At 69.1% G+C, this 115,343-nt stretch carries 96 protein-coding genes (1 of these 96 running past the window's edge); 59 read left to right on the top strand and 37 right to left on the bottom strand.

Annotated features, from left to right (window positions below; translation table 11 throughout):
• Positions 1-234 carry the 5' portion of a DUF488 domain-containing protein gene (locus ACQPZQ_RS29770; RefSeq protein ID WP_433286195.1) on the bottom strand. 135 nt of this gene lie to the left of the window's left edge, so 234 of the gene's 369 nt are visible here — the first part of the coding sequence; its start codon is at positions 232-234; the stop codon falls past the left edge of the window.
• A gap of 152 nt (positions 235-386) precedes the next feature.
• Between ACQPZQ_RS29770 and ACQPZQ_RS29765 the strand changes: the two genes are divergently transcribed.
• Genes ACQPZQ_RS29765 through ACQPZQ_RS29755 form a run of 3 tightly spaced genes read left to right on the top strand, consistent with a single transcriptional unit; the run spans position 387 to position 4,076 of the window.
• On the top strand, positions 387-1,127 hold the full coding sequence (locus tag ACQPZQ_RS29765; protein ID WP_433299416.1) for a FadR/GntR family transcriptional regulator: 741 nt from the start codon (positions 387-389) through the stop codon (positions 1,125-1,127).
• 19 nt (positions 1,128-1,146) lie between these two features.
• Positions 1,147-2,547: an amidohydrolase family protein gene (locus ACQPZQ_RS29760; RefSeq protein ID WP_433286193.1), complete on the top strand. Its 1,401-nt coding sequence runs from the start codon at positions 1,147-1,149 to the stop codon at positions 2,545-2,547.
• Between the two features lie 41 nt (positions 2,548-2,588).
• The gene (locus tag ACQPZQ_RS29755) at positions 2,589-4,076 is read left to right on the top strand and encodes an MFS transporter (protein WP_433286192.1); all 1,488 of its coding nucleotides are present in this window, start codon (positions 2,589-2,591) and stop codon (positions 4,074-4,076) included.
• Positions 4,077-4,152: 76 nt separating this feature from the next.
• On the opposite strand, the gene ACQPZQ_RS29750 is transcribed toward ACQPZQ_RS29755, so the two are convergent.
• Together ACQPZQ_RS29750 and ACQPZQ_RS29745 are read right to left on the bottom strand one after the other, a co-directional pair.
• Positions 4,153-4,365, bottom strand: coding sequence for a DUF4332 domain-containing protein (locus ACQPZQ_RS29750; protein WP_433286190.1), 213 nt, complete (start codon positions 4,363-4,365; stop codon positions 4,153-4,155).
• 1,165 nt (positions 4,366-5,530) lie between these two features.
• Positions 5,531-5,917 carry a hypothetical protein gene (locus ACQPZQ_RS29745; protein WP_433286188.1) on the bottom strand — a complete coding sequence of 129 codons (387 nt, stop codon included), beginning with the start codon at positions 5,915-5,917 and terminating at the stop codon, positions 5,531-5,533.
• Positions 5,918-6,955: 1,038 nt separating this feature from the next.
• Here ACQPZQ_RS29745 and ACQPZQ_RS29740 point away from each other — a divergent pair.
• The 3 genes from ACQPZQ_RS29740 (at position 6,956) to ACQPZQ_RS29730 (ending at position 9,751) form a co-directional block, all read left to right on the top strand.
• Positions 6,956-7,111 carry a hypothetical protein gene (locus tag ACQPZQ_RS29740; protein WP_433286186.1) on the top strand — a complete coding sequence of 52 codons (156 nt, stop codon included), beginning with the start codon at positions 6,956-6,958 and terminating at the stop codon, positions 7,109-7,111.
• Positions 7,112-7,175: 64 nt separating this feature from the next.
• Positions 7,176-8,408: a hypothetical protein gene (locus ACQPZQ_RS29735; protein ID WP_433286184.1), complete on the top strand. Its 1,233-nt coding sequence runs from the start codon at positions 7,176-7,178 to the stop codon at positions 8,406-8,408.
• Between the two features lie 107 nt (positions 8,409-8,515).
• A complete protein-coding gene (locus ACQPZQ_RS29730; protein ID WP_433286182.1) occupies positions 8,516-9,751 on the top strand; it encodes a cytochrome P450 in 1,236 nt (411 codons plus the stop codon).
• A 41-nt stretch (positions 9,752-9,792) separates the two neighbouring features.
• On the opposite strand, the gene ACQPZQ_RS29725 is transcribed toward ACQPZQ_RS29730, so the two are convergent.
• The 3 genes from ACQPZQ_RS29725 to ACQPZQ_RS29715 all read right to left on the bottom strand — a co-directional run bounded on the left by ACQPZQ_RS29725 (position 9,793) and on the right by ACQPZQ_RS29715 (position 15,300).
• Positions 9,793-12,639, bottom strand: a complete 2,847-nt coding sequence (locus tag ACQPZQ_RS29725) for an AAA family ATPase (RefSeq protein WP_433286180.1) — start codon at positions 12,637-12,639, stop codon at positions 9,793-9,795.
• A gap of 418 nt (positions 12,640-13,057) precedes the next feature.
• The gene (locus ACQPZQ_RS29720) at positions 13,058-14,221 is read right to left on the bottom strand and encodes an FAD-dependent monooxygenase (RefSeq protein WP_433286178.1); all 1,164 of its coding nucleotides are present in this window, start codon (positions 14,219-14,221) and stop codon (positions 13,058-13,060) included.
• On the bottom strand, positions 14,218-15,300 hold the full coding sequence (locus tag ACQPZQ_RS29715) for a GlxA family transcriptional regulator (protein WP_433286176.1): 1,083 nt from the start codon (positions 15,298-15,300) through the stop codon (positions 14,218-14,220). The genes ACQPZQ_RS29720 and ACQPZQ_RS29715 overlap by 4 nt, the downstream gene beginning before the upstream one ends.
• 774 nt (positions 15,301-16,074) lie before the next feature.
• On the opposite strand from ACQPZQ_RS29715, the gene ACQPZQ_RS29710 reads away from it, so the two are divergent.
• Positions 16,075-16,182 (top strand): hypothetical protein, encoded by a 108-nt coding sequence (locus ACQPZQ_RS29710; protein WP_433299414.1) that lies wholly within the window; start codon positions 16,075-16,077, stop codon positions 16,180-16,182.
• Here the strand turns inward: ACQPZQ_RS29710 and ACQPZQ_RS29705 are convergent.
• A complete protein-coding gene (locus ACQPZQ_RS29705; protein ID WP_433299412.1) occupies positions 16,160-17,365 on the bottom strand; it encodes an MFS transporter in 1,206 nt (401 codons plus the stop codon). The genes ACQPZQ_RS29710 and ACQPZQ_RS29705 overlap by 23 nt on opposite strands.
• An 88-nt stretch (positions 17,366-17,453) precedes the next feature.
• Positions 17,454-18,770, bottom strand: a complete 1,317-nt coding sequence (locus tag ACQPZQ_RS29700; RefSeq protein WP_433286174.1) for an alpha/beta hydrolase family protein — start codon at positions 18,768-18,770, stop codon at positions 17,454-17,456.
• 333 nt (positions 18,771-19,103) lie between these two features.
• Here ACQPZQ_RS29700 and ACQPZQ_RS29695 point away from each other — a divergent pair, with 333 nt between their 5' ends.
• Genes ACQPZQ_RS29695 through ACQPZQ_RS29670 form a run of 6 tightly spaced genes read left to right on the top strand, consistent with a single transcriptional unit; the run spans position 19,104 to position 25,303 of the window.
• On the top strand, positions 19,104-20,390 hold the full coding sequence (locus ACQPZQ_RS29695; protein ID WP_433286172.1) for an L-fuconate dehydratase: 1,287 nt from the start codon (positions 19,104-19,106) through the stop codon (positions 20,388-20,390).
• 58 nt (positions 20,391-20,448) lie between these two features.
• Positions 20,449-21,324, top strand: coding sequence for an amidohydrolase family protein (locus tag ACQPZQ_RS29690; RefSeq protein WP_433286170.1), 876 nt, complete (start codon positions 20,449-20,451; stop codon positions 21,322-21,324).
• Complete coding sequence (locus tag ACQPZQ_RS29685) at positions 21,318-21,722, top strand: RbsD/FucU family protein (RefSeq protein WP_433286169.1); 405 nt, start codon at positions 21,318-21,320, stop codon at positions 21,720-21,722. Before ACQPZQ_RS29690 ends, ACQPZQ_RS29685 begins: the two co-directional genes overlap by 7 nt.
• Positions 21,719-23,269: a sugar ABC transporter ATP-binding protein gene (locus ACQPZQ_RS29680; RefSeq protein WP_433286167.1), complete on the top strand. Its 1,551-nt coding sequence runs from the start codon at positions 21,719-21,721 to the stop codon at positions 23,267-23,269. The genes ACQPZQ_RS29685 and ACQPZQ_RS29680 overlap by 4 nt, the downstream gene beginning before the upstream one ends.
• Positions 23,266-24,276: an ABC transporter permease gene (locus ACQPZQ_RS29675; protein ID WP_433286165.1), complete on the top strand. Its 1,011-nt coding sequence runs from the start codon at positions 23,266-23,268 to the stop codon at positions 24,274-24,276. Before ACQPZQ_RS29680 ends, ACQPZQ_RS29675 begins: the two co-directional genes overlap by 4 nt.
• Positions 24,277-24,319: 43 nt before the next feature.
• Positions 24,320-25,303: an ABC transporter substrate-binding protein gene (locus tag ACQPZQ_RS29670; protein WP_433286163.1), complete on the top strand. Its 984-nt coding sequence runs from the start codon at positions 24,320-24,322 to the stop codon at positions 25,301-25,303.
• Positions 25,304-25,401: 98 nt separating this feature from the next.
• Here the strand turns inward: ACQPZQ_RS29670 and ACQPZQ_RS29665 are convergent, their stop codons facing one another.
• The 9 genes from ACQPZQ_RS29665 to ACQPZQ_RS29625 all read right to left on the bottom strand — a co-directional run bounded on the left by ACQPZQ_RS29665 (position 25,402) and on the right by ACQPZQ_RS29625 (position 32,095).
• Entirely contained in the window at positions 25,402-25,977 is a 576-nt protein-coding gene (locus ACQPZQ_RS29665; protein WP_433286161.1) for a hypothetical protein, read from the bottom strand.
• A gap of 284 nt (positions 25,978-26,261) precedes the next feature.
• Positions 26,262-27,167 (bottom strand): LLM class flavin-dependent oxidoreductase, encoded by a 906-nt coding sequence (locus tag ACQPZQ_RS29660; protein WP_433286159.1) that lies wholly within the window; start codon positions 27,165-27,167, stop codon positions 26,262-26,264.
• Between the two features lie 42 nt (positions 27,168-27,209).
• Positions 27,210-27,896, bottom strand: a complete 687-nt coding sequence (locus tag ACQPZQ_RS29655; RefSeq protein ID WP_433286156.1) for a hemerythrin domain-containing protein — start codon at positions 27,894-27,896, stop codon at positions 27,210-27,212.
• Positions 27,897-28,029: 133 nt separating this feature from the next.
• Complete coding sequence (locus ACQPZQ_RS29650; RefSeq protein WP_433286155.1) at positions 28,030-28,647, bottom strand: TetR/AcrR family transcriptional regulator; 618 nt, start codon at positions 28,645-28,647, stop codon at positions 28,030-28,032.
• A 74-nt stretch (positions 28,648-28,721) separates the two neighbouring features.
• Positions 28,722-29,138, bottom strand: coding sequence for a GntR family transcriptional regulator (locus ACQPZQ_RS29645; protein ID WP_433286153.1), 417 nt, complete (start codon positions 29,136-29,138; stop codon positions 28,722-28,724).
• Positions 29,135-30,025: a hypothetical protein gene (locus ACQPZQ_RS29640; protein ID WP_433286151.1), complete on the bottom strand. Its 891-nt coding sequence runs from the start codon at positions 30,023-30,025 to the stop codon at positions 29,135-29,137. The genes ACQPZQ_RS29645 and ACQPZQ_RS29640 overlap by 4 nt, the downstream gene beginning before the upstream one ends.
• 148 nt (positions 30,026-30,173) lie before the next feature.
• On the bottom strand, positions 30,174-30,536 hold the full coding sequence (locus ACQPZQ_RS29635) for a response regulator transcription factor (protein ID WP_433286149.1): 363 nt from the start codon (positions 30,534-30,536) through the stop codon (positions 30,174-30,176).
• Positions 30,533-31,366 carry a LuxR C-terminal-related transcriptional regulator gene (locus tag ACQPZQ_RS29630; protein ID WP_433286147.1) on the bottom strand — a complete coding sequence of 278 codons (834 nt, stop codon included), beginning with the start codon at positions 31,364-31,366 and terminating at the stop codon, positions 30,533-30,535. The genes ACQPZQ_RS29635 and ACQPZQ_RS29630 overlap by 4 nt, the downstream gene beginning before the upstream one ends.
• A 66-nt stretch (positions 31,367-31,432) precedes the next feature.
• A complete protein-coding gene (locus tag ACQPZQ_RS29625; RefSeq protein WP_433286145.1) occupies positions 31,433-32,095 on the bottom strand; it encodes a TetR/AcrR family transcriptional regulator in 663 nt (220 codons plus the stop codon).
• Positions 32,096-32,261: 166 nt separating this feature from the next.
• Here ACQPZQ_RS29625 and ACQPZQ_RS29620 point away from each other — a divergent pair, with 166 nt between their 5' ends.
• The 4 genes from ACQPZQ_RS29620 to map all read left to right on the top strand — a co-directional run bounded on the left by ACQPZQ_RS29620 (position 32,262) and on the right by map (position 37,398).
• A complete protein-coding gene (locus tag ACQPZQ_RS29620) occupies positions 32,262-33,461 on the top strand; it encodes a serine hydrolase domain-containing protein (protein ID WP_433286143.1) in 1,200 nt (399 codons plus the stop codon).
• Between the two features lie 30 nt (positions 33,462-33,491).
• Positions 33,492-34,658 (top strand): LLM class flavin-dependent oxidoreductase, encoded by a 1,167-nt coding sequence (locus tag ACQPZQ_RS29615; RefSeq protein WP_433286141.1) that lies wholly within the window; start codon positions 33,492-33,494, stop codon positions 34,656-34,658.
• 102 nt (positions 34,659-34,760) lie between these two features.
• Positions 34,761-36,380, top strand: coding sequence for a flavin-containing monooxygenase (locus ACQPZQ_RS29610; protein ID WP_433286140.1), 1,620 nt, complete (start codon positions 34,761-34,763; stop codon positions 36,378-36,380).
• Between the two features lie 196 nt (positions 36,381-36,576).
• The gene (gene map / locus ACQPZQ_RS29605; protein WP_433286138.1) at positions 36,577-37,398 is read left to right on the top strand and encodes a type I methionyl aminopeptidase; all 822 of its coding nucleotides are present in this window, start codon (positions 36,577-36,579) and stop codon (positions 37,396-37,398) included.
• Positions 37,399-37,432: 34 nt separating this feature from the next.
• On the opposite strand, the gene ACQPZQ_RS29600 is transcribed toward map, so the two are convergent.
• The 7 genes from ACQPZQ_RS29600 to ACQPZQ_RS29570 are packed head-to-tail and all read right to left on the bottom strand — an operon-like array spanning position 37,433 to position 48,298.
• Complete coding sequence (locus tag ACQPZQ_RS29600; protein ID WP_433286136.1) at positions 37,433-38,335, bottom strand: hypothetical protein; 903 nt, start codon at positions 38,333-38,335, stop codon at positions 37,433-37,435.
• Entirely contained in the window at positions 38,332-40,428 is a 2,097-nt protein-coding gene (locus ACQPZQ_RS29595) for an alpha-galactosidase (RefSeq protein WP_433286134.1), read from the bottom strand. Before ACQPZQ_RS29595 ends, ACQPZQ_RS29600 begins: the two co-directional genes overlap by 4 nt.
• A complete protein-coding gene (locus ACQPZQ_RS29590) occupies positions 40,425-41,291 on the bottom strand; it encodes a carbohydrate ABC transporter permease (protein ID WP_433286133.1) in 867 nt (288 codons plus the stop codon). The genes ACQPZQ_RS29595 and ACQPZQ_RS29590 overlap by 4 nt, the downstream gene beginning before the upstream one ends.
• 1 nt (position 41,292) lies before the next feature.
• Complete coding sequence (locus ACQPZQ_RS29585) at positions 41,293-42,237, bottom strand: carbohydrate ABC transporter permease (RefSeq protein ID WP_433286131.1); 945 nt, start codon at positions 42,235-42,237, stop codon at positions 41,293-41,295.
• Positions 42,234-43,523, bottom strand: a complete 1,290-nt coding sequence (locus ACQPZQ_RS29580; protein WP_433286129.1) for an ABC transporter substrate-binding protein — start codon at positions 43,521-43,523, stop codon at positions 42,234-42,236. The genes ACQPZQ_RS29585 and ACQPZQ_RS29580 overlap by 4 nt, the downstream gene beginning before the upstream one ends.
• Before the next feature lie 40 nt (positions 43,524-43,563).
• Positions 43,564-44,886 carry a cellulase-like family protein gene (locus ACQPZQ_RS29575; protein WP_433286127.1) on the bottom strand — a complete coding sequence of 441 codons (1,323 nt, stop codon included), beginning with the start codon at positions 44,884-44,886 and terminating at the stop codon, positions 43,564-43,566.
• A 1-nt stretch (position 44,887) separates the two neighbouring features.
• Positions 44,888-48,298: a DUF5107 domain-containing protein gene (locus ACQPZQ_RS29570; RefSeq protein ID WP_433286124.1), complete on the bottom strand. Its 3,411-nt coding sequence runs from the start codon at positions 48,296-48,298 to the stop codon at positions 44,888-44,890.
• 91 nt (positions 48,299-48,389) lie between these two features.
• Between ACQPZQ_RS29570 and ACQPZQ_RS29565 the strand changes: the two genes are divergently transcribed.
• Positions 48,390-49,262 (top strand): helix-turn-helix domain-containing protein, encoded by an 873-nt coding sequence (locus tag ACQPZQ_RS29565; protein WP_433286123.1) that lies wholly within the window; start codon positions 48,390-48,392, stop codon positions 49,260-49,262.
• An 86-nt stretch (positions 49,263-49,348) separates the two neighbouring features.
• On the opposite strand, the gene ACQPZQ_RS29560 is transcribed toward ACQPZQ_RS29565, so the two are convergent.
• Both ACQPZQ_RS29560 and ACQPZQ_RS29555 read right to left on the bottom strand, forming a co-directional pair.
• Positions 49,349-50,374: a hypothetical protein gene (locus ACQPZQ_RS29560; protein WP_433286121.1), complete on the bottom strand. Its 1,026-nt coding sequence runs from the start codon at positions 50,372-50,374 to the stop codon at positions 49,349-49,351.
• Between the two features lie 228 nt (positions 50,375-50,602).
• Entirely contained in the window at positions 50,603-51,415 is an 813-nt protein-coding gene (locus ACQPZQ_RS29555) for an IclR family transcriptional regulator domain-containing protein (RefSeq protein ID WP_433286119.1), read from the bottom strand.
• Between the two features lie 149 nt (positions 51,416-51,564).
• Between ACQPZQ_RS29555 and ACQPZQ_RS29550 the strand changes: the two genes are divergently transcribed.
• Genes ACQPZQ_RS29550 through ACQPZQ_RS29540 form a run of 3 tightly spaced genes read left to right on the top strand, consistent with a single transcriptional unit; the run spans position 51,565 to position 55,278 of the window.
• Complete coding sequence (locus tag ACQPZQ_RS29550; protein WP_433286117.1) at positions 51,565-52,881, top strand: MFS transporter; 1,317 nt, start codon at positions 51,565-51,567, stop codon at positions 52,879-52,881.
• Between the two features lie 34 nt (positions 52,882-52,915).
• Complete coding sequence (locus ACQPZQ_RS29545) at positions 52,916-54,451, top strand: class I adenylate-forming enzyme family protein (protein ID WP_433286115.1); 1,536 nt, start codon at positions 52,916-52,918, stop codon at positions 54,449-54,451.
• A gap of 47 nt (positions 54,452-54,498) precedes the next feature.
• Complete coding sequence (locus ACQPZQ_RS29540) at positions 54,499-55,278, top strand: citryl-CoA lyase (RefSeq protein WP_433286113.1); 780 nt, start codon at positions 54,499-54,501, stop codon at positions 55,276-55,278.
• Positions 55,279-55,306: 28 nt separating this feature from the next.
• Here ACQPZQ_RS29540 and ACQPZQ_RS29535 read toward each other — a convergent pair whose 3' ends face one another.
• On the bottom strand, positions 55,307-55,906 hold the full coding sequence (locus ACQPZQ_RS29535; protein WP_433286110.1) for a TetR/AcrR family transcriptional regulator: 600 nt from the start codon (positions 55,904-55,906) through the stop codon (positions 55,307-55,309).
• A gap of 282 nt (positions 55,907-56,188) precedes the next feature.
• On the opposite strand from ACQPZQ_RS29535, the gene ACQPZQ_RS29530 reads away from it, so the two are divergent.
• Positions 56,189-57,061 (top strand): LLM class flavin-dependent oxidoreductase, encoded by an 873-nt coding sequence (locus ACQPZQ_RS29530; RefSeq protein ID WP_433286108.1) that lies wholly within the window; start codon positions 56,189-56,191, stop codon positions 57,059-57,061.
• Positions 57,062-57,087: 26 nt separating this feature from the next.
• Here ACQPZQ_RS29530 and ACQPZQ_RS29525 read toward each other — a convergent pair whose 3' ends face one another.
• Both ACQPZQ_RS29525 and ACQPZQ_RS29520 read right to left on the bottom strand, forming a co-directional pair.
• A complete protein-coding gene (locus ACQPZQ_RS29525) occupies positions 57,088-58,074 on the bottom strand; it encodes a zinc-dependent alcohol dehydrogenase (protein ID WP_433286106.1) in 987 nt (328 codons plus the stop codon).
• An 8-nt stretch (positions 58,075-58,082) separates the two neighbouring features.
• The gene (locus tag ACQPZQ_RS29520; RefSeq protein ID WP_433286104.1) at positions 58,083-59,759 is read right to left on the bottom strand and encodes a thiamine pyrophosphate-requiring protein; all 1,677 of its coding nucleotides are present in this window, start codon (positions 59,757-59,759) and stop codon (positions 58,083-58,085) included.
• Between the two features lie 555 nt (positions 59,760-60,314).
• On the opposite strand from ACQPZQ_RS29520, the gene ACQPZQ_RS29515 reads away from it, so the two are divergent.
• Positions 60,315-61,718 carry a PLP-dependent aminotransferase family protein gene (locus tag ACQPZQ_RS29515; protein ID WP_433286103.1) on the top strand — a complete coding sequence of 468 codons (1,404 nt, stop codon included), beginning with the start codon at positions 60,315-60,317 and terminating at the stop codon, positions 61,716-61,718.
• A 95-nt stretch (positions 61,719-61,813) separates the two neighbouring features.
• Here ACQPZQ_RS29515 and ACQPZQ_RS29510 read toward each other — a convergent pair whose 3' ends face one another.
• The 3 genes from ACQPZQ_RS29510 to ACQPZQ_RS29500 are packed head-to-tail and all read right to left on the bottom strand — an operon-like array spanning position 61,814 to position 64,726.
• Complete coding sequence (locus ACQPZQ_RS29510) at positions 61,814-62,980, bottom strand: FAD-dependent oxidoreductase (RefSeq protein ID WP_433286101.1); 1,167 nt, start codon at positions 62,978-62,980, stop codon at positions 61,814-61,816.
• A gap of 46 nt (positions 62,981-63,026) precedes the next feature.
• Positions 63,027-63,731 (bottom strand): TetR/AcrR family transcriptional regulator, encoded by a 705-nt coding sequence (locus ACQPZQ_RS29505; RefSeq protein ID WP_433286099.1) that lies wholly within the window; start codon positions 63,729-63,731, stop codon positions 63,027-63,029.
• 59 nt (positions 63,732-63,790) lie between these two features.
• On the bottom strand, positions 63,791-64,726 hold the full coding sequence (locus ACQPZQ_RS29500; RefSeq protein WP_433286097.1) for an LLM class flavin-dependent oxidoreductase: 936 nt from the start codon (positions 64,724-64,726) through the stop codon (positions 63,791-63,793).
• A 221-nt stretch (positions 64,727-64,947) separates the two neighbouring features.
• Between ACQPZQ_RS29500 and ACQPZQ_RS29495 the strand changes: the two genes are divergently transcribed.
• A complete protein-coding gene (locus ACQPZQ_RS29495) occupies positions 64,948-67,839 on the top strand; it encodes a BTAD domain-containing putative transcriptional regulator (RefSeq protein ID WP_433286095.1) in 2,892 nt (963 codons plus the stop codon).
• Between the two features lie 290 nt (positions 67,840-68,129).
• Here ACQPZQ_RS29495 and ACQPZQ_RS29490 read toward each other — a convergent pair whose 3' ends face one another.
• Both ACQPZQ_RS29490 and ACQPZQ_RS29485 read right to left on the bottom strand, forming a co-directional pair.
• Entirely contained in the window at positions 68,130-69,053 is a 924-nt protein-coding gene (locus tag ACQPZQ_RS29490) for a cyclase family protein (protein WP_433286093.1), read from the bottom strand.
• Between the two features lie 42 nt (positions 69,054-69,095).
• Complete coding sequence (locus tag ACQPZQ_RS29485) at positions 69,096-70,310, bottom strand: MFS transporter (RefSeq protein WP_433286091.1); 1,215 nt, start codon at positions 70,308-70,310, stop codon at positions 69,096-69,098.
• 398 nt (positions 70,311-70,708) lie between these two features.
• Between ACQPZQ_RS29485 and ACQPZQ_RS29480 the strand changes: the two genes are divergently transcribed.
• The 34 genes from ACQPZQ_RS29480 (at position 70,709) to ACQPZQ_RS29315 (ending at position 110,151) form a co-directional block, all read left to right on the top strand.
• The gene (locus tag ACQPZQ_RS29480) at positions 70,709-71,491 is read left to right on the top strand and encodes an HpcH/HpaI aldolase family protein (protein ID WP_433286089.1); all 783 of its coding nucleotides are present in this window, start codon (positions 70,709-70,711) and stop codon (positions 71,489-71,491) included.
• 14 nt (positions 71,492-71,505) lie between these two features.
• Positions 71,506-72,096 (top strand): Rieske (2Fe-2S) protein, encoded by a 591-nt coding sequence (locus ACQPZQ_RS29475; RefSeq protein WP_433286087.1) that lies wholly within the window; start codon positions 71,506-71,508, stop codon positions 72,094-72,096.
• Positions 72,093-73,184, top strand: coding sequence for an amidohydrolase family protein (locus tag ACQPZQ_RS29470; protein ID WP_433286085.1), 1,092 nt, complete (start codon positions 72,093-72,095; stop codon positions 73,182-73,184). The genes ACQPZQ_RS29475 and ACQPZQ_RS29470 overlap by 4 nt, the downstream gene beginning before the upstream one ends.
• A 143-nt stretch (positions 73,185-73,327) precedes the next feature.
• The gene (locus tag ACQPZQ_RS29465) at positions 73,328-74,557 is read left to right on the top strand and encodes a PucR family transcriptional regulator (RefSeq protein ID WP_433286083.1); all 1,230 of its coding nucleotides are present in this window, start codon (positions 73,328-73,330) and stop codon (positions 74,555-74,557) included.
• A gap of 135 nt (positions 74,558-74,692) precedes the next feature.
• Positions 74,693-75,643 carry a PDR/VanB family oxidoreductase gene (locus ACQPZQ_RS29460; RefSeq protein WP_433286081.1) on the top strand — a complete coding sequence of 317 codons (951 nt, stop codon included), beginning with the start codon at positions 74,693-74,695 and terminating at the stop codon, positions 75,641-75,643.
• 165 nt (positions 75,644-75,808) lie between these two features.
• The gene (locus ACQPZQ_RS29455; RefSeq protein ID WP_433286079.1) at positions 75,809-76,990 is read left to right on the top strand and encodes an alpha-hydroxy acid oxidase; all 1,182 of its coding nucleotides are present in this window, start codon (positions 75,809-75,811) and stop codon (positions 76,988-76,990) included.
• Between the two features lie 26 nt (positions 76,991-77,016).
• Positions 77,017-78,180: an amidohydrolase family protein gene (locus tag ACQPZQ_RS29450; protein ID WP_433286077.1), complete on the top strand. Its 1,164-nt coding sequence runs from the start codon at positions 77,017-77,019 to the stop codon at positions 78,178-78,180.
• Positions 78,177-80,099 carry a flavin-containing monooxygenase gene (locus ACQPZQ_RS29445; protein ID WP_433286075.1) on the top strand — a complete coding sequence of 641 codons (1,923 nt, stop codon included), beginning with the start codon at positions 78,177-78,179 and terminating at the stop codon, positions 80,097-80,099. The genes ACQPZQ_RS29450 and ACQPZQ_RS29445 overlap by 4 nt, the downstream gene beginning before the upstream one ends.
• Before the next feature lie 29 nt (positions 80,100-80,128).
• Positions 80,129-81,331 (top strand): LLM class flavin-dependent oxidoreductase, encoded by a 1,203-nt coding sequence (locus ACQPZQ_RS29440; RefSeq protein ID WP_433286073.1) that lies wholly within the window; start codon positions 80,129-80,131, stop codon positions 81,329-81,331.
• A gap of 196 nt (positions 81,332-81,527) precedes the next feature.
• Complete coding sequence (locus ACQPZQ_RS29435) at positions 81,528-82,844, top strand: ABC transporter substrate-binding protein (RefSeq protein ID WP_433286071.1); 1,317 nt, start codon at positions 81,528-81,530, stop codon at positions 82,842-82,844.
• Positions 82,845-82,872: 28 nt separating this feature from the next.
• The gene (locus ACQPZQ_RS29430) at positions 82,873-83,811 is read left to right on the top strand and encodes a branched-chain amino acid ABC transporter permease (RefSeq protein WP_433286069.1); all 939 of its coding nucleotides are present in this window, start codon (positions 82,873-82,875) and stop codon (positions 83,809-83,811) included.
• Positions 83,808-85,649 carry a branched-chain amino acid ABC transporter ATP-binding protein/permease gene (locus tag ACQPZQ_RS29425; protein ID WP_433286067.1) on the top strand — a complete coding sequence of 614 codons (1,842 nt, stop codon included), beginning with the start codon at positions 83,808-83,810 and terminating at the stop codon, positions 85,647-85,649. The genes ACQPZQ_RS29430 and ACQPZQ_RS29425 overlap by 4 nt, the downstream gene beginning before the upstream one ends.
• Complete coding sequence (locus ACQPZQ_RS29420) at positions 85,630-86,367, top strand: ABC transporter ATP-binding protein (RefSeq protein ID WP_433286066.1); 738 nt, start codon at positions 85,630-85,632, stop codon at positions 86,365-86,367. The genes ACQPZQ_RS29425 and ACQPZQ_RS29420 overlap by 20 nt, the downstream gene beginning before the upstream one ends.
• Positions 86,368-86,426: 59 nt before the next feature.
• Complete coding sequence (locus ACQPZQ_RS29415) at positions 86,427-88,145, top strand: class I adenylate-forming enzyme family protein (RefSeq protein ID WP_433286064.1); 1,719 nt, start codon at positions 86,427-86,429, stop codon at positions 88,143-88,145.
• 35 nt (positions 88,146-88,180) lie between these two features.
• A complete protein-coding gene (locus ACQPZQ_RS29410) occupies positions 88,181-89,098 on the top strand; it encodes an enoyl-CoA hydratase-related protein (RefSeq protein WP_433286062.1) in 918 nt (305 codons plus the stop codon).
• Positions 89,099-89,108: 10 nt separating this feature from the next.
• Positions 89,109-90,458, top strand: a complete 1,350-nt coding sequence (locus ACQPZQ_RS29405; RefSeq protein ID WP_433286060.1) for an MFS transporter — start codon at positions 89,109-89,111, stop codon at positions 90,456-90,458.
• Between the two features lie 90 nt (positions 90,459-90,548).
• Positions 90,549-91,538: a phosphotriesterase family protein gene (locus ACQPZQ_RS29400; protein WP_433286058.1), complete on the top strand. Its 990-nt coding sequence runs from the start codon at positions 90,549-90,551 to the stop codon at positions 91,536-91,538.
• 571 nt (positions 91,539-92,109) lie between these two features.
• A complete protein-coding gene (locus tag ACQPZQ_RS29395) occupies positions 92,110-93,717 on the top strand; it encodes an ABC transporter substrate-binding protein (protein ID WP_433286056.1) in 1,608 nt (535 codons plus the stop codon).
• On the top strand, positions 93,714-94,661 hold the full coding sequence (locus ACQPZQ_RS29390; protein ID WP_433286055.1) for an ABC transporter permease: 948 nt from the start codon (positions 93,714-93,716) through the stop codon (positions 94,659-94,661). The genes ACQPZQ_RS29395 and ACQPZQ_RS29390 overlap by 4 nt, the downstream gene beginning before the upstream one ends.
• Positions 94,658-95,560 (top strand): ABC transporter permease, encoded by a 903-nt coding sequence (locus tag ACQPZQ_RS29385; RefSeq protein ID WP_433286053.1) that lies wholly within the window; start codon positions 94,658-94,660, stop codon positions 95,558-95,560. The genes ACQPZQ_RS29390 and ACQPZQ_RS29385 overlap by 4 nt, the downstream gene beginning before the upstream one ends.
• Positions 95,560-96,627 carry an ABC transporter ATP-binding protein gene (locus ACQPZQ_RS29380; protein ID WP_433286051.1) on the top strand — a complete coding sequence of 356 codons (1,068 nt, stop codon included), beginning with the start codon at positions 95,560-95,562 and terminating at the stop codon, positions 96,625-96,627. The genes ACQPZQ_RS29385 and ACQPZQ_RS29380 overlap by 1 nt, the downstream gene beginning before the upstream one ends.
• A complete protein-coding gene (locus tag ACQPZQ_RS29375) occupies positions 96,624-97,658 on the top strand; it encodes an ABC transporter ATP-binding protein (RefSeq protein ID WP_433286049.1) in 1,035 nt (344 codons plus the stop codon). Before ACQPZQ_RS29380 ends, ACQPZQ_RS29375 begins: the two co-directional genes overlap by 4 nt.
• Positions 97,659-97,696: 38 nt before the next feature.
• On the top strand, positions 97,697-99,190 hold the full coding sequence (locus tag ACQPZQ_RS29370; RefSeq protein WP_433299410.1) for a CoA-acylating methylmalonate-semialdehyde dehydrogenase: 1,494 nt from the start codon (positions 97,697-97,699) through the stop codon (positions 99,188-99,190).
• Between the two features lie 27 nt (positions 99,191-99,217).
• On the top strand, positions 99,218-100,342 hold the full coding sequence (locus ACQPZQ_RS29365; protein WP_433286047.1) for an acyl-CoA dehydrogenase family protein: 1,125 nt from the start codon (positions 99,218-99,220) through the stop codon (positions 100,340-100,342).
• A complete protein-coding gene (locus tag ACQPZQ_RS29360; protein ID WP_433286045.1) occupies positions 100,339-101,319 on the top strand; it encodes an acyl-CoA dehydrogenase family protein in 981 nt (326 codons plus the stop codon). The genes ACQPZQ_RS29365 and ACQPZQ_RS29360 overlap by 4 nt, the downstream gene beginning before the upstream one ends.
• A gap of 34 nt (positions 101,320-101,353) precedes the next feature.
• A complete protein-coding gene (locus ACQPZQ_RS29355; RefSeq protein WP_433286043.1) occupies positions 101,354-102,148 on the top strand; it encodes an SDR family NAD(P)-dependent oxidoreductase in 795 nt (264 codons plus the stop codon).
• 71 nt (positions 102,149-102,219) lie between these two features.
• Positions 102,220-103,956, top strand: a complete 1,737-nt coding sequence (locus ACQPZQ_RS29350) for a thiamine pyrophosphate-binding protein (RefSeq protein WP_433286041.1) — start codon at positions 102,220-102,222, stop codon at positions 103,954-103,956.
• On the top strand, positions 103,953-105,248 hold the full coding sequence (locus ACQPZQ_RS29345) for a CaiB/BaiF CoA transferase family protein (protein ID WP_433286039.1): 1,296 nt from the start codon (positions 103,953-103,955) through the stop codon (positions 105,246-105,248). The genes ACQPZQ_RS29350 and ACQPZQ_RS29345 overlap by 4 nt, the downstream gene beginning before the upstream one ends.
• Positions 105,249-105,271: 23 nt before the next feature.
• Entirely contained in the window at positions 105,272-106,423 is a 1,152-nt protein-coding gene (locus tag ACQPZQ_RS29340; protein WP_433286037.1) for a CaiB/BaiF CoA transferase family protein, read from the top strand.
• Positions 106,420-106,950 (top strand): FAS1-like dehydratase domain-containing protein, encoded by a 531-nt coding sequence (locus ACQPZQ_RS29335; protein WP_433286035.1) that lies wholly within the window; start codon positions 106,420-106,422, stop codon positions 106,948-106,950. The genes ACQPZQ_RS29340 and ACQPZQ_RS29335 overlap by 4 nt, the downstream gene beginning before the upstream one ends.
• A 17-nt stretch (positions 106,951-106,967) precedes the next feature.
• On the top strand, positions 106,968-107,393 hold the full coding sequence (locus tag ACQPZQ_RS29330; protein WP_433286033.1) for a MaoC/PaaZ C-terminal domain-containing protein: 426 nt from the start codon (positions 106,968-106,970) through the stop codon (positions 107,391-107,393).
• A 168-nt stretch (positions 107,394-107,561) separates the two neighbouring features.
• Positions 107,562-108,386 carry an IclR family transcriptional regulator gene (locus tag ACQPZQ_RS29325; RefSeq protein ID WP_433286031.1) on the top strand — a complete coding sequence of 275 codons (825 nt, stop codon included), beginning with the start codon at positions 107,562-107,564 and terminating at the stop codon, positions 108,384-108,386.
• Complete coding sequence (locus ACQPZQ_RS29320) at positions 108,383-109,171, top strand: electron transfer flavoprotein subunit beta/FixA family protein (protein WP_433299408.1); 789 nt, start codon at positions 108,383-108,385, stop codon at positions 109,169-109,171. Before ACQPZQ_RS29325 ends, ACQPZQ_RS29320 begins: the two co-directional genes overlap by 4 nt.
• 32 nt (positions 109,172-109,203) lie before the next feature.
• On the top strand, positions 109,204-110,151 hold the full coding sequence (locus ACQPZQ_RS29315) for an electron transfer flavoprotein subunit alpha/FixB family protein (RefSeq protein WP_433286029.1): 948 nt from the start codon (positions 109,204-109,206) through the stop codon (positions 110,149-110,151).
• A 19-nt stretch (positions 110,152-110,170) separates the two neighbouring features.
• Here ACQPZQ_RS29315 and ACQPZQ_RS29310 read toward each other — a convergent pair whose 3' ends face one another.
• Positions 110,171-111,355: an FAD-dependent monooxygenase gene (locus tag ACQPZQ_RS29310; protein WP_433286027.1), complete on the bottom strand. Its 1,185-nt coding sequence runs from the start codon at positions 111,353-111,355 to the stop codon at positions 110,171-110,173.
• 52 nt (positions 111,356-111,407) lie between these two features.
• Positions 111,408-111,740 carry a cupin domain-containing protein gene (locus ACQPZQ_RS29305; RefSeq protein ID WP_433286025.1) on the bottom strand — a complete coding sequence of 111 codons (333 nt, stop codon included), beginning with the start codon at positions 111,738-111,740 and terminating at the stop codon, positions 111,408-111,410.
• Between the two features lie 767 nt (positions 111,741-112,507).
• Between ACQPZQ_RS29305 and ACQPZQ_RS29300 the strand changes: the two genes are divergently transcribed.
• Positions 112,508-113,557: a GlxA family transcriptional regulator gene (locus ACQPZQ_RS29300; protein ID WP_433286023.1), complete on the top strand. Its 1,050-nt coding sequence runs from the start codon at positions 112,508-112,510 to the stop codon at positions 113,555-113,557.
• A gap of 625 nt (positions 113,558-114,182) precedes the next feature.
• Here ACQPZQ_RS29300 and ACQPZQ_RS29295 read toward each other — a convergent pair.
• Positions 114,183-115,049 (bottom strand): alpha/beta fold hydrolase, encoded by an 867-nt coding sequence (locus ACQPZQ_RS29295; RefSeq protein ID WP_433286021.1) that lies wholly within the window; start codon positions 115,047-115,049, stop codon positions 114,183-114,185.
• Positions 115,050-115,343 lie beyond the last annotated feature (294 nt).

Here is a 115,343-nt window from a genome sequence, read left to right as displayed (position 1 = left end):
CTGAGGACGAGTGTCGAGCTCGGCGAAGTAGCGGCGGCGGAACTCCTCCCAGCGCTGCGGATCGTGGCCGAACCACATGCGGAGTTCGTGGCTGGGGGCGGCGTCCTTCGCCCAGCTGTCCAGCTCCACCTCCTCGCGGCGCATCCCGCGCGGCCACAGCCGCTCCACGAGGTAACACCGGCTCTCGCCGTGAGGCTCGTGGTCATAGACCCGGGACAAGCTGATGGCGTCCATGTGTGACCTCCAATTCGACAAGTGTCGGAGCCGGAGGTGCACCTTGCCCGACGAGGCCGAGGGCGCGCCCGCGCGATGTGGGCGTCCGGCAGCCGCTACCGCCAGGCGGCTGGCGCACGAGCGGGAAACAGGTTTAACCTCTCGCGGTGCAGATGTCCGACCAATCCGACCAGCAGCGGGCGCCCCGCCTCTATCTCTCCGTGGCGCAGGAGCTGCTGACGGCAATGGCCGCGGGTGAGTACGTCCTCGGCGTCCGGATGCCCGGCGACCGCGAGCTTGCTGCGCGGCTCGGCGTCTCACGCACCACGGTGCGCGAGGCGATCCTCGCCCTCGAGCTCATCGGTGCCGTGGAGGTACGCCACGGCGACGGCACCTACGTGCGCGGGCCACATGCCGGGGTTGCCGCGATCGAGGGATCCGCGCTGGACGTCGCGCCCCGCGAGCTGATCGAGTCCCGCCGGGCGCTGGAACCCGTCGTCGCTTCCTTCGCCGCCACGCGAATCGACACCGACCGGCTCCGTGGCCTCACCCGCGATCTGGACGAGGCCACCGAGATCGTCGCGGAGCCCAGCCGCATCCCCCGCTTCATGGAGCTGGGCTTGCGGTTCCACTCCGACCTCGCGCTCGGCTGCGGCAACTCACTGCTCGCGGGCATCGTCGGCCAGCTCGTCGACGCCGAGACGCATCCGCTGTGGTTGCTGGTCAACCAGCACGCGGTGAGCTCGTTGCAGGCCCGCGAGGGTCAGCTGCGGCAGCACCGCGATGTGCTCGGCGCCATCGCGAGCGGCGACGCCGCCCGCGCCGCACAGGCGATGACGGCCCACCTCGCCTCGGTCGACGCCGTGATCTTCAACCCCGCCGCCAGCGATGCCGCCCTCCGCGGCGACGCCTGACCCCCAGGAGCCTTCGCCGATGTCCCTCCCACAGCCCGCGGACCTCGTCGTCCACGGCGGCACCGTCGTCAACGCCGGCGGCAGCGGCCCCGCCACCGTCGTCGTGACGGGCGGCCGGATCGTCGCGGTGCAGGACCCGATGCTGCCGCTCCCGCCGCACGAGCGGGCGGTCGACGCCACGGGCAAGCTCGTCATCCCCGGCGGGGTCGACCCGCACTGTCACATCGGGCAGCGACTCGGCGCGTACACGCAGCTCGACGACTACGCAGGAGCGAGTATCGCGGCGCTCTGGGGCGGCACCACCACGGTCGTCGACTTCGCGATCCCGGAGCCTGGCCAGAGCCCGCTCGACGCCGTGCAAGAGCGCCGGGACCTCGCCACCGTCTCCCGGTGCGACACCGCGCTGCACGGGTGCGTGATCTCCTGGGACGACACCACGGCCAAGCAGATCGCGGCCATGGCCGACGGTGGCGTCCGGACGATCAAGATGTTCACGACGTACAGGGACGTCGTCATGGCGGGGCCGGACACCGTGCTCGAAGTGCTGCGCACGCTGCACGCTCAGGGCGGCATCGCCTACGTGCACGCCGAGGCCGACCACGTGATCGAGGACGCGCAGGGGCTCGCCGCCGCGGCCCACCGTGCTGACGCCGAGCATCACGCGCTCACCCGCCCCGAGCTGGCCGAGGCTGCAGCTGTGGCCCAGGTGCTCGCCACCGCCGAGCACGTCGGCGCACCGGTGTACTTCGTGCACCAGACCACCGCTGAGGCGGTCGACCTGGTCCGTGCCGCCCGTCGCCGTGGCGTGCGCGCCTACACCGAGACCTGCCCGCACTACCTCGCCCTCGACGAGAGCACTTACGGAGGCGAGCACGCGGAGCGCTTCGTGTGCTGCCCGCCCCTGCGCGCCGCGGAGACGGTGGCCGCGTTGCGCGCCCGCGCCGTCGTCGGGGATGTCGACACGCTGGGCTCCGACCACTGCTGCTACTCCACGTCGCAGAAGTCGGAGCACCGCGACGACGTCCGTGTCATGCCCAACGGCCTGCCCGGGGTGGAGACGCGGCTGCCGGTGGCTTTCACCCGGCTCGTGGCCGAGGACGGGATGCCCGTCGAGCGCTTCGTGGCGATGTTCGCCACCAATCCCGCGCGCCTCAACGGCCTGACGAGCAAGGGCATGATCGGGGTGGGAGCCGACGCCGACATCGTCGTGCTCGACCCGGTCGCGCGGCGCACCGCGGCCGCTGCCGACCTGCACATGCAGAGCGACTACACCCCCTACGAGGGCCATCAGCTGACCGGCTGGGCCGAGATGGTGATCAGCGGTGGACGCGTCGTGCTCGACGCCGACGGCTTCCACGACCCTGGGCCCATCGGCGCGGCGCTGCACGCCGCCCCGATCCCGGGCCACCTGCTCACCTGAGCCCCACCCCGACCGAAGGACCCACCGAACGGAGCACAGCCATGTCCACATCGGCTTCCTCGCCGGGCACAGGTCCCACGAGCGCCGCGACGGAGCAGCTCAGGGACCGGGCGCAGCGCCAGCTCGGCGCGGCGCTGGACCGCATCCCATTCCGCCGGGCGCACGTGCTGATCCTGGTGCTCGTGGCGTTCGGCGCGCTGTTCGACGCGATCGAGCAGTACAACGTCGGGCTCGCCGCCCCGCTCATCGCCGCGCAATGGGAGCTGTCGAACACCCAGGTCGGGCTCCTGACGACGCTGACGTTCGCGGGCATGGCGATCGGCTCGCTGATCGCGGGCATCACCGGCGACCGGTACGGCCGGCGTGTCACCTACATGTACAACCTGGTCCTCTACACGGTGGGCGCGCTGCTTGCCGCGTTCGCTCCGGACATCGGCTGGCTGCTCGTCGCCCGCTTCATCGTCGGAATCGGGCTGGGCGGCGAGCTGAACACCGGGCTCACGCTGGTGGCCGAGCTGATGCCCACGAAGTACCGGGGGGCCGCCGTGGCCACCGTGAACATCGCAGCCGGCGGACTGGGGATCTTCGTCTCCTCGGCGCTGGCCGCGGTCGTGCTCGGCCCGCTCGAGACCACTCTCGGTGGTCCCGAGGTGGCGTGGCGCTGGCTGCTCGGGTTGCTCGCACTGCCCGCGGTACTCGTGTTCGTCTATCGCTGGTTCCTGCCGGAGTCGCCGCGATACCTGCTGGTGGAGGGGCAAGTGGCGGCGGCCAACGAGGTGCTCTCCCGGCTCGCCGCCAACCGCCTCCGCCCACTGCGGGACACGCAGCCCACCGCGTATGTCGACGCCGCCGAGGGCGAACGGCTGCCGCGGCAGCGGGTCCGGCTCGCAGAGATCTTCTCCGGCGCGCTCGCCAGGAACACCCTCGTGATCTGGGTGGTCTCGGCGATGACGTTCGGCGCGCAGGTGACGATCACCGTATTCATGCCGACCGTCCTCGTGGCACGCGGAATCGATGTGTCGACCTCGCTGGCCTACACCACGATCATCAACATCGGCGGATTGATCGGAGCCGTGCTTGCGAGCGTGTTCGGCTACCGGCTCAAGCGACGGATGGTGCTCGGGTACGGGGCGGTGGTGGCGGTCGTCGTCGCGATCGCCTTCGGTACGTCCGCGAGTCTCGCGATGATCCTGGTGCTCGGCGGGCTGCTGCAGCTCATGTTCATTCTGCTCAACACCACCGCCTGGGTGTGGGCACCGGAGCTGTACCCGACCAAGGTGCGGGCGTTCGGCACCGGTGCATCGGTGACGGTTGCGCTCGTCTCCGCCTCACTCGTCCCGCTGCTGGCCGGCGTGATATTCGACGCCGCAGGTGCGGTCGGCATCTTCGTCATGGTCGGCGTGATGTACGTGATCATGGCGACGGCCGTGCGGTTCGGGCCGGAGACCCAGGGCGTGGCCCTCGAGGACATCAGCCACGAGGCGCGGGATAACCGCGGTGGATCCTCGGCTGATGCAGAGTCGCGATGAGAATCGAGGGCCAGCCCCGCGCGGGTCTGACGGACGGAGAGGCGACGGTTGCCTCTCGGAGTGAGCCGACCGTCGACTAGCTGTGTGCCTTGGCCGCGTCGATCCAGCCCTGACAGGTCTGCTCGGAAATGCCGATCACCTTGCCGTGTCGGGTCTCGATCATTTCCTTCAGGTGGGAGGCCTTTCGGTGCTGCAGCTCTTTGATCGAGTCGACGCCGATCTCCTTGAGCATCGCAGCGTGTTTCGGCCCGATGCCCTTGATGTCGGCCAGGTCGTTCACAACAGCCATGACGGGTTCCCTCCGGTCTTTGTCGTGTGCGGAGACCGCATTATGCGCGCCTCCATGGTGGCTCGCCACAGGTCCGGGGCAGCCGGAATAGCGATCTACTCATGTCACGTCGAGCCGGTTCAAGTCATGTACCGTGATTCGCTCCGGCCCGATCATTGTCTGGTCGAGGCTTGATCGAGCGCGGTCGCATTCTTGGTATGAATTCATTCGTACCATGGGTGGCGCAGCGGGCACGGTGGAATCACCCGATAGCGAATGGGCCTGTGCCGCGTCCGCCCAGGGGCCGGTCTGGGTAGCCCGATCGACGGCAGGCCGAGATCCTGCCGGATCGAGACCACTTGCCGGAGGGCATCGTCGGCCTCGATCCGCCGGCTCAGCGCCAGGTGGCTGCCTCGGAGCCGGATCAGTGTCTCGACCTCGTTGTCGTGGGCCTGCCGGGCGGCGGTAGCCGTCCAGCGCTTCGTCGAACCGTTGTAGTTGGTGGTAGGCCATCCCGAGGCTCTCCCGGGCGTCGGCCTGGCCGAACCCGTTCGCCCGATGATCGAAGGAGTTCGAGTGCGTCCCGGCAAAGTCCGACGGCGGTGTCGGACTTTGCCGTGGAGGATGGAGATACCACCCCATGGCGTTCGTCGCGGGGGCCTCGCCCGGGGTGCAGGTGATCGAACGGACAGGGTGCGCGGGTGGCGAGTGCGAGTGCGGTTTCGGGGTCGTCCTGGCCGTCGGACAGCCAGGCGTAATGGCGCGGCGTGTAGGCGGTGGCATGCGTCGCCGAGGTTCTCGAACAGCGAGAGTGCCCGGTCCAGCCTGGCTTGCACTGCGGTGTGGTGGCCGAGTCGGGCGTCGGCTCTGGCCAGGCTACGGAGTACGTGGGCCAGGCCGGTCGTGTCGGAGATTTCGGCTGCCGAGCGTGCTGCGAGTTGGTGGGCGGCGGCCAGTTCGTGTGGCCCTGCCGGCCGTGACAGTTGCGCATAGCCCATGCGCGGCGCCGGACGTGGGAGTGCAGGCCCTGTGCGGCCATGCGCTCCAGCAGCGTCAGTGTCACGGGGCGTTCGGTGTCGAACCAGCGGATGGCCTGTTCCGCGTAGGCCAGGACTTTCCTGGTCGAGGGGCGGGGCTCGTCCTGTGGGCGGAGACGAGCCGTGCGCCGCGGTCACGGAGATGGTGGCTAGCCGACCGGTGGAACGCCTTGTGTGCGATCCAGGGCAGCGTCCATCAGCTCGGCCGGCCACGGGTAGTGGTCGGGCGCGTACAAGGCGTCGAGTAAGCTGAACTTTGTGGCGGAGGATTCGGGGAGCTCCGGTAAGGAGTCTGACAACAAGAAATTCGCCGCCTTCATCAGCATCGTCGGTGGCATTATCGGCGTGCTGGTGGGGATCGAGAGTTTGACGGGGTTCAACCTCCTTTCGTCCCTGTCCCCGTCTCCGGCTCCATCCTCTTCGGCGTCCACGTCGACATTGACAAGCGAGCCGGCGCCGTTTTCGGTAGAAGAATCGACCGAGACGTCGACTCCGACGACTACAGATGAGGAGACGATCGAGGCAGTCGAATCCACTCGGCCGCCCCGCCCCGACTTCTCCGTGCGCTCCCAACAATGGGACGGACCATGCACTTACTCCTCATGCACGATGAGTGCCATTTTTTACAATAATGGCGGCACGGGGAACGGGTCCGCGACGTTCTTTATTCTGCTACCGGACAGATTCGAATCCCTGGCCCGATGTTCCACTGTCTTGCAGATTACTCCCGAGAATAGCGTGGTCAGCGCCGGATGCACGGCGAGTAGTCCCCAGCTTCAGCAGTATTTCCAGTCCCGGTCCGGCACCGTGCGTATGTACGTCAGAATGGACCCCTGAACGAGCGGGAACGCTCGTGCGCGACGTCAGACTACGGTCCTCGTAGCGAGTAGCCGACATACGCGGCGGAAATAGGTGTGAATCGTCGCGCTCGGCCGTGCTGGGAGGTTCCTGCCGTTCTGCAGCAACAGCAATGCCGATGTGGTGCGTTGTTGAGGACTGGTATGTCTCCTTCTGCACCTGTCACGATGGCGACCGACATCACGTTTGCTCCCGATGCCGTGCCCTGACGACAGGGAAAGATCCTCGGCGCCGTCAACTCGAAATTGCAAGCGTGGCCCGAGTGTGGTCATGCGATCTACCTACCTGCTGGGAGTGGGCTGCCTGTACTGTCAACAAATCGTCTCGCCCGCGTCTACACCGAACGTGCCAGTGTGGTGATACGGCGACGGATCACGGAGCTCACCCCCGCTCCGCGCCGCGAGTGACGATCAGAACTTTCCGGAGAGGAGCGGTGCATGGGGAACCGATCCTTGCGACGGCATCGAGAGGTGGCGCTCGCTGATCGGCAACCGGGAACACTTGTCCTCTTTCGTCCCCGTCGTTGCCCCCACTGCGGGGGCGTGCACTGATGCATTGCTCCGCCCGATGAATCGTCCGGTTCGTGTCGGTGTTCAGATTCGGTCCGGTGGCACTCGTGACGATCCGACCTGGCGCGATCCTCGCCACGCGGATGAGACTGTTCGCCGAAGGGCCTGCAGCCGGCAGTACGCAGCAGGCGCCGTCGCGACGAGACCGTGATCGAACGGGCGATCGCGTGGCCCCGGGCGGTCCGCGCCGACGACTTCCTGGCCGAAGGCGCCACGTTGTTCACTGCTGGGATCGATCCAACCGATGACGGATACGACTTCACCCCGCTGAAGGAGATGCTTGCCCGGCGAGGCGACCGGTGATGACGAATTTCCGCGGCCTGCGCATGGCGACCGACCGAGAGGCCGACCTTCGAAGGAGCACCTGATGACGGCACAGGACGCGAGCACGCGCAGCATCGATCCGCCGGAGCCGGACCTCGGTCCGGACGAGATGATCTCCCGGGCGGCGGCGCTGCGCGGAAGGCTCCGGGAGCGCCAGGACGAGTGCGAGACGCTCGGCCGTCTGCCCGACGCGACGTTGCAGGACTACATCGACGCCGGCCTCTACCGGATCATGCAGCCGCGGCGGTTCGGCGGCTACGAGTTCGATCTCGACACCTTCTTGCGTGTCACGGTCGAGCTGTCGCGCGGCTGCCCCTCGAGCGGCTGGGTCTTCGGGCTCATGGCTACGCACAACGTCATCGCCGGGCTCTTCGAGGAGCAGGCCCAGGTCGAGCTGTTCGGGGACGGTGACTTCCGCTGCCCGCTTTCCGCGATCCCCGCGCCCGCCCTGAGGGTCGACGGTGGGTACCGGATCACCGGCTGGTGGGACTACGCGTCCGGCTGCGACGTGTCGACGCATTTCATGGGTGCCACCGCTGTGACCACCGAGCGCGGCGGAGAGCCAGTCGACACGCGCTTCGTCGCGATGCGCCGCGACCAGTTCCGGATCGTCGACAACTGGGACACGCTCGGCATGCGTGGCACGGGCTCGCGGCGGGTCGTGGTGGAGGACCTGTTCATCCCCGAGCACCACACTGTGCCGTCGCCGAACCCCGCGCGCACCGTCGTGGAGTTCCCGGGGCGGGGCCTGTACCCGAACCCGACGTTCTACGGGTCGATCGGGTCCCTGCTCATCTCCGAGCCGACCGCGGTGTGCGTCGGCATCGCGCAGGCGGCGATCGACGAGTACATCGAGAACCTCACGACGAAGCACCAGTGGGGCCCGATGTCGCCGCGGCGCTCCGACCTGCCGGTCTTCCACGGGTTGCTCGGCGAGGCCACGGCGTACGTCGACACCGCGGAAGCGGCGCTTCACCAGGTCGCGCAGATCTGGACGGAGCAGGCGCGGCGCGCGATGGAGACCGGCGAGCCCGTGAGCGACGAGGAGGACCGTCGCCTCATCCTCATCGAGCAGCAGATCGTCCAGCTCGCGTCGAGGGCGGTCGAGACGATCTTCCGCACGAGCGGGTCGAGTGCCGCGAACAAGGGCCGTCGGATCGAGCGCTACTTCCGTGACCTGAACATGGTGCGCACGCACGTCACGCTCCAGTTCGAGCGCACGTGGGAGAACGTCGGGCGCATGCGGCTCGGCCTTCAGCCGGAGATGCCGTTCTGACAGCCTGCGCGGGCCGCTGCCCGTCACCTTCCTGACGTCATCGCGACGATCGTGCGGCGGCGACGCCCTCGCACTTATTTAGTATTGCTAATCATAGTGGAGACCTCATGACACCCATCTCGATCACCCCTGGCCACGACGGGCAGAATGCCGCGGAGCCCGCCTACCCGATGGCCCGTACCTGTCCGTCTGACCCGCCTTCAGAGTTGGCGCAACTGCGTGCCGAGAGACCGGTCGGCCGGGTCCGGCTGTGGGACGGCAGCTCACCCTGGCTGATCACCCGCTACGAAGACGTCCGCAGCATCCTCTCCGACCCCCGGGTGAGCTCTGAAACGGACCGGCCGGGATACCCCATCCAGTCGGAGGCGATGCGCATCGGGCGGGTGTTCACCCGCAGCTTCATCGGCATGGACGACCCGGAGCACGCGGATTATCGCAAGATGATCATCGGCGACTTCTCGGCGCGGAGCACCGAGGCACTGCGCCCGGTCGTCGAGAAGCTCGTGAACGACCTGCTCGACGCGATGGAGCGCGGCCCGCGGCCGGTCGACCTCGTGGAGGCGTTCGCGCTCCCGCTGCCGTCGATGGTCATCTGCCACATGCTCGGCGTGCCCTATTCCGACCACGGCTTCTTCCAGTCCTGCTCCCGCGCACTTCTCGACACCACGGCCGGCCCGGAAGCGGCCACGCGCGCCAACGACGAGTTATGGGATTACCTGACCGGCCTGCTCGTCATGAAAGAGGCCGAGCCGACCGACGACATCCTCGGCCGGCTCGCGCAGCGGTACATCCGGACCGGCCGGCTCAGCCGTGACGACGCCGTGTGCATTGCGACGCTGCTGCTCGTCGCCGGCCACGAGACCACGGCGAACATGATCGCCTTGGGCACGCTCACGTTGTTGGAGCACCCCGAGCAGGCCGCCGAGGTGCGCGACGGTGATGCCGCCGTGGTGAAGAGCGCCGTGGAGGAGTTGTTGCGGCTGTGGACGGTGCTCCACGCCGGGCGGCGCCGGGTTGCCCTGGAGGACATCGAGATCGGTGGAGTGACCATCCGCGCGGGCGAGGGGATCATCGCGGCGAGTGAGTCGGCCAATCGGGATTCCGCGGTGTTCCAGTCTCCGGATGAGCTCGATATTCACCGCGGCTCGAACCACCATGTGGCTTTCGGGTTCGGTGTGCACCAGTGCCTCGGGCAGCCGCTGGCGCGGCTGGAGCTGCAGATCGCCTATCCGGCGTTGCTGCGCCGGTTCCCCGGTCTGCATCTCGCGGTGCCGCTGGAGGAGATCCGCTTTCGTGACAAGATGGTCGTCTACGGGGTGCAAGAACTCCCGGTGAGCTGGTGACAGCATGGGTGATGTGAAGATCTGCCCCGGAGCTGTTCGGCTCAGCATGCCTTCCCATCTGCCGGTGGCCTGCGCGCTGACGGGCGGCCCGACGGTGAGCCATCCGCGGTGCGCGGGTGTTCGGGAGGCGCTGCCAGTGCATCTCGGAGGGCCGCCCGGGAAGCGATTCCCAATTTGGGGTAGATCTGATAAAGGTGTGCGCCGACGGTGCGGTGGGAAAGGAAGAGACGCTCTCCGATCTGTTTGTTCGTCAGGCCCGAACCGGCCAGTTCGGCGATCTCACGCTCTTTCGGAGTGAGGGCGGGAGGCTCCGACAGGGCTCGTCGCGGCTTGCTGATCCCGGTGGCCCGCAGTTCGCTGTAGGCCCGGTCGTACCAGGGCTGCGCGCCGAGCTGGTCGAAGATGTCCGCGGCAGCCGCAAGCTGAACGCGCGCATCCGCCGTTGCCCGCATGCGACGGAGCCGCTCGCCGTACGCGAGCCGGACCCGGGCGAAATCGAAAGGCCACCGGGGATTGTGCGGTAGGGCGAGCGCGTCGTCGAAGCTGCTCCGGAACTCGTCATCGCCTGCGACCATCGCCGTGGCGCCGCCGGTCAGCAACGCCATCCGCGACGACAGCCCGGGGAGGTCGGTGTCGCGCATCGCGTTGGCGTGTGCCCAGGCCTCGGCCGGTCGGTCCGTCTTGAGCGCCGCTTCGACGAGATCGAAGCTGGTCCATATGGCCTGCGGAATGTGCGACGCGATCACGCCCGGCTCGTTGTAGACGCTCGCCTCGCGGTAGGCGGCTTCGAAGTCTCGCTGTCCGATGTAGTTGAGCGTCCGAGGGTGCACGGCGAACCACTCCATCCCGCATGCGCTGCGAGCGCGGGACCACCGGATCAGCTCGTCGGTCATCGCCTGGCTGGCCTCGTGATCGCCACACACGGCGGCGTGCAGGCTGCGCATGCGGCGGAAGTACCAGACGGAGGCTCCGTAGCCGTGCGCGAGATTCAGGTTCGCCCCTTCGTCCGCGAGTTCGGCCATCGTGTCCCACCGGCCGGTGTGGAACATGTCGTGGCACAGATGAATCAGGGCTGCGCTGTGGCGACGAACGGCAGCAAGTCCCTCGCGGCCCTGCTGCACGATCTCCCAGTGGACCTCCCGCGTCGCCGCGAGCCGATCAAGGTAGACGGATGCACCGCCGAGCCGGAGGAGGAGCATCGGGTCGTTCTCGTCGGCCACGGTTTCCAGTCGCGCGTCCAGGGCCGGCGCCGCGGCCCGTCCGGTGCGCGCCGGATCCGCGAATGTGCTCCACAGAATCCGGAGCATGTCCGGGGTCTGTGGCGTCAGGCGGTCGATCGCGGCAAAGGCCGGTGCCCACAGCTCGTGCCTGCCGGCGAACCAGCAGATCAGCATCAGCGTGTAGAGCGCCTCGATCAAGGCCTTGTCGTTCGCGTCGTATCCGTGCTCGCCCGTCTCGATCGCGTTCACCAGCATCGTGTACGCGGTCAGGACGTCACCCTCGCCGTTGATCATCAACAGCGCCTTCGCGGCGACCGCGTGCAGCGAGGCACTCCCTGCACCGCTCGCATGCGTGGCCTCGTCGAGCAAATGCGATGCACCGGACAGCTCGCCGACCGAGTTGGCAGAGTGATAGGCGGCCTCGGCCAACCGAGCGGCCCGCGCTGCCGTACTCGGGCTGAGCGCAGCAGCACGGGTGAGCAGAGCGATGGAGCCGGCGGTGTCGCCGCGGAGCTGCGTCAGGCAGGCTGCCTCCTCGAGGCGAGCAGCGATCTCCTCGTCGGGCTCCACTGCGCTCTCCCCGAGGTGCCACGCCTGACGCTCGGCGTGTTCGGTCAGCACGTCGGCGAGGCACCGATGGGCCCAGCGCCGCTCGCCGACGGTGGACACCTCGACGACGGCTGCCCGCACCAGTGGGTGGCGGAACTCGAAGCGCCGATTGTTCTCGTCGACGTGGACGAGTCGTTCGCGCTCAGCGGGAGCGAGGCTGTCCAGGTCGTACAACGCCGCGGCCGCACGCAGCGCGTCCCGGCCACCACTGCGATCGAGCGCACCCAACAGCATGATCCGCCGGCACGACTCCGGCAGCGTCGGGATCAGCGAGGCGTACAAGGACCGCAGACGTCGTGTCAGCGGCAACACCGGCGGCACGAGCGCCATCGCGCGGCGCTGCGGTCCGGTCAGCGCGGTCGGCAGCTCCAGTAACGCCAGCGGGTTGCCCTGCGCCTCGGCCAGCACCTGCTGTCGGACACTCGGCGCGAGCGTGGGGAACCGCTGCGCGACAAGCTCACTCGCCGCCCCGCTGTCCAGCGGCTGAAGCTCGTGTTCGGGGAGGTCCCCACCCTCGAAGAAGCTTCCTGCGTGCGACCGTGCCGCGCCCAGAAAGCCGACCCGGCTTCCCTTGAGGCGGCGGGCGATGAAACCGAGCACCCCGGCACTGGCACGGTCGAGCCACGGCAGATCGTCCACAACCAGCAGAACGGGGCTCTCGACGGCGGCATTACGCACCAGCAGCAACGCGGCGGTGGACACGAGCAGGCGGTCCGGCGGCGGTCCGCTGCCGAATCCCAGGGCCACCTCCAAGGCCTCCCGATGGACCTCACCGAGCTCGCCCAACGACTCGCGCAGCGCGAACAGCAACTGGTTGAGGCCCGAGTAAGCGACATCGGCCTCGAACTCCACGCCGGCCGCTTGCAGCACGTGGGCGCCCCGGACAGCTGCTGCGCCTGCGGAGAGGTCGAGCACTGCGCTCTTCCCGATACCCGGGCCCCCGAGGAGCAGCAGCGCTCCGCCGCTGATGGATGCGCGCTCGAGAAACGTCCGCATCGCCTCGATGTCGGCGTCGCGACCGACGAGATGCGCAGGCTGCCAGCGGAGACCCGACTCCACGTCCTCACCCGATCCGCAGGTCGACGAGGACGGAAACCCGTGGCCACTGCCCTTCTGCTGATCGCACACCGCGCCTGAGCACGGGGCGGATTCCTTGTGCACCCCTGAGCATCAAGAATCCGAGAGATCTGAACGGAGCCCGAGCGGCCGACGAGACAAACAATCCGACCTCGAGGCCCTCCAAGGTCTTCGTGTCGACCGGAAGATCACCAAGGACATACTTGTCCCTCTCGGGTTTCGCATCGCCTGCAGTTCCCCCGCAGTGGAGGCACGGCGACGGCACGCCTGCACCCCTAGGTGCAACAGCCGTGCCGCCAGTGCCTCGAGATTTCGGTAGGACTGTTCTGGAGGGGTTGGGATGAGTCCTTGCCTCGTTTCACCGACGACTTCACGGCGCTCGAACAGATCCGCAACCGCGTCACCCGTAGAGCCACTCGATCTCCGAGTAGTCCGCGTGGGACCTCGCAGCCAGCAGGCGGTCACGCATCACCGCGCTCATTCCGTCGGCGTGAAGCACCTCCCCGAACCGGCGCGCCAGCGCCTGCACCCGTGACGCGCGTGGAACCCGAACCCGCTCGTACCGGGCGAGCGCCGCGTCGACATCGGGCTCCGCGCTCAGCGCGGCCATGAGGCTCGCGGCATCCTCGAGCGCCTGCGCGGCGCCCTGCCCGACGTACTGAACCATCGGGTGTGCCGCGTCCCCGAGGAGGGCGATCCGGCCCCGCACCCAGGTGTCCACCGGATCCCGGTCGACGATCTCCCACCGACGCCGGCGGTCGATCAGGTCGAGTCCCGTACGCACCGAACCGCAGGCGACGGCGAACCGCTCGTCGAGCTCGGCCTCGGTGCCCCAGTCGTCGTGGTCGGGGGAGTAGCGATCGCTGTGGAAGGTGACCACCTGGTTGTAGAGCTCACCGCGGCGGATCGGGTACTGGATGAGGTGCATCCCCGGGCCCACCCAGAGCAGAACATCCTCACCGTCGGCGATCGAGGCCACGCGATCGAAGGGGACGGCTCCGCGGTAGGCGGCGTACCCCTCGCCCACGGGTCGGGCGCCACCCAACAGGCAGGCTCGCACCACCGAACGCAGGCCGTCCGCACCCACGACGAGATCGCCCCGCAGATCTTCTGCTCCTGCGATGACACGCGCACCCGACCCGTCGGCTTCGACGCCGGTGACGTTCACTCCGCTTCGCAGCTCGATCGCGTCGAACTGCTTCGCCCTGTCGAGCAGCATCGTGAGCAGGTCACCGCGGTGCAGGAGGAGGTACGGAACCCCGAACCGCTCGACGAACGGGCCACCGAGATCCAGGGCCGTGATGAACGAGCCGGTCAGCGCGTTCATCATCACCAGGCGGCGCGGGTAGACCGCGTACCTGTCGATGTCCTCGTACGCGCCGAGGGTCTGCAGGGCCCGTAACGCGTTCGGCGCCAGCTGCACCCCGGCGCCGAGCTCGCCGAACTCGGAAGCCCGTTCGAGTACCTGGATCCGGCCGACACATCCAGACTTCTGCAAGGCGAGCGCGGCTGCCAGTCCGCCGATCCCCCCACCGACGACAATCGCCTCGTCGATGCCTTTCATCTCAGACCTCCGATCCGGTGTTCACGGCGCGCCACATTCCGAATGTCGGCATGTGTAGTCGTTCGAGCGAGAAGTGCCCGCACTGCGGCGTCGCCGCGGGTCCTCCCGGCATCCGATACGCGGCTTTCGGACATTCCGTCGTCAATTTCCTTGCCCATCTGGTGGGTTTGATGATCAGTACACTGACTATCTAGTGAACTGTAGGTCCGGCCGGAGCGGAGGCGCAACGAATCCGGCCGGCTCGGGACGAGGCCCGCGCGGCCTGTGGACGTGAAATCCGCACGGTGGAGCGCCGACGCTCCGGGATGCGGAGTGTGGTCGAACCCGGAGTGACCGCGGATGGCGATGCGATAGTCGCGAGGGCTGATCCCCAGGCGTCGGGTGAATGCGCGCCGCATCGTCTCCGCGGTGCCGAACCCGGCTCTGCGGGCCACCTGCAACACGGTGAGGTCCGTATCTTCGAGCAGCGATCGTGCAGCCTCGATCCGCTGTCGCAGGATCCACTCGGTGGGCGTCGTGCCCGTCTGGGTTCGGAAGTGGCGCGTCAGAGTGCGGGCACTGAGGTGGGCGCGGTCCGCGATGCGCTCCACGTCGAGAGGCTCGTGGAGGTGCTCGGTCAGCCAGCGGAGCAGGGGCCCCAGCGAACCGTTCGTTGTTCGTGGAACTGGCGTTTGCCGTGGAACTGGCACGGCCCGAGCCTGCTGCTCCAAGGATGCGTCGCCCGACTTGTGGATCAGTAGGCGGGCCACGGCCTCGGCGTAGGCGCGGCCGAGATCGACGCTGAGGACGTGCAGGCAGAGTTCGGTGGTGGCCGGCATGCATGCGGAGCTCAGAATCTGCCCGTCGTCGACGAAGCCGGTGTTCTCCTCGAGTTCGGCCCTGGGAAAAGCTGCACGACAAGCCGTGGTCCACGACCAGTGCGTGGCCACGCGACGGCCATCGAGCAGACCGGCCTGACCGAGGACAAATGCGCCGGTGCACAACGAGATCATCCGGGCGCCGGTCTCTCCCGCCTCCGCGACAGCCTCGAGTACCTTCGGACATTGCGCGGTCAACGGATCCCCGAGCGTCGGCACCACAATGGTCTCGGCAGTGGTGATCGCCTCGACCGGCGCCAGGCCCCCGAGCGTGAGCCGAGTGCGTGGCCAGGAATGGTGGACACGTCACCGCAGAGCAACACGTCGTAGTGCGGAGTTGCCCGGCCTCGCAGCGTGGTGAAGACGGCCAGGCCGAACACCTGAACCGGGATGGCAAGGTCGAGCGCGCGGGTGCTCTCCAGGACGACGATCGCCAGTCTGTGTGGTCCTCCTGACCAGATCCCGTGTGTCCTGCAGGCGCCCTGCCCATGGTGAGCACGCCTCTCGCTCACGGCAGTTTCGAACGCTCCACGCCAGGCACCCACCATCGCCTCCTGGTTCGTCGGACCCGGGCTGACGGCCTTCCAGTGAAGCGTTGCCCGCCACCGCTGTGATCTGAAAGATGACTGAGGTCGTGACGTAGTGACGCAGCTGAATTCACCACTGAGGCCCTCATCGACAGACATTCGAGGACTTTTTGGCCTGTCGAAGACCTGATCGTCGAAATCCTCCAGAATTCCGTTCCTGTACGGTGACGACCGGGCGCCGGATCAGCCGAGTGACATACAGGAATAGGACTCCACACGTGAAATGGAGCTGCGAGCCTGCGCGGGCCCAGGACGTGCCGGCCGCGCTCGCCCGCGCCTACCACCTGGCCACGGCTCCGCCCCGGGCTCGGTGTTCGTGTCCGTGCCGGATTACGCCCGACATTTCGGTGTCAGCAAGCCGGTCGGAACCACACTGACCGATGTCGACTTCGCCGGACTCGCCCGGAGCATGGGCTGCGTCGGCACCGTCGTGCGGCGCCCGGACGAACTCTCCACCGCGCTGCGCGATGCACGCGCGTCATCGACTCCCGCACTCATCGCCGTACACGTGCACTGACCGGATCGGTCCCGAGGCGGCCGCCGAACTCGATGCCCTTGGCCTCCTTGCCGATCAGCGTGAACACGGCCATCGCGACGAGGACCGGGACGACCGTGATGACCAGTGCGTAGGGGTAGCCGTGGGTGGCGGCGAGGCTCTGCTGGATGGGCAGGTTGAACGCGGCCAGGCAGTTGCCGAGTTGGTAGGTGACGCCGGGATAGAACCCGCGGATGGCGTCGGGGGACATCTCGGTCAGGTGGGCCGGGATCACGCCCCACGCGCCCTGGACGATCACCTGCATGAGGAACGAGCCCAGGGCCAGTAGTCCTGCGGTGTGGGAGAGGGCGAACAGCGGCACGATCGGCAGTCCGATCACGGCGCAGAAGGCGATCGTGTAGCGGCGCCCGAACCGCTCGGAGAGGCTGCCGAACACGAGCCCACCGATCGTCGCGCCGATGTTGTAGAGCACGGCGATCCAGGTGGCCGTGGCGGCCGGCAGGCCCGCTCCGCCGTCGTGGGTGGCCTGCAGGAACGTCGGATAGATGTCCTGGGTGCCGTGGCTCATCCAGTTGAAGGCGGTCATCAGCAGGATCAGGTAGCCGAACCGGCGCACGACGGCCGGGTTGAGCAGCACGTCGCGGATCGAGGAGTTGGTCATCCGCATCCGCCGGCGGGTGTCGCTCCAGACCTCGGATTCCCGCACCCGGGCCCGGATCAGGAGGCTGATCAGCGCCGGGATGATGCTCAGCGCGAACAGCCAGCGCCAGGACAACCCCAGCGTGGTGATCACCACGAGCGAGGCCAGCGACGCCAGCAGGTATCCCAGCGAGTAGCCCTGCTGGAGGAGTCCGGAGAAGAAGCCGCGGCGGCGTGCCGGGATCTTCTCCATGGCCAGCGCGGCGCCGAGGCCCCATTCACCTCCCATGCCGATGCCGTAGAGCAGCCGCAGGACCAGTAGCACGGTGAAGTTCGGTGCGAACGCGCAGAGGAACCCGACCACCGAGTAGAAGCAGACGTCCGTCAGCAGCGGGATCCGCCGTCCGCTGCGGTCGGCCCACAGCCCGAAGAGGATCGCTCCGACCGGGCGCATGACCAGGGTGGCGGTCGTGACGAACGCCATCTGTGTGAGCGAGACGCCGAAATCCTTGGCGATGTCGGCATAAACGAACACGACGATGAAGTAGTCGAACGCGTCCATCATCCATCCGAGCAGCGCAGCGAGGAAGGAACTCCGCTGGTCGGATGTGAGCGGAATGCGAGGAGAAGCGTTCAATTCCGATTCCCGTCTGTCACCTCCCCATGCTGCCACGTCGGTGCAGACGCGAACGAGACGTTCTGTCGATGTCGATCCTCGTGCTGGGCGGTTGACGCCTCAGCTCGGGAATGCAGATTCGAGAGGTTGCGGCGTACGTGCGATTGTGTGCCCTTTTGCCGGATTCACTGTCGGGTGGCCGGTATCTCACGAGCGAAGAAGTCGGTAACCCATTCTCGTAGCGGGTGGGGTCCGAGTTCCACGACTCCACGTGCTCCGCGCCGGGGAACTCCTGATACTCCACCGTCCAGCCCATACCCGGTGCGGCTGCGGCGAAGTCACGCTCCATCTGCACCGGGGCCTGGCTGTCCGCAGACCCGCCGATGAGCAAGGTCGGCGGCTTGACGGCGGGCGGATGGGCGATCAGGTCCAGCTGATCCATGTCAACCCCGGTTCGCCAGTAGATGATGTCGCTGGTGAGCCGGATCGCCAGGCCGGGTGCTCCGTTCTGCCGCCCGCTGAATGCAGCGACCGTCGGCATGCTGACCAGCGGCGAGTCCAGCAGAACCGCGCTGACGGCGGTGGCGAGCGACGAGCGAACGAGGAACTGGCCGACGATCTGACCGCCCATCGAGCTGCCGTACAACACAACCCGCGTCGCGCCCATGCCCTGCGCGTACCGGACCGCCGACTCCACGTCGCGGTACTCGGACTCGCCGTAGTGGATGAGCCCGTCCGGCGCGCCCGGTGCCCCCTCGTCGTTGCGGTAGGTGATCGCGAGCACCGGCAGGCCCAACCGGTGAAACGCCGGGATGGCGAGCATGGCGTTGCGTCGGCCGTTCTGACCGTGCACCGCGATCACCCAGGTCGAGCCGGCCGGCCCGGACGCCGGCACGTACCAGGCGGGAGCCGGGCCGAGCTCGGTCGGTACCGAGACCTCGTCGTAGTCGAGGCCGAGTGAGGACTTCGGGTCGCTGATCATCACGTCGGTGACCGCCACCGTCGTCCCGGCCGACGGCACCGCGCCACGGAGAATCGGGCGCGCAACGGAGTCGGGTGAGGCCGCGATGACGTCGCCGACCACCGCCTCGACGCCGTCCCACACCATCCGGTATGTCCCTGGTCGGCGGGCGTGGGCGTCGGGATCACCGATCACCACGTTCGTCTCCGACCCGGCCCGCTCGACCCTGAGTACGACGTCGGAATGCTCGGGGTTCGTGTAGTGCTGGTGATCGGGCTTCGTCACCGAGTCGCTGATCCACCAGCCCAGCCCGACGAACCCGCCGGCCACGAGGACCAGCAACGCGCACAGACCTGTGGACACGATCACGACGACACGGCGCGTGCGGGTCATTCCCGGAACCCCTCGAGTATTCCTCCGACCGTTCGCTCAGCCACGACGGTCAGTGTGGCCAGGTTCTCACGATCTGTGCACGACACGGGCTCACACGCGAAGCCTGCCTTTCGTGCGTTATCGCTGACAGCGCGGACCCGTGCAGCGCTGGGCACGCGGCTTATGTCGCAGGCTGCTACGGGCCTTCTGCCTGGGTCGGACCCCTGCGGCGCCGTCGGAGGGCGGGTGTGCGGGGCGGGTCCGCGCATGCTGCCAGATTGAGACCTTGCGTCTGTTGACGCTGCAGACATCGGATCTCTACCGTGGGCGCGCACTCGGAAGAAAGGGCTTCGCGTGAGCCGTATCACTGCTCTGGAGACCGCGGACGTGCGGTTCCCGACCTCGCTCATGTTGGACGGGTCGGACGCGATGAACCCCGACCCGGACTACTCCGCGGCCTACGTGGAGATCCACACCGACGCCGCCGACGGCCTCGTCGGGCACGGGTTCGTCTTCACCATCGGCCGGGGCAACGACGTGCAGGTCGCCGCGATCGAGGCGCTGGCGAACCACATCGTCGGCCGTGACGTCGACGCGCTGCTCGCCGACATGGGCGGTACCTGGCGGGAGCTGGTGCACGACTCGCAGCTGCGCTGGCTGGGCCCGGAGAAGGGCGTCATGCACATGGCGATCGGCGCGGTCGTCAACGCCCTGTGGGACCTGCTCGCGAAGCGTGAGGGCAAGCCGTTGTGGCAGGTGCTCGCGGCGATGACCCCGGAGCAGCTGGTCGATCTGGTCGACTTCCGCTACCTCACCGATGCGCTCACCCCGGATGAGGCGCTGCAGATCCTGCGCGCCGCCGAGCCGGGCCGCGCCGAGCGCGAGGCGCAGCTGCTCCGCGACGGCTATCCCGCCTACACCACGACGCCGGGCTGGCTCGGCTACGACGACGAGAAGCTCGCCCGGCTGTGCCACGAGGCCGTCGAGGAGGGGTTCTCGCAGATCAAGTTGAAGGTGGGCGGCGACCTCGCCGACGACGTGCGGCGCCTCGGCATCGCCCGCGCTGCCGTGGGGCCGGACATCCGGATCGCGGTGGACGCCAACCAGCGCTGGGACGTCGACGCCGCTGTCGCGTGGATCAAGGAGCTGGCCAGCTTCGACCTCGCCTGGGTCGAGGAGCCGACGAGCCCGGACGACGTGCTGGGACACGCGGCGATCGCCAGCGGCATCGCACCGATTCCGGTGGCCACCGGTGAGCACATGGCGAACCGCGTGATGTTCAAGCAGTTCCTCCAGATCGACGCGCTACAGGTGCTGCAGCTGGACGCCACCCGCGTGGCAGGTGTCAACGAGAACGTGGCGATCCTGCTGCTCGCGGCCAAGTTCGGGGTACCGGTGTGCCCGCACGCCGGCGGGGTGGGCCTCTGCGAGGCGGTGCAGCACCTCGCGATGTTCGACTTCGTCGCGGTGTCCGGAAGCCTCGACGACCGGATGATCGAGTTCGTGGATCACCTGCACGAGCACTTCGTCACCCCGGTCGACGTGCGGGACGGCCGGTACCACGCGCCGACGGCCCCGGGGGCGGGCACCGAGATGCGCAGTGGCTCACTCGCAGCGCACTCCGTCGAGACCCGTGGCTGACGTGGGCGCCGGCGTCGAGTCGACGACGGCTGAAACATCCGATGAGTTCGACCGACCGATGACGGTGATCGACGCGCACCTGCACCTGTGGGACCTGCAGCGCAGCGCTTACGAGTGGATCACGCCCGAGCTGGGCCCGTTGCACACGACCGTCACCGCCGAGCGGGCGCACGCCGAACTGCGCGGAGCCGGTGTCGACCGGGCCGTCCTCGTGCAGGCGGAGGACTCGGAGGTAGACACCGAGTTCATGCTGGAGGTCGCCGCCGCGCACAGCTGGGTGGCGGGTGTGGTCGGCTGGCTGAAGCTCGATGATCCCGCCGCAGCCGAGAGACAGCTCGACCGCTGGTCGGCCGACCCCGCGTTCGTCGGCGTCCGCCATCTCGTGCACGACGACCCGCGCGACGACTTCCTCGCACTCCCCACCGTGCGCGCCTCGCTGAGTCTCCTCGCAGCCCGCGGCCTGCCGTTCGATGTGCCCGACGCCTGGCCGCGGCACCTCGCCGCCACCGCCGAGCTTGCCGCGGCGCTGCCCGAGCTGACGGTCGTGCTCGACCACCTGGGCAAACCGCCGCACGGGCGACCCGAGTTCGCCGAGTGGCGTTCGGTGCTCGCGGACGTCGCCGCCCGTCCGAACACCGTCGCGAAGGTCTCCGGGCTGCAGGTCCGCGGCATGCCGTTCACGGCCGACGTGCTGCGCCCGGCCTGGGACGCGGCGCTCGAGCTGTTCGGGCCGGACCGGTTGATCTGGGGGAGCGACTGGCCGATGACACTCCTCACCGCCGGGTACGCGGGCACCTGGGAGGTCCTGTCCGCGCTGGTCGGTGAGCTGACCCCGGACGAGCAGCAGGCGGTCCTCGCGGGGACGGCGTGCCGCGTCTACCGTCTCGGGTCCGTGTTGACCAAGCAGCCGACCACACCGGAGGCACCGTGCTGACCGGAATCCACCCGCTCCTGACGGGGCCGCTGCTCGCCCACCTCGACGCCATGGGGCATTCCGACGCCGTCGTACTGGCCGATGCTCACTTCCCGGCGGAGCGGCTCGCCAGCAGGTTGCTGCTGTTCCCGGGGATCGCGACGCCGGATCTGCTCGCGGCCGTGCGCACGGTCGTCCCGCTCGACGACGCTCCCGCCGTCGATCTGATGGCGACGCCCGACGGCTCGCGGCTACCCGTACAGGACGAGCTGACCGCGGCCGCGGGCACGGGCGAGATCCGCTTCCTCGACCGGCAGGAGTTCTATGACGTCGCCGCGACGGCGTTCCTGGTGGTGCGCACCGGGGAGACGCGTGTCTACGGGAACGTGATCCTGCGCAAGGGGGTGGTGCTGTCGTGAGCGAGCCGTTGCTGCTGGAGGCGCGGGGAGTCGGCAAGAGCTTCCCGGGCGTTCGGGCGCTGCAGGACATGCACATCGAGCTGCGTCGCGGCGAGGTGCTCGCGCTCGTCGGGGAGAACGGCGCCGGCAAGTCGACGCTGATGAAGTTGCTCTCGGGCATCTACACGCCGGACGAGGGCGAGTTCTTCCTCGACGGCCGGCCGCTCCAGGTCTCGGGCCCGAAGCACGCTCTGGAGCAGGGCATCAGCATCATCCACCAGGAATTCAACCTGATGCCTGACCTCACGGTCGCGCAGAACATCTTCATCGGCCGCGAGCCGCGCAGCGCGGGGTTCTTCCTCGGCGAGCGCACGCTGAACGCGCGGGCCAAGGAGCTCATCGACCGGCTGCACCTTCCGCTCGACCCGCGCCAGGTCGTCGGAAGCCTCACCGTGGCCAGGCAGCAGATGGTGGAGATCGCCAAGGCGCTGTCGTACGAGGCCAAGGTCCTGATCATGGACGAGCCCACGGCTGCGCTCAACGACGCCGAGGTGCAGGTTCTGCACGACCTGATCCGCCGGTTCCGCAAGCCCGACACCGGCGTCATCTACATCTCGCACCGGATGGACGAGCTCAAGGCCATCTCCGATCGCATCACCGTGATCCGCGACGGCCGCTACGTCGACACACTCGACACCCCGACCACCTCGATGCCCGAGGTGATCGCGCGAATGGTCGGGCGCGAGATCACGAGTGATGCCGAGCCGGAGGGCGTGCGTACGGATCGCGAGACGGTCCTTTCGGTGCGAGGGCTTTCGACGAAAGCGCTGCTGAAGGACGTGTCGTTCGAGCTGCAGGAAGGCGAGATCCTCGGTTTCGCCGGCCTCATGGGCGCCGGACGCACCGAAGTGGCCCGCGCACTCGTCGGGGCCGATGCCATCGAGTCCGGCACGATCACGCTCCGCGGAGCACCCGTCCGCATCACGAATCCGGCGGAGGCAGCCAAGCACCGCATCGGCTACCTGTCCGAGGACCGCAAGCACCTCGGGCTCCTGCTGGACCAGGACGTCAACGCCAATGTCGTGCTGAGCTCGATCCGCGACCTGTTCCAGTCCTTCGGGTTCGTGCGCTCCAAGGCGATGCGAGCGAAGACGAACGAGCTCGTGGCAAGCCTGCGGATCAAGACGCCGTCGATCGACCAGACCGTGAAGAACCTCTCCGGTGGCAACCAGCAGAAGGTCGTCATCGCCAAGTGGCTCGTCAAGGACTGCGACGTCCTGATCTTCGACGAGCCGACGCGCGGCATCGACGTGGGCGCCAAGGAGGAGATCTACCGCCTCCTCAACGAGCTTGCGGCCCAGGGCAAGTCGATCATCATGATCTCGTCGGAGCTCCCGGAGGTGCTGCGCATGTCGCACCGCATCGTCGTGATGAGCGAGGGACGGATCACCGGACGGCTCAGTGCCGAGGAAGCCACACAGGAGAGCGTCATGCACTTCGCGACGCTGCGACCCGACTCGTCGGACGGCGCAGCAGAGGACTCCGCGACGAAGGCAGGAGCGAGATGACATCCCCGACCGTCACCGAGCAGGAACGGCCCGAGGCCGCGCCCGCCGCCGTGCGGCGAACCCTGCGCGAGCGTCTGCAGCAGTTCCTGGCCTTCGCGAGCCTCATCGTCATCTTCGCGTTCTTCTCGATCGTCAGCCCGAACTTCTTCAACTACGGCAACGTCACGAACATCCTGTTCTCGACGGTCGTGATCGGTCTGCTGGCGCTCGGCACCACGTTCGTCATCATCACCGGCGGCATCGACCTCTCGATCGGCACCGGGATGGCCCTGTGCGCGGTGATCTCGGGTGTGCTGATCGTCGACGCCGGACTGCCGCTCCCGCTCGGGGTGCTCGGCGCCATCCTGTTCGGGGGCCTGATCGGGCTGATCAACGGGCTCAACGTGTCGGTGCTCGGGCTGCCGCCGTTCATCGCGACGCTCGCGATGATGCTCGTGGCGCAGGGTCTCGCCCTCGTGCTGTCGGACAGCACGCCGATCTACTTCGACCAGACGCCCGGCTACATCGACCTCTCGACCGGCAGCCTCATCCCCGGCGCGAACTTCCCGAACGCCGTGCTCATCCTCGCCGTGGTCGCCGTGCTGGCCGGCGTGCTGCTCAACAAGACTGTGCTCGGCCGCTACACCTACTCGATCGGCAGCAACGAGGAGGCCACGGCGCTGTCCGGCATCGACGTGCGCCGCTGGAAGATCATCATCTACACCCTCGCCGGGCTCTTCACGGGCCTCGCGGGCGTGATGATCTCGGCGCGCCTCGGCTCGGCGCAGCCCGCCACCGGGATGGGCTACGAGTTGCAGGCGATCGCGGCCGTGGTCATCGGCGGTACGTCGCTCGCCGGAGGCAAGGGCTCCATCGTCGGCACGGTCATCGGCGCGCTGATCATCTCCGTGCTCAACAACGGGCTGCAGATCATGTCCATCCCGCAGGAATGGCAGAACGTGATCCTCGGCTGCGTGATCCTCCTCGCCGTGTACGCCGACATGGCGCGCAAGCGGGCGTCACCCTGACCCACCGGAACCACCGTAGTTCGACCAAGGGAGTTCGATCGACATGCCCATGAAGCGGATCGCGGCGGTCCTCGCGGCCGCTGCCGTGACCCTCACGGCCGCTGCGTGCGGCGGTGGCTCATCCACCGACGCAGCCGGCGGTGGCGGTGGCGGTGGCGAGCAGCCCTACATCGCCATCGTGTCCAAGGGCTTCCAGCACCAGTTCTGGCAGGCCGTGAAGCAGGGCGCCGAGCAGGAGGCCGCCAAGCAGAACGTGCGGATCACCTTCGAAGGGCCTGCCACCGAGGCCGACATCGAGGCGCAGGTCACGATGTTGACCAACGCGCTGGGCCGCCAGCCCGACGTCCTCGGGTTCGCGGCGCTGGACTCCAGGGCCGCGGCGCCGTTGCTGCAGCAGGCCAAGAGCCAGAACATCCCCGTTGTGGCGTTCGACTCGGGCGTCGACAGCGACATCCCCGTCACGACCGCGGCCACGGACAACAAGGCTGCGGCCGCCGAGGCGGCCAAGCACATGGCCGAGGCTCTCGGGGGCACCGGCAAGGTCGCCATGGTCGTTCACGACCAGACGAGCCGCTCCGGGATCGACCGGCGCGACGGCTTCGTGGAGTGGATGCAGGCCAACGCGCCCGGTATCGAGGTGCTCCCGCCGCAGTACGGCGGTGGTGACCAGGCCAAGTCGGCTGACATCACCAAGGCCATCCTCGCGGCGAACCCGGACGTCAAGGGCATCTACGGCTCGAACGAGGGGTCGGCGATCGGCGTCGTGCGCGGGGTGCAGGAGAGTGGCCGCACCGGGCTCACCGTGATCGGCTTCGACTCGGGCCAGGCCCAGATCGACGCGATCCGCGGCGGCACCATGCTCGGCGCGATCACCCAGAACCCGGTCGGTATGGGTGAGCAGCTCGTGGACGCGTCGGTGAAGGCGATGCGTGGCGAGTCCCTGCCGAAGGTGATCGACACCGGCTTCTTCTGGTACGACAAGAGCAACATCGACAGCACGGACATCAAGGCCGTTCTGTACCAGTAAGGATCAGCGATCCGGCGGTGGACGACCTGGTGGTAGGTCACCAGGTCGTCCACCGAGGTCGTGCCTCGCCTCCCTCGGCGGCAGGAGCCGGCCGAGAGTCAGCACCGCGCGGAGTCGTCGATCTGAACCGGGTATCCGGCACGCAGTACCGCAACGGTCGACGGTGGCGTGACAACGTCGGCGAATCCGTGTGCCGGCCGCGGACGATGCGCGCCGTAGCCGTCGGACGACCACTCGATCAGTTCCTCGCCGATGACCACTGCGGGCGAACCGCCGAGCAGAGCGAACGTCCCGTCGGGAAGATCCCCCCACGGCATCTCGTGGGTACGTCGACGATGGGTGCCGCGCACGATCCGCTCACCGTGCAGCTGTCGGTTGATCTCCGTCGCCGACGGCATATCGACCCCGAGGCCGATGGCCCACGCGCTGCGATAGCAGTTGTAGCTGTCCCGGCGGCATTCTGCGCACGGCCGATGACCTGCCGCGAACGAAACTGCCTCGTCATGGAAATACAGATGCGTGTAACGATGAGGTTGCCATTGCTCGCGCCAGCGTCCACGGAACCGCAGGGCGCAGGTGATCCACAGATCGGTCGCGTGGAATCGCACGATCTCCGTGCCGGAGTGCAGGATGCCGCGGTTTCCGGTCCACGCGCCCCGAAGGGGGATCGCCACGATATCTCCGAGTGGAGTGACGCGATTGCGTGCGGGAGTCATGGCCGGTCCTCTGCTCGGCGACTTTCGTCCACTCCGAGTACCTGTGCGGCAAGGTCGCGCCACGACCATCCAGTCCGGTGGCTGGAGTCGTCGCCGGGTAGGACCACGAGTCCAGTATGCGCCGACGCCTGGGCAAGCCGGGAATTCAGACGCCATCCGAATCCGCAGTGCCCTTGCTGTCGGGTCCTCCCAAGGCCGGGGTGTCCCCGGATAACGAGAAGAGCCACCTGATCACGAGGCTGTCAGCGGGCGTTGCGTGGCTTTGTACGTTCCGTGGCGACGATCTCGCGCACGGCCGGGACGACCTCTGCCGCGAAGCGTCGGATGATGTCCGCCGACTCGACCTGGTAGAGGATGAAGGTGCTGATGCCTTGGCCGAGCGCGAGTTGGGCGAGCTGTTCCACCCATACCTTCGGTGGCCCTTGGAGGAAGCCGGTGCCGTCGCTCGTGAACGTGCCGCCGATGTTGTAGGCGCGCCGGATCGCTCCGGGGGCACGACCGGCGTCGAGGGCGGCGTCGTCGATGATCTGGTTCGCTGCCACGAGCTGATCCGGCGGGAAGAACGGGGAGCTCGGCACCCAGGAGTCCGCGACACGTCCGGTCAGGCGCAACATCCGCGGCTGGTAGGCCCCGAGCCAGATGGGCACGTCGTGCACCGGGAAAGGGCCGCGCGGGGCGCCGTCGAGGCGGTAGTAGGTGCCGTCGAACCGCAGGGGCTCGCCCGGGGTCCAGAGGTCGCGGATGATCCGGACAGCCTCCTGGAGCGCCGCGATCGACTCGGCCGCGGTTCGCCGTGGCCCACCATCGGCGGCGATGTCGTCCCACAGCGCGCCGCCGGCCACGCCCAGTTCGAACCGTCCGCCGCTCAGGATGTCGAGGGTGGCCGCCGTCCGGGCGAGTGTCGTGGGCGGCCGCAGGGGCAGATTCGCGAGGTTCGGCAGCACCCGGACCGTGGTCGTGCGGGCGACGATGATCGAGAGCAGCGCGACCGCGTCCAGCCGGTTCGTCCAGTACGGGTGGTCTGGGAGGCTGACCAGGTCCAGTCCTTCCTGTTCGGTCAGCTCGGCCAGTTCCACGACGTCGGTGGCGCGATCGGGCGGCGGAGTCAGCATGGTGCCGAAGAGCAGGTCGTGCCCGTAATCGGTCATGGTTCTCCCAGTGGTGTGCGCGGGTGGTCGCCGGACGGACGGTCAGAGCTCCGTGCTGCGCGGCGGGGTGGCGGTCCCGTGGATCCGCTCCGAATGGGCCGCGAAGGCGTCCACGGCCAGCTTCCTGATGATCGTGCGGGCGTCCGGCGGCATGTTCGCGATCGCGGCGTCGACGATTTCCGGGTCACCCTCGTACATCGCCATCCCGAACGCGAGGGGCAGCGACTCCGGGTCGACATCCGCGGATCCGGCCTGCACCATCCGGTTCCATTCCGCTGCCGTGATGTACCGCTCCATGAGCGGCACCACGTGCTCCTCCTCGGTGCGCATGTGGCCGGTGAGCAGTGGCAACAGCCGGTCGATGGCGCCGGCCAGCGCATCGCGGTCGGGAGAAGCCGCCGAGGCACGCCAGACCCGCGTGGCCGTGTCGACCTCGGACGCGGCGTCCTCGATCTCCTTGTGCTGACGCTCCATGAGCTCGAGAAGCGGAGCCGCCTCGGCCTGCCCGCGTTCGAGTAGCAGCGGCCAGCCTTGCTCGTCCTCGCCGCGGTGATGGTGGTGCAGGACGGTACTCACGCCCGTGATGTGATCGGCGACGATCTGCGCGCGGGCGGCGTCGCCCGCTGCCACGTCCCGAACCAGGCGCGGCATCAGCGTGAACTCGCGCCGGAACATGTCGTGGGGCATGAGCATCTCGCGGCGGTCGAAGTGAGCTTCGCTGGTGGTCACTGACGGTCTCCGTAGGCGGGCCGGTGTGCCGGAGGGGGAGCACACAGCATTGTGTGACCGTGTTGTACAACGCAGTTGTACCACGCGGGCGACGCCCGGCGATCACGCGCCGGGCGGGGGTCAGGGCGCCCGGTCAGGGGCATCCGGCGGGCGACGTTGCAGGCTCGGGGGAGGGCGCCCGCTCGTCCGCCATGAGGTCGAGCAACGCCAGTGCCGCCCGCCGGCCGCGTTCGCCGGACCAGTTGTCGGGGTCTTCCACCGTGGAGATGTTGAAGCCTCGTAGCAGCAGGTAGAGCAGGTCGGCGTTCAGGTTCGGATCAGCGACCCGCGCCTCCGTCAGCGCCGCGACCATCTCGTCGCGCTCCGCGCGGGCCTCGTGGCGGACCGCCCGGCCCACGGCTTCGTCCGATTCGCGCATCGCCAGCATCTCGACCCACATGCTGCGGAAGATGTTGTACCGGCCGGTTCCGGTGGTCCACCAGTCGATGAACGTGACAAGCCGCTCCCGGCCGGTCACGCCGGCGAGGACGGTCGCCAGTTCCGCGCGCCATTCCTGCTCGACCCGCCGGACGGCGTTGGCGAACAGCTCACCGCGCGTCCGGACGTAGTGGGTCACCTTGGTGGTGGAGCCGCCCAACCGGGCGGCGACCGTACGGATCGTCACGGCTCGCGGGCCGCCCTGCTTGGCCTGCTCGACCGTCGCCTCCGCGATCGCGTCCAATCGGGCTCGAGCGTCGACGTCCACCGGCATCTGCACACCCTAGGAGGTCGGTCGTGACGATCAACGGCGATCGGCCTCGGGGTGGGGGTGACGACCTCCGTGGTCTACACGGAAGCGTTCCCGGCCTGGGTGACCACAGCCGCGTGGTCGGCCAGCACACGGGACACCGCGGCCAGCGTCTGCTCAGGGGTGGCGCCGACAGCTTCCGCACGCCGGCAGTAGGCGACGGCGAGAGCGCGCAGGGCGGCGTCGACGTCCACCGGATCGCGCTCCCGGGGGATGACGACCGTGCCGCGTCTGCGGTCGCCGCGGACGTACCCGGCGCTCTCCAGCTCCTTGTAGGCGCGCATGACCGTTCCGGCGGCGATGCCGAGGTCGCCGGCGAGCTGGCGGACGGTCGGGAGGCGCTGCCCACCGGTCAGGGTCCCTTGCTCGATCAGGGCCGCGAGGCCGCGGCGCAGCTGGGCGTAGGGCGGCGTCGGGTCGTCGAGGTCGATCTCGACGACCGGGTCGGTGGTCACGCCGTTGCCGGTGCCGGGTTCGGCCGGCGCGTCCGGTCAGGGGTGACCAGGACGGCCGCCGACCAGGCGCCGACCGCGGCTTCCGCGGCGACCACGACCCAGAGGAGTAACCCGAGGATGTTCCAGGGCGCCCCGGCTCCTGCGAGGCCGGAAGCCGCGACCATCCCGGCCCCGCACAGCGCGGCCGCGGCCGCGACCCCGGCGGCGGCCAGGACGACGGTCGCCGAGCGCCGCCGCGCCCGCTCGTCCGCGACCACCGGGTCGGCAGCCCCGTCCGCGGTGACCGTCCGCGGTCGGGCGGCGATCCGGCGCAGGGTGATGGAGGTCATGATGAGGGTGAGACCGAGCGCCGCCAGCAGCGGCAGGGCGTAGTAGGCGCCCGGCCACAGGATGGTCCAGCCGCCGTACCGGGGATCGGGGTTGACGTTGTCCAGGGACAACCACCGGCCGGGACGGCCCTTGTCGTCGGCGTGGCCGAAGAACGCGGTGGTCGTGAGGAACCCGACGGCGACGGCGAACAGTGCGCACACGGCGATCAGCTGCGGCCGGTCGACGTACTGAGGGAAGTGTCGGGCCGCGAGGGTCGCCCGCCTGCGCGAGGCGGCGACCGGGCGGACGAGGAGCTCGGTGGCCAGCGACCCGGCGGCCATCACCAGGCAGAAGATCGGACCGGCGAGCAGTAGGCCGAGCGCGAAGCGGCCGTGCCACGCCCCGACGGCCGGCGCAACCGCGGCGATCACGAGGGCGCCCGCCACGAGCGCCGCCTGTCGGCCACGCCCGATCGGGCGCGCGGCGTCGCGGGAGCACCGTCGGCGCCGGGCAACGGAAACGATCATCACCAGCACCGCCCAGAGGATCAGTGTCCAGGCTCCGGCGAGGGTCTCCACAGCAGCTCCTGTATCAATCGAGTGACACAAAAGCTAGCCGAGTGCCTTGTTTGTGGCAATGGGGCGATACAAAGCGGCTCAAGATGTCGCGAGAGCCGGGCCGCCATCGCCGAGGCCCTCTCGTGAGAACGATCAATCACGCGGCGGTTCAGGGGATGACGCCTGCGCGTCGTGCGCTGTCGACGGCGGCGTGTCGAGAGTGGACGCCGAGCTTCGTCATCGCGCTGCGGAGGTAGCTCTTCACGGTCTCGCCGGTGAGGGCGAGACATTCGGCGATCTCGCTGTTGCGGCGCCCGACGGCTGCGTGTGCGAGCACGTCGATCTCGCGCGCCGACAGCGTCGTATCCCCCGCATCCGCGGGATCGCGCAGGGCGGCGACCAGCTGCTCCGCCAGATCCGCGATGCGTGCCCGTAGCGCCGGGTCGGGAACCGCGCCGCCGGCCGTGCGGAGCAGCGCGAACAGGTGTCGCGCTTCCTCCAGTTCGGCCCCGGCGGTCACGGTCGAGGTCACTGCATGAGGCCGTTCGCGCGTGCGGCGCTGACCGCGGCATGTCGGGAATGCACACCGAACTTGCGCATCGCCGAGCGCAACTGGGCTTTCACCGACGTGATCGACATCGTCAGCATGCCGGCGATCTCCTCGTTCCGGCAGCCGGCCGAGGCGAGGCCGAGGACGTCGAGCTCACGCGCGGACAGGGACGGTCCCGGCGTGCGACGACCATGGAGACGGGAGGCCTCCTGGAGGCGGCGGCATGCGGTCGCGATCTCTGCGCTCAGGTGGGGATCCTCGATCCGGGTGGCGAGCTCGGACACTTCGGCGACCAGCGAGCGGAGGTCGCCCCGGGAGCCCGTCGGCTCCGCGGTCGGCGCCCCGGTGCTAGGCGTTGCGAGCTCCTCGTCGTGGCGTGTCAGCTCCCGCGCCAGCGCCGACGCCGCGTCGCTGAGCTGTCCGATGGTGCGATCACCCAGCGGGCCGCGCCGGCGCAGAGCTCCGTAGAGGACGGCGCGTACCCCTCGCCCGGTCGAGACCGGGATGGCTACGAGTGACACGAGTCCCTCGGCGCTCACCTGCCGGTCGTAGTCGTGGCTGATGGTCTCGGCGGCGCTGTAGTCGTGAACCGACACCGGCTTGCCGAGTTGCACGGCTCGCCCGCCCAGCCCGGAGTCGCGAGCCACGAGCAGGCCGTCGAGGGCCCCGGTTCTCATGCCGGACGCCTCGTTGAGGACGACGCCCGCGGAGTCGACCGGCCCGGCGAAGACCACGGGCAGGCCTGTCAGCCTCCGGCAGCCGATGACGGTGCGCCTCAGTGCGGACTGGTGGGCGCCTGTGAACTGTGGCATTGCAGCTCCACTTCGTCGTGGCTGCACGTGCTCGTAGCTGCACAGTATGAACTCACTGACAGAGCGTCAACTGAGTGACGGTGTGGCCAGTGAGTCTCGGCCCGCGTCGTCCGCACGGAGCCCGTGCGTCCAGAGATCGAGCAGCACGTCGAGCATCACGTCCCGCTTGACGGGCCAGTGGCCGTCGACCCAGAGCCGGCAGAAGGTGCTCAGCTGGAGGATCAGCAGCTCCAGGCGGAGCTGCGCCTGTTCGCGGTCGGTGCCCGTCCAGCGGCCGAGATAGTGGGGCATCGCCTCGGCGCAGCGATCGAGGATCTTCGAGGCCGAGAGGTCCTCCAGGCCCGGGTCGATCGAGATGGCTTCGGCGGCGAACCGCAGCACGTCGCGGTGCCGCTCGAAGAAGCCGATGGCCGTGTCGAGCCACTGCCGCAGGGGTTCGCCGCCTGCCCCTTCGAGAGCGTCGAGCCGGCGGTAGAACTCCAGCGTCTCCGCCATCACGACCTGCTCGTACACCTCAACGACGATGCGAGCCTTGCCCTCGAAATGCAGGTAGAAGGTGGCCCGGCTGACTCCGACGGCCGAAGTGATGTCGTCGATCGTGGTGGGTCCGTAGCCCTTGGCCGCGAAGAGCTCGACCGCGGCGTCACGCAGCAGTCTGCGGGTCATCGCCTTCTGCTTGACCCGCATCGACGTGCGCGGCTCGGTCTCCTCTGGGCCGTCGGCGTGCATGCGGTGAGTCTACGGACGGTGTGCCGTCGCCCACCTTCGTCACTTTCGGGGGTACCCAGCCCCGATCAGATCTTTCTAGTCTTGATCGACGTGGGCGACAACCCGTGTTCTGCATTACGCGGAATGGCGCGATTCCGTCGTCGAAAGTGTGGGGGAAAGGGCGAGCGTGATCGAGGATCTACAGATCGACGGAACCGTCCGGCCTGGTTTCGAGGAGGTCCGCGAGGAGTTCGAAACGAACTTCCGGGAGCGCGGTGACGTAGGAGCGTCGCTCGCCGTCTACGTCCGGGGCGAGCTCGTCGTCGACCTCTGGGGAGGAATCGCCGACCCCGCAACGGGACGGCCGTGGGAGCGCGGCACCGTCGGCATCGTCTACTCGGCGACGAAGGGCGCCACCGCCGTTCTGGTCAACCGCCTCGCGGAGCAGGGCGTTCTCGATCTGGACGCGCCGGTGAGCCGTTACTGGCCGGAGTTCGCGGCGGAGGGCAAGGACCGGATCACCGTGGCGCAGCTGCTCAGCCACCAGGCCGGGCTCCCCGTGCCGTCCGAGCCGTTGACCCGCGACGAACTGCTCGCCGGCACGCCCGTCGTCGAGGTGCTGGCACGGCAGAAGCCGATGTGGGAGCCCGGTTCGGCGCACGGCTACCACGCTCTGACCTTCGGGTGGCTCATCGGTGAGCTGGTCAGCAGGGCGACCGGTCGTTCGCTGGGCACGGTGTTCGCCGACGAGATCGCCCGGCCCCTCGGCCTGGACTTCTGGATCGGGTTGCCCGCTGATCGCGTGGGCTCCGTCGCGCCGCTCATCGACGGCGTCCCCGACCCGGACGCCCTGGACGCCATCACCGACCCGGAGGTGAAGGAGCGCGTGCTGAAGGTCGTCGCGGCGATGAGCGACCCGTCGAGCATGTTCTCCCGCGCGCTCTCCACGAACGGCGCGCTTCCGACACCGCACGCGGAGACGTGGAACGCGCCGTCGGTGTACGCCGCCGAACTGCCGGCCGCCAACGGGATCACCAACGCCCGATCGCTCGCGCGTCTGTACGCCGCTTGCGTCGGGGAGGTGGACGGTCGGCGCGTGCTGTCCGAGGTCGCACTCGACCGGGCGCGCGTGGAGCAGGTGCGCGGCCCCGACGGGGTGATCGTCGGGGAGAGCCGGTTCGGGATCGGCTTCCAACTCAGCACGCAGACCGCACCCCTGCTGGGTGAGGGGTCGTTCGGGCACGCCGGAGCGGGAGGCGCACTGGGCTTCGGCGACGTCAGCTCCGAGGTCGGGTTCGGCTATGTGCAGAACCAGCTGGGAGCGTCGCTGACCGGAGAGCCCCGGACGGCAGCGGTGATCGACGCCCTGCGCCGAGCACTGGCCTGAGGTCGCTCACCACCAACAGGAGGTAGATCCGTGCGTGTCGGCATGACGATGTTCTTCCAGAACTACGCGGACTGGGATCGCTACGAGGCCAGGGAGCGAGGCGGGAACGCCCCGGATATCGACCCGCAGAGCGACGTCACACGCTACGAGGAGGAGCTCGACACGGCGCTTGCCGCGGAGGACCAGGGCTGGGACTCGCTCTGGACGGTGGAGCACCACATCAGCCCGTACACGATGATCCCGAACCCGGTGCAGCTCCTGTCGTTCATCGCCGGGGCGACCTCACGCATCGACGTCGGGACGATGGTCGTCGTCCTGCCGTGGCACCACCCGCTGCGGGTGGCCGAGGACATCACCACCCTGCAGTACCAACTGCGCGGCCGGACCCCGTACATCGGCTTCGGGCGCGGCGCCGCCCGCCGCGAGTTCCGCCAGCTCGGGTTCGAGATGGGGGAGTCCCGCGAGCGGTTCGACGAGGCGATCCAGGTGGTGCAGCTGGCGCTCACCCAGGAGTCGTTCAGCTTCCACGGGAAGCACTACGACTTCGACAACGTCACCATGCGCCCGCGGCCGAAGGACCCCCAGGCCCTGATCGACAACTTCCACTTCTCGTGGGGCAGCCCGTCCTCGGCACCCGTGGGCGCCCGGTACGGCCTCAAGCCCCTGATCATTCCGCAGCGGGCCTGGGCGGAGTACCACGCCGACCTCGAGGAGTTCGCCCGAGCTCGCGCCGAGGCGGGGCACGCGCCTGCGCGTCCGCGCATCCACATGAACGTCTTCTGCGGGGAGACCGAGCAGAAGGCCGAAGAGGGGGCTCGCCGCTACATCCCGCAGTACGCGGACAGCGCCCGGCGCAACTACGAGCTCGACAGCGATCATTTCAGGTCGACCAAGGGCTACGAGCACTACGCCGCCCAGTCCACGAACCTGAGGGGCACCGGCGACGCGGCCAAGGCCATGGGCGACGCGTACCTGGCCAACCACGTCTGGGGAACCCCCGAACAGTGCATCGAGAAGATGCGCGGCATCGCCGCGGCCTTCCACCCGGAGGAGTTCATGCTCGTGATGCGCTACGGGGACATGCCGCGGGACGTCGCTGCCGCGAGCACGGATCTGTTCGCCCGTGAGGTCCTGCCCGCCGTCCAGGCCGTCCCGCTCGAGGAGCCGATCGTCTACGGCGCCGCCGCCTCGATCTGACGTTCGGGGCTTCGCCGGTGTCGCCCTCCGCTGCGGCACCGGCGGCCGTCTCCTGCCGTGCCCGTGCGGGCACGAACGCCGAGCAACGTTGTGGAGGTACTTATGTCGACGGCAGCAGAAGCCCCGGCCGAAATGGCCGACATCGTGGTGATCGGTGCCGGGTTCAGTGGGATTTATGCGTTGCATCGTCTGCGTGGTCTCGATGCGAGGGTGGTGTGTTTCGAGGCCGGTGATGGTGTGGGTGGGACATGGTATTGGAACCGCTATCCCGGTGCTCGTGTCGACATCGAGAGCATGCAGTATTCCTATTCGTTCGACGAGGATCTGCAGCAGGAGTGGCGGTGGCCGGAGTACTTCTCGCCGCAGGAGGATCTCGAGACGTACGCCAATCACGTCGTGGACCGGTTCGGTCTTCGTGAGCAGATCCGGTTCTCCTCGGTGGTGAACCGGCTGCGCTACGACGAGGACGCGAACCGCTGGCATGTGCACACCGACCGGGGTCATCACGTCGTGTGCCGGTACGTGGTGGCGGCGACGGGCAGCCTGGACGCGACGAACATTCCGCGGTGGCCGGGTGTGGAGTCGTTCGGTGGGCAGTCTTATCACACGTCGAACTGGCCGAAGGAGGGCGTGGATTTCCGCGGGAAGCGGGTGGGGCTGATCGGGACCGGGTCGACGGGGATCCAGGTCACCCCGGTGGTCGCGGAGACCGCGGACCACCTCTACGTCTTCCAGCGCACGGCCAACTTCAGCATGCCTTCGCGCAACCGTCCGCTCGACCCGGACTACGAGCGGGAGTGGAAGGCCAACTATCCCGAGCGGCGCGCGAAGATGCTCAATAGTGTCTCAGCGGGTCTTTTCGACATGCCGGACCGGTCGATCTTCGACTTCACCCCCGAGGAGCGGGAGCGGATCATGGAGGAGGCCTGGAACTCGCGTAGCGGGTTCCGGCTCATGCGCTGCTTCACCGACACCGCTCGCGACATCGCGGCCAACGACATCCTGGCGGAGTTCGTCCGCAACAAGATCCGGCAGACGGTGCACGATCCTGATGTCGCCGAGTTGCTGTGCCCGAACACGCACCCCATCGGGACGAAGCGGATCTGCATCGACTCGGGGTACTTCGAGGCGTTCAACCGCGACAACGTCACCCTCGTCGACGTCCGGACGAACCCGATCACGGCCGTCACCCCCAGCGGCTTGGTGACGACGGCGGCGTCGTACGACCTGGACATCCTCATCTACGCCACCGGCTTCGACGCCATGACGGGCTCGTTGACCCGCATGAACGTGACCGGTGTCGGGGGCAGGGATCTTCGTGACAAGTGGCGGGACGGGCCGACGAACTATCTGGGGTTCCTGGTTGCGGGGTTCCCGAACCTGTTCATGATCCACGGTCCGGGCAGCCCGTCGGTGCTGGCGCAGATGATCACCGGTGGGGAGTGGCAGGTCGACTGGGTGGTGCGGTTCATCGAGAACATGGAGAAGGACGGCCGGACGCGCGTGGACACCACCCCCGACTGGGAGGACCGCTGGGCGGTGGAGATGGAGAAGGCGGCCGACATGACGCTCTTCAAGCGGGCCAACTCGTGGTACATGGGCGCCAACATCCCCGGGAAACCGCGCGTGTTCATGATGTACGTCGGCGGCTTCGACCAGTACATCCGACGATGCACCGAGCAGGTCGACGCCGGATACGCAGGCTTCGTGCGGACCGCATAGTCCGTCGGCCAGGAACGGTCGGGCACGGTGATGGGGTTGCCGCAGTTGTTGGGCTGGTTGCCGGCCACTGAACTGCCGATGAGCGTGACCCACGCCGCCTGGCGACGCACGGCCGGCGTGACCAGACTGGTATTTCTATACCGACACGTGCTAGGTTTCGGTATAACTATACCGATACTGGTGACGTGAGGTATTCGTGATCGAACTGAAGACGCCTGCGGAGATCGAACGCATGCACGCGGCCGGGTGTTTCGTCGCCGAGGTGCTCTCCGAGGTCGGCCGGCTCGCCGACGTGGGAGTCAACCTTCTGGACCTGGAGCATCACGCGCGCGGCATGATCAAACGACGCGGGGCTGAGTCGTGCTACTGGGACTATGCGCCCTCCTTCGGCAAGGGCCCGTTCCGCAACGTCCTCTGCCTGTCGGTGAACGACGCGGTCCTGCACGGCCTACCCCACGACTACACGCTGCGCGACGGGGACGTGCTCAGCGCGGACCTTGCGGTCAGCGTCGACGGCTGGGTCACCGACTCGGCGCGCACGGTCGTCGTCGGGACGGCCGCCGAGGAGGACCTGCGGATCATCCGCGCCACCGAGGAAGCGTTGGAGGCGGCGATCGAGGTGGCGCGTCCGGGCAACCGCCTGGGTGATATCTCGGCGGCGATCTGGGCGGTGGCCCGCGACTATGGCTATCCGGTCAACACCGAGTTCGGTGGTCATGGTCTCGGTCGCACCATGCACGAGGACCCCCATGTTTCGAACAAGGGCCGGGCAGGGCGCGGGCTCACGCTCCGGCCGGGCCTGACCCTCGCGCTTGAACCCTGGTTCGCCCGTACTACCGACCGGATCGTTTACGACGCCGACGGCTGGACAATCCGGTCGGCTGACGGCTCGCGTACCGCCCATTCTGAGCACACGGTGGCCATCACCGAGGACGCCCCTGTGGTGCTCACCCGGCGTGAATCAGAGCACCCCGCAGGGCTGGGTGGTTCTGCCGATCGCCTACGGAGGGACTGCTAGCACTGAGCCTTCGCCAACTTGACGTCGGACCTGGTCAGTCAGCGGGCGTCCGGCGGGGCGTGACCTCCTGCCTCCACGCGGTGATCGTGAGCTCCCAGCACAACCGCCCGTCCACGCCGGTGGACGCGGGCCGTCCGGGGCCGGAGCCGCGGAGGGTGGCGGTGGTCCCGACCATCGGCTCGATGCCGATCGACCGGTAGGGCCGTGCTGCAGGCCATCCGCCGAGGTTGCGCCACAGCAGCAGCGAGCATGTCGCGGCCGGGTCGCCTGCTGTGACGCGCCAGCGCAGGACGAGAGCGTCCGGACCGTCGACGACCGCGGCCCTGCTGCAGCCGGGCAGTACTGCCGCGATGGCCGTGCCGTCGTCGGGGCCGAGCCGGTCCAGGGGCGACCCGCCCGTCCCGGCCGGCCAGGGCAACACGGCCACGGCCCCGTCGACGGGGTGGTCGAGCACGTGCGCGGTGCGGGCCTCGGGAACGTGTAGGCGCGCCGCGGGCGAGAGGTCGAGCAGGGCGTGCACCGCGTGAACGAAGGGGGAGCCGGGCGGTCCCGTCACGGTGTAGTCGACGGTGAGCGACCCGTCGGCGCGCATCCGCCGGGCAAGGCACAGATCGCCGGCTCGGACCTGTTGCCTGCCCTCGTCCGCCGTCCACGGTTGCGACCAGGCGGCACCGTGGTCGGGTTCGCCGCGCACGGTGGGGAAGCACTCCTCGACCCCGCCCGCGTCGACGAACGCCGCGCCCGCCGAGACCGTGCCCCTCGCCGCAGCCACCTCCGGGTCGGGGTTGCGCCACAACCACTCCCGTTCGGGAACTCCGCCGCTCGCTGCGGAGCGCAGGGCGGTCCAGCGCCCGCCCATGCCGAGGTCGGTCCGGACCGTGAGGGGCCGGGGCCGCCACGCCGGATCGTCCGGGGGCCAGACATCGGCCCGCGTCACGGCAGCCGGTCCAGGACGACGACGTCGCAGTCCGGGGCCAGCGCGAACGGCACGGGCACCCCGGCGCCGGTGAGTTCGCGGCCGGCCAGCACCCCGCACTCGACCGCGACTGCGCCGGCGTGCACCCGGTAGCGGGCCTCGTCGCGAAGCCCGGCGAGCGGCAACCGCACGGGCACGTCGTCACGGCACGCACCCGGCCGGGCCGTGACGAGCACGACGACGCGCGAGGCGTCCTCCGCGGTGTACTGCACGGCGTACACCGGGTCGGACGGACTGCCGTGGCGGCGAACCACACCGGTGTGCACGACCTCGCGGATATCGCGGTAGAGGGCCACCAGCTCACGCGCCCTGGCACGCGTCGGCTCGCCCCAGGCCAGCAGGTCGGCGCCGATGCCGAGCACCCCGGCCATCGCGACGACGAACCGGAACTCGAGGCTCGCGGGCGCCGTGTCGAGGCGGTCGGGCTCGTCGGTGACCCACGAGCTCATCACGTGCGGCGGGTACGCCGTCAGGAACCCGTGCTGGACGGCGAGGCGGTCGCGCGGGCCGGTCTCGTCGCTCGGCCAGACCACATCGGACAGAGCGAGCACTGCGTTGTCGACCCTCCCGCCGCCCCCGGCGCAGGCCTCCACCGTGACGTGCGGGAACTCCTCGCGCAGCAGCGTCATCAGTCGGTGGTAGGCGCGGGCGTGCTGCAGTGACCACTCGCGCCCCCGAGGGTCGCCGGGCCTGCCGCCGTCGCTCACCGCACGGTTCATGTCCCACTTGAGGTAGCTGACGGGGTGCTCGGTGAGCAGCCGGCGCAGCATCGCTGCGGCCCACTCCTCGACCTCCGGCCTGCCCAGGTCGAGCACGTACTGGTTGCGCATGGTCGTCAGCGGCCGGTCGCCCGCGCGGTAGACCCAGTCGGGGTGGGCGCGGAACAGGTCGCTGTCGGGGTTCACGGCCTCCGGCTCGACCCAGAGCCCGAACCGCATCCCGCGGTCGAGCACACCCTTCACCAGCGGCCCGAGCCCTTCGGGGAACTTCGCCGGGTCGGCGTACCAGTCGCCGAGTCCTGCGCGGTCACTGGTGCGGCCGGTGAACCAGCCGTCGTCGACGACGAACACCTCGACTCCGACGTCCGCGGCCACGTCGGCCAGTGCCAACTGGTGCTCGACGCGGACGTCGAAACCGGTGGCGTACCAGGAGTTGTAGACGATCGGCCGGTGCTCCGGCCCGGTGCTGCGGGCGAGCCGGCCGCGCTGGTACTCGTGCCACGCATCGGCGAGCCCGTCCAGGCCGCCCGGGCTCCACGCTCCGAGCAGGTGTGGCGTCTCGAACTCCTCGCCGGGCGCGAGCGTGATCACGGCGGTCTCGTCGTCGGCGCCGCCGCTGACTCGCACGACGTCACGGAACGGGACGGCGTCGACGACCATGCGCCACGACCCGCTCCACGCCAGCGAGACGCCGTACGCCTCGCAGCCGTCGTCGCAGTCGCGGGCCCGTAAGGCGACGACTGGTGAGTACAGGTGCGAGGTGATGCCCTGCCGGCTCCCCAGGCTCAGCTGACCGGCGGGCAGGTCCACCTCGGCCGGGGTGAACTCCCGCGACCACGTGCCGACCAGCTCCGCCACCCGCGCACCCGGCCCGACGGGCACGTTCCAGGCGGCGCCGAACGCCCTGGTCAGGTGGAGGTCTCCGGCCGTGCGGAGGGAGCGCACCCGCGCCCACCGCTCGACGACGTCGTGTGCCCGCGACGTGCGCACATGCAGCGCCACCTCGATGCCCGCGTCCGCATCGCGCAGCAGCGCCGTCAGTGCGGCGTCTCGCCCGTCGTCGGTCACGTCCACCGAACCGGGAACCAGCCGCAGCAACGCGCCGTCCACGCCGTCGGGTCCCTGCACGAGCAGTTCGGCGAACTGGGCGTGCCGGGTGCCCGCCGCGGCGAACTCGAGCGGGACCTTGTCGGCCGGCGCCTCGAACGGGGTGCGGGCCGGGGGAGCGAACTCGCGCCGCTGCCCTGGAGCGCCCCAGTGCCTCGGGACGAGACCCGCGTCCGTCTCGGCCACGACGTACACGGACCGGGCCGTCGGGAGTTCCCACTCCGTCACTTGTTCGACCCCACCAGAAGACCCGAGACGAACTGCTTCTGGAAGACGAAGAACACGATCGCCGTGGGCACGGCGGCGACGAGCGAGCCCGCCGCGATGACGTTCCACGAGTTGGAGAAGCCGCCCTGCAGGTTGAGCAGAGCCGCGGTGATGGGGAACTGCGCCTCGGTCCGCAGCACGGTCATCGCCCAGATCAGATCGTTGAAGATCCACGTGGTGGCGAGCGCCGCGAGTGCGGCGAGCGCGGGACGGCACAACGGCAGCACGATGCTCCAGAACGTGCGGCCCGACCCCGCCCCGTCGAGGAGCGCGGCCTCGAAGACCTCGGTCGGCAGCGCCCGCATGAACCCGTGCAGGACGAACGTGTAGAAGCCCAGCCCGAAGCCGACCTGCACGATCACCAGCGCGAACAGCGTGTCGTAGATGCCCAGGTCCTGCGCGATGCGCGAGACCGGGATGAGCAGGATCTGCGGTGGGAGCAGGTTCCCCGCCAGCATGATCAGCAGGAGCGTGCGCCGGAACGGAATGCGGAACCGGCTGAGCGCGTAGGCCGCGGCGGACGCGAGCGCCAGCGACGCCGCCACGGCGAACACGGTGACGATCGCGCTGTTGGCGAGCGCGCGGGCCACCCTGCCGTCCGCGAGGGCGCCGGCGAAGCCGTCGAGGGACAGGCTTCCCGGCAGCGCACCGAGCCCGCGGGCGGCGATGTCGTCGAAGTTCCGCAGCGCGATGAGGAGCACGAAGATGATCGGTGCGAGCCACAGGATCGTGAACGGGATCATGACGACGTGGAACCACGGCGACCGCGAGTCGGGCGTCCTGCGGGCCGGGCGCGGTGCCTGCGTGGAGGTCACGACGGCCATCTCAGTTGTCCTCCGCACGTGCCTGGCGGGCGAGATAGGTGATGATGAACGCGATCGCGAGAAGGAAGATCACCACGGCGATCGCGGACCCGTAGCCGAGGTTCACCAGCGTGAATCCCTGCTGGAACATGTACGTCGACAGCAGCTGGGTGGTGTTGTAGGGCCCACCGCGGGTCATCGCCCACACGATGTCGAAGGTGCGCAGCGAGTCGATCACCGTGACCGCGAAGACCACCGTGTTGACGCCTCGCAGCTGCGGCATCACGATCCGCCAGAACCGCTGCCACGCGTTCGCGCCGTCGACGGCCGCGGCCTCCTCGAGCGTCGGGTCCGTGCCCTTCAGCCCGGCCAGGTACAGCACCATGATGTAGCCGACCTGCCGCCAGACGGCGGCGATCAGCACCGCGTAGAGCGCGGTGTCGGGGTCGGCGAGCCACTGCCGCTGCAGCCAGTCGAGACCGAGCGCGCCGAGGCCGGCGTCGATCGGCCCGTCCGGCTGGTACATCACGCGCCAGAACAGGCCCGTCACCGCGAGCGAGATGACCATCGGCAGGTAGATCGCGCTGCGGTAGAACCCCACACCGCGCCCGGGCCGGTTGAGAGCGACCGCGAGCGCCAGCCCCCCGACGACGGACAGACCGCCGAACCCGATCACCCAGATCACGTTGTTGCGCAGCGCGGTGAGAAAGATCGGGTCGGAGACGAGCCGCTGGTAGTTCTCGAGGCCGACCGGCTGCGCCGCGCCGACGCCCTTCCAGCTCGTGAAGGACAGCGAGAAGCTGTTCATCGCAGGCCAGAACACCCAGAACAGCTCGACGGCGAGCGGCACCAGCAGAAACACCCACACGAGCAGCGGAACCCGGCGCAACGGCCCACCGCGATCCCGTCCGGCGGTGCCACGCGTGCCCCGTGCGGCACGCGGTGGCGCCTGTTGCAGCGCCGTCATGACGAGAAGACCTGCTGGGCGGCCTGCTGCCACTGGCGTTGGATGCCGCGGATGTCGGAGGGGTTCGCGATGAACTGCGTCAGCGCGGCATCCGCGGTGGTCTGCAGGGCGTCACTGGAATCGCGGTTGAAGAACTGCGTGATCTCGTCGGTCTCGTTGAGCAGCTGGATGCCCTTCTTCACCAGTGGACTGAACCGCGCCGTGTCCACGTCCGGCGAGGTGGGCAGGTTCGACGATCCCGACTTCTCGATGTAGGACTGCTGCGCAGGCGCCGACGCGAGGTAGGACAGCAGCGCCTTGGCGCCCTCGGGGTTCTGGCTGTTGGCAGCGGCGAAGAACCCGTCGGTGGGGGCCTCCTCGGCGCTGGGGACGGACGGGTCGATCGTCGGCACCGAGAAGAAGTCGAGATCGTCGCGCTGGTCCTCGGGGAAGTACTCCGTGCAGAACGCCCCGACCAGATACATCGCAGCCTCGTTGTTGACCATGGGAGTGACGGCCTGCTGCGCGTCCCAGGAGGTCTGGTTGGGGTGGAAGTAGGGCACGAGCCGGGCGTACTGCTCCAGCACGGCGGTGACCTGTGGGTCCTCGAACGAGTGCTTCCCCGCGAGGAGTTCACGATGGTAGGTGGCGCCGTTGATCCGCAGGTCGAGGTAGTCGAACCAGCCCGACGACATCCAGGCCGTCGACCCGATGCCGTTGGTGAGCGGGTGGATGCCGCGGGCCTTGAGGTTGTCGCACAGCGCGATGAAGTCGTCCCACGTGGTCGGTGGCTGCACGCCCCACTGCTGGAATGCCGACTTCTTGTAGAAGATCGACCACCAGTAGTAGTTGGTCGGTACGAAGATCGCCTTGCCGTCCGCGGACGTCGACAGGGCGCGCAGGGCGTCGGAGAAGCCGGCGCACGATCCGCCGGGAGCCCATAGCTCCGACACGTCGAGCAGCAGCCCCTCCTCCGCATAGGAGTTCGCGACAGATCCCGCGTACCAGCCGAGCACGTCGGGGGGCGTGGCGCTGGACAGGTACGTCGAGAGCTGGGCCCGGAACTGCTCGGTGGCCACCGAGTTCAACGTGACCGGCTGCCCGTCGAAGGCGGCGACCACGCTCTCCAGCGCCGCCTTCGGCCCGGCGTCCTGGATCCACGACTGCAGGGTCAGCGTCGTGGACCCGCCACCGCCGCCTGCTCCGCCACCGGCGCCGGAGCCGACGCAGCTCGCGAGCAGCGGCACGGTGGTCAGGCTCGCAGCGCCGAGCAGGAACGAGCGACGGGAGAACGATGGCGTGGTCATGTGCAACCTCCAGCGCGCCGTCGTTGGCGCGGGTCGGGGATCAGGCGGATCGCGGGGCGGGCTCCCGTGCCGGGAACTCGGGGGACGGGAGAGCGGACGTAGGCGGCGCGGGCGCCGTGGCGAACAGGGCGTTGCACTCCTGCTGGAGCGCGACGTCGGACCACATGGGGTGCTGCGGCGCGGCGTTGGAGCACACGACCGTGCCCCAGGCGCCGATGCGGCGGGCGTGCGCCACGGCCTGGCGGCAGATCTCCGCCCCGACCGGGCCCTCCTCGAACGTCCCGTGCAGCGGGGTGTAGCCGACCCAGCCCTCGCCGAGGACGACCGGGACGTCGTGGGCGGCCGCCCAGTCGGCGGCCACGTCGAACCAGAACGCCAGCTTCTCGGCCATGGCGATGCGGTGCTCGCCGTAGTGGTCGTAGAGCCAGCGGTCGAAAGCCACCGGGTCGGCCCAGTCGTGGACGTACGCCTCCACGGCCGAGACGATCGTGGCGTCGAGGCGCCAGCGGTGCGGAGCGGGCACCGTCCACTCGGCGGCGGGCGGCGCCCCGGGCCGTAGCAGGTGGGCGGCGGCCGTCTCCTGCCGGAACTCCGCGACGGGCCTGCGCAGGCCGAACTCGTCGATCAGCGCGCCGAGCACGCCGTAGATGTAGGGGTGGACCGCGAGAACGTCGACGTTCTCCGGGATGCCGCGCATGCTGTCGTGCGGCACGCGCGCGTAGTTGACGGTGCAGCGGCGGCAGGGGTGGCGGCGGTGGAACTCGTCGATCGCCTCCGCGAGGAGCGGCCGCAGCGCCACCACGGCGTCGGCGTCGGTGGGAAGGCCTTCGGTGAGGTGCCCGACCTGCACCTCGTTGTGGATCTCGGTGAACGCCACGCGGTCGTCGAGGCCCTCGGCGACGAGCAGGTCGAGAAGGTCGGCGTGCGCGGCCGCGAGCCGGCGTGGACGCTCGGCGGGCGGCACCGCGCGCAGGGCGTCCCACCAGGCCGGATCGGCCGCGAACGCAGAACTCTGCTGGTACTCCCACGACGAGACGATCACGAAGCAGTCGTGCCGACGGGCCGCGCGGAACAGGGCGAGCAGGTGCTCGCGGGCGTCGATCGTCGTGGGCGCCTTCACGTCGTACCAGCGCATCCGCTGGGCGAAGTCGCCACCCAGCGGCCCGAGCGTCAGCGCCGACGTGTCGAGCCCGGAGCCGAACAGCAGGAACGGCATCGCGCAGATCCGCACCGTGTTGTAGCCCCGCTCGACGGCCTGTGCGAAGGCGGCGTCGAGATCGGCGAACGGCTCGCCTTCTCCGGTCCGCACGTACCAGGAGAAGTCCCACAACGTGATGGTCAGGCGGTCGGGGAGAGTGTGCATCTCAGGCCTCCAGGACGCTCGACGGGCTGGGAGCGGCGATCGACGCCAGCAGTTCGAGGGCATCGACATGGTGCGGATCATCGGTCAGCAGCTCGCCGAGCCATTCCCGGGCGGCGCCCTCGTCGTCGTCGAGGACGGCGAGCTGGGCGCGCAGGAACGCGACGCGCCGTCGCTGCACGACGTCGGCGTCCTCGGTGAAGAGCAACATCGACGGCAGCGAGGTGGCGAAGTAGTCGACGGTGGCGGGAGTCGCGGCGAGCATTGCGCAGAACCCGCGCAGCGCGTCGGCGAGGTCCCTGGCCTCGTCCTCCCGCCCGAGCCTGCGCAGCGCGAGCACGGACGCCACGGTCGCCTCGGAGTAGGGCTGGGTGCTCATCACCAGGAAGTCGCCCTGCTGCGCGGCCGCTAGCTCCCACGCCGCCGCGGCAGCCTCGCGGTCACCCGCGGCCGACAGGGCGTCCCCGCGTAGCAGCTGAAGCGCAGCCGTGCTCGCGAGCGGGTGGCGGGCCTCGCCGAGTGAGAGCGGCGGGTCGAGCGCCGCGTCGAGCAGCGCGACGGCCGCCCGCCCGGCATCGACGCCGCCCGCGGCGAGCTCGTGCTGCGCCTGCAGCCGGGCGAGCCGGTCCCACACCCGCAGCACCTCGCCCTCGCCGCCCTCCCACGGCTGGAAGGTGCGGGCGAGCAGCAGCGACCGGGTCTCGTCCAGGCGTCCCGCGGTGAGCAGCAGGTGGGCCAGTGCGACCGTCGCGTCGTCACGGGACTCGACGAGCTCGCGCGCGTCGAGCAACCGCGCCAGCCGCCGGTCCGGGGCAACGCCGCGGCGCGCGTCGAGCTGGTCGCTCTCGAACAGCAGTCGCGCGTCGGAGCCCGCGACGGCGAGGGCGCGGTCGTAGGCCTCGCGCGCGAGCTCGGCGTCCCCGAGGTGGTTGTGGGCGGCGAGCCCGAGGTTGCGCCAGACGACGGGGTCGGTCGGGTCGAGCTCGCTGCTCGCGCGCCACGCCGCGATCGCGTCGGCCGGGCGGTCGTGCGCGTAGAGCCAGTGCCCGAGCAGAGCCCGCGCCCTGGCGTCCTCCAGGTCGACGGCCACTACGCGCTCCACTGTGAGTGCGTCGTCGAGCCGGGCGGGGAAGCACCAGGTGGCGTCGGCCTTGCGCGCCCGCTCACGAGCCTGCCGAGCGTCCTCGGCCCGTCCGAGCCGCTCGAGCACGGCGGCGCGGTGATAGTCCAGCATCGGCGCCGCGGCTGTCTGCCCTGTCGCGCGGTCCGGGTCGCGCTCGGCCGCGAGGTCGAGCATCCGCAGAGCCGCGTCGAGCTCGCCGACGCCCGCGTGCTCGATCGCGACGTCCAGACAGGTCTGGGCGTCAGCGGTGACGGGGAGCCCGAGCACGTCGCGGGTCCACCAGTCCAGGGGGTCGATGGCGAGCGTGGCACGGGCGATCGCATCGGCATGCTCGTGGCGACCCGTCCGGCGCAGCACGATCACGCTCAGCGCGCGGGCCTGCAGGTGCTCGGGCTCGACGCGCAGCACGTCCTCCAGCCGGGAGAACGCCGCCTCGTCGCGCCCGGCGGCGGCGTCGAGGCGCGCCATCCGGTAGCCGGCAGCGGCCCGCCACGGACGGGTCCAGGAACTGGTGGCGAACGCCGCGTACGCCTCGTCCGGCCGGCCTTGCCGCTCCAGCACCAGGCCGAGCGCGTAGTGCGCGGTGGTGTCCTGCGGGTTCGCGTTGTGCCTGGTCAACCGCGCGACCGCGGCCCGCAACAGGGACTCCGCCTCGGCGAGGTCGCCACGCCGGTACGCCCTGGCGGCGAGTCCGACGCTGCTTGCGACGTGGCCGGGATCGCGGTGCAGCGCCTCGCGCCAGTACGCCTCCGGTGAGCGGGTGGCGTGCCGGTACTGCTCGAGATGCGCGCCGATCACCGCGAGTTCCTCGACGGTCGCGACGTCCGCAGGCGCCGCAGGTTCGTGCGCCGGAACGACGTCACCGTCCGGGTCCGGGACGAGGGAATCCCAGGTCACGAGCTCGGCGCCGGCGTGCAGCACGCGCAGCCGCAGCCGACCCGCCGCGTGCGCGGGCGAGAGCGCGACCCGGCGCAGCCACGGCCGGCCCGGCGCGACGTCGGCGACCTCCTCGGCGACGACCCGGCCGTCGCCGTCCTCGAACCGCAGGACACAGCCGTCGCGTTCGGCTGTGGTCGCGAGGCCGACGTGCGCGCCCTCCGGCCCGACGTCCACCCGCACGGCGGCGTCGACGGTGGCGGCGTGCGCCGGGCCGATCTCCTGGATCGGGTACCAGACCTGCGAGAACACCTTCGTCTCGCCGGGTGCGATGAACGCGAAGTCGGGTTGGTTGTCGGTGAAGACACCCGCCATCAGCTCGACGTAGGCGCCCCCGTCGTCGCTCAGGTTGCGATCCCACGCGTGGCCGAAACCGGCGTCGCCCCACGTCCACTGCTTCTTGCCCACGGAGAGAAAGCGGTCTGCGACGTGCACGAAGCCCGCCCGGGCCGCATGGTCGTACCCGCCGAAGAAGCCCTCCCGGCTGCCGACACACATGTACGAGGTGGGCACGGGGATGTTGCGGTACCAGTCCAGACGATCGCCGCGGACCTCGACGCCGTCTGCGGCAACGCCCACGTGATCGTGGCGGCCCGGGTAGTCGACGCCGTAGTAGGGCCGGTCGGCGGCCGGGAACGCGGTGACGGCGCGCCGCGCGTGGTCGGCGACGACGCGGACGTCGCGCGGGAAGAACGACTGGTAGTGCGGCCCGACACGGGCGGCGACGTTCGCCCACCACAGGAATGTCTGGGTCTGCTCGCTGCGGTTGTAGAGCCGCACCCGCAGTTCGAGCGTCGCGCGGTCGGGTCGCAGCCGGATGCCGTGCATGCCCTTCATCCGCGTGAACGGGTCGTGGTCGGAGCACCACACGGTGACCGCGCCGTCGGGCTCGTGCTCGACCTCGACGTCGGTGGGCAGGAACGTCGCCGGGCGATGGTGCTGCGGCCAGTTGAACTCCACGCCGCCCGCGATCCACGGGCCCGCGAGTCCCACGAGCGCCGGCTTGATCACCGGGTTGCGGTAGAAGAAGTCGTAGCCCGAGCTGCGGTCGTGCCCCACGTGGATCCGGCCGCCCAGCTCGGGCAGCACGAGCACCCGCAACCACCTGTTCTCCAGGTGCACCGCCGCCCACTCGACGGGCGCCTTCACGGGGCTGATCCGGTCGTGGAACGGCAGCGGGTAGACGCGGCCGGAGGAGCCCTGGTAGACGCGGTGATCCAGGTAGGCCGGGTAGCGGTCGGGCGGTTCCGGGAGGTAGCTGTCGATCGTCAGCAGATCCCGCCAGACCGCCACTCCGGCGTCCGCCTGTTCGGCAGGGCGGGATGGGAGCTGCAGTCGTGACTCGCCGTCGAGCATGCGGAGACGCTACGAGCGGACGCGCCTCGCCTGCATAGGCGAATCGACCGAGTTACCTGGACGATTCGACGGTCGGGGGTACGGTGCCGACGTGCTGCTGCCCGATGGCTTCCCCGGCCAACGGCTGCGCGTGCTCCCACGCCCGCTCGTTTCGTCCGCATTGCGGCAGCCGCCGACGGCGGGCCTCCTCGTCACCGACGCCGGCTACTTCCCCCGCGCGGCGAACCACGGCCGACGCCGCCCGCAAGGCGCCGGCGAGGCCGTCGTCATCGTCTGCACCGACGGGATCGGGAGGTGCCAGGTGGGGGAGCGGACCACCGTCGTCGCGCCGGGCTACGCCCTCGTCCTGCCGCCGCGGCTGGCCCACACCTACTGGGCTGATCCCCGCAACCCATGGACGATCTGGTGGTTGCACGCTGCCGGCTCACAGGTGCCGGAGCTGCTCTCGGTGGTCACCGAGGAAGGGCGCGAGGGCCTCGTCGAGCTGCACGACACCTACCGCGCAGTGTCCACCATCGATGATGCGATCGGGTTCCTGGAGCGGGACGAGACCTTCCCCAGCCTCATCTCCGCCTCGGGCGCGGGGTGGGGGCTGCTGGCGCAGCTGGCAGCCGATGCCGTGGGCGGCGGGTACCAGCGCACCGAGCCGATCCGCCAAGCCCAGGAGCACCTGCGTCGCAATTTCGCGAAGCCGGTGAGCGTGCCGGAGCTCGCCCGCACGGCCGGGCTGTCGCCCTCGCATTTCTCGGCGCTCTTCCGCGCCGCGACCGGCGGTGGCGTCGTCGAGTACACCAAGCGCCTGCGGATGGCGCGGGCGCGCGAACTCCTCATCACCTCGTCTCGGGACATCGGCGACATCGCGACGGCCGTCGGCTACACCGATGCGTTCTACTTCTCGCGCCAGTTCCGGACGGTCCACGGATGCAGCCCCACCGACTACCGCAACGGGAACAGGGGAGCGTGAGCGCGGCGCCGACCGTCAGCGTGACCGACGAGGACTTCGGGTGTACGGGGTGGATGCGTCACGAACAACGTCCTGAGTCACGACACCTAGGAACAGCCGAACACAGTGCTGAAGCTGCCACAGTTGTTGGGCTGGTTGCCGGCCACGGACGTGGCGCTGAGCGTGACCGTGCCGTCCTCCCGGAAGATGCCGCCGCCGTCGGCACCGCTTCCCACCGCTCGGTTATTGACTACCGAGACGCCCTGCAGGGTGGTGGTGCCGCCGAGGTCGTTGTCGATGCCACCGCCGCGGGCGTTCGTGCCCATCGCGGTATTGCCGACGATCGGGCTGTTGGTGACGTTCAGCGTGCCCGCATTATTGATCAGGCCACCGCCTCGCGCGGTCGCGCCGTTGGCGATGTTGTTGATGATCGGGCTGCCGGTCAGCGTCACGGTGACCTGGTTGTACATGCCGCCGCCTTGCGCATTCGGCCCAGTCGCGTCGTTGCCGTCGATGCGGGTGTTGGTCAGGGTGGCCGACCCGCCGGTGATGGCGATTCCACCGCCCGTCGCGGTCACATGATTGCCGATCACGGTGCTGCCGTTGAAGGTGGTCGTGCCACCCAACGCGTTCTCGAGGCCACCACCCTCCAGGGCCGTGTTATGGCTGAGCGTGCTGGTGTTGATCACCACCGTGCCACCCAGATTGGCGATCCCGCCCCCGGTGAAGGTCGCTGTGTTGCCTGTGGCAGTGCTGGCGGAGAGCGTCAGGCCGGCGGCGCTGTCGACAAGGATCGCGCCACCGTGGGTGGAGGAGCGGCCATTGCTCAGTGTCATGGCATCCAGGGTGAGGTTGCCTGACGGGTCGACCTGAAAGAACCGGAAGTCCGTCGCCGACGAGCGGGTGATCGTCGCGCGGTTACCGTTGATCCGAATCGGGGTGGTGATGATCGCCAGGCCGTTGTCGGGGTTGTCCGGTGTGGTGAGCGTGTAGGTGCAGCCAGGAGTGAGGCTCAGGGTGCCGCCACCGGCCGTGTCGGCATTCGCAACCGCGCTTTGGAGCGCGGCGCCATTGCACGGCACAAAAGTCTGTGCGAACGCGGTGGCGGGCAGGCCCAGCAGCACGCCGCTCACTACAACCGTTCCGGCCACGAATCGACGAGCGCGCATGCAGGACCGTCTTTCATTCTCCAGGGCGCGTGCCCTGCGATCAGCTGGACGGCGAGCACGCTAACGACGGACCCTGTGCATACGAGCTGCCTCGCAGTAGCAGTCATTCGATAGAAACTCCGGGTTCAACCCCCGGAGGGACTGCCGGTCGCTGCGGACCCAGCGGGCATCGATCTCGTGATCAGGAAGTGATCAGTAGCCGGAAGGTCGGCTCATGTCGAGTGAATGCATGAGTGCAGGGAAGCGGTCCAGCTCCTTCTCCAGGCGGGCGGCGGCCGCTTCGAGCAGCGGTAGTCGCGATGCCACGAAGTCGGCGCTGGTCATGTATCCCGATGCGATGGCACAACTGATCCCGGCCACCGCGGCGCCGTCCTTCATGACCGGATAACCGATCACGGTGATGCCGATGTCCAGCTCGTCGACGACGAGCGCGTACCCGTCGTCGCGGGCCGTGCGCAAGCAGGCCCGCAGCTCGTCCTCCGAGGTCACGGTGTGCGGCGTGCGGGGCGTGAGCTCTGCTGCGGCGAAGAACTCCTCGAGTCGTGACTCGGGTTCGAAGGCGAGGATCGCGCGCCCGGTGCCCGAGACGTAGGCCGGCACCCGGCTGCCCGGGGTGACCGCGAACCGGAGCAGGCGCTCGGTCTGCACGTGGCAGAGATGGATGATGTCGACGCCGTCCAGCGCCGTCAGGGAGACGCTGTCGCCCGTGCTGTCGCGGATGTGCTGCAGGTGGGGCTGTGCGATCTCGGCGAGGTTCATGGAGTCGAGGTAGGTGGCTGCGAGCTCCATGACGCGCGGGGTGAGCACGAACTTCCTGTCGACCTGCGTCAGGTACCCGAGCTGAACCAAAGTCAGCAGGAACCGGCGCGCGACCGCGGGGCTGAGTTCGGAGGCGGCGGCGACCTGGCTCAGCGTCATCTCGGGCGACTCGGGTCTGAAGGCCTTGAGGACCGTCAACCCGCGCGCGAGCGACGTCACGAACTGCTCCTTGTCGACGGTTGACATGCCGACCACCTCACTCCTAGCGTCCGACATGATCCGCCAGGCGAAAAGTTATTCGCTGAGCGAAATCATGTCAAGCCCCAACGAGGAGGCGCACGTGCGTAGGACGGGTCACCGGCTTTACCGGCTGTCGTGGATCGGAGTCGGCTGAGATGGCGACCCTCACGGGACGGGTCACGACGGCTGTCTCCATCGGGACCGTGATCGAGTGGTACGACTTCTTCCTCTACGGCACGGCGGCCGCGCTCGTCTTCCCGCAGCTGTTCTTCCCCGCGGCCGACTCCGTCGTCGGTTCGCTGCTGTCCTTTGCCACGTTCGCCACCGGGTTCGCCGCGCGCCCGCTCGGCGGCGTCCTCTTCGGACACCTGGGTGACCGCGTCGGCCGGAAGAAGGTACTGGTCGTCACGCTGATCATGATGGGGATCGCGACCGTCGGGGTCGGCGTGCTGCCGACCTACGGCCAGATCGGCATCGCGGCCCCGGTCCTGCTCGTCGTGCTGCGGATCGTCCAGGGTCTCGGAACGGGCGGCGAGTGGGGTGGTGCTGCTCTCATGACCAAGGAGAACGGAAGCTCACGCCCGGGGTTCTGGGGCGCCTTCCTGTCGAGCGCGGTGTTCGCGGGGCTGATCCTCGGCTCGCTGGCCTACACCGCGCTGTCGAGCGTGCTCACCGACGACCAGCTGTTCGGCTGGGGATGGCGCATCCCGTTCCTGGTGAGCATCCTGCTCGTGGGCGTGGGGCTCTGGATCCGCCGGGAGCTGCCGGAGACCGCCGAGTTCGAGCAGGTCACAAGGGTCGAGGGGCAGGAGAAGGCCCCGGTGGTCGAGGCGCTGCGCCGCCCGCGCAACGTCATCGCGATCTTCCTGATGCGCGTCGGGCAGAACACCACCTTCTACATCGTCTCGGTCTTCGTGCTGAGCTACGCGACCGCGACGCTGGGCATGACGCGTTCGTCGATCCTGATGGCGACGGTGGTCGGCGCGCTGGTGGCCTGTGTGCTGTGCCCGCTCTACGGCCACCTCGGCGACCGGTTCGGGTTCCACCGGGTCATGATCGTCGCGCTGCTGGTGCAGGCGGCGTTCGTGTTTCCCTTCTTCCTGCTCGTCGATTCCCGCGACGTCACCTTGGTCGTGGTCGCGGTCACGATCGGGATCGCCGGGGGTGCCGCTGCGTCGGATGCCATCCAGCCGGCCTACTTCACCAGCATGTTCGGTACGAAGATCCGCTTCAGCGCCGTCTCCATCGGCCGCGAGGGCGGCACCGTCGTCGGCGGTGGGCTCGCGCCGCTGATCGCCGCCGGGCTGCTTGCCTGGCAGGGCGGAGAACCGTGGGCCGTCGCCGGCTGGATGCTCGTGACGAGTCTGCTCGGGATCGGTGGGGTCCTCCTCGCCCGCCCCCATGCCGCAGGTCGCTCACGCCCGATCGACGTGCCCGGCCGTGCTGCCACCACCGACTCTGCGGGGGCCTGACAGCGTGGGCGATCACGCAAGTGCGGCGATGACGATGACGCCGGCGACGGACCTCGTCAGGCAAGCCGTCGGAAGCACGCTGGTCACCCTCTTCGACGCGCGGGTCCGTGCACACCCGGCGCGGATCGCGGTGGAGGACGGGCCGAGCCGGATCACCTACCGCGAACTGGAGGAGCGGAGCCGGAGGCTGGCCACCCGGCTCGCCGGTCTCGGCGTCGGCCGGGGGCAGCGCGTGGGACTGCTCTCGGAGAATCGGGCGGAGTACTTCGAGATCATCCTCGCGGCATCCAGGCTCGGCGCGATCGTGGCCTGCCAGAGCACGCGATCGACCCCGCGGGAGCTCACGGCGTGCCTCGACCTGGTCGGGCCCGCGGTCACGATCGCCTCGCCCCGGCAGCACGAGCAGCACCGGACGTCGCTGGCCACGCGGTCCGAGGACGTCCTTGTCCTCGGACCGGGCTACGAGGAGTCCTTGTCGACGTGCGAGCCGTGGGAGCGCTCCTCGGCGGCGGAACCCGAGGACATCGTCGTCATCATCTACACGAGCGGGACCACCGGCATGCCGAAGGGGGCGTGCATCAGCCATCGCGCGGAGATCGCGCGCAGCATGGCGACCCGGGCCGAGCTGGGCCTGGCAGGCGACGACAACTTCGTCGCCTGGTCACCACTCAGCCACATGGGCGCGCTGGACAACTCGCTGAGCACACTGATCTCCGGCGGCAAGGTGATCGTCGTCGACGGGTTCGACACCGCGCGGCTCGTCACGGTCGTCGCGACGGAACGGCTCGGTTGGCTGCTCGTCATGCCCGGAACGGTCGGACGTCTCGCCGACGCGGTGCGGCAGAGCGGGACCGTGCCGGCGGGGATCACGTTGTGTGGGGTGATGCCCGACCTCGTGCGCCCCGCCGAGATCGCCGACATCACCACGCTTCTCGACGCGCCGTTCGCCAACACCTTCGGTTCGACGGAGACCGGATGCCCGCCGTGCTCGGCGAACGTCATCCCGGTCGGCGTCGTGCCGTCGGAATTCCCGAAGGAGCAGAGCGCCTACTGCGAGGTTCGGCTCGTGGATCCGGCAGGAAACGACGTCCCGGACGGCGTGCCGGGTGAGCTCTGCATGCGGGGGCCGACGCTCTTCAGCGGCTACTGGAACAACCCAGAAACCAACGCCGCGGACTTCCGCGACGGATGGTTCCACATGGGGGACGTCCTCGTCCGTCGCGCGGACGGGCTGCTCGACTTCGTCGACCGGGTCAAATACATGATCAAGAGTGGCGGCGAGAACGTGTACCCCGCCGAGATCGAACGCGTTCTCCTGCAGGACCCGGGCGTGCTGGAGGCCGGCGTGGTCCGCCGCAGCGATCCTGTGTGGGGAGAGGTCCCGGTCGCGTTCGTCGTGCGTTCCGACGACACGGTCACGGTCGAACACCTCCTCGACACCTGTCGCCGGAACCTGCCCAGGCACAAGCTGCCCAAGCAGATCCACTTCATCCCCTCCGAGTCCGTTCCGAGGAGCTCGTCCGGCAAGGTCCTCCGGCACGAGCTGGAGAAGCTCCTCGTCCAACCGTGATCCCGCCGGCATCGACCGGCGGTACCGACCCGAAAGGCAGCGCGCGAATGAGCGACGGAATCAGCGGCATCCGCTCCGAGATCAGCTGGAGCACGTCATCGCAGATCACGGTCTTCGGCCACGATCTCGTCGACGACCTGGTCGGCAAGGTCGGTCTCGGTGACATGGGATTCCTCGAGCTGACCGGTCGCCTTCCCGGGCCCGGCGAGTCGACCATGTTCAACGCGCTGACCGTCAGCCTGGTCGAGCACGGCATGACACCCAGCGCGATCGCGACCCGGCTGACCCACTACGGAGCTCCGGACTCCCTGCAGAGTGCGGTGGCGGCAGGCCTCCTCGGCCTCGGCAGCACGTTCGTCGGATCCATCGAGGGCGCCGCGCGGTACGTGCAGGAAGCGGATCTCGGGGGAGACCTCGAGGCGGAGGCCGCGAAGATCGTCGAGCCGTTCGTCGCGGCCCGCAAGCTCATCCCGGGAATCGGGCATCCGATCCACAAGCCGCTCGACCCGCGGGCCGAACGACTCTTCACGATCCTGGACGAGAACGGCCTGAGCGGCCCCCAGGTGCCGCTCATCCGCGAGGTGGCCAGGCAGGCCGGGGAAGCGCTGGGCAAGGAACTGCCGGTCAACGTCACCGGAGCGATCGGAGCGATCGCCTCCCGGCTCGGCATCGACTGGCGGGCGGCCAGGGGAATCGGTGTGATGGCCCGTGCCGTCGGCCTGGTGGGCCACGTGCTGGAGGAGATCGGAAGCCCAACCGCGCCAACGATCTGGGAAGAGGTGGAGAAAGCGGCGAGCAGCCACCCAGCCCGCGTTGTGGAGCCGTAGTGCTGTCGAGGCGGGGCGCATGACAGCACTACGGTTCCGAAACGCGGGCTCCTAGCCCTGCGATCAGGAGTTCGACCATGCGGCGTGCGTCGTAGCTCGGATCGCTCTCTGCGCCTATGCAGAGGTTCCCGACGCCGCGCATGAGCTCGTAGGCGTCCAGGTCGGATCGGATCTCGCCGGAACCGGCTGCAGCATCGAGCAGTTGGGTGCACACGGGCACGAGGCGGTCGAGGAAGTAGGCGTGCAGCGTCTCGAAGCCGGCGTTGTCGGACTGCAGCACAGCGGCCAGCCCGTGCTTGGTAACCAGGAAATCAACGAAGAGGTTGATCCAACGTCCTAGAGCGGCGTGAGGACTGGCGCTTGTCGCCAGCAGGACTGGACCGGCCTCGGCGCAGGCCTCGACCTGATGCCGGTAGACGGCGATGATGAGATCCGCCCGAGTCGGGAAGTGGCGGTAGATCGTGCCGGTCCCGACGCCGGCCCTCGCCGCGATGTCACGGACCGGCGCTTCCACTCCTGACGTCACGAAGACCGCGGCGGCCGCGTCGAGCAGGGTCTGCTCATTTCGCCGGGCGTCCGCCCGCTTGGACCGGGCTGCGTGCCCTGCGCCCTCGTCGCTGTCGTTCACACCGCTCCCTCCACTACCGGGCTTGCTAAGCGGAACGGCGTTCCGTATGGTTACCGGAACAAGGTTCCGTTTGCTCATGATGGCAGAGCGGAGGACGGAACCTGCATCGTCGCCACGCTCCGCCCGTGGTCGAGGAAAGCGGGCCTGAACCGCTCGCGTTGCTCGCCCCGCAACCATGGCGCCCCACGAGCGACATCCTTCCGGAATCGTGTTCCGGTTCAACCCCGCGTCGAAAGGACCACCGGCTCGATGACGCTCACACCACAACCCAGTTTCGGGATCATGACCGCGCCCATGCAGGTCGACTACCACGACGTCCTACGGGTCTGGCGCGAGGCGGACGCGATTCCGGAGATCGAGCACGCGTGGCTGTTCGATCACCTCATGCCGATCGGCGGCGACCCGGACGGACCGATCCACGAAGGCTGGACGCTCCTCTCTGCGCTCGCCGCACAGACCGAACGACTGCGCCTCGGCCTGCTCGTCACCAGCAACCGATTCCGACCGCCGACAATGCTGGCCAAGATCGCCGCGACCGTCGACATCGTCTCCGGCGGACGGCTCGACTTCGGCATCGGTGCAGGCTCACGGCCCAGCCACCCGCTGGCTCGGCGCGAGTACGACGCCCACGGCCTGCCGTTCCACGACGCAACGCATGCCGTGGGCAGCCTCGCCGAAGCCTGCACGGTGATCCGGCGGCTGTGGACCGAGGACGAGCCGTTCGATTTCCACGGCACGTACGTCCAGGTCACCGGGGCGTTCTGCAACCCCAAACCCGTGCAGCGCCCCAACCCGCCGATCCTCATCGGCGGCCGCTCATCCTCGACGCTGCGCGTGGTCGCCGAGCACGCCGACGTGTGGAACATCCCGGGCGGCGACAGCGACGACGTCGTCAGCCGCAGCGCACTGCTGGATCGGTACTGCGACGAGATCGGTCGCGACCCCGCCTCAATTCTCCGTTCGATCCACCTGTCCGTCTCCTGCGACCAGCCCAGCATCACTCGCGACGCGATCGGCGAAGCGATCGACGCGGGCTTCCGGCACATCGTGCTGGGCCTGCCGACGCCCTACCCCGCGGGTGTCGCACGATGGGTCGCCGACGAGCTCATCAGCCCTCACTATGGAGCCGTAGCGCTGTCGAATCGGGGCGTATGACAGCACTACGGCTCCGAAACTCCCACTCAGTCCAGTGCTAGTGCGATTTTTCCGCCCCTTTGGGCGCGGGCCGCCTCCATTGCTTCTTGTGCTTTTTCCAGGGGGAAGATCGGGTCCAGGAACGGGCTCACGTCTATCCCGCCGGTGTGGATCAGGTCGACCGCCTCGCGGAAGGCCGTCAGCCCGGGCTCGATCTGGGTGCTGTGGTTGTGCTCGATCGAGGGCTGCTTGACCCATGCCTCGTTGTAGTCCCAGGTGGTGGGCCCCTTCGGCTTCTCGGGGAAGCCGAAGTAGCCGATGCGGCCACGCGGTCGCACCGCGTGCAGGCACTGGATGCGCGTCTCGTCGTACCCGACCGCCTCGATCACCAGGTCCGCGCCCACACCGCCGGTCGCGTCCAGCACCGCCTCGACGAACGATCCCTCCGTGACGTCGACGACGACGTCGGCACCGAACTCCTTCGCGATCCGCAGCCGCGACGGCGCCTTGTCGGCGATCACCACCGTGGAGAAGCCGGCGCGACGCGCCAGCTGGGCGAAGAACAGGCCCGCGGACCCGGCGCCGCAGATCGCGGCGGTCAGCCCGTCGGCGGGCCCGGCGATCACCTGCGGCCAGAACCGGCGCATCGCGTACACGGTGGTGCCGAGCTGCTGGGCCATCAGCAGCCGGTCCAGGTCCCCGCCCTCCGGCAGCGTCACCAGCGACCGGTGCAGGACGGCCTGCCACTCGGCGAAGCACCGCGCGTCCTGCGGCACCGGCGCGATGAGCACGGCGTCCCCGGGGGTGAAGTCGGGCGAGCGGGACTCCTCGACGATCCCGACGCCCTCGTGCCCGGGGAACCCGGGCGGCGCCGGGAACTCCCCGCGGTAGAACCCGTCGAAGATGATGTGCAGGTCGCTGCCGCAGATCGAACCGCGGTGCGCACGGACCAGCACCTCGTCGTCACGGATTTCCGGGACCGGGACCTCGACCGTCTCCAGCCGACCCGGTGCCACGAGTTGCACTGCCCGCATGGCCTCTCCTAACCCTGATAGCTCGCGTAGTCGAAGGTCGAGTACTTCTTCTCCCGGGTGGTGACGAACTCGACGAACGCAGGTGTGCCCGCCTCCGTCGCCGCGATCGCCTCGCGCAACGCCGGCGCGATACGGCCCGGCTCGGTCACCCGCTCGCTGTGCAGCCCGAAGGCGCGCGCCGTGGTCGCGTAGTCGCCGGAGATGTCGGTGCTCCCGAAGCGCTCACGCGACGTGGCCATGATCTTGTCCTCCATGGCCATCGCGAAGTTGTTGAACAGCACCGACAGGATCGGGATCCCGGCCCTGGCGCAGGTCTCCAGATCCATGCCGGTCATCCCGATCGCGGCGTCACCCCACACGTTGACGCACAGCCGGTCCGGCCGGGCGAGCTTCGCGCCCATCGCCAGCCCGAGGCCGTAGCCGAGCTGCGTGGATTTGCCCCACCCGAGGTAGCTGTGCGGCGCGACCGGCCGCCAGAACGGCGAGAGCTCGTCGCGCGGGCTGCCCGCGTCGTGGGTGATGATCGTGCGCTCGACGTCCACGAGGTGCAGCAGGTCCCAGATCACGCGGTACGGCGAGAGCGGCGTCTCGTCGCTGGTCAGATAGGGCATCCAGGAATCCAGCCAGGGCTTGTGCAGCTCCTGGATCCGGCCCGCGACCGCGTCCGCCCGACCTCGCGGCCCGCCGCCGAGCCGATCCCGTACCGCCTCGATCAGCAGATCCAGCGCGAGCGCGGTGTCGCCGAGCAGAGCGTGCTCGGTGGGGACGTTCTTGTTGAGGTCGCCCGGGTCGAGGGTGTTGTGCACGAAGGTCTTCCCCGCCGTCGGGAAGCGGATCCCGAACGGGGTGGCGGTGAAGCTCGCCCCGATCCCGAACACGACGTCGGCGTCGCGGACGTGCTCGAAAACCGCGCGCGGCATCGCAACGCCGCCCGAGCCGAGGGAGAGCGGATGTGTCTCCGGGAACGCGCTCTTGCCCTCCAGGCTGGTGGTGACCGGGGCCTCCAGCAGTTCGGCGAGAGCGCGCAGCTGCCCCCACGCCCTCGCCCGGTGCACGCCCTGTCCGGCGTAGAGCAGGGGGCGCTCCGCCGCGACCAGTGCCACCGCAGCCGCCTCGACGGATTCGGTGTCCGGCGCGGAGCGCACCCGCCGCGACGGCACGTAGGCGTCGAGCCCCGGCGCCTCCTCCGTCCACACGTCAGCCGGGATCTCCACGAGCACCGGTCCCGGGCGTCCGTTGCATGCCTGCGTGAACGCCCGGCGCAGGGCGGGGACGAGCCCGGCACCAGTGGTGACCTGCTCGGTCGACTTGGTGACGTGGCGGAAGTTCAGCGCGGCGTTGAACGTGGGCGGCACCCACGTCTGCGCGCGGGGCGCCCCGCCGGGGATCACGACGAGCGGAACGCCCTCGGAGTACGCCTGCGCCACAGCACCGAACGAGTTCTCCACGCCCGGGCCGGCTTGCATGCAAAAGACGCCGACGGTGTCCCCGAGCCGGCTGATCGCGTCCGCCATGTGGATGCCGACGCGCTCCTGCCGGACGATCACCGGCCGGATTCCCGCGGCGGCGGCGGATTCGATGAGCGGATTCAGCGGATAGGCGAGGAGATGCTCGACGCCCTCGCGGCGGAGCACCTCCGCCGCGACCGTTGCGACGTCCGGTGTGCGGTTGGCCGGGGCGCTCACGGCTCGATCACGCTTGCCGTCGGCTCCGTCCGATTCTCGGCGATCTTCACTCGTCCCCCGTGTTTTCCTGCAGGATCACATCACTGTAAATCGTAGGTTCGACACAATACGTGCTCGAATGAATTGCTCGCGGGGATGTAAGCTACTTTGCGAATGCTTGTTCGATTCCCGCTGTTTCGAATCCGAAACCGGTTTCGGGGTGACATCCGGTGGGCGGTTGCCGGGGCGCTCACGGCTCGATCACGGCTGCCCTCCTCGGCTCCGGTGCCGGACGCCCGGACCGCGACGTCCTGATCGGTCACAGTACGGATCTTCTCGGTCCTGACCGAGAACCTCAGCTGCTCGGCGGCAGGTTCGGGACAGATGTCCTGGACGCGGTGCGCCGTTCGACTCGGCCACCGGCCCGGCGGGGGCCATCGGGATGAACGTTCACATACGGCGCAAGACTCGCATTATGGACGGCACCGACCAGGTTCCGTGTGAAGCCTGCCATTGGTGGCGCCCGAATCTGTGACAACTCGGCGCCTGTTTTCGGGTTCCGGTTAGCGTCGGGGCATGGCAGCAGCGTCCTCCCTCGAGCTCTCCATCGCGCTGGACCCGCACGGGCCCGAGCCGTTGCATCGCCAGCTTCAGAGCGCGATCCGAACGCACATCCGGGGGGGACAGCTCATCGAAGGTGCGCGCATGCCCTCGTCCCGCCGGCTCGCCGACGACCTGGGCGTCTCGCGGCGCCTGGTCGTCGACGCCTACGAACAGCTCGTCGCGGAGGGATATCTCACCGCCCGCCAGGGCTCCGGCACACGCGTGGCTCGAACCGACCGACCGTTGGCCACGCCGCCTCGTCCCCCGGCATGCGAGCCGCTGACGACATCCGCGCGCTACGACTTCCGGCCCGGGGTGCCGGAGCTCGCGGCCTTCCCTCGCGCCGCCTGGAGCAGGGCGCTACGCCGGCAACTTCGAACCGTCCCAACCGCTGATCTGCACTACCCGCACCCCCAGGGCCACATACACCTGCGTGAAGCCCTCGCCGACTACCTCGGGCGGGTCCGCCAGGCCCGCACGGACGCCGCGCACCTGCTGGTCTGCTCCGGCTTCACCCAAGCCGTCACGCTGCTGTGCCAAGCACTGCGCCGGGCGGGGGCCACGCGCATCGCCATGGAAGACCCCGGCCTGCCCTCGGTTCCTGTCATCGCGCGGGAACAGGGGCTCCATCCTGTGCCGATCCCGGTCGACCAGGACGGCATCGACGTCAACGCCCTGACCTCGGCCTCGGCCGACGCCGTGGTCGTCACTCCCGCACATCAGTTCCCCACCGGAGTGGTCCTGGCCCCACACCGCCGCGAGGCCCTACTGCGTTGGGCGCGGGAAGGGCACCTGGTCATCGAGGACGACTACGACGCGGAGTTCCGCTACGACCGCTTCCCCGTCGGCGCCTTACAGGGCCTGGCCCCCGAACACGTCATCCTGGCCGGCACCACCAGCAAGACGCTCTGCGCGGCAATGCGACTGGGGTGGCTCGCCCTGCCCAGCTCACTGGTCACGCCGGTCACCGACGGCAAACAGCTCGCCGACCATGGGTGCGCCGTCCTGGACCAACTCGCCCTCACCGACTTCCTCACCACCGCTGAATACGACCGGCACGTCCGTGCCATGCGCAGCCGGTACCGCAACCGCCGCGACGCCCTCACGCAGGCACTGCGCCGGTACGCACCCGAGCTTCGCCTCACCGGAGCGTCCGCCGGTCTGCACCTGCTCGCCGAGCTGCCTCCGGGGCGGCACGAGGCAGCCGTGATCCAGGCTGCCGCCCGAGACAACCTGCACCTGGACGGCCTCGCCCGCTATCGCCACACCCCGGACGCAGGTAGGCACGGCCTCGTCCTGGGCTACGGCAACCTCGCCACCACGGCGGTGGAGGACGGAGCCCGGCTCATCGCCCGCGCGCTCGCCTGCAGCGCGTAACGCTCCCAAGATCGCCGCGAGGTCGGCCAATGCGCCCTCCGGGGGGCGAAAACCCGGATCCCGGAACGATCAACGCAAGCTCCTGAGGCCGACGCTCAGGCGGTGGCGCCGAAGTCGCCCAGGAGAGCGGCCGGCCCGTCGGCGGAGAGCAGATGGTCACCCGCGGCGTTCGCCTCGGCGACGACGCCGGCCATCCGTCGGAGCATGGCCGCCTCGTAGCTCGCGATCGCTCCGTCGATGTCGGAGGGCCGCGCGGTGAGGGCATCGACGAGCTCGAGGGCGTCGAGGAGCGCCATGTTGACGCCCTGACCGGTGAACGGGGGCATCACGTGGGCGGCGTCCCCGACGAGGGTGAGACCGCGGTGGGGCGACCACTCCTGATGGGTGGGCACAGTGTGCAGGGGCCAGTAGGAGAAGCCGCCGTCGACCTGGTCGAGGATGCCGTGAATCTCCGGGCTCCAGCCATCGAGAAAGGCGTGCAGCTCAGCGAGCAGCATGTCCTCGTCCTGGACCGCGCTCCCTCGGCTGTAGGAAGGATCCGCGCCGGTGCGCAGCGCCACGTAGATGTGGATCGAGCCGTCGCCGTTGCGCTGCGCCAGGACGGCCTTGTTCACGCCGATCGCGAACATCGAGCCTTCGCCGACGCGCCGGGAGACGAACGACGCGGGGTCCGGTCGCGCGATATCGCCGCGGATGAAGGTGACGCCGCAATACGTGGGCCGGACGGGCGTGCGGAGGGGGCGTGCGCATGAGCCGATGCCGTCGCAGCCGATGACGAGGTCCGCGTCGAACCCGGTTCCGTCAGGGAGTTCGACGCGGTAACCGCGGCCGGGAAGCGGCGTGATCCCGCTGACCGTTGTCGACCATCGGACGGTGCCGGCCGGCAATGCGTCGAGCAGCATCTGGCGCAGCGTGACCCGGTCGATCTCCGGGCGGGACGGTTCGAAGTCGGTCTGGTCGATGTCGAGCAGCGTCCGGGCTGCGGTGTCGAGGACCCGCAGGGTCTGCCCGTGTGGCCGGCTGAGGGCGGTGAACTCGTCCTGCAGGCCCATCTCGCGCACCGCGTGCTGACCGCCGTCCTCGGTGAGGTCGAGGCTGCCGCCTTGGGTACGGGCGTGGGGGCCGGCGTCGCGTTCGAGCACCAGCGCCCCCACCCCCCGCATCTGCAGCAGCCGGGCGACGGCCAGGCCGGACGGACCACCACCGAGGACCACGATCCGCGCGTCACGGAGTGGGGGAGCGGGGCTGGGGGCGACGGACATGGCGAACCCTTCCAAGAGAGGTGAGTCTCTTGAAAAGGTAAGTCAGTTACCTTTTGTCTTGCACTGTGTGCGGCCTCACAGGCCGCGGGCCGGGCGCTCCTGCGAGGCCGGTGTCGACGAGGTCGAAGCAGGTGTCGATCCACTCGCCCACCTGGTCGTCACGGGCGTGGGCGCGCACGTCGGAGCTGGTCAGCACCCGGAAGGGGAGGATCAACAGGGCGGCCGCCGCGCGGGTGCGCGGATCGAGGGGCCCCGTGCCCGTCTCGGTGGCGATGACGTCGGACAGCGCCTGCTCGTAGCGTTCCCACATCAGTTGCAGGCGGCTGTGCAGGGCGGGGTTGTCGCCGATGAGTTCGGCGAAGGCGCTCATGCCCTCGGTGTCGTCGCAGGTGCCGGCGGCGACGAGGTCGTGCGCGAGCCTGCGCACGGCTGCCGTGAAGCTGGTGCCGGCCGGGCGGCTGGTGAGCCGCTCCCGGATCCGGTCGAGCAGGACGTTCTCGTCGGCGAAGACGAGATCCTCCTTGGAGGCGAAGTAGACGAACAGCGTCTTCACCGACACGTCGGCCGACGAGGCGATCTCGGCGACGGTGACCTGGTCGAACCCACGTTCGCGGAACATCCGCTGCGCGTTCCGGGCCAGCGCGGCTCGCGTGAGGCGCTTCTTACGCTCACGCAGCCCTTCGGCGTGGGCTGACTGCCCGCCGGACGTGCCGGGCCGCTGGGCGTTGGGCTGGGCCGACGGGCTTTCCATCGGCGACGAGGTTACTCGGGCGCGAATGAGCATCGCCGACCTTCGGCCGCTCCCGTGGCTCAGGTCGGACGCAGCGCCTCGAGTGCATGGTCCAGTTCCTCGACACTGCGGTTCGGTGGGAGCACGACGACCGGCATCTCGGCGCCTGCCGCGTACCAGCGATCCAGGCCGGCCCGGGCGGTTTCTGCGTTTCCCGACACCGTCAACTCATCGATCAGGACCTCGGCGAACTCGGGCATGCCGGCGGCGTCGAGCGGCTTGTTCGCTGCGAGTACCGCAGCGACGGCGTCCTCGAATCCGAGATCACGCAGCAGGTTCGCATAAAGAGGACCCATGCTCGTCAGATAGAAGGTGATCCACCACCACGCGAGTTCGTGAGCAACTTTCGGGTCGGGCGAGATCGCCGCAGGAATGCCCGGCCAGATCTTCGGCATCGATCGGTTGGATCGGGAACGGGCCGTGCCCTCCTTCAGCAGAGGGATCTTGTCCGGGAGACCCGACAGCGGTAACAGGAAGGGGTACCAGGCGTCGGCCAGTTCGCCGCAGAGCCGCACAGCGTTCGATCCCAGTGCTGCGAGCTGGATCGGGACGTCGGACGTCGGGCGCACGGCGAGCTTCAATGGCGAGCTACCTCCGGGAATCGTCGACGTGAGCCGCCCGCCGTCGAGGAGGTTGCGCACCTCGCGGGTGACGTTCTCGAGCCGGTGCACCGGTGAACGGAATGCGACTCCGTGCAGGCCCTCGGCGAGCTGCGGGCTGCCCGCTCCGAGTCCGAGCACGAACCGGCCGCCGGAAAGCTCGGAGAGGCTGGTGGCGAGCATCGCGATGCTCGCGGCACTGCGGCCCCACACGTTGAGCACACCGGTGCCGATTCGGATGCGGGAGGTCCTCAGGGCGATCTCGGCCAGGAGCACGGAAACGTCGTGGCCCCATCCCTCGGCGACGTAGAGCGCGGAGTAGCCGAGCTCTTCGGCCCGGTCTGCAACGTGCAGCACGACGTGGCGCCGGGTTTCCAGCGGAGTGAGCCCTATCGCGAGTGGTCGGTGGGGGATCATCAGGTTCGGCTTTCGGATCGGGTCACCGTCGTGACGTGGGGTAAACAGTAGTTCTGGGACAGAGCGGATGTTCCGGGAACTGTCCGTGCTCCACGTCGCACTACTCTCGCTGGTGCGGGTTGCAATCGGATTGCATCGTGCACGACAGGGGAACGGCCCGCATGATCGGAGATCGGGGGGCCGGTGTGGAGTTTCGCATCCTGGGCTCACTCGAAGTCGCGATCGACGGTGCACCCGTGCCCATCGGTGGGCCGAAACCACGCGTAGTGCTCGCCGGCCTTCTGCTGCGTCCCGGTGCGGTGGTCTCGACCGATCGCCTGGTCGCAGCCGTGTGGGGAGACGACCCGCCGCACCACCCGCTCGGTGCTCTGCGCGCCTACGTCTCACGATTGCGGGGCGTGCTGGCTCCACTCCAGCACGGCGAGCGCCTGCGATACCAGGCGCCGGGGTACGTGCTCGCCGTCGCCGACCACGAGCTCGACGCCACCGAGTTCGCGCGACTGGTCGCCGAGGCTCGAGTTCGCGCGTCGGTAGGCGACCACGGACGCGCTGTCGAACTGCTCGACGCCGCGCTGGCGCTGTGGCGGGGGGATCCCCTCGCCGAGTTCGACTCTGCGCAGTTGGACGCCGACATCACGCGCCTCGCAGACCTGCGGCTCGACGCGAGCGAGGATCGCATCGAGGCGATGCTCCACCTCGGCCGTGGCCATGAGGTCGTCACCGACCTGGATGCCCTCGTGCGCCGCTTCCCCGAGCGTGAGCGCCTGGCCGCCCAGCTGATGCGCGCGTTGTACGGAAGCGGACGCCAAGCCGAGGCCCTTGCCGTGTACCAGGATCTGCGCCGCCGCCTCGTCGACGAGCTGGGGGTGGAGCCGTCGGAACCCGTCCGGACGGTGCACCGTCGGCTGCTGGAGCACGACCCCACGCTCGTCCCCGCCAGGGAACCGGCCACCAACCTGCCGCGCCGCGCCACGGCTTTCGTCGGCCGGGACCAGGAGATGCGCCGCATCGCCAGACTGATGCGCGATGCGCAGCTGGTGACGCTCACGGGCGTGGGTGGCGTCGGCAAGAGCCGGTTGGCACTGGAGGTGGCCGCGGCCCTCGACAGATCCCGTTTCCCCGACGGGGTGTGGCTCTGCGAGCTCGACCCGCTCGCCGACGGCAGCCCGGTGAGCCACGTCGTGGCCACCGCACTGCGGGTGAGGCAACGCCACGGCTCGACGATCGAGCAATCGGTCATCGAGTACATGAGGTCGCGGAAGCTGCTGCTCGTGCTGGACAACTGCGAGCACGTCCTCGACGCATCGGCGCAGTTGGCCACCGACGTGATGGCCAACTGCCCCGGCGTCGTCGTCCTGGCAACCAGCCGCGAGCTCCTCGGCGTGCACGGCGAGCAGGTCTGGCGGGTGCCGCCACTGTCGGTGGCGGACGCGACCACCCTGTTCGCGCTGCGGGCGCGCGCGACACAGCCGGACTTCCCCTCCGGTCCCGGGACGGACGAGACGGTGGCCGACATCTGCCGCAGGCTCGACGGCCTGCCGCTGGCGATCGAGCTGGCCGCCGCGAGGATGCGGGTGATGAGTGCACCCGAGCTGGCACAACGGCTCGACGACGCCCGTCTGCTGACCGGTGGGCGGCGCACCGCGCGGCCCCGTCACCAGAGCCTCGTTTCGGCGATCGACTGGTCCTACCGGTTGCTGTCCGGGCCCGAGCAGCAGATGTTCGCGCGGCAGTCCGTTCTTCCCGGCGGTGCAGATCTGGCCGCCGTACACGCGGTCTGCGCGGAGCCGCGGGCGACCGAGACCGAGACTCTCGACCTCCTTACCGCACTCGTCGACAAGTCGATGGTCGTGGCGACGAGCAGCCCCGGCGGAACCCGCTACCGCGTTCTGGAGACGCTGCGCGCCTACGGTCGCCGACGACTGCCCGACAGCGGACCTCTCGCCCGGCGGCACGCCGAGCATTTCGTCGACCTGGCCGAGCGGGCCGCACGCGGTGTGCAGGGCCCCGACGAGCGGCTGTGGGTCGAGCGGGCACTGCCGGACGTCGACAACTTCCGGGCCGCCTTCGAGTGGGCGTTCTCCGACCGCGACATCGACCTCGCCCTGCGGCTGGTCGCTTCGCTGCCCGAGGTCTTGCAGGTCCGGATCGGGTACGAGGCGGCCGCCTGGGCTGAGCGCGCACTCGAGCTCGCGCCCGACGAGCACCCGTTGTTCGTCGCCGGCGTCGGTGCCGCTGCCCGTGGGGCGTGGTTCCTCGGTGACTTCGCCCGGGCCCGCGGTCTGGCGGCGCGCGCCGGCACACGCGTCCCGGCGGCCGGTACCGCCCGGTCGGGATATCCGGCCGACGTCGCAGCGGACGTGGCGTTGTACGAAGGCGACGTCGACACCGCGCTGCGCTACTACGAGTCGCAGGTCGCCTTCGCCCGCAGGGACGCCGACCCGATTCGGCTCTCGTGGACGCTCTACTACGTCGCGATCTGTGAGGCGGCACGCCGTACTCCGGAACGCGGGCTCCGCGCCGCGGAGGAATGTCTCCGTGTGGCGGAGGCCACTGCCAACCCCACCGCCACGTCGATGGCTCACTACGCGCTCGGTCTCGTGCTCAAGAAGTCCGACCCGCCCCGTGCCCTCGCGCTGTTCGACGAAGCGGCGACCCGTGCGGCCTCCGTACACAACTACTGGTGGCAGGGCATCGCGTTGATGGAGGCGGCGGCGACTCGCGCGATCCACGACGACGTCGCGGCCGCTACCGGGTCCTTCGTCGACGTCCTTGATCACTGGGATCGCACCGGAGACTGGACGCAGCAGTGGCTCAACCTGCGATACATCATCCGCCTGCTCGTACGGCTCGGCGCGGAGCAGGAAGCCCTGACGCTGCATCACTGTCTCACCGCGGCAGGCAAGGTGTCGCCGCTGAGGAACCACCAATCGGGCCGATTGCTCGATGGACCAGATGGGCCACGGTCCCGGGCCGCGGCGGCACTCGGCTCGGCCATGCCTGCCGTCCACGCGGTGCGGTTGGCTCGCTCCCGACTGAGGCGTGCCTGCTGATCACACAGCCCTGAGCTGTCGCTCAGTTCGCGTGCGTAAGCGGCCGGTGAAGTCGTGGACGAACTCCGCGACAGCGGTTACGTTACATGTAGATGTCGTAAACTGAGAGGACGGTTTACCCGGTCGGTCGTGAGCGACTACCGCGGGTAGGCGCTTCTTCGACTCCCACAACTCCTGGACCTGCTGCCGCCTTCGGGCTCCCCGCGAAGGCGGCAGCCCGACGTCAACCCCCGGTTGCTTCCATAGGCGCAACCGGGGGTTGACGACGTGACCACTGGCGAACGGCGCTTCTACTTGACGGCGAGCGGGTTGATCGGTGAACCGAGCGCCCGGCGGAACTTGATCGGTGGTGTCGACAGCAGGAATTCGTAGACGCCGTCGGCTGCGCAGTCGGCCGCGAGCTCCTCGAAGTCGAGAATCTCGCCCAGCGTCATCCCCATGTCGCGGATCAGCACCATGTGTACCGGCAGCACCTCGCCGTCGACCTCGCCCGGCAGGGCCTCGATCGCCCAGTTGTCCGAGCACACGGCGGCGACGTCGTGCTGGTGCAGCCATTCACAGCATTCGAGGCCCAGGCCTGGTTCGCCGGACATGAACGCGGCGGCATCGCCCTCGCGGAGGAACTTGCGCCGCCAGCCGGTGCGGACGGCGACGATATCGCCACCGCGCAACGACGTGCCCTGCGCCGCGAGCACCGTGTCGAGCTCGTCAGGTGTGATGACCTCCCCCGCCTGCAGCCAGTCGACCCCACGGTGCCCCGCGACGTCGATCAGCACGCCCCGGCCCATGATCCCCTTGGCCTGCTGCTCGATCGACAGGTGGCGCACGCCGTGCGGGGTGACGTCGGTGGCCGGGAAGCCGTTGTAGAGCAGATCGTCGTAGAAGACGTGGGCGAGCCCGTCCCACTGCGACGCGCTCTGCAGCGGCATGATCACCCAGTCGTCGGCGAAATGGAACGCACCCGGCCGATCCTGGTCGGCGCCCGTCTCGCTCACCAGCAGTATCGGGTTGATCCGGCCGACCCCAGGCTGTGGCCCACCCTGTCCGAACGGGATGCCGAGGTCGAACACCTTTCCGTGCCGCACGAGCCGGGCGGCCGCTGCCACCCGCTCCGGCGTGATCAGGTTGGTCGTGCCGCGCTCGTCGCGCTGCCCGTCGACGTCCCAGCGGCCCCAGTTCGACAGGCGCGCACCCAGCTTGCGGAAGTCCTCCATGGAATACGGTCCTCCTCCTCGTGCTCGTACTGCCGTCGGCAATCAGGTCGCGATGGCATCAAGGGTGCGGCCGGCGTAGTCGACCCTTGCGATGAACAGCCCGATCATCTGGATCACCAGGAGCACCGGTATCAGCAGGAACGCCGCCGTGAAGGATCCGGTCGCGTCCCGGACCCACAGCGCTGCGTACGGCACACCGATGCCGAGCAGGCCCGAGATCGTCCAGGTGACGCCCATCCCGGTGCCGCGCATCCGGGTCGGGAAGAGCTCGGCCGTATAGGTCATGACGGTGCCCCAGACACCGATCAGGCCGAAGTTGGACAACAGGCCGAATACCCAGAGCGAAACGGTGTCGGTGGCCAGGGCCCAGGGGATGATCGTGACGATGAAGATCAGGTTGCCGGTGAGCATCGCGCGGAAACGGCTCCACCGATCAGCGATCCAGCCCATCAGGTAGTAGCCGAGCGCCCCGGCGACTCCCCACCAGATGTACCAGGTGCTGTACTCCGAAGTGGACCAGCCGTGGGTCTCCTTGAGGAAGAACGGTGCCCAGTAACCGAGCGTGTACCACGACATGGTCGCGGTGGCGGCGACGAACAGGGCCACGAACGTCCGCTTGCCCTGGCCCGACTCGAAGAGCTGCCCGATCGACGCCCCGCGTATGCGTTCGACGATCCCCGGCTTGGCGGCCGCCACGATCCGGCCCTGCGCCGCCGCGGCCGTCTGCTGGTCGCGCTGACGCACCCACGCGGGCGACTCCGGACAGAGCAGCCGAACGTAGATCGCGAGGAGCCCGATGATGGCCGGCACGAGGAACGCCCAGCGCCAGCCGTAGGGCGCGATGATGAAGGTACCCGCGAGGCCGGCGATCACCACGCCGTAGCCGTAGAGGGAGCGCGCCGCGCTGAGGATCTTGGCTCGGTGTTTGGCGGGCCAGGTCTCCACGGTCAGCAGCGACCCCACGGCCCACTCTCCGGCGATCGTGATCCGCATGATCGTGTAGACGATGATGAAGAAGATCCACGATTCCGAGACGACGATCAGGGCGAGGAAGACCGCGCTGAGCGCGACGTTGACGATGAACGCCATGCGGCGCCCGATCCGGTCGGCCAGCCAGGGCCAGAAGTAGGCGGCGAACGCCGAGAGGAAGCCGGTGAGCGTCACGGCCGCCGTGAGCGAGTCGAGGCTGATCGAGAAATCCTCGAGCAGATAGGGAACGATCAATGCGTAGAGCGCGATGACGATTCCATCGAGCATCCAGCCGAGGCCGAGTGCGATGCCGATGTGCCAGTGTGTGGAAGTGAGTTTCTCGCCGGCGTCACCGTCCTTGACATTCTGATAGGCCTTCGACCTCGAATGTCTCGTCTCTAATGGCCCGAGTGGGGCCGTTTGGTCGATGGTCACGGTCTGATCTCCTCGGATCGCAATGAAACGAAACGGCGACGGAAGTCGGGTGTCCACCCTGAGCTGTGATCGGGGACACCACCGCAGTGGTCAGAAGTTAGGTGCGATTCCGGAAGCGTGTCGTTGTCGGATCTGCCAAGGCTCCCCGGGGAAACTTGGATGTTCTGCCGGTGCGGCACTCCTGCTCGTGGACGAGCGTTCAGCGGTGGATCTCCATTGCCGGGAGCTCCGCACGAGTGAGGAGAGCGCGAATGACAGCAAATCCGATCCGTAACCGGTGGTCAGCGGGCGAGACCGTGCTCGACTGCTGGGTGTCGGGATCGTCCGTGCTGAGCACCGAAGTGATCGGACGCCTGGGCTTCGACTCCATCGTGATCGATATGCAGCACACCATGGCGGAGTACCGCGACGTGGTGACCTCCATCATTGCGCTGACGGCCACGCCGACCGTTCCGCTCGTCCGGGTGCCCGGCAACGATCCCTTGCTCATCGGGCGTGTCCTCGACGCCGGCGCGCGTGGGGTGATGTCCCCGATGATCAACAACCGTGCGGAGGCCGAGCGCTTCGTCGGGGCGTGCCGGTACAGCCCGGAGGGCACGCGCTCGTTCGGTCCGTACCGCGCGTACGACGGGGGCTCCGGCGCCTACTTCGAGAACGCGAACACCGACATCGTGACGTTCGGGCAGATCGAGACGGTGGAGGCGATGTCCAACCTCGACGACATCGCAGCGACCCCCGGACTCGACGTCCTGTTCGTGGGGCCCGCCGACCTCTCGGTCTCCGCCGGGGGCAAGCCGGCGATGGCCTACACCGACCCCGTCGTCGCGGACAACCACAGAAGGATCGTCGAGGCCGCGCACAAGGCCGGGAAGAAGGCGGGCATGCTCGCGCTCGGCCCCGGTGACGTCGAGATCGCCCACGGCTGGGGCATGGATTTCCTGTCCATCGCGATGGAACAGCGGCTCGTGGCGGTCGGAGCGTCGGTGGCCCTCGGCCACGCACGCAAGGTCGTCGGCAGCTCGCAGCCGGTGTGACGGGAGGACGCGCGGTGGCGGACAGGTACGTCGTCGGCCGGGTCGCCGATCTGCCGCCCGGTGGCCGGTTGCTGGTGGAGGTCGGCGGGCGCCCGATCGGGGTGTTCAACATCGACGGCCGTTACTACGGATTGATCAACCGGTGTCCCCACAAAGGCGCCGAGATGTGCCGGGGGAACGTCGTCGCATCGTTGTCGTCGAGCGGGCCCGGCCAGTTCACCTACGACCCCGAAACCAAACTGATCATGTGCCCGTGGCACGGCTGGGAATTCGATGTCCGGACCGGCCAGTCGTACGTCGACCCGCGACGAACCCGGATCCGGACCTACGACGTCGAGGTGGCTTCCGGCGAAGACGTCGCGCCGCTGGTCGAGACCGGCGAACTGGGGTTGGCCAAGGACCAGGACCGGCCGGGGCCCGGCGAGTTCGCCGCGTCCGGTCCGCTGGAGATCGACGAGACCGGCCGTGCGAAGGGCCCGTACACGGCAGAGACGATCGAGGTCGCCGTCGAGGACGACTACGTCGTGGTCAGCCTGCGGCCCAGCCGCCCGGCCAGGGGCCCGCGGCCGACCCGCCCGACGACCGGAACGGAGGTGAGCGGGTGACCACCGCACTGCTCGAGAACGCGACCCGCGACGAGGTGTGGCCCGGCGCGGTGATCGACTGCGACGTCCATGCCAACGTGCCGTCGCTGCAAGCGCTCTTCCCCTACATGTCCCAGCACTGGATCGACTGGTGCACCGAGCGCGGTTGGCGCGGGACCGTCGGCGGCCAGGCCTTGGCGTATCCGCCGAACACCGCTCGCGCGTGCCGCCCGGAATGGCGGCCGTCCGATCGTCCGCCTGCCTCGGACGTCTCGCTTCTGCGCAGCCACATTCTCGACCCGTGGCGGGTCGATCGCGCGATCGTCAACTGCTACTACGCGGTCGACGCCCTGCGGCATCCGGACTGGGCCGCTGCGATGGCACGGGCGGTGAACGACTGGCTCATCGCGGAGTGGCTGGACAAGGATCCGCGACTGGCCGCCTCGCTCGTCGTGCCTGCGCGCGACCCCGCCGCGATGATCGAGGAGATCCACCGGGTCGGCGACCATCCCGGCTTCGTGCAGGTGCTGCTGCCGGTGCGTAACACCGGTCTGTGGGGCCAGCGCGTCTACCACCCGGTGTTCCGGGCGATGACCGAGCACGACCTGGTTGCGGGGCTGCACTACGGCGGGGTCAGCGAGGAGGCACCGTCGTCGTCGGGCTACCCGTCGTACTACGTGGAGGAGTACGCCGCAGACTGGCAGTCGTTCACCTCCCAGGTCACCAGCCTGGTCTCCGAAGGCGTGTTCCAGGTCTGCCCGGATCTGCGCGTCTCGGTGCTCGAAGGCGGTTTCATGTGGCTTCCGGTATGGGGCTGGCGCATGAACAAAGAATGGAAAGGTCTCCGTCGTGAGGTGCCCTGGGTGGACAAACTCCCACTTGACATCATCCGGGAGCACATGCGGTTCTCGGTCGCCCCGACCGACTCAGGTCCGCCGGAACACATCGCCACCGTCCTGAAATGGCTCGCCTCGGACGAGATCTTGATGTTCGCGACCGACTACCCGCACTCGTACGACGACGACGTCACCGCGTTGATCAGCGCGGCGTCGCCTGCGATGCGTCCGAAACTCATGGCCGAGAACGCGCGAGACTGGTACCGCCTGTGAGCTGATTCGACATTTCGGATAATCTTGACCCGCACACCTCCCGGTTGCATCATCGGAATGCGCCATATTCTGTGATACGGCGCGTTCCGCCGATGATGTCGGGTGGGTCGGCCCTGCGCCGCCCCCGCTCGGGAGGAGCCCCCGTGGGTGAGACGGAGGCATCCTCACGCAGCGAAGCGTGGGATGCCCTCATGGATTGCTTGTTCGCGGCCGGCGTGCTGGACGGCCGCGGGCCACTCGCGGAGCGCATGGCTCAGCGCGTGTTCGTGCTCCCGTCGTACAAGAACGTGAGCCCGGACGCGCTTCACGCGAGCTGGCGACGCAACATGAGGGTGTCCCTCGACGGCATCCGCAGCCGTCGGGCGCCGGGCCCGGACGACGACGACACGCCGTTGCGCGAAGTCGGCGAGATGCGCGCGAGGCAGGGCGTGACGGTGTCGGAGGTGCTGCAGACCTCCGTCACCCAGCAGACGGTCTTCCTCGAGCTGGTGCGCCAGCTCGCGCCGTCGTCGCCGTACCGCGACAGCCTCCTGCTGGAGCTGTTCAGCAACTACCAGAGGTGGTCGGCGTGGGGCATGGTCGCGCTCGCCGCGGGACACCGCGAGGCCGAGCTGGAGATGCAGAGGCGTGCCCAGGAGCACCAGGACAGCTTCGTGCAGGGCATGCTCTCGGGGTCGATCGCGCCGTCGGAGATCGGCTCGGGCGCTGAGGCCTACGGGCTCGACCGCACCCGCAGCTACCGGGCCTTCCGGCTGAGACGCGCTCCGAGTACCGACGTCCGGGCGATCGAGCGCTACCTGCACATCACCTCGTCCGGGGCCCGGCGCAACGGGATGATGACGGTGATCGACGGCGACCTGTGCGGCTTCCTCGCAACACTTCCCGACGAACCGCCGCAGACGGCGATCGGGGTCTCGCCGCCGGTGCCGCTGCACGAGCTGCCGGCAGTCTTCCGGCTCGCCACCCGTGCACTGGAGACCGCGCTCGCCATCGGGCGCCACGAGATCGTGAGCGTCGCCGACCTCGGTCTGCATCCGGCGATCGTCGCCGACCATGATCTCGGCGAGCTGATGTGCGACCGCTACGTGAAGCCGCTCGAACGGCTCGGCGCCTCCGGCGCGGTGATCCTGCAGACCGTCGAGCGCTACGTCGAGAACGGCAACCGGCTCGAGACCACCCGCCAGCAGCTGTTCCTGCACACGAACACGGTGCGCTACCGGCTCTCCCGATTCGAGTCGATCACGGGCTGTTCGCTGCGTGACAGCAACGCGCTCGTGGAGGTCTGGTGGGCGCTGGCATGGCGGCGGCTGCACGCGCCGCGCGGTGGCAGCGGACAGGTCGACCGGCCCACGAGGGCTCGACCGGCGATGTGACGGCCCGGCGCCCACCGTTCCTGACAGACCGAACAGATTCGGGCACGCGGATCTTGGCGGTGCTGCCGTAGTCGGAACCGGGAGGTGAAACCCAATCTTGGGTCGGTACCGCGAAACGTCGCGGAGGACGGCCTGATGGGGGAGCCCGTGCAGCTCACGCTCGTTGTCGAGGACCTCACGTGCGCGGCCGACGAGGTGCTGGCACTGACTCTCGCCGACCCCGCCGGTGCCGAGCTGCCCGCGTGGCAGCCCGGAGCCCACGTCGACCTCGCTGTGGGCCGGGGCCTCGAACGCCAGTACTCGCTGTGCGGTGACGCTGCCGACTCCGCACGCTGGCGGGTCGCCGTGCTGCGCGAGCCGGCGAGCAGGGGCGGGTCGGAGTGGATCCACACGCGGCTGCGGAAGGGCGACCTGATCGCCGTCCGCGGACCCCGCAACAACTTCCCGCTCGTCGCCGCCGACGAGTACGTGTTCGTCGCGGGCGGAATCGGGATCACCCCGTTGTTGCCGATGATCGAGTCGGTGGCGGCACAGGGCAGGCCGTGGAAACTGGTGTACGGCGGACGCCGCGCTGCGTCGATGGCGTTCGTCGACGAGCTGGCCCGCCATGGTGACCGTGTCACGCTCTGGCCGCAGGACCTGCTGGGACTCATCGATCTGGATTCTGTGCTGGGCGTCCCGCGCGCGGGTGTCGCCGTCTACTGCTGCGGGCCCGAGGCGCTCATCGAGGCCGTCGAGAGCAGATGCGCGATGTGGCCCACCGGCGCGTTGCACGTCGAGCGGTTTCGACCACGGCCAGGAAACCTGGAGGGGGAGGACACCGCCTTCGAGGTCGTCCTCGACCACAGTGGCATCTCGCTGACCGTCGAAGCCGGGCAGTCGATCGTGGAGGCCGTGGAGGCGGCGGGCGTCGACGTCGACACGTCCTGCCGCGAGGGCACCTGCGGCACGTGCGAGACGTTCGTGCTGGACGGCGAGCCTGATCACCGCGACTCGTTCCTGCAGCCCGAGGAACGTGCATCGGGCGCCACGATGATGATCTGCTGCTCCCGTTCCCGGTCGGCGCGCCTGGTGCTGGACCTGTGAGAACGCGGCAGGGCCCGCGGCGTCTTGTACATCCCTACAACGTCTGGGGCTTCCGGTTCGGCACAAGCGCCCTTGTCGCCCATGGCGGTCCAGAGGGAACGTCGAAGGAGGCTGCCCCGGACGGTCAACGGCCCGGCACCGCAGCCGAGCAGAAGGAGGACGCGGATGAGGTTGAGTGACGCCCACAGCGCCGGAGACATGCGCCGCTTCGCTCGACGCAGGCTCCCGCGCGCGGTGTTCGACGTGATCGACGCCGGCGCGGGTGACGAGCTGACGCTCCGCTGGAACCGCGAGTCGTTCGACCGGATCTCGCTGCGACCTCGCGCGCTCGTCGACGTCAAGAAGGTCGACACGACCACGACGATCCTGGGCGATCCGGTGTCGATGCCCATGATGCTCGCGCCGTGCTCCTTCGCCCGCATGTGCAGCAGTGCGGCCGAGCCGGCCGTAGCGCGCGCCGCCGGACGCGCCGGCACGCTGTACGCAGTGCCCGGCGGCTCGGGCGAGCGGCCGGAGATCGTTGCGCAGTCGGCCACCGGGCCGCTCTGGTACCAGCTCTACATGAAGCCCGATCACCAGGCGAATGTGGAGTTGCTCGACACCATCGAGCGGGCGGGCTACCGCACGCTGTGCGTCACGATCGACACGGCCATCAAGCCCTATCGCGAGCGCGACCTGCACAACAAGATCTCGCTGCCGGTCACGCCCTCACCGCGGCTCCTGCTCGCCGGCCTTTCGCGTCCTCGGTGGTCGAAGGACTTCCTGCTCGGCAACAGCGCGGGCTTCGATCTCATGGCGGCCAGGCGCGCCTACAACAACTTCGCCGACGCCATCATGCACATCAAGTCGGTTACCGCGGAGGAGATCAGCTGGCTCCGTGACCGCTGGAAGGGTCCGCTGGTGATCAAGGGCGTCCTCCGTGGGGAGGAGGTGCCCCGCATGATCGACCTCGGCGTCGACGGAATCGTCGTGTCCAACCACGGCGGCCGCAACCTCGACGGCGCGCCCGCCACGATCGACGTGCTCGCCGAGGTCGTCGAGGCCGCAGCGGGCCGAGCCGAGGTGTTCCTCGACAGCGGGGTGCGCCGGGGCACCGACGTGGTCAAGGCCCTCGCGCTCGGGGCCCAGGCCGTGCTCGTCGGTCGGCCGTACATGTACGCACTGGCGGCCGGTGGGGAGCGCGGTGTCGACCGCATGATCGAGCTGCTGCGCAACGAGATCATCCGCGCCATGTCGTTCGTGGGCGCGACCTCGGTCGCCGAGATCGACGCCTCGTTGATCACTACCGGCCCGGCCCCCTCCCGGGTCGATCCCGGAACAGACCCCGCGCTGGTCAGCGTCCACTGAACCACTCTCACCACCGGAGACGAGCCATGTCCATCCAGGAGCTCACCCGCCCCGACCTCCCGGTCCGCACGAAGGTCGGGATCATCGACTCCGATGTCCACCCATCGATGAACCCGGCGAGCCCCGGCGTGATCGCGCACCTGCCGCAGCGCTGGCGCGAGTACATGGCGGATGTCGGGCTCCGTGCGGGCATGCCCGGTGGGGAACGGCCGCGGCACCGGGAGTTCGCCAGCCGCTGGGATGCCGTGCCGCCGGCCGGTGGCGCCCCCGGCAACGACCCGGCCTTCGCCCGCAAGCAACTGCTCGACCGGTACGACGTGAGCGCCGCGGTGCTCAACGACATCGGTGGCTTCCAGGTCAGCGGTGGGTTGCGGATTCCCGCGGAGTTCTCCGCGGCGTTCTGCACAGCGCTCAACAACCACCGGGCCGAGTCCTGGTTCACCGACGACCCGCGCTGGTACGGCTCGATCAGCCTGCCGTACGAGGTCCCCGATCTCGCCGTTCGCGAGATCGTGCGCTGCAAGGAGGAGATGGGCGCCTGGAACGACCGCTGGGTGCAGGTCATGTTCGCCCCGGACAACGAGCGGCCTGCGGGCTACCGCAAGTACTGGCCGATCTTCGAGGTGTGCCAGCACTACGACATCCCCATCGGGTTCCATGTGCTCACCGGCCGGCGCATCACGCCATCGGGTCCTGCGAACTTCTACTTCGAGGAGCACTGCGACTTCGCGGCGCTGAACTTCCCCACCGTCTCGAGCCTGGTCTTCGAGGGCGTCTTCGACCGGTTCCCGAACCTGAAGATCGCGATGGTGGAGCTGGCCTGGTCCTGGGTGGTGCCGCTGGCATGGCGGATGGACCACGCCTACCGAATCATGAACAAGGAGGTGAAGCTGGAGCGGCTTCCCTCGGAGTACATCCGGGATCACTTCTGGTTCACCACGCAGCCGATGGAGGAACCCGACGAGCCGGCCTGGTTCGATGACGTCCTCGGTCTCTTCGAGTCCTCCGGAATGGCCGACAAGATCATGTACTCGTCGGACTACCCGCACTGGGACTTCGACGCGCCCGACTCGTTCCCGCTCTCGGTGCAGCGCCAGCCCGAGCGTATGGCGCGGATCCTGGGCGAGAACGCCAGCGCTCTCTACGGCCTCGACCTGATCCCCGGCACGGGATTCGACCTGCCGCGATGACGATTCGACCGGAACTGCGTTCGGCGAGCGACGCAACCATCGACGATGCCGTGACCCACGCCGACCCGATGGCGCTGCGTGGGCTCCTGTACCAGCTCACCGGCGACGAGAGCATCGCCGCCACAGAGGTGGAGCTCGTGCGGGCGGGCAATGTCGAGGTCATGGCGCTGGCGCCCCACGAGGTGGCGAACCTCCAGGCCAAGGCGGCGAGGTTCGTGAAGGCCTACCGCGACCAGGGCGCCGGCGAGCTCTCGATCGGCCCGGCCGACCGGCTTCCGCGCAGCCTCGGCCTGACTGCGGGAGTCGACCTGGCGGAGGCGGAGCTCCCGATGTGGCTCGAGGAGCTGGCGCTCGATCCCTGGGCGCGCGGGTTGAGCTGGCGCCGGCCGCCTGCGCCCGAACGGCTGGACGAGTTCTCCGTGCTCGTCATCGGGGCGGGCTTGGGCGGGCTCAACGCAGCCGTCCAACTCGAGCACGCCGGCATCCCCTACACGGTGGTCGAGAAGAACAGCGGAGTCGGCGGGACGTGGTTCGAGAACCGCTATCCCGGCGCCCGCGTCGACACGGCGAGCCGCAGCTACACCCACATCTACGGCGTCGACTTCGAGTACCCGAACCCGTTCTGCGAGCAGGCGGAGAACGAGAAGTACTTCAACTGGGTCGCCGACAGGTTCGACGTCCGCAAGAACGTCGTCTTCGACACCGAGGTCCGGTCGGCCGTGTGGGACGAGGCGGCGGGTCGCTGGGAGGTCACGGCGCACGGGCCGGACGGGACTCGCGTCTGGCGACCCAATGCCGTCATCAGCGCCGTCGGCTTCCTCGCGCGCCCGAACATCCCGGAGATCCCGGGCGCCGACACGTTCGCCGGCCTGTCGTTCCACACCGCCCGTTGGCCGGCGGACCTGGACCTCAGCGGCAGCCGCGTAGGAGTGATCGGCTCGGGGTGCACGAGCTATCAGATGCTCCCGGAACTGGCCGACCTGGCCGGGCACGTCACGGTCTTCCAGCGGACGCCCCAGTGGGTGTTCGAACGACCCGGCTACCTGCATCCCTATCCCGAGCAGGTCACGTGGCTCGACCGCAACGTCCCGTACTTCTCCAACTTCATGCGCTTCCGCAGCATGTGGCTCACCGGCCCGTACGTGCTGAGCCGCTCGTTCGACCTCGATCCGGAGTGGACGGACCCACTCACCCTCAGCGCCCTGAACAAGCAGATCCGGGATGACCGGATCGAGTTCCTCCATCGGAAGCTCGGGCATCGCCCTGAGCTGATGGAGAAGATGATCCCGCCCCACCCGCCGATGTCCGCCCGGCCCGTCATCGTCGACGAGAACAAGGGCGTCTATGACGCCATCGTGCGCGACGACGTCACGCTGGTCTCGGAGGGGATACGCGCGCTGAGCCCGCACGGCATCACCACCGTCGACGGCCAGGAGCACGCCGTCGACGTGCTCGTCTACGCCACGGGCTTCCGCGCGAACGACTTCCTGTGGCCCATGGAGGTGCGGGGCCGCGGCGGCAGACGGGTGGAGGAGCTCTGGGCGACCGACGGTCCGCGGGCGTACGTCGGCACCATGCTGCCGGGATTCCCGAACTTCTTCATGCTGTACGGCCCCAACACCAACCCGTTCAGCCTCGGGGTCGTCAACTTCTCGGAGATGATGACGAGGTTCGCGCTCGAACGCATCGAGCAACTCGTCCTCGACGGCCGGGCGTCCGTCGATGTCACGGCAGAGGCCTACTGGCGCTACAACCACGACCTGGACGAGCGCGAGAAGCTCCGCACCTGGAGCGACCCCCGGGCCGACAACTATTACCGCAACGCGTACGGGCGTTCGTCGTCCAACTGTCCGTTCCAAGGCAACGAGATATGGGACTGGCTCCGCTACCCGGACCTGACGGACTTCGTCGTCAGCTGACACGCGTACCTCGATCACGATGAGGAGTAATGGCAGTAAAGCTACGCCACGGCGTTTTCATGGCTCCGTTCCACAAAATGGACGAGAATCCCACGCTCCTCTTCCAGCAGGACATGCAGCTGATTCAGCTCCTCGACGAGCTCGGCTTCCACGAGGCGTGGATCGGTGAGCACCATTCGGCCGGGATGGAGACGATCTCGTCGCCGGAGCTGTTCATCGCCGCTGTTGCCGAACGCACACGGAACATCCGGCTGGGGACCGGAGTGGTGTCCTTGCCCTACCACAACCCGCTGATGGTGGCCGATCGCATCGTCCAGCTCGACCACATGACACGCGGCCGCGTGATGTTCGGCGTCGGCCCCGGTCTGCTCGCCTCCGACGCGCTGATGCTGGGTATCGACCCCTCGGTCCAGCGGGACCGGATGGCGGAGGGCCTCGACGTCATCCTGCGTCTGTTCAACGGCGAGGTGGTCACGGAGAAGACGGACTGGTACACGCTCGTCGAGGCGTCGCTCCATCTTCCGCCCTACTCGAAGCCCTACCCCGAGGTGTGCGTGGCCAGCGCCGTCACCCCGTCCGGTGGGCGGCTGGCCGGCAAGTACGACCTGGGCATGCTGTGCGTCGCCGCCGGTGAGAACGCCGGCTTCAACGCCCTCGACGTGAACTGGGCGATCGCGGGCGAGGTGGCCGCCGAGCACGGCAGGACGATGGATCCGAGCCGGCTGCGGCTCGTGGTCGGGATGCACCTGGCCGAGACGCGGGAAGAGGCGCTCGAACAGGTTCGCTTCGGCCTGCGGGAACAGGTCGACTACCTCAACAACAACATGCCACGCATCTTCGTGCCCGACGGCGTCGACCTGGTGGACTGGTACGTCGAACAGGGTGCCGCAGTGATCGGCACCCCCGACGACGCGATCGCCCGCATCGAGCGGCTGTACCAGAAGACCCCGGAGATCGGTGCCATCCTGCTGAACGCGCACGACTGGGCCACCTGGGAACACACGAAGAAGTCCTACGAGCTCTATGCCCGCTACGTGATGCCGCATTTCGAGGGGTACAACACGCCGCGGCAGAACTCCTACGACTGGGTCACCGCACACCAGCAGGAACTGACCGATAAACGAAAGATCGCTGCCCGGGCCATGTTCGACAAGCACGAGGCGGAGTGGGCCCAGAAGCGCGCGGCCTACCCGGCCCGGCCCGGTCAGGGCATGGAAGCGGCATTCGGCTGACCTGTCGATCCGGCCGGCGTGTGTATCTGCACACAGCGCGGCCATGAACGGCGGCGAGTGTCATATTGACGCCGTTTGCCGCAAGGCGTTATTTTCGAAATACATCGATTCGACGGCCGTCCGAATATTCGGACAATGGTTCTCTCGGCGGGTCACAGCGTCGGAGGGTCCGTCGTGTCGCAACCGGAGGAACTCGATGACGCGCCCTCCCCTCAGTCGCCGCTCCTTTCTGACTCTCTCGGGTGCGGGCCTCGCAGCTCTCGGTCTCGCCGCGTGTTCGGTTCCGCCCGGGCCGAACATCGCGGAGACCGCAGCCGTGGCGCCGGTCGACCCGGACTTCATCAAGAAGAACTTCGCCGGTCCCGGCGGCGCGACGGTGGGCGCAGGCCTGCCGATCACCGTCGGAGCGACGTTGTTGCTGAGCACGTTCCAGGCGTACTACGGGCAGCTCAGCCTCAGGGGTATGGAGTTGGCGGCCGAGCAGATCGCGGCCGCGGGTGGGCCGCAGTTCACGTTCGTTCCGAAGGACGTCGCGGCGTCCACCACCGCGGGTGCCGATGCCGTCCGCGACTTCGCCTCGCGGGGGATCGGAATGGTGCTGGCCGCCAACGTCTTCAACGTGGGGAGCATGGTCGGCCCACTGGCCCAGTTCAAGATTCTCGGTATCGATCCGGGCGGTGGCACGTCCACGCTCTTCCAGAAGCTGCCCTTCGTGTGGGGCGCACGCGCCCTCGCGCCCAACGACACATTCCCCATCGGCCTGCAGTACATGACGGCCGCGCTGCCCGAGGCCCGCAAGATCACGCTGCTCAACACGAACTCCGGCGACTTCAGCGCTGCGCTCGAGGCCGACTTCCGTAACGCGGTGTCGAAGTTCGGTCCGAAAGGTGCCGAGGTCTCCACCGTCGTCTACATCGCGACGAACGCCGGTGGCGACTTCACGGCGGCCCTCACGGAGGCGCGCCGGATCAAGCCTGACGTGTTCTTCACCCCGCTCTACGGCAGCGACCCACCCGCGTTCATGAAGAAGTTCGCCACGAGCGGGCTCAAAGCCACGGTCATCGGGTCGGACTACGCGTCCTCGACGGCTGAGATCGCCGGCTCCGCGATGAACGGGTACGTGTTCGCCGCTGACTACTTCGACAGCAATCCGCGCAACGACTGGGGCACGTACTTCGTCTCGACCTACTACGCCAAGCACAAGGAGATCCCGGACTACTTCCCGGCCAACTACTACGAGTCCACCTTCCTGCTCTGGGAGCTGGTCAAACGGGTCATCAAGAAGGGTGGTGACCCGCAGGACGGGGAGCAGCTGCAGAACGCGCTGCTCGACGACCCCACGTTCAGCAGTGTCTACGGGACGGGCTCGCCGGCAGGGCGGCTGGAGTTCGACCCGGTGACCCACACGCTCGCCACGCGCCCCATGGGGATCTTCGAGGTGCGCGACACGGTGCCCAAGCTGCTCGCCTCCGGCGACATCGGAGGGCGCGACTTCTCACTCTCCAAGCCCTGAGCCCGGCGAACCCATAGAGAGGAGTGCCGTGGAGATACAACATCTCATCCAGCTGCTGATCAACGGGCTCGTCGACGGCACCAAGATCGCGTTGCTCGCCGCCAGCTTCGGGCTGATCATCTCCATAACCCGGCGGTTCCACGTCGCCTACATCTCGACGTACGTGCTCGCCGTGTACACGGCGATCTTCTTCGTCCGCACCTTCTACCTCATCGTGCCGATCGCCGTGATCATCGGTCTCGCCGTGGGCACGGCGTTGGGCGTCCTGCTGGAGCTGATCGTGTACCGGCCGATCAGCCGGCGCGCCGAGCGCACGGGCAACGACCCGCTCATCCCCGTCTTCATCGCCTCGCTCGGTGTCACGGTCGTCGTGCAGAACGCGCTCTCGATCGGCTTCAACACCCAGCCACTGCCGCTGGAGGTCATCCCGCCTGCAGGTGTGCTGATCGGGGAGGTCAACTTCACCAACCTCGACATCCTGACCGTGATCGTGGGCGTCCTGATCATCGGTGCTCTGCAGTACTTCCTCACGCGCACCCGCTGGGGCCGCTGGATCGGCGGGGTGCGGGTGAACCCGACGATGGCGGCGTCGGTGGGCATCAACACAGGCCGGATGTTCCTGCTGGTGTTCGCGATCGGCTCGCTGGTCAGCGGCATCCTCGGGATGATCGACGCGACGAACACGGCCGCGAGCCCCGGCATGGGCTTCGACAGGGTGTTCTACGGGTTCGTCGTCGCCGCGCTGGCAGGCGCGTCCGCCTCGCCGGTGAAGCTGGCCGTGTACGGCGTGGCCATCGGTGAGGTGGCGAGCCTCTCCGCGTTGTTCATCGCTCCCGCATGGAGCGTCCTCGTGGTCTTCTCGATCTTGCTGATCTACGTCGCCGTCCGGGCGGTGCAGGTGGTCGCGCCGTCCGTCCGTGCTCGGTTCGCCCCGTCGCCTGCCGCGCCCGGAGGTGCGTCCTCATGAACATCGACCTGGTCAACCAGATCCTGATCATGATCATGTTCGCTGCGTCCCTCAACCTGATCCTGGGATACACCGGCCAGCCGACGATCGCCCACGCCGCCTTCGGCGCGGTCGGCGGCTACACCGCGGCGCTGTTCTCCGTGCACCTCGGTGTGCCATTCCTGCTCGGGCTGGTGCTCGCGATCGGCGTCGGATACCTGTTCGGTGCCCTGGTCAGCCTCCCGGCGCTCGCGCTCGGCTCCGACTGGGTCATCCTGCTGACGCTCGCGTTCGCCTACATCGTCAACCAGCTGACGATGACGCTGCCCGCGCTCGGCGGCGGCTACAACCTCACCGGCGTCCTGCCGATCTCCCTGTTCGGGCAGGAGATCACTGATCCGGGCGCGATCTTCTGGGTGTTCCTGGTGATCTCCCTGCTCGTCGTGGGGGTCTGCCGGCGCCTGGGGGAGTCGCCGTTCGGGCGCGTGCTCAAGGGCCTGCGCGAGGACGAGGCGGCCACCCGGTCGCTCGGCAAGAACACCACCCGGTTCAAGGTGTCGGTGTTCGCACTGACGTCGGGCATCGCGGGCCTCGCCGGTGCGTGTCTCGTCTACTACTACTCGACGGCCAACCCGCTCTTCTTCTCGCTGAACCAGTCGATCGCGATGATGTCGATGGTCATCATCGGAGGCTCCGGCAACATGATCGGAGCGATCGTCGGCGCGATCCTGATCCAGGGCTCGACGCCGTTCCTCCAGAACGTCGTGGCGATCGCGCCGGAGCAGGCCACGTTCGTCCAGCAGGTGATCTACGGCCTGGCGCTCGTGCTGGTGAGCATCCTGCGGCCGTCGGGCATCGTGAAGGAACGGGCGGGCGCGTCGCTGCGCGGGCTCCTGCGGCGCCGGGGGATCACCACCGACCCGGCCGCCGTGGGTGTGCCGGCCGAGCCTGCGACCGAACACAACGCCGCTGCCGTGGGGAGCGCTGGGCACCGAACCGTGGCGCTGGCCGGGAGCGGCGCCGGTGGAGCGGGCCTTCCTGCACTGCCACCGCCGCCCGACACCACGCCGCTGCCGTCACGACCGGAGCCCTCCGACGGTCGGCGCGTCGTGCTGCGCGTCACCGGCCTGCGCAAGCGCTTCGGCGGCATCGTCGCCGTCGACGGGGTGGACCTCGAGCTCGAACGCCATCGCCTCACCGCCCTCATCGGCCCGAACGGCGCGGGCAAGAGCACCTTGTTCGGCCTCTGGACCGGCTTCATCTCTCCCGACGAGGGGCGCGTCGAGCTGGAAGGCGAGTCGATCGTCGGTCTCACCCCGGACGCCGTGGTGTCCCGCGGCATGGTCCGGTCCTTCCAGGACACGCGGCTGTTCCACGCGATGACCGTGCTCGAGAACGTCGTGATGGCGGTGCCCGGCCAGTCCGGCGAGGCATTCGGCAGGCTCCTGTTCGACCCGATCCGCGGGCGCCGCGACGAGCGCCGCGCCGTCGACCAGGCCATGAGCTACCTCGAGACGGTCGGCATGGCTGAGCGCGCCGGGGTTGTGGCCGGCAGCCTCGGGCATGGTCACCAGAAGCTGGTGGCGATCGCGAGGGTGCTGGCCACGGATGCTCCCGTGCTGCTGCTCGACGAGCCCACCAGCGGCGTCGACCCGGCGTGGGTGGACGAGGTGGCCACCGTCGTCCGCAGGCTGCCCGAGCTGGGCCGCACCGTCTGCATCGTCGAGCACAACCTCTCCTTCCTGGAGAAGCTCGATGCCCACTGCTACTTCCTCGAGATGGGGAAGGTCCGCTCGCAGGGCAGGCTCTCCGCTCTCATGGCCGATGAGGAGCTGCGTCATGCCTACTTCGGCGTCTGAGGCGATCAGCGGAACCACCGTGCTGCGGGTGTCCGGCCTCGAGGCCGGCTACGCGAGCAAGCCCGTCGTCCACGGCGTGTCGATGGAGGTGCCCGGCGGGAAGATCACCGCGGTCTTCGGCCACAACGGCGCGGGCAAGAGCACCACGATGAAGGCGATCGCCGGGCTGTTGCCGTGCTTCGCAGGCACCGTCGAGCTCTTCGGTGAGGACGTCACGGCGAAGCCCGCGAGCCATCGCGTTGCGCGGGGCCTGGTCGCGCTGCCGCAGGAGAAGGCCGTCTTCTCGTCGGTGTCGGTGTGGGAGAACCTCGAACTGGGCGCGGCCATCGTCGATGACCGCACGCTCATCGACGAGCGCCGCGAGCGGGTGGTCGCGCTCTTCCCGCGGCTCGGCGAGCGCCGCACCCAGCTGGCCGGCTCGATGAGCGGTGGCGAGCAGCGCATGCTCAGTCTCGGCATCGCGCTCATGGCCGGTGCCCGCGTTCTGCTCCTCGACGAGCCCTCGCTCGGCCTCGCGCCGAAGGTCAACCAGAACCTGCTGGACGCGGCAAGGCAACTCGTCGAGCAGGACGGGCTCTCGGTCGTGCTTGTGGAGCAGGCGATCGGCACCGCGCTGGAGTACTGCGATCACGTCTACGTGATGCGCAGCGGCCAGTTCGTGGCGGAGTGCACCGGCGACGAGGCCCGCGCCCGTGACGACTGGTGGGAGGTCTTCTGAAGCGCCCAGCTCGCTCACCAGCCCTAGGCAGGATCATCTCGCTCACTCGGGAGGCCACGGTGGCATCGACCCGCGACGACGCACTCGCCCGGCTCATCGGGCCCGGCGGACCCTTCGAGATCAGCGAGCAGGACGTGCTCGGCGTGCGGGTTCGCGCGTACCAGGTCGGCCCGCACACCCTCACCGAGGTGCTCGAGGCGAGCCGCGTCTGGGGAAACCGCGACTACCTCGTCTACGACGACGAGCGCTACACCTATGAGCAGCACTACGACGTCGTCGCAGGGCTGGCGCACCACCTCGCCGAGAACTACGGGATCGGGCCGGGCGATCGCATCGTCATCGCCATGCGCAACTACCCCGAGTTCCCGCTCTTCTTCTGGGCGGCGCAGGCACTCGGCGCGGTCGCGGTGCTGCTCAACGCGTGGTGGACGGAGCACGAGCTGCAGTTCGGGCTCGACGACAGCGAGGGCGTGTTCCTGGTCGTCGATCGGGAGCGGCTCGAGCGGATGCAGCGGATCATCCCCGCTGCACGCGCGCTCCGCGGAGTCGTCTCCGTGCGCACCGAGCAGGCGCTCGGCGGGGTGGTGCCGTTCGCGGAGATGCGAGGGCAGCTCCAGACGGGGCTGACGCTGCGGCCGGTGGAGATCGGCACCGACGACCTCGCCACGATCCTCTACACCTCGGGCACCACGGGCCGCGCCCGCGGTGCGATGCACTCACACCGCAACCACTGCACGAACCTGCTCAACGCACAGCTCAACGGGGCCGTCGCAGCAGAGATGGCCGGCATCGGACCGGACCTGGGCCCGACCCCACAGCGCGGCGGGCTCGCGCACATGCCGCTGTTCCACATCAGCCAGCTGTCGTCGCTCTACATCGGCATGGCCGCCGGCTCGAAGTCGGTTCTCATGTACCGGTGGGACGCCGAGCGGGCTCTCGAACTGATCGAACGAGAGCGCCTGACGTCGTTCGGCGGTGTGCCACTGCAGGTCCAGGGCTTGTTCGACTCGCCGTCGTTGACCACGCGTGACCTGTCGAGCCTCGAGTCGTTCGGGTTCGCCGCCACCGCGATCGCCCCGGAGAAGGTCCTGCGGGTGCAGAAGCTGTTCGGCGGGCGGGTGGCTGCGGGCACGGGATACGGCATGACCGAGGCGACGTCGGCCGTCACATTGATCGGTGGTCAGGAGTACTGGGAGCACCCCGACAGCGTGGGAAGGCCCACCCCGGTCAACGACATCAAGATCGTCGACGAGCAGGGCGACGAGGTCCCGACCGGTGAGGTCGGCGAGTTGTGGGTGAAGGGCCCCAACATCGTGCGCGGCTACTGGCGCAGCCCGGAAGCCACTGCCCTCGCCTTCAGCGACGGCTGGCACCACAGCGGCGACGTCGCGCGCCTCGACGACGAGGGCCGTGTCTACCTCGTGGACAGGATCAAGGACGTCGTGATCCGCGCCGGGGAGAACGTCTACTGCGGGGAGGTGGAGGCCGTGCTCTACGACCACCCGGCGGTGCACACGGCCGCGGTGTTCGGCCTTCCCCACGAGCGGCTCGGCGAAGAGGTCGCCGCTGTCGTCCGCCTCGCCGACGGATACGGGTCGACCACGGCCGAGGAACTGCGGGCGCACACGGCCGAGCGTCTCGCCCGGTTCAAGGTGCCCTCGCGCATCGAGTTCATCACCGAGGACGTACCCCGCACGGCGACGGGGAAGATCATGAAACGGGCACTGAGGGACGGGCTCGTCGGCTCGTCCGGCACCGGCCGGGCGGCCGGCCGCTGAACGCGATTCCGCAGCAACCGAGCAGGAAGGCCGACATGACAGCGGACCCCTACGAGACGACCTACGAGAACCTGCTGCTCGACCGGGTGGGCAAGGACGGGCGGGTCGGGCGGATCACGCTCAACCGCCCGAAGAAGATGAACGCGCTCAGCCAGGAGTTGCTCTACGAACTCAACGACGCGCTGCACCGGCTGGAGAGCGACTACGACACCCGCGTGATCATCCTGCGTGGCGCAGGCCGCACCTTCAGCGCGGGCTATGACCTCACGCCGCCGCGCGATCAGGGCGCCGACGCGGTCGTCCGGTCCTTCCGCACCGTCGACGAGCAGGGGCGACGGCTCGTGATGGGCGTGCGCACCGGCATGCAGCAGATCGTCGACATCCAGATGTACTTCTGGAACATGGCCAAGGTGACCGTCGCGCAGGTCCACGGCTACGCGCTGGCGGGTGGGTGCGAGATCGCGATGATGGCCGACCTGGTCGTCGCCGCGGATGATGCCCAGCTCGGGCACCCCGGCAACCGGTTCGGCACCTCCCGCACGGGCGTCATCTGGCCCTTGGTGATGGGCATGCGCGCGGCGAAGGAGCTCTACTACACCGGGTCCTCGATCACCGGCAAGCGGGCGGAGGAGGTCGGGATGATCAATCACGCCTGGCCCGCCGACGAACTGGAGGACCGCGCGATCGACTACGCCGACAACATCGCCAACCTCACGTCGGATCACCTGGCGATCCTCAAGCAGAACATGAACCGGTTCTACGAGAACATGGGCATCTACTCGTCCGTGCGCAGCTCCGCCGACTACGACGCGATGAGCCAGGCCACCGCTCAGGCGTACGAGTTCCATGACCGGATGGACGAAGCCCACCGGGGCGGCACGGGCATCGGTCCCGTCCTCGAATGGCGTGACGGCCCGTACAACGACTACCGCGCGCGCCAGGAGAAGGGCTGATGACACACCGATGACGGAGGCCGGTCCGGCACACAGACCGTCCACGGACGACTCCGCCCGCCGGTTCCGGTCCTCGCGGCCGGCCCCGGCGATGCCCAGGGACATCTACGTCCTCTCGCTGGTGGCGGTCATCGTCGCTCTCGGTTTCGGCATCGTCGGGCCCGCGATCCCGTTGCTCGCCGCGGACTTCGGGGTCGGCAAGACGGCGGCCGCCACGGCCGTGAGCGCGTTCGCCCTGTGCCGGCTGGCGTCGGCACTGGCCAACGGTGTGCTGGTGGAGAGGCTCGGCGCGCGGCGAGTCCTCGCCTGCGGGCTGGTGCTCCAGGCGGTCACCACTTTCGTCGCCGGGCTGGCGCCCAGCTTCGCCTGGGTGGTGATCCTGCGCTCGGTGGGCGGGATCGGCAGCGCTGCATTCACCGTGGCGGCGATGTCGCTGCTGCTCCGGACTGCGCTGCCCACCCAGCGCGGCCGGGCCTCCAGCCTGTTCCAGGGCGGATTCATGGTGGGCGCGATCGTCGGGCCTGCGGTGGGTGGGTTCCTCACCGCGATCGAACCTCGGGTGCCGTTTCTCGTGTACGGCGCGATTCTCACGGTCGCGGCGGTGGTCGGCATGCTCTTGCTGAGCCGCCGGCCCGCCCCGTCGCGCGGCGACGCGAACGACCTCGACGGGGCGTCCGATGACGCCCTTCGTGCCGAGGCGCTGCTGGCCGAGCACGCGGACGAGGGCGGCACGGCCGCCCCGCGCGCGACCACGTCACGGGGAGCAGCGGATCGCAGAGCACGGACCCGGGCGTTCGCGGCATGTCTGGTCGCGAACCTCGGTGTCGGATGGATGCTCTACGGCGTCCGCAGCTCCCTCATGCCGATCTACGTGGTGGAGGAGCTGGACCGCAGCGCGGCGTGGGCCGGATCCGCGTTCCTCGTCGGGTCCGTTGCGCAGGTCATCGTGCTGTTGCGGGCGGGCCGGATCGTCGACACGTGGGGTCGGCGGCCGGCGATGCTGCTCGGCAGCGGTGTGATGACGGCGGCCGTGCTGGCACTCGCGCTGCTGCCGCCGAACCTGGGCGTGTTCCTCGGCGCGATGGCGGTGCTCGGTGTCTCGGGCGCGTTTCTCGGCTGCGCTCCGGCGGCAGTGCTCGCCGACATCAGTGGGGGGCGGCCCGGCAAGCGGGTGGCGATATTCCAGATGTTCTCCGATGGGGGAGCGGTGGTCGGGCCGTTGGTGTCGGGCCTGCTCGTCGACGTGTTCTCGTACTCCGTCGCCTTCGTCTCGGGAGCTGTCGTGCTCGGCGTCGGGCTCATCGGTGCCCTGCTGATGCCCGAAACGTTGGTTCGTGCTCGGGCCACGCGGCGCGTGTAGCGGGAGGAGAGCCGGGCGGATTCCCGACCGGATCGGGCCGGCGTTTCCGAGCGGGTTGATTGATTGTCCGTTCTGGTGAAGGGAATTGAGATGACACACGTCGATACGGTGCGCGGCGCCGCCGGCACCGACACGCTTGGCCGCGTGCTCATGCACGAGCACGTCTTCATCCTTACCTCCGACATCAACTACAACTTTCCGGAGATCTCGGGCTGGGAGGAGGACAAGCGCGTCGACGAGGCGGTCGAGCGGCTCGCCTCGTTGCGCGACGCCGGAATCGGCACGATCGTCGACCTCACCGTGCTCAACATGGGCCGCTTCATACCGCGCCTGCAGAAGATCAACGAAAAGGTCGACATCAACATCATCGCCGCGACCGGGCTCTACACGTTCGACGCGCTTCCGACGTTTCTCTCCGCGGTCGGCCCCGGTACCCGGCTGGGTGGGGAGGAGCCGATGATCGAGATGTTCGTCAAGGACATCGTCGGCGGAATCGCGGACACCGGCGTGAAGGCGGCCATCCTGAAGTGCTGCACCGACCAGCCAGGGATCACCCCGGGTGTCGAGCGGGTGCTGCGTGCCGTGGCCGCGGCCCACCGGGAGACCGGTGTGCCGATCTCCACGCACACCGACAGCCATACCCGTCGCGGTCTCGACCAGCAGGATTTCTTCGAGCGGGAAGGAGTGGATCTCTCGCGCGTGGTGATCGGTCACTCGGGCGACACGACGGACCTCGACTACCTCACCGAGATCATCCGCCGTGGCTCCTACCTCGGTATGGACCGGTTCGGGATGGACCTCCTGCTGCCGTTCGAGGACCGGGTGCAGGTCGTCGCGACGCTCTGCGAGCGCGGATTCGCCGACCGGATGGTGCTCTCCCACGACGCCAGCTGCTACATGGACTGGAGCCCTGCCGAGCGGGTGCCGGACGCCCTGCGGATGCCGAACTGGCACTACAACCACATCAGCAAGGACGTCATCCCGGCGCTCAAGGCGCGTGGGGTCACCGATGAGCAGCTCGACGAGATGTTGATCAACAACCCGCGCCGCATCTTCGAGGCGCCGCGCGAAAGCTACTGACCGCCACGACCCGAGGAGCCCATTCACCACATCCGCCGGTCGGCCCGCGCCCCGGCTGTGGACGGTCCGATCCGCAGCGTGCAGATGTCATTGCGCGGCACCCGCGTGAATGGGCTCCTCCACACTTGACGGCGGTTGCCGCCGGTCACGGGGGCTCGAATTCGCCCACTCCATTCGAGATATCGAACAGGTGTCGAGGTCTCGACGTGATCCCTTGACATCGTCCCGCAGGTAAAGGATATTCGAGTAGGCCCTGCACCGTGGGAGCCGGCGAGTCGAGTTCGGCGCCAATGCTTCGTGCGTGTCGTGGGCCGACGCTGCTCGAGGAGGAGCAATTATGGCGAATGTCCACGTTCTGCCGATCTGATCGGTGAATCGGTCGGACTCGACCGCGGGAAATCATGATCCATCTTCGGATACGCACATGAACGCGGGTGTGCTCTGAAAGAGCTTTGCCGTACGTGTTCATTCGGGCCGCCCGAATTCGGCCGGCATCGAATGGCGCAGATCGTTGGTTCATCCTTCAATGGCGATGGGAGAAACCGTGGCTCAGGCGGGCCGGAATCGGGCTGTGGGTGGTCCGGCAGCGGCAAGGCGGCGGCGTGGCGTTCTGGGTGTCGTCCTGATCGCGGTTGTCGCCATGCTGCTCGCCGCGTGCGGCGGGGGCACGCGCTCGCAGAGCGGCAATGACGTCGGCGAGCCGCAGTTCGCCACCGGCGATATCGACCGGAACGCCACCCTGCGCTGGACGCAGCAGACCACACCGACGTCCTTCGACCCGATGACGAGCCAGTCCGAGCTCGACATGGCCTGGCTGGTTCCCGTCTACGACCGGCTCACGATGGTCGACGAGTCGGGTGCACCGGAGCCGATGCTCGCCACGTCGTGGGAACTGGCGCCGGACGGGTCTGCGCTGATCATGAAGCTGCGCGCGGGGATCACCTTCTCTGACGGCAACCCCGTCGACGCCGAGGCCGTCAAGGCCAACCTCGACCGCTACATGACCAACGAGCGCTCGCGCCTGAAGAACGACATCCTCATGATCGCGAGCGTCGACGTGGTCGACCCGGCGACGGTGAAGATCAACCTGAAGGGACCGGGCGGCGCACTGCCGAACGTGCTGGCCTCGCGCGTCGGCATGATGGTCTCGCCTGCGGCGTTCGACAACCCCGACCTCGACCAGAAGCCCGTGGGGGCAGGCGCCATGGTGCTGAGCTCGTCGCGGCCCGACACGCAGTACACCTACACCCGTCGCGACGACTACTGGGACGACGACGCCTACCGAGTCAAGACCCTCGACGTCGTCGTCAACAACGGCTCGGGCGTGGTGAACCTCCTGCGGACGAACGAGCTGGACCTCGGCGGTCTGCTCGGCCCGCCCGCGAAGGAGGCCGAAGCCGCCGGGATCAAGCTGTTCCGCAGCGACGCCATCTCCGGCGCCCGAATCCTGCTCAACCCCGCTCGCAGTGAGCTGGGCTCCAAGGAGGTACGGCAGGCGTTCAGTCTCGCGATCGACCGCGACGCCTTGTCCGAGGTGGCGTTCAACGGCGACTGCCGCAAGACCGTCCAGCCGTTCCCGGAGGGCCACTTCGCCCACTCGGCCACGGTCGACGCCGAGCGCGAGGACTGGGGCTGGACCCGCAACGTCGCCAAGGCGAAGGAGCTGCTCGCCCAGGCCGGCCTGCCCAACGGATTCGACATGGACATGCTCGTGCCGGCAACGCCGTCGAACGAGACGCGGGCCTCGCTGTACCAGCAGAACCTGGCCGAGGTCGGTATCCGGGTCAACCTGCGGGTCGTCGACGTGGTGCAGGCGAGGATCATGTTCGGCCAGGGCGAGGGCGACTCGTACGCCGGTGACGGTGGCTCCTACACCGATCCGTCGATCTTCACGGCGCAGCACTACCTGAAGGACGGCGCGCAGAACCCGGGGGATCTCACCGACCCGCTGCTCACCGACCTGGTGACCAAGGCTGCCGAGCCCATCGACGTCACCGAGCGGTCAGCGCTGTACGACAAGGTCTTCGCCCGCGCCTTCGAGCTGGGTCCGGTGCACGTCTACGTCTGCAACCACACCCTCCCGAGCGGCTACCTGGACGACGTGGTCGGGCTGGGTGAGTTCACCGGTGCGGCCGGCAACGACGGCCTTCGCAGCGCGGCCAAGGTCAAGACGTCATGACCGGTCTCATCGCCCGGCGCGTGGCAAGCATCATCCCGGTGATGCTGATCGTCAGCTTCCTGACGTTCTCGCTGACCTACCTCGTGCCCGGCGACGCCGCGTCCGTCGCCGCGGGTGAGAGCGCGACGCCGGAGCAGATCGAGCTCGTCCGTCAGCAACTCGGACTGGACCGCCCGTTCTTCGTCCAGTACGCGAGCTGGCTCGTGCAGGTGGTACAGGGTGATCTCGGCACCTCGCTGCTCAGCAGCAGGCCGGTACTCGCCTCGCTGACCGACGCGCTGCCGGTGACGCTCTCGCTCACGGTCCTCGCGCTGCTGCTCGCCGTCGTCGCCGGTCTGACGCTGGGCATCATCGCCGGGCTGCGTCCGGGCACCGCCGTCGATCGCCTCTCCACAGCCGTGGCCACGCTCGGCATCTCGATGCCGAGCTTCTGGCTCGGCCTGATCCTGGTCAGCGTGTTCGCGGTGCAGCTCGGGCTGGCACCGGTGGCGGGCTACGTCCCGATCGCCGAGGGCGGCATCGTCGGCTGGTTCCAGCACCTGCTGCTGCCCGCCGTCGCGCTCGGCACGGTGACGGCAGCCGAGGTGACGCGCCAGACCCGCGCCGGCGTCGTCGACGTCAGCGAGCAGGACTACATCCGCACCGCCGTGGCCAAGGGGTTGCCCCGGCACCTGGTGGTCGTCAAGCACACGTTGAAGAACGCGGCGATCCCGGTGGTGACGGTGCTCGGGCTGCAGGCCTCGGCCCTGATCGGCGGGGCGATCGTCATCGAGCGGATCTTCGCGATCCCCGGCCTCGGCACGCTCGCGATCGACTCGGTGATCAACCAGGACTTCCCGGTGGTCCAGGGCTTCGTCCTGATGATCACCCTCTTCGTGCTGCTGGTCAGCTTCCTCGTCGACACCTCGTACCTGTACTTCAACCCGAAGGTGAGGCAGTCGTGACCATTCCCGACGTCACCTCACGGGCGGCGGTGACCGTGCAGCCCCCGGCCGTGCGTTCGCCGATGCGGGTGTTCGGCAGGCGGCTGCTGCGGAGCAAGGTCAACCTGGCGTGCCTGGCGTTCGTGCTGCTCATCGTGGTCTGCGCGATCCTCGCGCCGGTGCTGGCTCCGTACGACCCCAACCTGCAACACCTCTCCAGCCGCTACCTGCCGCCGCTGCGCAGCACCCAGTTCATCCTGGGCACGGACGATCTCGGTCGCGACGTGCTCAGCCGCGCCCTCTATGCCAGCCGCGTGTCGGTCACCGCGCCCCTGATCTCTGTTGGCGTCGCGCTGGCCGCAGGCGTCTCGTTCGGGCTGGTCGCCGGATTCGCGGGCGGCCGGGTCGACTGGCTGCTCAGCCGGCTCGCCGACGCGTTCAACTCGATCCCGGCGCTCGTGCTCGCCCTCGCGGTGATCGCCGTGCTCGGGCCGGGCCTGGTCAACGCGATGCTGGCCATCGGCCTCGCGTCGGCGCCGCGGCTGTTCCGCGTGGTGCGCGGGGCGAGCCTCGCGGTGCGGGAGGAGACCTACATCGAGGCGAGCATCGTCGTCGGCTGTTCGAGGCTGCGCACCGTGCTCGTGCACGTCCTGCCGAACGTCCGCTCGCCCCTGCTCGTCCAGACCAGCCTGTTGATGTCGTTGTCGCTGCTCGCCGAGGCTGCGCTGAGCTTTCTCGGGCTCGGCATCCAGCCGCCGGCACCGAGCTGGGGAGCGATGTTGCGCACGGCGTTCGAGCAGCAGTTCCTCGGCCCGTGGCTGGTCGTCGTGCCCGGCTTGCTGATCATGCTCATGGTCCTGTCGTTCAACCTTCTCGGCGACGGCATCCGGGATGCCATCGGCCGTGAGCGGAGGTCGTGATGAACGCAGGCACGAGCCGCGAGCCGCTGCTCGAGATCCGCGATCTGACGATCGAGTTCGACTCCGACGACGGCTGGATGCGGGTCGTCGACGGTGTCCGGCTCGACGTCGCTGAAGGCGGCGCCCGGGCGTTGGTCGGGGAGTCGGGCTCGGGGAAGACCGTGACCGCGCTCGCCGTCATGGGACTGCTCCCGAAGCGGCACAGCCGGATCCCCGGCGGCCGGATCCGCCTGCAGGGGCGCGACCTGCTCGGCCAGACCGAGCGGCAGATGCGCGGGGTTCGCGGAACCGAGATCGCGATGATCTTCCAGGAGCCCATGACCAGCCTCAACCCGGCCTACACGGTCGGTGAGCAGATCGCCGAGACCGTCCGTGTGCACACCGGAGCCTCCCGGCGGGAGGCCTGGGCACGCACGGTGGAGTCGCTCGACCTCGTCGGGATCCCTGCCGCGAGGCGTCGCGCGGCGGAGTATCCGCACACGTTCAGCGGCGGGATGCGCCAGCGGGTGATGATCGCGATGGCGATCTCGTGCCGCCCGAAACTCCTGATCGCGGACGAGCCGACGACCGCCCTCGACGTCACGGTCCAGGCGGCGATCCTGCAGCTGTTGCGGGAGCTGCGCGAGAGCACGTCGATGGCGGTCCTGCTTGTCACCCACGACCTGGGCGTCGTCGCGGACTTCTGCGACGAGGTGACGGTCATGTACGCGGGTCAGCCGGTGGAGGAGGCCGGCACCGTCGAGCTCTTCGCCGACCCGCGCCACCCCTACACGTCCGGGCTCCTGCGGGCGATGCCGCAGGCGGCTCACGCCGGGCTCGACCTCAGCTCGATCCCCGGCGTGGTGCCGCGCCCCGACCAGATGCCGGCCGGCTGCCGCTTCCACCCTCGCTGCAGCCACGCCAGGAACGACCTCTGCGACACGGAGGAGCCCGACCTCGCCCTCCTCGACGGCACCCGCGCGAGCCGCTGCCTGCGGATCCAGCGCGGCGAGATCGACCGGCTGCCACGCATCGTCGACGACCGCATCGCGGCCGCCGGTGCCGGACTGGACGGGGGAGCGGCATGAGACGGGCGACGACGGCACCGGTCGATGCCACCGCGGCGACCGTGGACGAGGCGCCGCTGGTGGAGGTCCAGGATCTGCACAAGACCTTCCGGCGCGGCGCAGGCTTCCTGCGCCGGGGCGGCACCGCCGTGCGCGCCGTCGACGGAGTGGGCTTCTCCATCCGCGAGGGCGAGACGCTGGGCATCGTCGGCGAGTCGGGGTCAGGCAAGTCGACCACCGGCAGGCTGCTGCTCCGGCTGCTCGAACCCGACTCCGGACGCGTGCGGTTCGCCGGGCAGGACGTGCTGTCGGTGTCGCGAAGCGAGTTCCGACGGCGGCGCCGGGACATGCAGATGATCTTCCAGGACCCGTACGCGTCGCTGGATCCGACGAAGACCATCGGAGCCTCGGTCGGCGAGCCGCTGAAGATCTTCGAGAACCTCTCGCGCGCCGAACGTGACGACCGGGTGCGCGAGATGCTCGGCCGCGTCGGACTGCGGCCGGACTACCTCACGCGCTACCCGGCCGAGATGTCCGGCGGGCAGCGCCAGCGCGTCGCCATCGCGCGGGCGCTCTCGATCAACCCCAGGCTCGTGGTGGCGGACGAGGCGGTCTCCGCGCTGGACGTCTCCACACAGTCCGACGTGCTGAACCTGATGCGCCACCTGCAGCGCGACCTTCGCCTCACCTACCTGTTCATCTCGCACAACCTGAGCGTCGTGCGGCACATGAGCGACCGCATCGCGGTGATGTACCTCGGCCGGATCGTGGAGATCGGCCCGGCCGAACAGGTCTACCTCGAGCCGCTCCATCCCTACACGCGCGCGCTGCTCTCCGCGATCCCGGTGCCCGACCCGCTCGCACAGCGTTCGCGATCCAAGATCGTGCTCACCGGCGACGTTCCCGATCCGGCACACCCACCCGCCGGCTGCAACTTCGTGTCGCGGTGCCCTGTGGCGATGTCGATGTGCCACGAGGTGGATCCCGAACTCCGGCCGATGCGGGAATCGAGTGCTGTCGCCTGTCATCTGCATACCGGGAACAGCAGGTGACCTGCCCGGTTTCCTCGCGAATATCGAATAGGACGTGCATGACTTCTCAGGTGAATCACTGGATCGCCGGAACGGAGACCGGCGGCTCCGCCGCGCGCAGCTCCCCGGTGTACGACCCGGCCACGGGAATCGTCTCGGCGCAGGTCGTTCTCGGTTCGGCGAGCGACGTCGACGAGGCCGTTCGCGCAGCGCGAGAGGCGTTTCCGGCCTGGCGCGACGCGTCGCTCGCCCGTCGGCAGACCGTGCTCTTCGCATTCCGGGAACTGCTCAACCAGCGCAGGTCCGAGCTGGCCGGGATCATCACGGCCGAGCACGGCAAGATACTGGACGACGCGCTCGGCGAGGTCGCTCGCGGGCAGGAGGTCGTCGAGTTCGCCTGTGGCCTCCCGCATCTGCTGAAGGGCGGGTACAGCGAGAACGCCTCCACCCGGGTCGACGTCCACTCGGTGCGTCAACCGCTCGGTGTGGTGGCCGTCATCTCGCCGTTCAACTTTCCGGCGATGGTCCCGATGTGGTTCTTCCCGATCGCCATCGCATGCGGGAACACGGTGGTGATCAAGCCGTCGGAGAAAGACCCGTCGGCGGCGGTGTGGCTCGCTCGGCTGTGGGCCGAGGCGGGCTTGCCGCCGGGGGTGTTCAACGTCGTCCACGGCGACAAGGAAGCCGTCGACCGGCTGCTCGAACATCCCGACGTCCGGGGGGTGTCGTTCGTCGGGTCGACGCCCATCGCGCGCCACGTCTACGAGACGGCCACGCGGCACGGCAAGCGCGTGCAGGCCCTGGGCGGAGCGAAGAACCACATGGTGGTCCTTCCCGACGCCGACCTCGACCTCGCCGCCGACGCCGCCGTCAACGCGGGCTTCGGCTCGGCGGGGGAGCGCTGCATGGCGGTCTCCGCGGTGGTGGCCGTCGAGCCCGTGGCCGACGAGCTCATCCGCAAGATCGTCGAGCGGATGGCCCGCATCCGCACCGGCGACGGGCGGCGCTCCTGCGACATGGGCCCGCTCGTCACGGCCGCGCACCGTGATCGGGTCGCCTCCTACCTCGACGCGGGTGTGACCGAGGGCGCCACCCTCGTCGTCGACGGCCGCAAGGTCGAGCCCGACGGCGCACCGGACGGTTTCTGGCTCGGCCCCACGCTGTTCGACGACGTGAGCCCGACGATGAGCATCTACACCGACGAGATCTTCGGCCCGGTCCTCTCGGTGCTGCGCGCCGACTCGTTCGACAATGCGATGACGCTGGTCAACAGCAATCCCTACGGCAACGGCGCCGCGATCTTCACCAACGACGGCGGTGCGGCGCGGCGCTTCGAGGCCGAGGTCGAGGCGGGGATGGTCGGCATCAACGTGCCGATTCCCGTGCCGATGGCGTATTACTCCTTCGGCGGCTGGAAGGCGAGCCTTTTCGGCGACACCCATGCCTACGGCGCCGAGGGCGTCCATTTCTTCACCCGCGGCAAAGTCGTGACGACGCGCTGGGTCGATCCCAGCCACGGCGGCCTGAGCCTCGGCTTTCCCCGGAGCGATTGAGCGGAACCACTGAGTGCTGGAGGCGCAATGGAACTAGTGGACGACAAGGCCCTCGCCGAGTTCCGCGAGGAGGCTCGAACGTGGATCGCGGAGAATGCGCCCACCGAGCCACGCCCGAGCGACGACATCGAGGCCCGTCATTTCGACTGTGCCTGGCAGGCCCGCCAGTACGAGGGCGGCTGGGCAGGCGTCGCGTGGCCCGAGGAATACGGAGGCCGCGGGCTCTCGCCGCTGCAGCAGATGATCTGGTACGAGGAGATGGTGCGGGCGGGCGCGCCCAGCACGGGCAGTTTCACCGTGGCGCTCGGCCATGCCGGCCCGACGATCATCGCCCGCGGCACCCCCGAGCAGCAGGCCGAGTACCTGCCGAAGATCCTCAAGGGCGAGACCCCGTGGTGCCAGGGCTTCTCCGAACCCGGCTCGGGCTCCGACCTCGCCTCGCTGCGCACCCGCGGTGTGATCGACGGGGACGAGCTGGTGGTCAACGGCTCGAAGATCTGGACGAGCTTCGCCCACCAGGCCGACTACCAGGAGCTGCTCGTCCGCACCGATCCCGACGCCCCGAAGCACAAGGGCATCTCGTGGGTGATCCTGCCGATGGACACCCCCGGCCTCACGGTGCGGCGGATCAGGACGATCGACGGCAACGCCCACTTCTGTGAATGCTTCTACGACGACGTGCGCGTGCCGCTCGCGAACGTCGTCGGTGAGCTGAACGACGGCTGGCGCGTCGCGATGTCGACGCTGTCGTTCGAGCGGGGCATGGGCTATCTCGCCTCGCGCCTCACCGTGATCAACGAGGTCGACCGGCTCGTCGACGAGGCCCGCGGCCGCGGCCTGCTCCAGGACGCGCGGATCGCCGAGCAGCTCGCGTTCGTGCGGGCCGAGGCCACCGCCGTGCACGCGCTCGGCTACGACGGCGTCACCGGCACATCCCGCCCGGAGCTGGTGGCCACGGTCAACCAGGTCTTCAACGGAGAGCTCGGAAAGCGGATCGACCGGCTGGCCACCGACATCCTCGGAACCGACGGGCTCGAACGCGGTGGGTGGACCACCGGTTACCTCTCGTCCTTCCCAGCAACCATCGCCGGGGGCACGAAGGACATCCAGAAGAACATCCTCGGCGAACGAGTCCTGGGGCTGCCGCGATGATCGACCTCTCCCTCTCTCCCATCCAGTCCGACCTGGTCACTTCCGTGCGGGACGCCGCAGCCAAGGAGTTCCCGCTCACCGAGGGCGTGAACGCGGCCGTCAGCGGGCCTGCCCCGTTCGACGCAGCGCGCTGGAGCCGGATCGCCGAGCTCGGCTGGTTCTCCGTGGGCGTCACCGAGGACGGCGGCGGCATCGGTCTCGGCAGCCCCGAGGAACTGCTCGTCATGACGGAGCTGGGGCGCGCGGCAGTGGGCGGCCCGGTGGTTGGCACCGCGCTCGCCGCCCGGCTCGCCGCCGCCGCGAACCAGGTGGAGCTCGCCGGTGCACTGATGGCGGGCGAGCGCAAGGCCGGGCTGATCTCGGGCGCCTTCGCCGTGGATGCCGAGGACGGGGATCTGGCCGTGCGCATCACCGCCGAGGGCGCGGAGATCGTGGAGCTCTCGGGCGCCACCGCGGTCGAGTCGAACGATCCGCTGGCCACCGTCGTCCGGCCGGCGCGGACCCGCACGGTGGTGCAGGTGTCCGATCCGCTGGCCCTCTCCCGGCTGCGGCTGCTCGTCGGTGGATACCTGGTCGGACTGGCCGAGGCGGCCACCGACATGGCCGTCGGGTACGCGAAGACGCGGGAGCAGTTCGGCAAGGCGATCGGGACGTTCCAGGCCGTCAAGCACCGCTGCTCCGAGATGGTCATCAGGGCCTACCCCGCGCGGATCCAGCTCTCGGTCGGTGCCGTCCTGCTCGACAGCGAGATCAGCGGGAACGGCCGGCTCGAGATCGCCTCAGGGCACCTGCTCGCGCTCGACGCCGCACGCCGCAACGTCGAGGACAACATCCAGAACCACGGCGGTATCGGCTTCACCGCCGAGCACCCCGCGGGCGTGCTCGTCAAGCGGGTCATGGTCTACCGCCACCTCGGTGGCGACCCCGACGAGCTCGTGCGCGAGGTGCTGTCCGCCCCCAAGGCCGACGTCGCCTGACCCGAGCCCCACTCAGCGTAGAGAGGAACCCCCCATGACGGATCGCACCGTTCTGGTCACCGGCGCCGGGCGCGGCGCCGGTCACGGCATCGCGTTGGCGCTGGCCAACGACGGCGGCACTGTCGTCGTCTGCGACCTCGACCCCGAGACCTCCGACAAGGCAGCCGAGCTGGTTCGCGCCCGCGGCGCCAAGTCGATCTCGATCGCCTGCGACGTCTCCGACGAGTCGCAGGTCGCGGCGATGTTCGCGCGCATCGGCGAGGAGGTCGGGCCGCTCGACGTGCTGGTGAACACCGTGGCGTGGATCGACCCGCCAGGCCCGATCGCGGAGCTCCCGACGGACCGCTGGCACAAGGCGATCCGCACCAACCTCGACAGCGTCATGTACTGCACCCGCGCCGCGCTCGCGATGATGATCCCGCGCACGAAGGGCGTCATCGTCAACATCTCCTCGCTCAACGGCACCCGGGGCTTCCCGGACCGTCCGAGCTATGGCGCGACGAAGGCCGCGGTCATCAACTTCACCCAGACCACCGCCATGGAGAACCGGCAGTACGGGATCCGGGCCAACGTCCTCGTGCCCGGCGGAATCGAGGGCGAGCGCGTCCGGCTCCTCCGCGAGATGGCGGCGCAGCGCGCCAGGGAACACGGGGACACGCCGCCGCCGCGGATCTACCCCGACCCGCCGATGGAGATGCTCGACCCGGAGTGGATCGGCCGCTACGTCTCGTTCCTCATCTCCGAGGACGGCCGCCACATCAACGGCCAGGCGCTTGTGATCGGCGAGGCGCCGCGCTCGCCACTGCAGGCGATGTTCCCGGACATCTGACCGGACATCCACGCCCCTGATCTCGGCTGCACTTTTCCCACAGCCTGCCGCACCCGAAGGAGTCGTTCGTCGTGACAAGCACCCCGACCACATCGATCACCGGAAGCCGCTACCTTGCCGAGGCCCTGCAGGCGGGGGCCACGACGCACGTCTTCATGGTCCCGACCGTCGCCGTGACGGCGCTCGCCGAGATGGACGCGCTCGGCATCGTCGGCGTGATGACGCACGGCGAGAAGGCGGCCGCCTACATGGCCGACGGCTACGCCCGCGTGAAGCGCAGTCCCGGGTTCTGCTTCGCTCAGACGATCGGGTCGGCGAACCTCGCCGCGGGGCTGCGTGACGCATACATGGCGGGTTCGCCGGTCGTCGCGATCACCGGCGGCACCTCGCCGCAGACCCGCCGCAAGGGCGTGTACCAGGAGATCGAGGACTTCCCGATCTACGAAGCCCTGACGAAGTACAACATGCAGCTCGACGACGTCGCGCGGCTGCCCGACCTGCTCCGGCAGACCGTGCGCGAGGCCATGACGGGGGCGCCGGGTCCGGTGCACCTGGAGCTGCAGGGCGTCGTCGGCACGGTGCTCGCCGGCACGCTGGAGCTCGACGAAGCCGGCCGGGCGATCATGTCGGAGGAGCGCTACCGGGTCGCGCCGCCGTTCCGGGTGCGGCCGGAGCGGGCGGCGATCGCCGAGGCGGCCGCGCTGATCACACGGTCGCAGCGTCCGGTCGTGGTGGCAGGCGGCGGCGTGCGGATGTCGGGCGCGCAGGAGCAGCTCGCGGCGTTCGCCGAGAAGGCGGGCGTGCCCGTCGCGACCTCGCTGAACGGCAAGGGCACCGTCGACGAGCGCGGGCCGTACGCCGTGGGCGTGGTCGGTGCGTCCTCGCGCAAGTCGGCGAACCAGACCGTCGGCCAGGCCGACCTCGTGATCTTCATCGGGACCCGCACCGGCAGCCAGGTCACCGACGGCTGGCGGCTCCCGGCGCACGGCACGCAGGTCATCCAGATCGACATCGACCCCACCCAGCTCGGCCGCAACTACCCCAACGCCGTGTCGATCCAGGCGGACGCCGCGGAGGCCCTCGAGGCGCTCACGGAAGCCGTCTCCGGTGTGCCGGACGGCCGATCGGCCTGGTTGACCGAGACCGCCGGGTACGTCACGGCGTGGCGTGAGCAGGATGCCGGCCTGCTGGGCTCGACCGCGTCGCCGGTGCGGCCCGAGCGGCTGTGCCGGGAGATCACCGAGTTCCTCCCGGGCGACGGCGTGCTCGTCGTCGACACGGGCCACTCGGGCATCTGGTCGGCAAGCATGATCGACCTGCGGCCGGGCCAGACGTTCATCAGGGCAGGGGGAAGCCTCGGCTGGGCGCTTCCGGCGTCGATCGGGGCGAAGGCGGCGGCGGGCGACCGCACCGTCGTGTGCTTCACCGGAGACGGCGGCTTCTACTACCACCTCGCCGAGGTGGAGACGGCCATCCGGCACGGTCTCGCGCCGATCGTCGTGGTCAACAACAACGTGTCCCTCAGCCAGGACATGAAGATCTTCCAGAGCTCCTGGGGCGGCGCAGGAAAGATCACCGAGGCCGGCGACCGGATGTGGCGGTTCACCGACGTCGACCTGGCGTCCGTCGCACGCCAACTGGGCGCGTGGAGCGTGCGGGTCGACGACCCCGCCGATCTCGCGGGCGCGCTCAAGGAAGCCCAGCAGGCAGGCCGCGCCGCCGTTCTCGACGTCCGCACCGAGGCGGAGGCGCTGCCCGCGGTGCCGTTCGGGGGCCGCGACTTCTATGCCGCGGCGGACGAGTCGTGACCGGGACGACCGACCCCGTGACGAGCGCCGCGGACGAGGTCGAGCTCCCGGCGACGCTCGGGCGTACCGACCTGCCGCTCTCCGGTGTGCGGGTGCTCGACCTCACCATGGTGTGGGCGGGCCCGTTCGGCACCAAGCAGCTGGTCGACGCGGGCGCCCAGGTGATCAAGGTGGAGGGTCCCGGCCGCACCGACCTCGTCCGCAGCCTGACGATCCCGGACGACACCGTCGACCGGCCGTGGGACACGAGCCGCTACTTCCACGAGTACAACCGCAACAAGCTCGGCATCGCCGTCGACGTGCGGCAGGAGGCGGGCCGGAAGATCCTGCTCGACCTCGCCGTGCGGTCGGACGTGCTGATCGACAACTTCCGACCCGGCGTACTCGACCGGCTCGGGCTGGGCTTTGCGCGGCTGCACGAGCTCAACCCGCGGCTGATCGCCGTCTCGCTCCCGGGCTACTCCGGCTTCGAACCGGAACGGGCGCTCCCGGGATACGGGCCCAACATCGAGCAGATGAGCGGGCTCGCCCACCTGCAGGGATACCCGGGCGGGCCACCGCAGAAGTCGGGCATCTCCTACGGCGACCCGGTGGGCGGGCTGGGCGGGGCGGCGGCCGTGCTGACGGCCCTGTTCCAGCGCGAGCGCACCGGCGTCGGGACCTTCGTCGAGGCCGGGCAGCGCAACCTGCTCATGGGCTTCGTCGGCGACGCGATCGTGGCCCACCAGCTCGGTGCGAGCCTCACCCGCAACGGGAACCGCAGCCCGTCCTTCGCGCCGCAGGGGGTGTACCCGTGCGCGGATCCCGACACGTGGGTCGCCCTCACCGTGGCGGGCGACGAGCAGTGGCCGGTTCTCTGCGATGTGCTGGGGCGCAGCGACCTCGCGGCGGATCCGGAGCTGGCCACCCTGGCCGGTCGGCGGGCGGCCCACGACCGGCTCGACACCGAGATCGGCACCTGGACGCGGCAGCGCACCAACCGTGAGGTGGCGCAGGCGATGCAGGCCGGGGGGATCGCGGCCTCCGCGGTGCTCGGCCCGCGCGAGCTGGCCGACGACCCGCACCTGACGGCCCGCGAGTTCTTCCGCGAGGTGCGGCATCCCGACCTCGGCACCATGCGCCTGACCACGCCGACGTGGCGGTTCGACGAGGTCGAGGTCGGTCTCGCCCATGCGCCGTCGCTGGGTCAGCACAACCGGTACGTGCTGCGCGAGGTGCTCGGCTACGACGACGAGACGGTGGCCGAGCTGGAGGCCGCGGGCGTCGTCGCGACGCGGCCGGCGAACCGGTGAACGCGCCGGGAGAGGAGGTCCACATGAGTTCCCGACCATTACATGGGCTGTCCGTGGTGGAGCTCGGCGTCGGCACGGCCACCGCGCTGGCGGGCCGGATCATGGCCGGCTACGGCGCCGATGTCGTGAAGATCGAGCCTCCCGAGGGTGACCCCTCCCGTCGCCTCGGGCCGTTCCCGCCTGGCGCGGAAGGCCCGGAGACGAGCGCTGCATTTCTGCATCTGCACGGCGGCAAGTCCTCGGTCCTGCTCGATCTCGACGACGTCGGGAGCCGCGCCGACCTCGTCACGCTGCTGGCGGGCGCCGACGTCCTGCTGCTCGACCTTCCGCTCGCGGCGCGGCCGGGCCTCGGCCTGGAACGCACGGCATTGCGGGCGACCTACCCGCGGCTCGTGGCGATCTCGGTGACGCCGTTCGGCGAGTCGGGTCCGCAGGCGGGCTGGACGGGGTCGGCGCTCACCGAGTACGCCTCGGGCGGGCAGATGTCGTTGATGGGTGAACGCGATCGGGAACCGCTCGCGAGCTACGGGAACCAGGCCGAGTGCCAGGCCGCGCTGCACGTCTACAGCGCTGCACTCGCGGGGGTGCTCCTGCGGAATCGCGCCGGGAGCGGGCAGTACGTCGAGATCTCGGTGCAGGAGGTGGAGGCCAGCGCCATGGAGGCGCAGGGCCCCGTCGCGTACAACCACGACCCCCTGCCGGATGTGTGGACGGCGCGCTCGGGCAACGGGCCACGGACGGTCTGGTCCCAGTACGTCTGCAAGGACGGTTACGCCGGCATCTTCGTCAACCCGCCCAACCTGCCGGGCTTCTTCGCCGGCATCGGGCACCCGGAGTGGCTGTCGCGAGCGGCCGACGAGGAGTTCATGAACGGCGAGCTGCGGCAGTTCGTCACCGCGTGGTGCCGGGAACGCACGCGCCAGGAGATCTTCGAGACGGCGATCGCGACCGGAGCGCCGTTCTCCTACGTGGCCACGCCCGCCGACCTGCTCGGCTCCGAGGTCGTCGCGAGAACCGGGGTGTGGCGCGAGGTCGACCACCCCGTCGCGGGGCGGTTCCGCGTGCCCGGTCCGCCGGTGCGCGCCGAGGAGTTGGAGTTCGAGTTGCGCCGGGCCCCGCTGCTCGGCGAACACACCGATGAGGTGCTGCGGGGAGCGAAGGGAGCGTCGGCGTGAGCGAACGATCAAGCGGCGACAGCTGGATCACCGACGACATGCGTGCGATCGTCGGCCGCCCGTTCAACAAGATCCGCTCTTACCCGGTGTCGATCTCCGACATCCGCAAGTGGGCGATCGCTGTCCACTATCCCGAGGCACCACCGCGGTTGTACTGGGACGAGGAGTACGCGCGTGCCACCGCCTTCGCGGGCATCGTCGCGCCCGAGGACTTCAACCCGTTCGCCTGGATCTCGGCAGAGCCGGGGATGCGCGCCCGCCGTGCGGCGTTCGACGCCGACTACCTGGAGCGGGGTTTCGGCATCGCGGGACCCGGCCTGACGACGAACCTCAACGCGGGTCTCTCCACCGAATACGGCGAGCGGATGCGCCCCGGCGACGTCGTCTCGGGGCACTCGGAGGTCGTCAGCTACACGGAGAAACACGGCCGCATGGGGCGGATGTTGATCACCGTGATCCGCACCGTGTGGACGAACCAGAACGGTGCACGCGTCAAGCGCACCGACCAGACGTCGATCCGCTACTGAATCCCGAGGAGCTGCAGATGACGCAGATGCATCGTGTCGGGGCACCGTTCGACGTCGGCCACGAGTTCGAGCCGTTCGTCCGCGACTCGGGGTTCCCGTACTGGAACCGGTACGCCGCCGTGAACGACGAGTTCATCGACATCCACATGGACGACGAGGCAGGCCAAGCCGCCGGATACCCCACGGCCTTCGGGATGGGGAACCTGACCTGGGCCTACTTCCATGTGGCACTCCACCGCTGGCTGGGCGACGAGAGCCGGGTGGTGTCGCTGTCGACGCAGTTCCGCTCGGCCGTCACCCGCGGAACACAGGTCGTGGTGCGCGGCACGGTCAGCGCCGTGCGGGTCTCCGGCGTGGAGACGGTTCTGGAGATCGACATGCGAGCCGAGGACTCGAGCGGCAACCGGCTCGCCCCGGCCACGGCCGTGATCGCGCTCGCCTAGAACTCGAACCGGAGGTCCGAGATGGACAGTGCTCATTCCACCGGGGTTCATTCCACCCGGGTCCTTTCCACCGGGCGCTCGCTGCCCGTGCGCCCGCCGCGAGGTTCGGTTGCGCTGAGGGTCGGCGGAGCGGGCAGCACGTCGTCTCGGGTCGGCAGGGAGATGACTGTGCCGCAGGGAGACAGCAGTTCGGGGGACGTGCCGGCGCGACGCGCGGTCCCCGCCATCGAAAAGGCCGCGATCGTCCTCGACGTGCTCGCGACGACGGAGGAGCCGCTGAGTTTCAGCCAGCTCGCGGGGCGCGTTCCCATGGCGCGCAGCTCGCTGCACGACGTCTGCTCGACCCTCGTGCGCACCGGCCTCGCCGAGAAGAGCCCCGAGGGCCGCTACACCGTCGGCTTGAAGCTGGTCGAGCTGAGCCGGCACCGGTTGGCGTCCATGGAGCTGGTGCAGGCGTTCCAACGAATCACCCGTGCCCAGGGCGAGCCCGTCGAGACGATCGTGCTGGCGGTCCTCAGCGGATCCGACGTCGTGTACGTCTCGTTCATCAACGGCCGCCGGCCGTTGGCAGTGCGCTACGAGATCGGGATGCGACTGCCCGCGGCGTTCACAGCGTCGGGGAAGTCGATGTTGGCGACGCTGCCGACTGCCGCGGTACGCGAGCTCGTCGGGCGGCGCGCGCTCAACCCCAATGCGTCCGGCGCACGCAAGGGCATCCGCGAACTGCTGACCGAGCTGGACGAAACCCGCCGCCGAGGGTTCTCGATCGACGACGAGGAGACCGCACGCGGTATGGCGTGCATCGGGGCGCCGATCTTCGCGGCCGGGCGGCATCAGGCCGTGGGCGCCGTCGCGATCAGCCTCGTGAAGAGCGCGTCGAATTGGTATGACGAGGCCAACAGCGGCTACGTCCGGGGTGTGGCCGCGGCCGTCACACGCGAGTTGGGTGGCGAGACCGCGCAGTGGCGCGGGTTGGGATCGGTGAGCCTCTGATGAACATCGTCGTGCTGGTCAAGCAGGTGCCGGACACCTATTCGGAGCGCAGGCTCAGCCCGTCGGACGGCACGTTGGACCGGGATGCCACCGATGCGGTGCTGGATGAGATCAATGAGCGTGCGGTCGAGGCGGCTTTGCAGTTGAAGGAGAGTCACGGTGGTGAGGTGACCGTGGTGACGATGGGTCCGGATCGTGCGACGGATGCGATTCGGAAGGCGTTGTCGATGGGTGCGGACAAGGCGGTGCATCTGTCGGATGAGGCGGTGCACGGGTCGTGTGCGGTGCAGACCGCGCGGGCGTTGGCGAAGGTGTTGGGCACGGTCGAGGGCGGGTTCGATCTGGTCGTGGCGGGCAACGAGGCCTCGGACGGGCGCAGCGCCGCGGTGCCGGCGATGGTGGCCGACGTGTTGGGGTTGCCGGCGTTGACCCACGCCCGCGAGATCACGGTGGACGGTTCCACGGTGACGGTGCGCCGGGAGACCGACGACGGGGTCACGCACCTGAGCGCGGAGTTGCCGGCGGTGGTGAGCGTGAACGAGAAGATCAACGAGCCGCGGTATCCGTCGTTCAAGGGGATCATGGCGGCGAAGAAGAAGCCGGTCGCCACCCTGTCGCTGGCGGATGCGGGCATCGACCCGGCGGAGGTCGGGTTGGCCACCGCGCTGTCCGCGGTGGTCTCGTCGCAGCCCAAGCCGCCCAAGAGCGCGGGGGAGAAGATCGAGGACGAGGGCGACGGCGGCGCGAAGGTGGCGGCGTTTTTGGTCGCGCAGAAGCTCATCTGAGAAACCGGTTCGGCGAGAAGGGGAGAAGGCTCATGGCTGAGGTGCTGGTCCTCGTCGACCACCTCGAGGGTGAGATCAAGAAGGCGACGTTGGAGTTGTTGACCGCGGCCCGCGCGCTGGGTGAGCCCAGCGCGGTGGTGGTGGGTGTGGCGGGCACGGCGGCGAAGCTGGCCGGGGTGTTGAAGGAGCACGGCGCGGAGAAGATCTACGTCGCGGAGACCGACACGGGCGAGTTCCTCACCGCGGAGGTGGGGGTGTTGGCGTCGCTGGTGGAGTCGAGGGATCCGGCGGCGGTGCTGATCGCGGTGTCGGCGGACGGGAAGGAGATCGCCGGGCGGGTCGCGGTGCGCACCGGGAGCGGTCTGCTGGGCGACGTGGTGGCGGTCGCCCCGGACGGGGTCACGCATTCGGTGTTCGGTGGGGCGTTCATCGCCGAGGCGAAGTCGAACACGGGGCATCCGGTGATCACGGTGCGGCCGGGTTCGGTGGAGGTCGAGCCGGTGGCGGGTGCGGGGGTGGAGGAGCAGGTCGCCGTTCCTGCCACGGCGGGGCGGGTGGCCACGGTGACCAGCCGGGAGCCGATCACGGGTGGGGACCGTCCGGAGTTGACCGAGGCGTCGGTGGTGGTCTCCGGTGGCCGCGGTGTCGGGTCGGCGGATGACTTCGCCGTGGTCGAGGCGCTGGCCGACTCGCTGGGTGCGGCGGTCGGGGCCTCGCGGGCGGCGGTGGACTCGGGGTATTACCCGCATCAGTTCCAGGTGGGTCAGACCGGGAAGACGGTCTCGCCGCAGTTGTATATCGCGTTGGGGATCTCGGGTGCGATCCAGCACCGGGCGGGGATGCAGACCTCGAAGACGATCATCGCGGTGAACAAGGACGCGGAGGCGCCGATCTTCGAGATCGCCGACTTCGGGGTGGTGGGCGATCTGTTCAAGGTGGCCCCCCAACTGACCGACGAGGTCACCAAGCACAGGAGCTGACGTCGTCCCGCGACCAGAACTATCGGGATCCGATGGCTGAGATCGCTGTCGGGGGAGTCCAGTCCGCCCACCGCGCGGTCGAGCGGCGCCACAGGCCGGGCGGGACGAGGCGCACAGCCAGCGCTGTCAGGGCGTGAGCCACGGCGCTGTCGTCGGCGTTGCGTGCGTTGGACTGCCGGGCGGTGCGAGCGATGAGTTGAGTACGGGCACGCCGGTGCCGGTCGTACGCCGCGAGCGCTGCCGGTACGGCCGCCTCGCCCGCCAGGTGGTCAGCCAGCACGACTGCGTCCTCGATGGCTTGGCAGGCGCCTTGGCCGAGATCCGGTGTCATGGCATGCGCCGCGTCGCCCAGCAACGCCGTATGCCGGCGCACAAAAGCAGGGAGCGGGTCGAGGTCGACGATGTCGTTGTGCAGCACGCGCTCCGGACGCGTCGCATCGACCACCGAAGGGATGGGCTCGTGCCAGTGCGCGATCCGGCGGCGCGCCTCGGCGTGTTCGTCGTCGGAGCGCAGGCCCGGCCGCTCCGCATTGACGGTCAGGAACCAGTACACGCGGTGGTCGGTGAGCGGGAGAAGCCCGACCTGCTCGCCGCGTCCCAGGGTGATGCACTCCTGGACGGGCCACGCCGCGTCGGGCTCGGTCACGCCCCTCCACACGGTGCGGTGCTGGAAAACCGGCGCGGGATGGTCCGGAAAGAGCCGCTGCCGCGATGCGCTGTTGAGCCCGTCCGCCGCAACCACCAGGTCGGCCGTCAGCTCGTGAGGCTCGCCCGACGCGATGTACGCCGTCGTTGCCCCGTGCTCGTGGTCGGTGACCTCGACGACGTCGGCGCCGGTGCGCACCGAGCGTTGGGGAAGTGCACCGCGGAGCACCTCATGCAGCTGCGCGCGGTGGATCGCGAGGACGCCGACGTCATCGGGTCGGCCGTGGCGCAGCCAGCGACCGTCGGGTTGACGGATGTTGCCGCGCGAAACTGTCGGTATCGCGTGTGCGGACACGGTCGCCTCTAGGCCGAGTACGCCGAGGGTTCGAATGGCGTTGGGCCACAGCGTCAGGCCCGCCCCGACCTCGGTGATGACCGGCGACCGCTCCAGCACGGTGACGTCCCAGCCGATCCGGTGCAGCGCGACCGCGGCCGTCAAACCGCCGATGCCTGCGCCGATGACGACCGCCGAACGTGTCCCATTCCTGCCGGAAATCACACCTGCAGGCTAATGCGCGATCTGCAGCGTGATCATGGATGGCAGGGCCGGATCAGCGGCTCTTGGCCACGGTGAGCAGCACTGCGGAGTCCTCGATCGCATCGAGCGAGTGGCGGGCGTCGGGCACGATCAGGAGATCCCCCACGGCACCGTCCCAAGCAACGTCCCCGGAGCCGAGCTTCACACGCCCGCGCAGAACGTGCACGGTGGCTTCGCCGGGGTTCTCGTGCTCGTCCAGGCTGCTTCCAGCGGTCAGCGCGATCAGGGTCTGACGTAGGACGTGCTCGTGCCCGCCGTACACCGTCGTGGCGCTGCGACCGCTGGACGCCTGCCTGGCGATCTCGAGCTGCTCACGGGCGAGGGCAGTCAAAGAAATCTTCTTCATCGGTGCACCCTTCGGGACATGCGGGGTGGCGGCTGCCACACTCGCACGCCAAGTTCTACGCCAACCTGGCGGTCGTCCCAGGCAGTTGGCCCGGAAGGTGGATTCGAGCGGTCAGAGAACCGTCCCGGTGACCCCCGCGCCCACCCGCTCGCCGACCTCGGGCAGACCAGGCCGTCGGCGATCCGGACCCGGACGACGGCGTAGAACCCAGGCGCATCGGCACGAAGCTCCGCGACCGCGCACGGTGACCTGCCCGAGCTCGGGGCATCGCATTCTCCGGGTGACCCCACGCACCCGGCCCCGATCCATCACTCGTGGGCGGATTGAGTAGTCGCCATGGAAATGCTGCGTTGTTGTGTGCGAAACCGCCAAACCGGTCAGGATTGTTGGGTGGCATGCGGCGAGATTGGCCGCATCCGGTGTTCTCGTGGCGTGATCTGTGCGAAGCGCGAGGAGGTGGCGAGGCATAGTTGCTCAGGTGGATGTGCACGACCGGGACGATGAGGCGGCCGGATCGATTTCCAGGTCCGCCGATACGGCAGCTTCGGCACCCACTGGATTTGACCGCGGAAGTGGAGGTCGCCGGGGTTTCGGAAGATTTTTGCGGATGCTGGAGTGCTCACGGAACAGGATTGGTGGGCCTCGCGATGGCCGTCACCCACCAGGCGCTCGCGGACGGACAGGGAGACCGACGCATTTAGGTGAGCGAATTGATGAACGTGCGTGGGGTTCCTGCCGGACGTGGAGGCCCTGGAAGACAGCACAGGGTGGCACTGGTTGTCCTGGACAGCACGCTCGTCCTCGATCTGGCGATCCCGATGCAGGCGTTCGGCAAGGCCGTCTTCACCGAGCTGGGGGGACGAGCGAATCCGCCTTACGACGTCGTGCTCTGCGGCGAGGTGCCGACCACGCGCGGCGCCGAACTCGGTCCGTCATTCGGTGAGCTGGCGCCGGTGGAGGAGATCGCGACGGCGGACACCGTCGTGATACCTGGCTTGCAGGATCCGCTGACGGCCCAGGACCCGGCAGTGCTGCAGGCAGTCGGCGACGCCGCGAGGTCGGGTTCCCGGATGATCTCGTTGTGTGCCGGAGCGTTCGTCCTCGGGCAGGCCGGGCTGCTCGACGGCCGGCGGGTGACCACGCATTGGCTGTTGGCCGACGCGTTCCGCGCAGCGTTTCCCCGCACCGAGCTGGTGGAAGACGCCATCTATGTCGACGACGGACAGTTCCTGAGCTCTGGGGGCATATTGGCGGCCGCCGACCTGTGCCTTCACGTGCTCCGCTCCGATCTCGGTGCCGCCTACTCCTACGGCGTGGCCCGCCTGCTGATCCGCACACCGGAGGACGTGTCCCCGGCACGAACGGCCGGCCCGGCGCCCGTTCTCGGATCGGGCGACGCGCTCGCCTCCCTGCTCGACTGGCTGGCCGAGCACCTGCACGAGCACCTCGACCTACAACGCATCGCGGAACGTGCGCATCTCAGTACGCGAACGCTGCTGCGGCACTTTCGCGCCCATACAGGTTCGACCCCCAAGGAGTGGATCATCCGGCGCCGGGTCGAGGCCGCACGGGCCTTGCTCGAGGAAACCGATCTCACTGTGTCGCAGGTCGCCCACAACACCGGTTTCGGTTCCGCGGAGACGATGCGGCGTGCGTTCGCGGTTCGCGTGGGAGTCAGCCCCCGCGACTATCGCAGCGCCACCCGCGCCCGTTCCTGGTCGATTCCCCGGCTTCACCACGCACCATCCCCCGTCACAACCGCCGAGGCCGATGCGGATCATGAGACGGATACCCAGCACGATCAGGAGGGTGTTTGACCGGAGACGTGGCGTCGGGACGGCACGCCTTTCGGCATCCGCGCCGAGATCGATTACCGACTCGTTCGTGGACGCCGCGTCGGACGATCACCTGTAGGCGCGCGGCAGCGCGAACCTGATTCGTTGTCGGCTTCATGACCCACATCTGCGTCAACTCGACGCCCGCGGCGCGATGCTGTTGCCGCCGCCACCGGACATCGCTCGGGAGTCTGCCCACTCGAACACCTGGGCCAGATCAACGATGGCCTGTACCGGGCCGCCTGCCGGGCTGCTCCAGCAGCCGCGCAGCGGATCCACGTGGATCCGCCGGGCGTCGCCGACGATCGCCGGCGGGCGCCCGATCAGCGGGGATCATGCGGGCCTCGGTCCAGCTGGCCGCGCTGCGCGCCGCGGTGCTGGAGTGGGAGGCGCCAGGCCGGCGCCCGGTCCACAACACGACCCGCTCGTGGTGACCGGAGAGGGTGGTCGGCCTGGCGTCCTCGCAGGTACGAGCCTTGTGGCGCTCGCCGACCTGTGTCGCGGTGGTGGTGCCGACAGTTCGACGGATCCCAGCTGATCCGCCGGTCCGTCGCCGATGGCAACGGTGATCGACGCCGCAACCCATGGGGTTCTGGGCGCGGTCGCGTTACGAGCCGGCGAGCACCTCACGCAGCCGCTGGGCGAAGCCGTCCGGCTCGCCCCGCATGCCGTACTCGCCGCCCAGGAATCCGCCGTGGTCACCCGGGAAGCGGACGAGTTCGGCCCCGATCGCCTCGGCGAGCGCGTCCGCGCCGCGCGCCGCCATCGTCTGGCCGGAGGCCTCGCCGCGGGCCAGCACGATGCGCGTACCGGCGGCCCGCAGTGCGTCCATGTCGGGCCGGTAACCCGTGCAGTTGCGCAGATTCTGCCCGAGGAGGGCGTCGTCGCGGCTGCCGTCGTCCTCGACCGGCAGGCCGAACTGCGCGGGGTCGAGCGGTGGGAACTGGAAGCCGTCGGGCAGCTCCCCGTCGAAACCGACGATGAAGATGAACTTGGCCATCGCAGGCCCCAGCCCGTCGCGCTGATAGGTCTTGTGCATGTCCTCGACCGCCGCCGCGAACGCCTGGCGGTCACGCAGCAGCGTGGCCAGCGGGGGCTCGTGCGCGACCAACGTGTGCACCTGCTCGCCGTGCTCGGCCACCCAGGCCAGCGAGTTGACCGCGCCGCCACTGCTGGCGAGCACGTCGACCGGCTCGCCGCCGATCGCCTCGACGACCCGCCGCAGGTCGCCGGCGTGATCGCCCGGCGTGATCTCGCCGTGGCCGTCGGTGCGAGTGCTGCGTCCCGTTCCGCGGGGGTCATAGGTGACGACCGGGCGGTCGGTGAAGTGGCCGGCCAGCGTGGCGAATCCCGTCGCGTCCATCGGGGAGCCGATGAGCAGCAGGGCCCTGCCGTCGCCGAGGTGGCCGCGGACGTCATACGTGATCGTGGCGCCGGGTGCGTCGAGGGTGCGGGTGGTGATGGCGGCGGTCATGGGCCCTCCTGGGCGATCGGTTGGCGTGCAGCATGACGACCATCGGCATGTCCGGAACTCATCTGTGTGGGTCGAGATCGGTGCGACGGCTCACCCGTCCAGGGCGAGCCGATGTTGATCAGCGTTGACGGACACGAGGCCACAGGACGTCTCCGGCGCGCTCCGTTGTACCGGCCGGCGGGTACCGGATGGTTCCGGTCAGCACCCAGAGACTTGCCCTGCTCGCTGTGATGCCACTCACAGGACGGCGCGCGATGGTGGGTAGTGCTGCGATCGGGAGGCGCGCCGGTGCAG

Origin of the sequence: Pseudonocardia sp. CA-142604 (assembly GCF_050948475.1) — a bacterium.
GTDB lineage: Bacteria > Actinomycetota > Actinomycetes > Mycobacteriales > Pseudonocardiaceae > Pseudonocardia > Pseudonocardia alaniniphila.
This window is presented reverse-complemented; position numbering and strand designations above follow the sequence as displayed.

What these genes read in the sequence shown, in the direction of transcription:
- ACQPZQ_RS29765 (WP_433299416.1), top strand. Translation starts at nt 387, where the DNA reads ATGTCCGACCAATCCGACCAGCAGCGGGCGCCCCGCCTCTATCTCTCC.
- ACQPZQ_RS29760 (WP_433286193.1), top strand. Translation starts at nt 1,147, where the DNA reads ATGTCCCTCCCACAGCCCGCGGACCTCGTCGTCCACGGCGGCACCGTC.
- ACQPZQ_RS29755 (WP_433286192.1), top strand. Translation starts at nt 2,589, where the DNA reads ATGTCCACATCGGCTTCCTCGCCGGGCACAGGTCCCACGAGCGCCGCG.
- ACQPZQ_RS29750 (WP_433286190.1), bottom strand. Translation starts at nt 4,365, where the DNA reads ATGGCTGTTGTGAACGACCTGGCCGACATCAAGGGCATCGGGCCGAAA.
- ACQPZQ_RS29735 (WP_433286184.1), top strand. Translation starts at nt 7,176, where the DNA reads ATGACGGCACAGGACGCGAGCACGCGCAGCATCGATCCGCCGGAGCCG.
- ACQPZQ_RS29730 (WP_433286182.1), top strand. Translation starts at nt 8,516, where the DNA reads ATGACACCCATCTCGATCACCCCTGGCCACGACGGGCAGAATGCCGCG.
- ACQPZQ_RS29720 (WP_433286178.1), bottom strand. Translation starts at nt 14,221, where the DNA reads ATGAAAGGCATCGACGAGGCGATTGTCGTCGGTGGGGGGATCGGCGGA.
- ACQPZQ_RS29710 (WP_433299414.1), top strand. Translation starts at nt 16,075, where the DNA reads ATGGGCTGCGTCGGCACCGTCGTGCGGCGCCCGGACGAACTCTCCACC.
- ACQPZQ_RS29705 (WP_433299412.1), bottom strand. Translation starts at nt 17,365, where the DNA reads ATGATGGACGCGTTCGACTACTTCATCGTCGTGTTCGTTTATGCCGAC.
- ACQPZQ_RS29700 (WP_433286174.1), bottom strand. Translation starts at nt 18,770, where the DNA reads ATGACCCGCACGCGCCGTGTCGTCGTGATCGTGTCCACAGGTCTGTGC.
- ACQPZQ_RS29690 (WP_433286170.1), top strand. Translation starts at nt 20,449, where the DNA reads ATGACGGTGATCGACGCGCACCTGCACCTGTGGGACCTGCAGCGCAGC.
- ACQPZQ_RS29675 (WP_433286165.1), top strand. Translation starts at nt 23,266, where the DNA reads ATGACATCCCCGACCGTCACCGAGCAGGAACGGCCCGAGGCCGCGCCC.
- ACQPZQ_RS29670 (WP_433286163.1), top strand. Translation starts at nt 24,320, where the DNA reads ATGCCCATGAAGCGGATCGCGGCGGTCCTCGCGGCCGCTGCCGTGACC.
- ACQPZQ_RS29660 (WP_433286159.1), bottom strand. Translation starts at nt 27,167, where the DNA reads ATGACCGATTACGGGCACGACCTGCTCTTCGGCACCATGCTGACTCCG.
- ACQPZQ_RS29650 (WP_433286155.1), bottom strand. Translation starts at nt 28,647, where the DNA reads ATGCCGGTGGACGTCGACGCTCGAGCCCGATTGGACGCGATCGCGGAG.
- ACQPZQ_RS29630 (WP_433286147.1), bottom strand. Translation starts at nt 31,366, where the DNA reads ATGCCACAGTTCACAGGCGCCCACCAGTCCGCACTGAGGCGCACCGTC.
- ACQPZQ_RS29625 (WP_433286145.1), bottom strand. Translation starts at nt 32,095, where the DNA reads ATGCACGCCGACGGCCCAGAGGAGACCGAGCCGCGCACGTCGATGCGG.
- ACQPZQ_RS29610 (WP_433286140.1), top strand. Translation starts at nt 34,761, where the DNA reads ATGTCGACGGCAGCAGAAGCCCCGGCCGAAATGGCCGACATCGTGGTG.
- ACQPZQ_RS29590 (WP_433286133.1), bottom strand. Translation starts at nt 41,291, where the DNA reads ATGGCCGTCGTGACCTCCACGCAGGCACCGCGCCCGGCCCGCAGGACG.
- ACQPZQ_RS29585 (WP_433286131.1), bottom strand. Translation starts at nt 42,237, where the DNA reads ATGACGGCGCTGCAACAGGCGCCACCGCGTGCCGCACGGGGCACGCGT.
- ACQPZQ_RS29580 (WP_433286129.1), bottom strand. Translation starts at nt 43,523, where the DNA reads ATGACCACGCCATCGTTCTCCCGTCGCTCGTTCCTGCTCGGCGCTGCG.
- ACQPZQ_RS29575 (WP_433286127.1), bottom strand. Translation starts at nt 44,886, where the DNA reads ATGCACACTCTCCCCGACCGCCTGACCATCACGTTGTGGGACTTCTCC.
- ACQPZQ_RS29570 (WP_433286124.1), bottom strand. Translation starts at nt 48,298, where the DNA reads ATGCTCGACGGCGAGTCACGACTGCAGCTCCCATCCCGCCCTGCCGAA.
- ACQPZQ_RS29555 (WP_433286119.1), bottom strand. Translation starts at nt 51,415, where the DNA reads ATGTCAACCGTCGACAAGGAGCAGTTCGTGACGTCGCTCGCGCGCGGG.
- ACQPZQ_RS29550 (WP_433286117.1), top strand. Translation starts at nt 51,565, where the DNA reads ATGGCGACCCTCACGGGACGGGTCACGACGGCTGTCTCCATCGGGACC.
- ACQPZQ_RS29545 (WP_433286115.1), top strand. Translation starts at nt 52,916, where the DNA reads ATGACGCCGGCGACGGACCTCGTCAGGCAAGCCGTCGGAAGCACGCTG.
- ACQPZQ_RS29540 (WP_433286113.1), top strand. Translation starts at nt 54,499, where the DNA reads ATGAGCGACGGAATCAGCGGCATCCGCTCCGAGATCAGCTGGAGCACG.
- ACQPZQ_RS29530 (WP_433286108.1), top strand. Translation starts at nt 56,189, where the DNA reads ATGACCGCGCCCATGCAGGTCGACTACCACGACGTCCTACGGGTCTGG.
- ACQPZQ_RS29525 (WP_433286106.1), bottom strand. Translation starts at nt 58,074, where the DNA reads ATGCGGGCAGTGCAACTCGTGGCACCGGGTCGGCTGGAGACGGTCGAG.
- ACQPZQ_RS29515 (WP_433286103.1), top strand. Translation starts at nt 60,315, where the DNA reads ATGGCAGCAGCGTCCTCCCTCGAGCTCTCCATCGCGCTGGACCCGCAC.
- ACQPZQ_RS29510 (WP_433286101.1), bottom strand. Translation starts at nt 62,980, where the DNA reads ATGTCCGTCGCCCCCAGCCCCGCTCCCCCACTCCGTGACGCGCGGATC.
- ACQPZQ_RS29505 (WP_433286099.1), bottom strand. Translation starts at nt 63,731, where the DNA reads ATGGAAAGCCCGTCGGCCCAGCCCAACGCCCAGCGGCCCGGCACGTCC.
- ACQPZQ_RS29495 (WP_433286095.1), top strand. Translation starts at nt 64,948, where the DNA reads ATGATCGGAGATCGGGGGGCCGGTGTGGAGTTTCGCATCCTGGGCTCA.
- ACQPZQ_RS29490 (WP_433286093.1), bottom strand. Translation starts at nt 69,053, where the DNA reads ATGGAGGACTTCCGCAAGCTGGGTGCGCGCCTGTCGAACTGGGGCCGC.
- ACQPZQ_RS29485 (WP_433286091.1), bottom strand. Translation starts at nt 70,310, where the DNA reads ATGCTCGATGGAATCGTCATCGCGCTCTACGCATTGATCGTTCCCTAT.
- ACQPZQ_RS29480 (WP_433286089.1), top strand. Translation starts at nt 70,709, where the DNA reads ATGACAGCAAATCCGATCCGTAACCGGTGGTCAGCGGGCGAGACCGTG.
- ACQPZQ_RS29460 (WP_433286081.1), top strand. Translation starts at nt 74,693, where the DNA reads ATGGGGGAGCCCGTGCAGCTCACGCTCGTTGTCGAGGACCTCACGTGC.
- ACQPZQ_RS29455 (WP_433286079.1), top strand. Translation starts at nt 75,809, where the DNA reads ATGAGGTTGAGTGACGCCCACAGCGCCGGAGACATGCGCCGCTTCGCT.
- ACQPZQ_RS29450 (WP_433286077.1), top strand. Translation starts at nt 77,017, where the DNA reads ATGTCCATCCAGGAGCTCACCCGCCCCGACCTCCCGGTCCGCACGAAG.
- ACQPZQ_RS29445 (WP_433286075.1), top strand. Translation starts at nt 78,177, where the DNA reads ATGACGATTCGACCGGAACTGCGTTCGGCGAGCGACGCAACCATCGAC.
- ACQPZQ_RS29440 (WP_433286073.1), top strand. Translation starts at nt 80,129, where the DNA reads ATGGCAGTAAAGCTACGCCACGGCGTTTTCATGGCTCCGTTCCACAAA.
- ACQPZQ_RS29435 (WP_433286071.1), top strand. Translation starts at nt 81,528, where the DNA reads ATGACGCGCCCTCCCCTCAGTCGCCGCTCCTTTCTGACTCTCTCGGGT.
- ACQPZQ_RS29425 (WP_433286067.1), top strand. Translation starts at nt 83,808, where the DNA reads ATGAACATCGACCTGGTCAACCAGATCCTGATCATGATCATGTTCGCT.
- ACQPZQ_RS29420 (WP_433286066.1), top strand. Translation starts at nt 85,630, where the DNA reads ATGCCTACTTCGGCGTCTGAGGCGATCAGCGGAACCACCGTGCTGCGG.
- ACQPZQ_RS29410 (WP_433286062.1), top strand. Translation starts at nt 88,181, where the DNA reads ATGACAGCGGACCCCTACGAGACGACCTACGAGAACCTGCTGCTCGAC.
- ACQPZQ_RS29405 (WP_433286060.1), top strand. Translation starts at nt 89,109, where the DNA reads ATGACGGAGGCCGGTCCGGCACACAGACCGTCCACGGACGACTCCGCC.
- ACQPZQ_RS29400 (WP_433286058.1), top strand. Translation starts at nt 90,549, where the DNA reads ATGACACACGTCGATACGGTGCGCGGCGCCGCCGGCACCGACACGCTT.
- ACQPZQ_RS29390 (WP_433286055.1), top strand. Translation starts at nt 93,714, where the DNA reads ATGACCGGTCTCATCGCCCGGCGCGTGGCAAGCATCATCCCGGTGATG.
- ACQPZQ_RS29380 (WP_433286051.1), top strand. Translation starts at nt 95,560, where the DNA reads ATGAACGCAGGCACGAGCCGCGAGCCGCTGCTCGAGATCCGCGATCTG.
- ACQPZQ_RS29375 (WP_433286049.1), top strand. Translation starts at nt 96,624, where the DNA reads ATGAGACGGGCGACGACGGCACCGGTCGATGCCACCGCGGCGACCGTG.
- ACQPZQ_RS29370 (WP_433299410.1), top strand. Translation starts at nt 97,697, where the DNA reads ATGACTTCTCAGGTGAATCACTGGATCGCCGGAACGGAGACCGGCGGC.
- ACQPZQ_RS29365 (WP_433286047.1), top strand. Translation starts at nt 99,218, where the DNA reads ATGGAACTAGTGGACGACAAGGCCCTCGCCGAGTTCCGCGAGGAGGCT.
- ACQPZQ_RS29360 (WP_433286045.1), top strand. Translation starts at nt 100,339, where the DNA reads ATGATCGACCTCTCCCTCTCTCCCATCCAGTCCGACCTGGTCACTTCC.
- ACQPZQ_RS29355 (WP_433286043.1), top strand. Translation starts at nt 101,354, where the DNA reads ATGACGGATCGCACCGTTCTGGTCACCGGCGCCGGGCGCGGCGCCGGT.
- ACQPZQ_RS29340 (WP_433286037.1), top strand. Translation starts at nt 105,272, where the DNA reads ATGAGTTCCCGACCATTACATGGGCTGTCCGTGGTGGAGCTCGGCGTC.
- ACQPZQ_RS29330 (WP_433286033.1), top strand. Translation starts at nt 106,968, where the DNA reads ATGACGCAGATGCATCGTGTCGGGGCACCGTTCGACGTCGGCCACGAG.
- ACQPZQ_RS29315 (WP_433286029.1), top strand. Translation starts at nt 109,204, where the DNA reads ATGGCTGAGGTGCTGGTCCTCGTCGACCACCTCGAGGGTGAGATCAAG.
- ACQPZQ_RS29305 (WP_433286025.1), bottom strand. Translation starts at nt 111,740, where the DNA reads ATGAAGAAGATTTCTTTGACTGCCCTCGCCCGTGAGCAGCTCGAGATC.
- ACQPZQ_RS29295 (WP_433286021.1), bottom strand. Translation starts at nt 115,049, where the DNA reads ATGACCGCCGCCATCACCACCCGCACCCTCGACGCACCCGGCGCCACG.